Source organism: Rhizobium johnstonii 3841, from assembly GCF_000009265.1.
In the GTDB taxonomy this organism is placed as follows: Bacteria; Pseudomonadota; Alphaproteobacteria; order Rhizobiales; family Rhizobiaceae; genus Rhizobium; species Rhizobium acaciae.
This window is the reverse complement of sequence record NC_008381.1, coordinates 344,040-457,567: the sequence shown is the minus strand read 5'-3', so window position 1 is coordinate 457,567 and position 113,528 is coordinate 344,040. Positions and strand designations below refer to the sequence as shown.

At 61.8% G+C, this 113,528-nt stretch carries 109 protein-coding genes and 1 riboswitch (2 of these 110 cut by a window edge); of the genes, 37 read left to right on the top strand and 72 right to left on the bottom strand.

The window, feature by feature from the left end; genetic code table 11:
- From RL_RS29610 to RL_RS29600, 3 genes are all read right to left on the bottom strand, one after another.
- A protein-coding gene (locus tag RL_RS29610; protein ID WP_041936854.1) for a carbohydrate ABC transporter permease crosses the window boundary here: on the bottom strand, positions 1–215 show its beginning. It extends 673 nt beyond the left edge of the window; only the first 215 of its 888 coding nucleotides appear in the window; the start codon lies at positions 213–215; its stop codon lies beyond the left edge, outside the window.
- Positions 216–317: 102 nt separating this feature from the next.
- On the bottom strand, positions 318–1,550 hold the full coding sequence (locus RL_RS29605; protein ID WP_011654463.1) for an ABC transporter substrate-binding protein: 1,233 nt from the start codon (positions 1,548–1,550) through the stop codon (positions 318–320).
- 60 nt (positions 1,551–1,610) lie between these two features.
- A complete protein-coding gene (locus RL_RS29600) occupies positions 1,611–2,564 on the bottom strand; it encodes a sugar phosphate isomerase/epimerase family protein (RefSeq protein WP_011654462.1) in 954 nt (317 codons plus the stop codon).
- A gap of 222 nt (positions 2,565–2,786) precedes the next feature.
- Here RL_RS29600 and RL_RS29595 point away from each other — a divergent pair, with 222 nt between their 5' ends.
- From RL_RS29595 to RL_RS29560, 8 genes are all read left to right on the top strand, one after another.
- Positions 2,787–3,857, top strand: a complete 1,071-nt coding sequence (locus RL_RS29595) for a LacI family DNA-binding transcriptional regulator (RefSeq protein WP_041936839.1) — start codon at positions 2,787–2,789, stop codon at positions 3,855–3,857.
- Between the two features lie 188 nt (positions 3,858–4,045).
- Positions 4,046–4,489, top strand: coding sequence for an acetyl-CoA carboxylase biotin carboxyl carrier protein (locus tag RL_RS29590; protein ID WP_011654460.1), 444 nt, complete (start codon positions 4,046–4,048; stop codon positions 4,487–4,489).
- Positions 4,489–5,874, top strand: coding sequence for an acetyl-CoA carboxylase biotin carboxylase subunit (locus RL_RS29585; RefSeq protein ID WP_011654459.1), 1,386 nt, complete (start codon positions 4,489–4,491; stop codon positions 5,872–5,874). Before RL_RS29590 ends, RL_RS29585 begins: the two co-directional genes overlap by 1 nt.
- Positions 5,871–6,308, top strand: coding sequence for an acetyl-CoA carboxylase biotin carboxyl carrier protein (locus RL_RS29580; protein WP_011654458.1), 438 nt, complete (start codon positions 5,871–5,873; stop codon positions 6,306–6,308). The genes RL_RS29585 and RL_RS29580 overlap by 4 nt, the downstream gene beginning before the upstream one ends.
- The gene (gene pxpB, locus RL_RS29575; RefSeq protein WP_011654457.1) at positions 6,305–7,012 is read left to right on the top strand and encodes a 5-oxoprolinase subunit PxpB; all 708 of its coding nucleotides are present in this window, start codon (positions 6,305–6,307) and stop codon (positions 7,010–7,012) included. Before RL_RS29580 ends, pxpB begins: the two co-directional genes overlap by 4 nt.
- Positions 7,009–8,004, top strand: coding sequence for a biotin-dependent carboxyltransferase family protein (locus RL_RS29570; protein WP_011654456.1), 996 nt, complete (start codon positions 7,009–7,011; stop codon positions 8,002–8,004). Before pxpB ends, RL_RS29570 begins: the two co-directional genes overlap by 4 nt.
- Positions 8,005–8,041: 37 nt before the next feature.
- A complete protein-coding gene (locus RL_RS29565) occupies positions 8,042–8,809 on the top strand; it encodes a 5-oxoprolinase subunit PxpA (RefSeq protein ID WP_011654455.1) in 768 nt (255 codons plus the stop codon).
- A gap of 59 nt (positions 8,810–8,868) precedes the next feature.
- Positions 8,869–10,071 (top strand): pyridoxal phosphate-dependent aminotransferase, encoded by a 1,203-nt coding sequence (locus RL_RS29560; RefSeq protein WP_011654454.1) that lies wholly within the window; start codon positions 8,869–8,871, stop codon positions 10,069–10,071.
- Positions 10,072–10,135: 64 nt separating this feature from the next.
- Here RL_RS29560 and nac read toward each other — a convergent pair whose 3' ends face one another.
- Positions 10,136–11,041 carry a nitrogen assimilation transcriptional regulator NAC gene (gene nac, locus RL_RS29555; protein WP_011654453.1) on the bottom strand — a complete coding sequence of 302 codons (906 nt, stop codon included), beginning with the start codon at positions 11,039–11,041 and terminating at the stop codon, positions 10,136–10,138.
- Positions 11,042–11,287: 246 nt separating this feature from the next.
- On the opposite strand from nac, the gene RL_RS29550 reads away from it, so the two are divergent.
- The 7 genes from RL_RS29550 to RL_RS29520 all read left to right on the top strand — a co-directional run bounded on the left by RL_RS29550 (position 11,288) and on the right by RL_RS29520 (position 17,269).
- On the top strand, positions 11,288–12,067 hold the full coding sequence (locus RL_RS29550; RefSeq protein ID WP_011654452.1) for an SDR family oxidoreductase: 780 nt from the start codon (positions 11,288–11,290) through the stop codon (positions 12,065–12,067).
- Positions 12,064–12,771: an amino acid ABC transporter permease gene (locus tag RL_RS29545; protein ID WP_011654451.1), complete on the top strand. Its 708-nt coding sequence runs from the start codon at positions 12,064–12,066 to the stop codon at positions 12,769–12,771. Before RL_RS29550 ends, RL_RS29545 begins: the two co-directional genes overlap by 4 nt.
- Positions 12,768–13,526, top strand: coding sequence for an amino acid ABC transporter permease (locus RL_RS29540; protein ID WP_011654450.1), 759 nt, complete (start codon positions 12,768–12,770; stop codon positions 13,524–13,526). Before RL_RS29545 ends, RL_RS29540 begins: the two co-directional genes overlap by 4 nt.
- Entirely contained in the window at positions 13,523–14,287 is a 765-nt protein-coding gene (locus RL_RS29535; RefSeq protein WP_003538413.1) for an amino acid ABC transporter ATP-binding protein, read from the top strand. Before RL_RS29540 ends, RL_RS29535 begins: the two co-directional genes overlap by 4 nt.
- A gap of 31 nt (positions 14,288–14,318) precedes the next feature.
- Complete coding sequence (locus RL_RS29530; protein WP_011654449.1) at positions 14,319–15,155, top strand: ABC transporter substrate-binding protein; 837 nt, start codon at positions 14,319–14,321, stop codon at positions 15,153–15,155.
- A gap of 84 nt (positions 15,156–15,239) precedes the next feature.
- The gene (locus RL_RS29525; RefSeq protein WP_011654448.1) at positions 15,240–15,914 is read left to right on the top strand and encodes a 4-carboxy-4-hydroxy-2-oxoadipate aldolase/oxaloacetate decarboxylase; all 675 of its coding nucleotides are present in this window, start codon (positions 15,240–15,242) and stop codon (positions 15,912–15,914) included.
- A 170-nt stretch (positions 15,915–16,084) separates the two neighbouring features.
- Positions 16,085–17,269: a hypothetical protein gene (locus tag RL_RS29520; RefSeq protein ID WP_011654447.1), complete on the top strand. Its 1,185-nt coding sequence runs from the start codon at positions 16,085–16,087 to the stop codon at positions 17,267–17,269.
- Positions 17,270–17,283: 14 nt separating this feature from the next.
- Here the strand turns inward: RL_RS29520 and RL_RS29515 are convergent, their stop codons facing one another.
- From RL_RS29515 to RL_RS29480, 8 genes are read right to left on the bottom strand one after another with little or no spacing between them, the layout of a single operon-like run.
- Positions 17,284–18,297 carry a succinylglutamate desuccinylase/aspartoacylase family protein gene (locus RL_RS29515; protein WP_011654446.1) on the bottom strand — a complete coding sequence of 338 codons (1,014 nt, stop codon included), beginning with the start codon at positions 18,295–18,297 and terminating at the stop codon, positions 17,284–17,286.
- Positions 18,298–18,328: 31 nt separating this feature from the next.
- Positions 18,329–18,673 (bottom strand): RidA family protein, encoded by a 345-nt coding sequence (locus RL_RS29510; RefSeq protein ID WP_011654445.1) that lies wholly within the window; start codon positions 18,671–18,673, stop codon positions 18,329–18,331.
- Positions 18,674–18,707: 34 nt separating this feature from the next.
- Positions 18,708–20,018 (bottom strand): alanine racemase, encoded by a 1,311-nt coding sequence (locus tag RL_RS29505; protein ID WP_011654444.1) that lies wholly within the window; start codon positions 20,016–20,018, stop codon positions 18,708–18,710.
- On the bottom strand, positions 20,011–20,967 hold the full coding sequence (locus RL_RS29500; protein WP_011654443.1) for an amidohydrolase family protein: 957 nt from the start codon (positions 20,965–20,967) through the stop codon (positions 20,011–20,013). Before RL_RS29500 ends, RL_RS29505 begins: the two co-directional genes overlap by 8 nt.
- Positions 20,964–21,905 (bottom strand): ABC transporter permease, encoded by a 942-nt coding sequence (locus tag RL_RS29495; RefSeq protein ID WP_011654442.1) that lies wholly within the window; start codon positions 21,903–21,905, stop codon positions 20,964–20,966. The genes RL_RS29500 and RL_RS29495 overlap by 4 nt, the downstream gene beginning before the upstream one ends.
- On the bottom strand, positions 21,902–22,864 hold the full coding sequence (locus RL_RS29490) for an ABC transporter permease (protein WP_011654441.1): 963 nt from the start codon (positions 22,862–22,864) through the stop codon (positions 21,902–21,904). The genes RL_RS29495 and RL_RS29490 overlap by 4 nt, the downstream gene beginning before the upstream one ends.
- Complete coding sequence (locus RL_RS29485; RefSeq protein ID WP_011654440.1) at positions 22,861–24,375, bottom strand: sugar ABC transporter ATP-binding protein; 1,515 nt, start codon at positions 24,373–24,375, stop codon at positions 22,861–22,863. The genes RL_RS29490 and RL_RS29485 overlap by 4 nt, the downstream gene beginning before the upstream one ends.
- 34 nt (positions 24,376–24,409) lie before the next feature.
- Positions 24,410–25,483, bottom strand: a complete 1,074-nt coding sequence (locus RL_RS29480; protein ID WP_011654439.1) for an ABC transporter substrate-binding protein — start codon at positions 25,481–25,483, stop codon at positions 24,410–24,412.
- 218 nt (positions 25,484–25,701) lie between these two features.
- Between RL_RS29480 and RL_RS29475 the strand changes: the two genes are divergently transcribed.
- On the top strand, positions 25,702–26,487 hold the full coding sequence (locus RL_RS29475; protein WP_011654438.1) for an IclR family transcriptional regulator: 786 nt from the start codon (positions 25,702–25,704) through the stop codon (positions 26,485–26,487).
- A 132-nt stretch (positions 26,488–26,619) separates the two neighbouring features.
- Here the strand turns inward: RL_RS29475 and RL_RS29470 are convergent, their stop codons facing one another.
- From RL_RS29470 to RL_RS29450, 5 genes are all read right to left on the bottom strand, one after another.
- Complete coding sequence (locus RL_RS29470) at positions 26,620–27,528, bottom strand: homocysteine S-methyltransferase family protein (protein WP_011654437.1); 909 nt, start codon at positions 27,526–27,528, stop codon at positions 26,620–26,622.
- Between the two features lie 120 nt (positions 27,529–27,648).
- Positions 27,649–28,338, bottom strand: coding sequence for an ABC transporter permease (locus RL_RS29465; RefSeq protein WP_011654436.1), 690 nt, complete (start codon positions 28,336–28,338; stop codon positions 27,649–27,651).
- Positions 28,339–28,350: 12 nt separating this feature from the next.
- On the bottom strand, positions 28,351–29,076 hold the full coding sequence (locus RL_RS29460) for an ABC transporter permease (protein ID WP_011654435.1): 726 nt from the start codon (positions 29,074–29,076) through the stop codon (positions 28,351–28,353).
- 12 nt (positions 29,077–29,088) lie between these two features.
- Complete coding sequence (locus RL_RS29455) at positions 29,089–29,862, bottom strand: transporter substrate-binding domain-containing protein (protein WP_028743094.1); 774 nt, start codon at positions 29,860–29,862, stop codon at positions 29,089–29,091.
- A 47-nt stretch (positions 29,863–29,909) separates the two neighbouring features.
- Positions 29,910–30,689: an ABC transporter ATP-binding protein gene (locus RL_RS29450; protein WP_028743095.1), complete on the bottom strand. Its 780-nt coding sequence runs from the start codon at positions 30,687–30,689 to the stop codon at positions 29,910–29,912.
- 163 nt (positions 30,690–30,852) lie between these two features.
- On the opposite strand from RL_RS29450, the gene RL_RS29445 reads away from it, so the two are divergent.
- From RL_RS29445 to mctP, 5 genes are all read left to right on the top strand, one after another.
- Positions 30,853–31,317, top strand: coding sequence for an Lrp/AsnC family transcriptional regulator (locus RL_RS29445; protein WP_011654432.1), 465 nt, complete (start codon positions 30,853–30,855; stop codon positions 31,315–31,317).
- An 87-nt stretch (positions 31,318–31,404) separates the two neighbouring features.
- The gene (mctS, locus tag RL_RS29440; RefSeq protein ID WP_011654431.1) at positions 31,405–32,790 is read left to right on the top strand and encodes a sensor histidine kinase MctS; all 1,386 of its coding nucleotides are present in this window, start codon (positions 31,405–31,407) and stop codon (positions 32,788–32,790) included.
- Positions 32,787–33,431, top strand: a complete 645-nt coding sequence (gene mctR, locus RL_RS29435; protein ID WP_011654430.1) for a two-component system response regulator MctR — start codon at positions 32,787–32,789, stop codon at positions 33,429–33,431. The genes mctS and mctR overlap by 4 nt, the downstream gene beginning before the upstream one ends.
- A 330-nt stretch (positions 33,432–33,761) precedes the next feature.
- On the top strand, positions 33,762–33,959 hold the full coding sequence (locus tag RL_RS29430; RefSeq protein WP_003555492.1) for a DUF3311 domain-containing protein: 198 nt from the start codon (positions 33,762–33,764) through the stop codon (positions 33,957–33,959).
- The gene (mctP, locus tag RL_RS29425) at positions 33,949–35,424 is read left to right on the top strand and encodes a sodium:solute symporter family monocarboxylate transporter (protein WP_011654429.1); all 1,476 of its coding nucleotides are present in this window, start codon (positions 33,949–33,951) and stop codon (positions 35,422–35,424) included. Before RL_RS29430 ends, mctP begins: the two co-directional genes overlap by 11 nt.
- Positions 35,425–35,572: 148 nt before the next feature.
- On the opposite strand, the gene RL_RS29420 is transcribed toward mctP, so the two are convergent.
- The 13 genes from RL_RS29420 to RL_RS29360 form a co-directional block, all read right to left on the bottom strand.
- Complete coding sequence (locus RL_RS29420; protein WP_011654428.1) at positions 35,573–37,534, bottom strand: methyl-accepting chemotaxis protein; 1,962 nt, start codon at positions 37,532–37,534, stop codon at positions 35,573–35,575.
- Positions 37,535–38,034: 500 nt separating this feature from the next.
- A complete protein-coding gene (locus RL_RS29415) occupies positions 38,035–39,105 on the bottom strand; it encodes an LLM class flavin-dependent oxidoreductase (protein WP_011654427.1) in 1,071 nt (356 codons plus the stop codon).
- 62 nt (positions 39,106–39,167) lie between these two features.
- The gene (locus tag RL_RS29410; RefSeq protein WP_011654426.1) at positions 39,168–40,541 is read right to left on the bottom strand and encodes an LLM class flavin-dependent oxidoreductase; all 1,374 of its coding nucleotides are present in this window, start codon (positions 40,539–40,541) and stop codon (positions 39,168–39,170) included.
- 37 nt (positions 40,542–40,578) lie between these two features.
- Positions 40,579–41,328: an ABC transporter ATP-binding protein gene (locus RL_RS29405; RefSeq protein WP_011654425.1), complete on the bottom strand. Its 750-nt coding sequence runs from the start codon at positions 41,326–41,328 to the stop codon at positions 40,579–40,581.
- On the bottom strand, positions 41,304–42,194 hold the full coding sequence (locus tag RL_RS29400; protein WP_041936838.1) for an ABC transporter permease: 891 nt from the start codon (positions 42,192–42,194) through the stop codon (positions 41,304–41,306). Before RL_RS29400 ends, RL_RS29405 begins: the two co-directional genes overlap by 25 nt.
- A gap of 34 nt (positions 42,195–42,228) precedes the next feature.
- Positions 42,229–43,254: an ABC transporter substrate-binding protein gene (locus tag RL_RS29395; RefSeq protein WP_011654423.1), complete on the bottom strand. Its 1,026-nt coding sequence runs from the start codon at positions 43,252–43,254 to the stop codon at positions 42,229–42,231.
- A 314-nt stretch (positions 43,255–43,568) separates the two neighbouring features.
- A complete protein-coding gene (locus RL_RS29390) occupies positions 43,569–43,907 on the bottom strand; it encodes a hypothetical protein (RefSeq protein WP_011654422.1) in 339 nt (112 codons plus the stop codon).
- 92 nt (positions 43,908–43,999) lie between these two features.
- Complete coding sequence (locus tag RL_RS29385) at positions 44,000–45,097, bottom strand: ABC transporter substrate-binding protein (protein WP_011654421.1); 1,098 nt, start codon at positions 45,095–45,097, stop codon at positions 44,000–44,002.
- Between the two features lie 51 nt (positions 45,098–45,148).
- Positions 45,149–46,189, bottom strand: coding sequence for an ABC transporter permease (locus RL_RS29380; protein WP_011654420.1), 1,041 nt, complete (start codon positions 46,187–46,189; stop codon positions 45,149–45,151).
- Between the two features lie 18 nt (positions 46,190–46,207).
- On the bottom strand, positions 46,208–47,704 hold the full coding sequence (locus tag RL_RS29375; protein ID WP_011654419.1) for a sugar ABC transporter ATP-binding protein: 1,497 nt from the start codon (positions 47,702–47,704) through the stop codon (positions 46,208–46,210).
- 107 nt (positions 47,705–47,811) lie between these two features.
- A complete protein-coding gene (locus RL_RS29370; protein WP_011654418.1) occupies positions 47,812–48,705 on the bottom strand; it encodes an NAD(P)-dependent oxidoreductase in 894 nt (297 codons plus the stop codon).
- Positions 48,695–49,252, bottom strand: coding sequence for a gluconokinase (locus RL_RS29365; protein ID WP_011654417.1), 558 nt, complete (start codon positions 49,250–49,252; stop codon positions 48,695–48,697). Before RL_RS29365 ends, RL_RS29370 begins: the two co-directional genes overlap by 11 nt.
- A gap of 13 nt (positions 49,253–49,265) precedes the next feature.
- Positions 49,266–50,030, bottom strand: a complete 765-nt coding sequence (locus RL_RS29360; protein WP_011654416.1) for an SDR family oxidoreductase — start codon at positions 50,028–50,030, stop codon at positions 49,266–49,268.
- 134 nt (positions 50,031–50,164) lie between these two features.
- On the opposite strand from RL_RS29360, the gene RL_RS29355 reads away from it, so the two are divergent.
- Both RL_RS29355 and RL_RS29350 read left to right on the top strand, forming a co-directional pair.
- The gene (locus RL_RS29355) at positions 50,165–51,106 is read left to right on the top strand and encodes a 2-hydroxyacid dehydrogenase (RefSeq protein ID WP_041936837.1); all 942 of its coding nucleotides are present in this window, start codon (positions 50,165–50,167) and stop codon (positions 51,104–51,106) included.
- Positions 51,107–51,116: 10 nt separating this feature from the next.
- Positions 51,117–52,148 carry an L-idonate 5-dehydrogenase gene (locus RL_RS29350; protein ID WP_011654414.1) on the top strand — a complete coding sequence of 344 codons (1,032 nt, stop codon included), beginning with the start codon at positions 51,117–51,119 and terminating at the stop codon, positions 52,146–52,148.
- An 80-nt stretch (positions 52,149–52,228) separates the two neighbouring features.
- On the opposite strand, the gene RL_RS29345 is transcribed toward RL_RS29350, so the two are convergent.
- Entirely contained in the window at positions 52,229–53,305 is a 1,077-nt protein-coding gene (locus tag RL_RS29345; protein ID WP_041936836.1) for a LacI family DNA-binding transcriptional regulator, read from the bottom strand.
- A 226-nt stretch (positions 53,306–53,531) separates the two neighbouring features.
- Between RL_RS29345 and RL_RS29340 the strand changes: the two genes are divergently transcribed.
- Complete coding sequence (locus tag RL_RS29340; RefSeq protein WP_011654412.1) at positions 53,532–54,458, top strand: SMP-30/gluconolactonase/LRE family protein; 927 nt, start codon at positions 53,532–53,534, stop codon at positions 54,456–54,458.
- Positions 54,459–54,522: 64 nt separating this feature from the next.
- On the opposite strand, the gene RL_RS29335 is transcribed toward RL_RS29340, so the two are convergent.
- Entirely contained in the window at positions 54,523–56,649 is a 2,127-nt protein-coding gene (locus tag RL_RS29335; RefSeq protein ID WP_041936835.1) for a vWA domain-containing protein, read from the bottom strand.
- Positions 56,646–57,170, bottom strand: coding sequence for an RNA polymerase sigma factor (locus tag RL_RS29330; protein ID WP_011654410.1), 525 nt, complete (start codon positions 57,168–57,170; stop codon positions 56,646–56,648). Before RL_RS29330 ends, RL_RS29335 begins: the two co-directional genes overlap by 4 nt.
- A 224-nt stretch (positions 57,171–57,394) precedes the next feature.
- Between RL_RS29330 and RL_RS29325 the strand changes: the two genes are divergently transcribed.
- Positions 57,395–58,306, top strand: coding sequence for an alpha/beta hydrolase (locus tag RL_RS29325; RefSeq protein WP_011654409.1), 912 nt, complete (start codon positions 57,395–57,397; stop codon positions 58,304–58,306).
- 3 nt (positions 58,307–58,309) lie between these two features.
- Here the strand turns inward: RL_RS29325 and RL_RS29320 are convergent, their stop codons facing one another.
- The 10 genes from RL_RS29320 to RL_RS29275 form a co-directional block, all read right to left on the bottom strand.
- Positions 58,310–60,313, bottom strand: coding sequence for a CocE/NonD family hydrolase (locus RL_RS29320; RefSeq protein WP_011654408.1), 2,004 nt, complete (start codon positions 60,311–60,313; stop codon positions 58,310–58,312).
- Positions 60,314–60,364: 51 nt separating this feature from the next.
- On the bottom strand, positions 60,365–61,996 hold the full coding sequence (locus RL_RS29315) for an ABC transporter ATP-binding protein (RefSeq protein ID WP_011654407.1): 1,632 nt from the start codon (positions 61,994–61,996) through the stop codon (positions 60,365–60,367).
- Positions 61,989–62,816, bottom strand: a complete 828-nt coding sequence (locus tag RL_RS29310; protein ID WP_011654406.1) for an ABC transporter permease — start codon at positions 62,814–62,816, stop codon at positions 61,989–61,991. The genes RL_RS29315 and RL_RS29310 overlap by 8 nt, the downstream gene beginning before the upstream one ends.
- Complete coding sequence (locus tag RL_RS29305) at positions 62,813–63,817, bottom strand: ABC transporter permease (RefSeq protein WP_003538489.1); 1,005 nt, start codon at positions 63,815–63,817, stop codon at positions 62,813–62,815. Before RL_RS29305 ends, RL_RS29310 begins: the two co-directional genes overlap by 4 nt.
- 97 nt (positions 63,818–63,914) lie before the next feature.
- Entirely contained in the window at positions 63,915–65,504 is a 1,590-nt protein-coding gene (locus RL_RS29300) for an ABC transporter substrate-binding protein (protein ID WP_011654405.1), read from the bottom strand.
- A 119-nt stretch (positions 65,505–65,623) separates the two neighbouring features.
- Positions 65,624–66,406, bottom strand: coding sequence for a carnitinyl-CoA dehydratase (locus RL_RS29295; protein WP_011654404.1), 783 nt, complete (start codon positions 66,404–66,406; stop codon positions 65,624–65,626).
- Positions 66,407–66,412: 6 nt separating this feature from the next.
- On the bottom strand, positions 66,413–68,467 hold the full coding sequence (locus RL_RS29290) for an acetate--CoA ligase family protein (protein WP_011654403.1): 2,055 nt from the start codon (positions 68,465–68,467) through the stop codon (positions 66,413–66,415).
- 4 nt (positions 68,468–68,471) lie between these two features.
- Positions 68,472–69,632 carry an acyl-CoA dehydrogenase family protein gene (locus tag RL_RS29285; protein WP_011654402.1) on the bottom strand — a complete coding sequence of 387 codons (1,161 nt, stop codon included), beginning with the start codon at positions 69,630–69,632 and terminating at the stop codon, positions 68,472–68,474.
- A 10-nt stretch (positions 69,633–69,642) separates the two neighbouring features.
- Positions 69,643–71,133 carry a carnitine 3-dehydrogenase gene (locus RL_RS29280; RefSeq protein WP_011654401.1) on the bottom strand — a complete coding sequence of 497 codons (1,491 nt, stop codon included), beginning with the start codon at positions 71,131–71,133 and terminating at the stop codon, positions 69,643–69,645.
- Positions 71,134–71,140: 7 nt separating this feature from the next.
- Positions 71,141–72,043, bottom strand: a complete 903-nt coding sequence (locus tag RL_RS29275) for a 3-keto-5-aminohexanoate cleavage protein (RefSeq protein WP_011654400.1) — start codon at positions 72,041–72,043, stop codon at positions 71,141–71,143.
- Between RL_RS29275 and RL_RS29270 the strand changes: the two genes are divergently transcribed.
- A complete protein-coding gene (locus RL_RS29270) occupies positions 72,042–73,142 on the top strand; it encodes a GlxA family transcriptional regulator (RefSeq protein WP_011654399.1) in 1,101 nt (366 codons plus the stop codon). The genes RL_RS29275 and RL_RS29270 overlap by 2 nt on opposite strands.
- Here the strand turns inward: RL_RS29270 and RL_RS29265 are convergent.
- Positions 73,117–73,992, bottom strand: a complete 876-nt coding sequence (locus RL_RS29265) for a LysR substrate-binding domain-containing protein (RefSeq protein ID WP_041936853.1) — start codon at positions 73,990–73,992, stop codon at positions 73,117–73,119. The two genes, RL_RS29270 and RL_RS29265, sit on opposite strands and share 26 nt — an antisense overlap.
- Before the next feature lie 113 nt (positions 73,993–74,105).
- Here RL_RS29265 and RL_RS29260 point away from each other — a divergent pair, with 113 nt between their 5' ends.
- Positions 74,106–75,011, top strand: a complete 906-nt coding sequence (locus RL_RS29260; RefSeq protein ID WP_011654397.1) for a DMT family transporter — start codon at positions 74,106–74,108, stop codon at positions 75,009–75,011.
- 172 nt (positions 75,012–75,183) lie between these two features.
- Positions 75,184–75,384, top strand: a riboswitch (cobalamin riboswitch).
- Between the two features lie 222 nt (positions 75,385–75,606).
- Positions 75,607–76,797 carry a formaldehyde dehydrogenase, glutathione-independent gene (gene fdhA, locus RL_RS29255; protein ID WP_011654396.1) on the top strand — a complete coding sequence of 397 codons (1,191 nt, stop codon included), beginning with the start codon at positions 75,607–75,609 and terminating at the stop codon, positions 76,795–76,797.
- Positions 76,798–76,870: 73 nt separating this feature from the next.
- Here fdhA and RL_RS29250 read toward each other — a convergent pair whose 3' ends face one another.
- On the bottom strand, positions 76,871–77,674 hold the full coding sequence (locus RL_RS29250; protein ID WP_011654395.1) for a transporter substrate-binding domain-containing protein: 804 nt from the start codon (positions 77,672–77,674) through the stop codon (positions 76,871–76,873).
- A 105-nt stretch (positions 77,675–77,779) separates the two neighbouring features.
- On the opposite strand from RL_RS29250, the gene RL_RS29245 reads away from it, so the two are divergent.
- Both RL_RS29245 and RL_RS29240 read left to right on the top strand, forming a co-directional pair.
- A complete protein-coding gene (locus RL_RS29245; RefSeq protein ID WP_011654394.1) occupies positions 77,780–80,143 on the top strand; it encodes a putative bifunctional diguanylate cyclase/phosphodiesterase in 2,364 nt (787 codons plus the stop codon).
- Positions 80,144–80,217: 74 nt separating this feature from the next.
- Positions 80,218–80,802 carry a cysteine hydrolase family protein gene (locus RL_RS29240; protein ID WP_011654393.1) on the top strand — a complete coding sequence of 195 codons (585 nt, stop codon included), beginning with the start codon at positions 80,218–80,220 and terminating at the stop codon, positions 80,800–80,802.
- 79 nt (positions 80,803–80,881) lie between these two features.
- Here the strand turns inward: RL_RS29240 and speB are convergent, their stop codons facing one another.
- Positions 80,882–81,937, bottom strand: coding sequence for an agmatinase (gene speB / locus RL_RS29235; protein ID WP_011654392.1), 1,056 nt, complete (start codon positions 81,935–81,937; stop codon positions 80,882–80,884).
- A 96-nt stretch (positions 81,938–82,033) separates the two neighbouring features.
- Between speB and RL_RS29230 the strand changes: the two genes are divergently transcribed.
- Positions 82,034–83,197, top strand: coding sequence for an aminotransferase (locus tag RL_RS29230; protein ID WP_011654391.1), 1,164 nt, complete (start codon positions 82,034–82,036; stop codon positions 83,195–83,197).
- On the opposite strand, the gene RL_RS29225 is transcribed toward RL_RS29230, so the two are convergent.
- From RL_RS29225 to hutC, 4 genes are all read right to left on the bottom strand, one after another.
- Positions 83,174–83,713, bottom strand: a complete 540-nt coding sequence (locus RL_RS29225) for a flavin reductase family protein (RefSeq protein WP_011654390.1) — start codon at positions 83,711–83,713, stop codon at positions 83,174–83,176. The genes RL_RS29230 and RL_RS29225 overlap by 24 nt on opposite strands.
- Positions 83,710–85,065: an LLM class flavin-dependent oxidoreductase gene (locus RL_RS29220; RefSeq protein ID WP_011654389.1), complete on the bottom strand. Its 1,356-nt coding sequence runs from the start codon at positions 85,063–85,065 to the stop codon at positions 83,710–83,712. The genes RL_RS29225 and RL_RS29220 overlap by 4 nt, the downstream gene beginning before the upstream one ends.
- Before the next feature lie 113 nt (positions 85,066–85,178).
- Positions 85,179–86,117 carry a LysR family transcriptional regulator gene (locus tag RL_RS29215; RefSeq protein WP_011654388.1) on the bottom strand — a complete coding sequence of 313 codons (939 nt, stop codon included), beginning with the start codon at positions 86,115–86,117 and terminating at the stop codon, positions 85,179–85,181.
- 29 nt (positions 86,118–86,146) lie between these two features.
- Positions 86,147–86,854, bottom strand: a complete 708-nt coding sequence (gene hutC, locus RL_RS29210; RefSeq protein WP_011654387.1) for a histidine utilization repressor — start codon at positions 86,852–86,854, stop codon at positions 86,147–86,149.
- Positions 86,855–87,081: 227 nt separating this feature from the next.
- On the opposite strand from hutC, the gene RL_RS29205 reads away from it, so the two are divergent.
- The 4 genes from RL_RS29205 to RL_RS29190 all read left to right on the top strand — a co-directional run bounded on the left by RL_RS29205 (position 87,082) and on the right by RL_RS29190 (position 90,102).
- Entirely contained in the window at positions 87,082–87,909 is an 828-nt protein-coding gene (locus RL_RS29205) for a transporter substrate-binding domain-containing protein (RefSeq protein ID WP_011654386.1), read from the top strand.
- A gap of 98 nt (positions 87,910–88,007) precedes the next feature.
- Positions 88,008–88,649, top strand: a complete 642-nt coding sequence (locus RL_RS29200) for an amino acid ABC transporter permease (protein WP_028743130.1) — start codon at positions 88,008–88,010, stop codon at positions 88,647–88,649.
- Positions 88,646–89,314, top strand: coding sequence for an amino acid ABC transporter permease (locus tag RL_RS29195; protein ID WP_003538527.1), 669 nt, complete (start codon positions 88,646–88,648; stop codon positions 89,312–89,314). Before RL_RS29200 ends, RL_RS29195 begins: the two co-directional genes overlap by 4 nt.
- Positions 89,311–90,102, top strand: a complete 792-nt coding sequence (locus tag RL_RS29190) for an amino acid ABC transporter ATP-binding protein (protein WP_011654384.1) — start codon at positions 89,311–89,313, stop codon at positions 90,100–90,102. The genes RL_RS29195 and RL_RS29190 overlap by 4 nt, the downstream gene beginning before the upstream one ends.
- A gap of 51 nt (positions 90,103–90,153) precedes the next feature.
- On the opposite strand, the gene RL_RS29185 is transcribed toward RL_RS29190, so the two are convergent.
- The 9 genes from RL_RS29185 to RL_RS29145 are packed head-to-tail and all read right to left on the bottom strand — an operon-like array spanning position 90,154 to position 98,718.
- Positions 90,154–90,507, bottom strand: coding sequence for a cupin domain-containing protein (locus tag RL_RS29185; RefSeq protein WP_011654383.1), 354 nt, complete (start codon positions 90,505–90,507; stop codon positions 90,154–90,156).
- The gene (locus RL_RS29180) at positions 90,500–91,168 is read right to left on the bottom strand and encodes a cysteine hydrolase family protein (protein ID WP_011654382.1); all 669 of its coding nucleotides are present in this window, start codon (positions 91,166–91,168) and stop codon (positions 90,500–90,502) included. The genes RL_RS29185 and RL_RS29180 overlap by 8 nt, the downstream gene beginning before the upstream one ends.
- Positions 91,168–92,718 (bottom strand): ABC transporter ATP-binding protein, encoded by a 1,551-nt coding sequence (locus RL_RS29175; RefSeq protein ID WP_011654381.1) that lies wholly within the window; start codon positions 92,716–92,718, stop codon positions 91,168–91,170. Before RL_RS29175 ends, RL_RS29180 begins: the two co-directional genes overlap by 1 nt.
- A gap of 1 nt (position 92,719) precedes the next feature.
- Positions 92,720–93,775: a cyanuric acid amidohydrolase gene (gene atzD / locus RL_RS29170; protein WP_011654380.1), complete on the bottom strand. Its 1,056-nt coding sequence runs from the start codon at positions 93,773–93,775 to the stop codon at positions 92,720–92,722.
- Complete coding sequence (locus tag RL_RS29165) at positions 93,775–94,476, bottom strand: biuret amidohydrolase (protein WP_011654379.1); 702 nt, start codon at positions 94,474–94,476, stop codon at positions 93,775–93,777. Before RL_RS29165 ends, atzD begins: the two co-directional genes overlap by 1 nt.
- An 11-nt stretch (positions 94,477–94,487) precedes the next feature.
- Complete coding sequence (locus RL_RS29160; protein ID WP_011654378.1) at positions 94,488–95,504, bottom strand: formamidase; 1,017 nt, start codon at positions 95,502–95,504, stop codon at positions 94,488–94,490.
- A 12-nt stretch (positions 95,505–95,516) separates the two neighbouring features.
- Positions 95,517–96,443, bottom strand: coding sequence for an ABC transporter permease (locus RL_RS29155; RefSeq protein WP_011654377.1), 927 nt, complete (start codon positions 96,441–96,443; stop codon positions 95,517–95,519).
- Positions 96,443–97,570, bottom strand: coding sequence for an ABC transporter permease (locus tag RL_RS29150; RefSeq protein WP_011654376.1), 1,128 nt, complete (start codon positions 97,568–97,570; stop codon positions 96,443–96,445). Before RL_RS29150 ends, RL_RS29155 begins: the two co-directional genes overlap by 1 nt.
- 20 nt (positions 97,571–97,590) lie before the next feature.
- Complete coding sequence (locus tag RL_RS29145) at positions 97,591–98,718, bottom strand: BMP family ABC transporter substrate-binding protein (protein ID WP_011654375.1); 1,128 nt, start codon at positions 98,716–98,718, stop codon at positions 97,591–97,593.
- Between the two features lie 340 nt (positions 98,719–99,058).
- Between RL_RS29145 and RL_RS29140 the strand changes: the two genes are divergently transcribed.
- Entirely contained in the window at positions 99,059–99,733 is a 675-nt protein-coding gene (locus tag RL_RS29140) for a GntR family transcriptional regulator (RefSeq protein ID WP_011654374.1), read from the top strand.
- An 83-nt stretch (positions 99,734–99,816) separates the two neighbouring features.
- Here the strand turns inward: RL_RS29140 and RL_RS29135 are convergent, their stop codons facing one another.
- The 5 genes from RL_RS29135 to RL_RS29115 form a co-directional block, all read right to left on the bottom strand.
- On the bottom strand, positions 99,817–100,614 hold the full coding sequence (locus RL_RS29135) for an ABC transporter ATP-binding protein (protein ID WP_011654373.1): 798 nt from the start codon (positions 100,612–100,614) through the stop codon (positions 99,817–99,819).
- 11 nt (positions 100,615–100,625) lie between these two features.
- Positions 100,626–101,519, bottom strand: a complete 894-nt coding sequence (gene ntrB / locus RL_RS29130; protein WP_011654372.1) for a nitrate ABC transporter permease — start codon at positions 101,517–101,519, stop codon at positions 100,626–100,628.
- A 55-nt stretch (positions 101,520–101,574) separates the two neighbouring features.
- Entirely contained in the window at positions 101,575–102,888 is a 1,314-nt protein-coding gene (locus RL_RS29125) for a CmpA/NrtA family ABC transporter substrate-binding protein (RefSeq protein WP_028743134.1), read from the bottom strand.
- Positions 102,889–103,358: 470 nt separating this feature from the next.
- A complete protein-coding gene (locus RL_RS29120) occupies positions 103,359–104,363 on the bottom strand; it encodes an inorganic phosphate transporter (protein ID WP_011654370.1) in 1,005 nt (334 codons plus the stop codon).
- Positions 104,363–105,007: a DUF47 domain-containing protein gene (locus RL_RS29115; RefSeq protein ID WP_011654369.1), complete on the bottom strand. Its 645-nt coding sequence runs from the start codon at positions 105,005–105,007 to the stop codon at positions 104,363–104,365. The genes RL_RS29120 and RL_RS29115 overlap by 1 nt, the downstream gene beginning before the upstream one ends.
- Positions 105,008–105,103: 96 nt before the next feature.
- Here RL_RS29115 and RL_RS29110 point away from each other — a divergent pair, with 96 nt between their 5' ends.
- A complete protein-coding gene (locus RL_RS29110) occupies positions 105,104–105,637 on the top strand; it encodes an NUDIX hydrolase (RefSeq protein ID WP_011654368.1) in 534 nt (177 codons plus the stop codon).
- Positions 105,638–105,735: 98 nt separating this feature from the next.
- Here RL_RS29110 and RL_RS29105 read toward each other — a convergent pair whose 3' ends face one another.
- The 8 genes in view from RL_RS29105 to RL_RS29070 are tightly spaced (at most 26 nt apart) and all read right to left on the bottom strand, a layout consistent with a single transcriptional unit that may run on beyond the window.
- Complete coding sequence (locus RL_RS29105) at positions 105,736–106,647, bottom strand: ABC transporter permease (protein WP_011654367.1); 912 nt, start codon at positions 106,645–106,647, stop codon at positions 105,736–105,738.
- Complete coding sequence (locus RL_RS29100; RefSeq protein WP_011654366.1) at positions 106,644–107,744, bottom strand: ABC transporter permease; 1,101 nt, start codon at positions 107,742–107,744, stop codon at positions 106,644–106,646. Before RL_RS29100 ends, RL_RS29105 begins: the two co-directional genes overlap by 4 nt.
- Positions 107,741–109,264, bottom strand: a complete 1,524-nt coding sequence (locus RL_RS29095) for an ABC transporter ATP-binding protein (protein ID WP_011654365.1) — start codon at positions 109,262–109,264, stop codon at positions 107,741–107,743. Before RL_RS29095 ends, RL_RS29100 begins: the two co-directional genes overlap by 4 nt.
- Positions 109,265–109,267: 3 nt before the next feature.
- Positions 109,268–110,365 (bottom strand): BMP family ABC transporter substrate-binding protein, encoded by a 1,098-nt coding sequence (locus RL_RS29090; protein ID WP_011654364.1) that lies wholly within the window; start codon positions 110,363–110,365, stop codon positions 109,268–109,270.
- Positions 110,366–110,391: 26 nt separating this feature from the next.
- Complete coding sequence (locus tag RL_RS29085) at positions 110,392–111,771, bottom strand: amidohydrolase (RefSeq protein WP_011654363.1); 1,380 nt, start codon at positions 111,769–111,771, stop codon at positions 110,392–110,394.
- Position 111,772: 1 nt separating this feature from the next.
- Positions 111,773–112,432: a glutathione S-transferase family protein gene (locus RL_RS29080; protein WP_011654362.1), complete on the bottom strand. Its 660-nt coding sequence runs from the start codon at positions 112,430–112,432 to the stop codon at positions 111,773–111,775.
- Positions 112,429–113,274, bottom strand: a complete 846-nt coding sequence (locus RL_RS29075) for an aromatic ring-hydroxylating oxygenase subunit alpha (protein ID WP_011654361.1) — start codon at positions 113,272–113,274, stop codon at positions 112,429–112,431. Before RL_RS29075 ends, RL_RS29080 begins: the two co-directional genes overlap by 4 nt.
- Positions 113,271–113,528: the 3' portion of a Rieske 2Fe-2S domain-containing protein gene (locus RL_RS29070; RefSeq protein ID WP_041936834.1), read on the bottom strand. It continues 393 nt past the right edge of the window; only the last 258 of its 651 coding nucleotides appear in the window; the start codon falls outside the window, past its right edge; its stop codon occupies positions 113,271–113,273. The genes RL_RS29075 and RL_RS29070 overlap by 4 nt, the downstream gene beginning before the upstream one ends.

The following is a 113,528-nucleotide window of genomic DNA, read 5'->3' as shown; positions in this document are numbered from 1 at the left end:
AACACGTTTTGCAGCGATGCCAGCCATTTGGCGGAAGAGAAGAGCTTCGAATACTGCGCCAAGCCGACATAGGTCGAGGACGGAAAAAGCGTGGAATTGGTGAAGGACAGGCGGATCGACCAGGCCATGGTGCCGATGAAGACCACGAGGGCGACGAACCATGTCGGCAAAAGGGCGATGGTCGCGGAAAGATTGGGCTTGCGTTTGATGGACATCGGCCGGCTCGTTGACGGGTGGAAAGCAGGGCTCGCACCGCCGCGCGAGGCGGCGGCCGGCAGCTGTGGCGTCGACATCAGGCCGACGCCACAGGCGCTATCCTACTCGAAGATGGCGAAGAAATTCTCGGCCGCGGAGGCCGTATCGTCCGAGCCGCCGCTCCAGTATTCGTCGACGAAGTCGTCGAGCGCGCCAACCTGCTGCGGCGTCAGCACGATCGCCTGATCCGGTACGATCGCACCCGCGGCCATCAGCTCGACACCCTTCTGGGCGCAGACGTCCAGTTTCGACTTGTCAACGTCGGAGCGCATCGGAACCGAACCCTTCTTGAGGGCGAATTCGACCTGGACGGCCGGATCCATGACGACTTCGGCGAGAAGTTTCTGCGCCTTGTCGGTCTCGGCATTGCCGGTCTTGGGGAACCAGAGGGAGTCGGCGATGTAAACCATGCCCTTCGACTCCGGCACGATCATGCAGCCATAATCCTTGCCCGGCTCCTTGCCGGCAACGGTGAACTCACCCTTGGCCCAGTCGCCCATGAACTGCACGCCGGCTTTGGCGGTGATCAGCATGGCGGTCGCGTCGTTCCAGTTGCGCCCGGCAGCACCCGCATCGACATAACCGCGCAGCTTGCCGAGGATTTCAAGGGTCTTCTTCACACCCTCGACAGAGGCCTGGCTCTTGTCCTTGTCGACATAGATCTTCAGGAAGCCGTCGATCCCGACCTGCGAGAGCAGGATCATATTGAAGACCTTGGACTGCTGCCAGGGCTGGCCGCCCCAGGCGACCGGAACGATGCCGGCAGCCTTCATCTTGTCGAGATCGGCAAAGAGCTCGTCCCAGGTCTTGGGCTCTTGCGAAATGCCGGCCTTCTCGAAGGCTTCCTTCGAATAGAAGATCCAGCTTTCACCATGGGCCCCGGTCGGCGAGAGATAGACCTTGCCGTCATAGGTGATGAGATCATGGATCGATTTCGGCAGAGCATCGGCCCATTTGCCGGCAGCGGCCACGTCGTCGATCGGATTGAACAGGCCCTGGTTGATGAAATCTGCCGCAGCGAGACCGATGACGCCCTGCTTGGCGCCCGGCGCGTCACCGGCGACGACCCGGTTCTGGAAGGCGGCATCGGCCGCGCCGAAACCGGCGATCGAGGAATCCTTCCAGACGCCGCCACGCTTTTCGAACTCGGTCTTGATAACGTTGAGGGCTGCCGCTTCGCCGCCCGACGTCCAGGACGACATGATCTCGATCGTCGGCTTGTCCTCGGCATGCGCCGAGGCGAAGAGACCGGCGAATGCCACGCCGGCAAGAAAAAGTTTCATCATGTTCTTCATTGTTCCACCTCTTGAAAATGCCCTCTTTGCGGGGCGTTTTGTTGTCTCGGGAAATGACTGTCAGCGATAGATCGGCAGGAGCGCCTGCCGGACGAGCGTGAGCCCGTTGGCGATGTCGCGGACGGGATCGGGCGCGGCATCGAGTTCGAGGATCGCCCAGCCTTCATAGGCCCGGTCGCGCAGCAGCCGGATCCAGGCCGGCCAATCGACCCGTCCAAGGCCGAAGCTGCAGAAATAGGGCTGGTGGCGTTCATGGATGTGCTTGTCGATCGGGGTATCGGCGGGCATGGGGCCGATCGCATCCTTCCAATGAGCGATGATCATGCGCTCGTGATGGCGATCGACGAGCTGGATTGGATCGGAGCCGGCAACAATGATATGGGCCGTGTCCGGGCACATGTGCACATAGGCCGGATCGGTGAGCAGCATCATCAGATCGACATCGCGCGCGGCGGCAAAGATCGAATGCGCCTCGGTGTGCAGCGCAAGCCGCACGCCCCTGGCAAAGAGGGTCGCGCCGAGCCGGTTCAGGAAATCGGCGATCACCTTGGCGCGGTCGAAATCGTAGAACTGCACCGGCTGGGCGCCGAGCGTCTGGCGTAAGGGCGCGCCGATCACCATGATGTCGCTGCCGCAGGCTTTCAGGAAATCGGCATATCGTTCCGCCTTGTCGATCAGCGCGCGCTGGGCCTCGGGCTGGGCAAAGTCACCGGCCGCCTCCAGTTCCGCGAAGAAGCCGCTGCACAGCGTCAAGCCCCGTCTTGCCAGCTCGGCTGCGAAGGCGTCGACGGAACCGTAGGTCTTGATCGCGTCCTGCCAGTTGAAGGGAGAGAAGGTCAACTCGACGCCGGTGACGCCGGAGGCCTGGACGCTGTCGAGAATCTTGTCCCAGAAGGCACGGGCTTCGGCGCGGGCATAGTCGACGATCGCATCATGGCTGTCGACGCCCCAGAAGCCGGGATGAAAGAATGTCACGAGATCGACGCCGAAGCGCAGCCTGTCGCCAGTAGCCATAACCTGTCCATTTCTCGAGGCATGACCTACCCGCGTGCGGAACAGCCATTCCGCATCCAATAAGCCATGGATTTTCAACGCATTAAGAAATGGCAATCGTTTGCCATGGCTAGATAATAGCCAAGCCGGTTTTTTAAGCAAGCGATTTTTGGCAAACGTTTGCTATAAATCGCCGCCTGCCTTAGAGTTGCAAATCGAAGCATCCGGGAGACCGAAGTAAACATGAACAAAAACAAGGATGTGGTGGGAGAGGAGCCATCGGGTGCATTGATGGCCGATGTCGCGCGGCTCGCCGGCGTTGCGATCTCAACAGTCAGCCGGGCGCTCGCCAATCCCGGGCGGGTCAACGAGAAGACGCGCGCCAAGATCAATGCCGCGGCCCGGCAACTGGGCTATACGCCGAACGCCATGGCGCGCGGTCTCAGGGTCGGCAAATCCAACATCATCATGATCATTCTGCCGGGATCGCTCTACTACGGCGCCTCCCAGGTCATCCCGCAGGTGCTGCAGAGTATCAATAAATCGCTGATCCAGGGCGGCTACAACCTGATGATCGCCAACCTCGATCGCGACGAAGTTTCCGAACGGCATATTCTCGACCTCGCCTTTGGCGGCAGCGTGCGCGGGGCGATCATCCTGTCGTCGAAGCTGCCGGAGGTCGACGGGCGCTCGCTGGCCAATTCCGGCCTGCCGATCGTCTCGATGCTGCTCGACATGAGCGATGCCGGCCTGCAGAGCGTCGTGACCAACGACCGCGAGGCCGTGCGCGACGTCACGGCCGAACTGATCCGATTGGGTCATCGACGGTTCTTCTATCTGGCAGGGCCTGAAGGCAATTATCACGATGTCGAGCGTTACGGCGGCGTGCTCGAGGCGCTCGACGCGGCAGGATTGTCCGAGGACTTGGTGCATCGCTCGGGCGGCCATCTCGACTATCAGCACGGCTTCGACATTGGTGTCCAGGCGGCGGATGATTTCGCCGAGTTGACGGAAAAACCGACAGCCGTCATCGCGACCAGCGACGACATGGCCATTTCATTTGTCAGCCGTATCCAGCGGACGGGCCTAAGCATTCCCGGTGATCTGTCCGTCGTCTCCTTCGACGGCTCCCCGGTCTGCGAATTCTGCTCGCCGCCGCTCTCGACGATCAAACAGCCGGTGGAAGAGATGGGGCGCGCGGCGGTGGATCTCCTGCTCGACGCCATTGACCAGAGGCAGACTACGGCGACGGTTCGCACCGTCATCCGCAGCAGCCTGATCTTGCGGGAGAGCGTCGGCTCTCCGAAGAGCTGACGATGACGCCGGCTGCCGTCGAGGGAAATTCGCAAGCGCTCGGCGAGATGCCCCACTGGGTGCGAATTGCCCTCCATCAAAACTTCGTCTGACCCCATCAGTCGGCGCGTCGTGCTACGAAAATCACAACGCCGGGCGATCTGAAACTTCAGCTATGCGCGGTCGAATTTGAAATTCCGAGCACGCACATGGACCTCTCGAAGATCAAGACGCTGATCGACTTTGTCGGACGATCGAACATTACCGAGCTGAGCGTGACGGAAAAGGACGTGACGGTTCGGATTTTCCGCACGTCTCCGGATCAGGAGGCTGCTGCCGAGCCCGCGCAAAAGGCAGGATTGACGACGAGCTTTGCCGATGATGCCGGCTCCGACGCGTCGTCGAGGCTCGAGAAAACTTCCTATGCGGTGAAGGCGCCGGTCTTCGGCGTTCTGCACCGGACCCCGGCGCCAGGGGAACCGCCGTTCGTCGCGATCGGTGACGACGTGGAAGAGGGGCAGACCCTTTTCATCATCGAGGCGATGAAGGTCTTCAACACGATCGCCGCGCCGCGGTCAGGGCGCATTACGCGCCTCACCGAAATCGACGACGGCGAGGTCGAGACCGGCGATCTGCTGGCGGAGATTGCCTGATGCTGGAAACGCCTGAACAGTCTGCGACCGGCCGCTTCGACACCGTTCTGATCGCCAATCGCGGCGAGATCGCAGTCCGGATTCAGCGCGCCTGCCGCGAGCTCGGTTTGAAGACTGTCGCCATCTGCTCCGAGGCAGACAGGGAAGCGCCTTACGGCAGCGCCGCCGACAGCTTTCTCAGCATCGGTCCGTCGAGTGCTGCCAAGAGCTACCTCAATCAGGATGCCATCCTTCTGGCGGCGCGTCTCGCCGGTGCAGGCGCCATCCATCCGGGTTACGGTTTTCTGTCGGAAAACGCCGCCTTCGCCGACGCCGTCGAAAAGGCCGGTCTGATCTTCATCGGTCCGACCGCTTCATCGATTGCCATCATGGGCGACAAGATCTCGGCAAAGCGGGCGATGATGGCAGCCGGCGTACCCTGCGTTCCCGGTCCGGACACCGCGCTGCCCGATGACGCCGCCACGATCGAGCGCATAGCGCTGGAAATCGGATATCCCGTCATCGTCAAGGCGTCAGGCGGCGGTGGCGGACGCGGCATGCGCGTCGTGCCAAAGGCCGATTTGCTGCATGAAGCAATTGCGCTGACGCGGGAAGAGGCCCGCAAGGCCTTCGGCTCACCCTCGCTCTACATGGAGAAATTCTTAGAGCATCCGCGCCACATCGAGATCCAGGTTATTTGCGACGATCACGGCAATGCCGTGTGGCTGGGACACCGGGATTGCTCGATGCAGCGCCGCCATCAGAAAGTGGTGGAGGAGGCGCCGGCGGCGGGAATTGCGCCCGATATCATCCAGCCGGTGGGTATGGCCTGCGTGCAGGCCTGCCTTCAAATCGGCTACCGGGGGGTCGGAACCTTCGAATTCCTCTATGAGGACGGCGCCTTCTATTTCATCGAGATGAACACGCGACTCCAGGTCGAACATCCCGTCACCGAAATGACGAGCGGCGTCGATATCGTCCAGGCGCAGATAAGGGCGGCTCAGGGTCACGTTTTGGATCTCACCCAAGGCGATGTGACATGCGAAGGCCATTCCTTCGAATGCCGCATCAACGCCGAGGACCCGGAAACCTTCCTGCCGTCGGCGGGTGTCGTCACCCACCTGGCTTTGCCGGCGGGACCGGGCATGCGTGTCGATACGCATATTCATGCCGGCTACAAGGTCTCGCCCTATTACGATTCGCTGATCGCCAAACTGATCGTCCATGCGCCGACGCGAGCCGAAGCGATGACAAGAATGCGCGAAGCGCTTGCCGGCACTGAGGTCGAGGGAATTTCCACCAATATCTCCTTCCTGCGCGCCCTGTTCGAGGACGGCGCATTCGCGCGCGGCGAGACTGACATTCACTATCTCGAACAATGGCTGAAGCTGCGGAGGGCGGCATGAGCGCGATCGATCTCAGCGATCCGGCGACCATCGCATTCCTCACCGAGGCGTTGACGGCCGCGGGCGTGAACGGTCTCGAAATTTCCCAGCCGGACGGACAGCTTCGCATCGTCGTTGCCGGAAAAGGCGGCGCCCGGATCAGCTCGACCGAAGCGACGCCCCGTGCTCCCGGTTTGGCTCCCGGCTCCGCATCCGCCGTCGTAAAGGCGCCGATGGCCGGCCGCTTCTGCGTCGAGCACCCGGCCGCTTCCGCCGCGCCGCAAAAACTGCCGCGCTCCGTATCCGATGCGGATATCGTCGGCTTTGTCGGGGTAGGGCATATCCTGCTTCCTCTTCGCGCCGGCCGTTCCGGTATTTTGACCAGGCTGATCGCCGAGCCTGGTGCGCTGGTCGGCTTCGGTGATCCTCTGTTCGAAATCGAGCTCCAGTCATGATCGTCACGACGAACAGACATGCATCGCAACGCGAGATCGTTCCAGCCACCCAAAGCCGGGCGCAGGTTTCCTCGATCGGCGCCAGATCCTTCCTGCTCGAGGCGCCAGGCGACTTCGATCTCGTCGCGCAGCGGCGGATCTGGGCTCTGTCCCAGAGCGTGAAAGGCTGGCCGGAGCTTGCCGAAAACATTCCGGGCATGACCAACCTGCTGGTGATCTTCAAGGAGACGCCCGAAGATCCGGATGCGGTGGTCGCCCGGCTGCTGGAGGCATGGGAGAATGCGCGCAGCATCGACCTCAAGGGCAAGATCATCGAGATACCCGTCGATTATGGCGGCGAATATGCGACGGATCTGCCGGCCCTTTGCGATATGTCGGGCTTGAGCGATCGCGAAGTCGTCCGCATCCATCATGAAGCGACCTACCGTGTCTTCGCCTTGGGCAGCGCGCCCGGTTTCGGTTATCTGCACGGCCTCGATCCGCGCATCTACATGCCGCGAAAGACCGTGCCCTCGCTGAAGATGCCGAAGGGCTGCGTCACCATCGGCGGCATGCAGACCGGCGTCGCCATGCTCACAGGCCCGAACGGCTGGAATTCCATCGGCTATGCGACGCTTGAGATGTTCGACCCCGCCTCATCGAGCCCCGCCATGATGGCGCCGGGAGATACGGTGCGGTTCCTGCCGGCGAGGATCGAGCTATGATCGAGATCTTGGAAAGCGGTTCGTTCAACACGGTGCAGGATCTTGGCCGCCCGGGCTATCGCGATATCGGCGTATCGGCCAGCGGCGCGATGGATCCGCTTGCGGTGCGCATCGGCAACATTCTCGTCGGCAATGATGAAAATGCCGCCGCGATAGAGGTGCAGACCTTCCCGTTCAGCCTGCGTTTCGAGCGGCGGATCGTTTTTGCCGTAACCGGCGCCGACGGCAATCCTCATCTGGACGGAACGGAACTGCTTCCCTGGTGCGCCTACGTCGCGGAGCCCGGACAGGTTCTCGAACTGAAACAGCCTCCACGGCTGGCGCGCTCCTATATTTCGCTCGGAGGCGGGCTGGATATTCCCGTGGTCATGGGTTCGCGAAGCACGTCGCTGCGCGGCGGTTTCGGAGGCAATGCCGGCCGGCCTCTGGCGAAGGGCGATCGGATCGCGGTCGGTGAGGACGCAGAGATCGCCATGCTGCCAGCCTCGGGTCTTGCCGTCGTCGAACCGGCCGTGGCACTGCGCGATGTCTTCCCGGCTGCTGTCGACGGTACGCTGCCGATCCGCGCCTTGCCTGCCGGTGAGCATGATCTTTTCGCAGGCGATGGCGAAGCTTTCTGGAGCCAGACCTGGAGGATTTCCTCGCGAAGCGACCGGACGGGCTACCGATTGTCAGGCGAGCCGATCAAGCCGACGGCATCCATCGAGATGCGCTCCCACGGCGTCGTGCCCGGCGTGATCCAGGTCCCGCCGGGCGGCGAGCCGATCGTGCAGATGAGCGATGCCAACACCGCCGGCGGCTATCCGAAGATCGCCGGCGTGATCGAGTGCGACCTGTGGCGGCTCGGGCAAGCCCGCATCGGCGCTCGCCTGAACTTCGTTCGCTCGACGCATGCGGAGGCGCGTGCGGTAGAACAGGCTGTCGCCCGCTATGTCGAAGACGTCAGGCAGACATCCCGAATGGTCAAGCGCGCCTTGAAAACGATGGCCTAATGCATGTCGCCCAAAAGGCCGTCAAAAGGAGGAACCGATGAAGATCGATCTGAATTCCGACATGGGCGAAGGTTTTGGCCCCTACCGGCTGTGCGACGACGAAGCGATGATGAAACTCGTCTCGTCGGCCAACATCGCCTGCGGTTTCCATGGCGGCGACCCCGATACGATGGGGCGTATGGTCCGGCTTGCGAAACTGAACGGCGTCGGCATCGGCGCGCATCCGGGCTTGCCCGATCGACTGGGGTTCGGCCGGCGCGAAATAGCGTTTTCGGCAGACGAGCTTCGCCAGCAGATGCTCTATCAGCTCGGCGCCCTGATGGCGATCGCCAAAGCCGAGGGTGTCACGGTGTCCCATATCAGCTTCCATGCAGCCATGGGCAATATGGTCAACCGCGATCCTGTGCTGGCCGACCTAATGATGGATGCGATCGCCACCGTGGATGCCGGCCTCCTCGTCTTCGTCACTTCAGGCAGCGAGATTCAACAGGCGGCCAGACGCGCGCGCTTGAAGACGCTGGCGCTTTTCCTTGCGGACCGGGCTTATGATGCCGAGGGCAGACTTGTCGCGCGCGGGCTCGCTGGCGCCGTCATCAAGGACGAGGCATCGGTGCGAGCGCGTGTCCGACAATTCCTCCTCGAAGGAACCGTCGAGACAATCGACGGAGCGGTGATCGCAATGCCGGCCCGCTCTATCCTCGTCCATAGCGACACACCCGGCGCCTTGGAGCTTGCCGGCATCGTGCGCGGCGAGATCGAAGGTACGGGCGCGACGCTCGCGCCTGCCGCCGAACTCGCCGACTGACGCAATCCTGATCGCCTGCGGGCGGTTTCCCATTTCAACCTCATCGAAGGACCATGTCGATGTCCGTCATCGCTGACCGCCTGAAAAACGTCTCCATATCCGCATCCGCCGCCATGACCCAGCGCGCCAGGGAACTGGCCGCCAAAGGCATCAAGGTGGTCAGCCTCTCGTCTGGCGAGCCGGATTTCCCCACCCCGGCGCATGCGATCGAGGCGGCCCATGCGGCAGCTCTTGCCGGCGATACGAAATATCCTCCGATGGATGGTACGCCGGCGCTCAAATCCGCCATCATCAGGAAGTTCAAACGGGACAACAATCTCGACTATGATGCCAGTCAGATCGTCGTCTCGGGCGGCGGTAAGCAGGTGATCTTCAATGCCATGCTGGCGACCTGCAATCCGGGCGACGAGGTTGTCATTCCGACACCCTCCTGGGTCAGCTATGCGGATATCGTCAAATTCGCCGGCGGCGTCCCGGTCGCCGTCCCTTGCCACGAGCAGAACGGCTTCAAGCTGCGTCCCGAGGATCTGGAGGCGGCGATCACGCCGCGCACCAAGTGGCTCTTCCTGAATTTCCCGAACAATCCGACAGGAGCCGCCTGCTCCCGGGCGGAGATGGCTGCCATCGCCGAGGTCATGCTGCGTCATCCCGATGTCTGGATCATGACCGACGATATCTACGAACACCTGGTCTATGACGACTTCCAGTTCTGCACGATCGCCGAAGTCGAGCCCAGGCTCTATGAGCGCGTCCTGACGATGAACGGCGTCTCCAAGGCTTATGCAATGACAGGCTGGCGGCTCGGCTTTTGCGCCGGGCCGAAAGAGCTGATCTCTGCCGTCAGCAACGTCAACGGCCAGAATGGCGGCGGCATCGCGACGCTGACGCAGGCTGCGGCGACCGCGGCTCTGGACGGGCCTCAGGATCTGTTGAAGGAGCGTGCCGCGATCTACAAGGAAAGACGCGACTTCGTTCTCGACAGATTGTCTGAGGTGGAAGGGCTGCGCTGCCATAGGCCCGAAGGCGCCTTCTACATATACCCGAATATCTCGGGGCTGATCGGCAAGACCAGCAAGGGCGGACGAAGGATCGAGACCGACGTCGATTTCGTCATGGCGCTCGTGGAAGAGCATCATGTCGCGACCGTGCAAGGAGCGGCTTACGGAATGAGCCCCTTCTTTCGTATTTCCTACGCGACCAGCATGGAGAAACTCGGCGAAGGCTGCGCGCGTATAGCCCAGTTTTGTAAGGATATGCGCTGATCGGCAGCAAAGAAATGGAACATGATGTCGTCCGAAAACCGCTCACACTTTTCGGCATCATGCTCTAGTTTTTCAAGCGCGCCGTCAACTCGAGAAGGATGTCTCGGACGGCAAGGGCCGGTTCCGATAGGGGGTTCTGGTCAGACACACACAGCGACAAGGTTTCTTCGATCCGCGGCGAGACCAGTCGGCAGATCAGCGGCTCGCTCGATTCCGATACGATGCGATCGGCGATGGCTTTCGGCATGATCGTCGCGCCGAGACCGCTGCCCACCGCACGGGCGAGCGTGCGGACGATTTCGACTTCCGCCACGACCTTCAAATTGGTGCGGGTGCGCGTGAAGGCGGTATCGACCGCGCGGCGAACGAAATTATAGGCCGGCGGCAACAGCAGCGGTATTCCGTCGAGAGTATTGACCGGCACGGGTTTCGCATCCGCTTCGATCGCAAAGTCCCGATGCGCGACAAGGAAAAACTCTTCGCTCAGGATCGGCTCGAACCGGACACCCTTGATCGGTCCGGTTCCATGGAGAAGCGCCATCTCCAGCCGGCCGTTCATGATCATCTGGCTATAGGTCTGGCCGACGCTTTCGGTCAGGTGCAGCAGAATACCGGGATGTCGTTTGCGGGTCTCCGCCAGGAGGTCGACCGACAGTGTGGCGGCACTGCTGAAGGGCACGAGACCGACAGACACCCGCCCGGCAAGCGAGTTTCCGGCTGCCGATGCATCCGCTTGCGCCTGCTCCATCTGCCGAAGGATAATCTGCGCATGGCGGTACACCGCATGTCCCGCATCGGTCATGCTGACGCCCTGCTGGCTGCGGATCAGCAGCTTCTGGCCGAAATGCTCCTCCAGTGCCGCAAGTTGCTGGCTGAGCGCCGGCTGGGCGATGTGCAAAAGGTCCGCCGCTCGCGTGATGCTGCCGCTGTCGACGATCACGATGAAAGATTTGAGGCGTCTGATGTCCATGAGGATCGGGGTACCGTTCTGATCTGCGCGGCTTACATTTGCAGACACGCATTGCTTTTGCAACGCGACGCCGTCGCTGCTTTCCTCAGGCACCCACGCCGCAAGCTGATGCCCGGCATCAGCTCTTTGTCTTCTTCAGCAGGCTGCGCCGGCTCCATAACCGTTGCTTATTGCTCCAGAGATAATCGGTCTTAGGCAAGGGGTTTAAGCTTCGCTACTGTCTCGATCAACAACAAGGGAACGACAATGCCATTCTCCGACTACAAGACCGCACTGGTGACCGGCGCATCTTCCGGTATCGGCGCAGCCGTGGTGGAGCGGTTCCGCCGGGAGAACATCGAGGTCCATGCGGTTGCCCGCAGTGCCGAAGCGTTGCAGCAGCTGGCTGCGCAGACGGGCTGCATCGCCCACGTCATCGACGTAACCGACCGTCAGGCCATGGCCGAACTCACCCGTCGAGTGGAGTTCGATATTCTCGTCAACAATGCCGGCGTCGACCGGCCGAAGAAATTCCTGGAAGCCGACGGGGGCGATATCGATCTCATCGTCGACGTCAATCTCCGGGCGGTCCTGCATATCTGCCGCCTGGTCGTGCCCGGCATGGTGGCGCGCGACCGCGGGCACGTCATCAACATCTCGTCGATTGCCGGCGCCTACAATTTCGGCGGCAACTCATCCTATCACGCCACCAAGGCAGGGGTGAGCATGCTGTCCAATCAGCTGCGCATCGACGCTTTCGGCAAGCGGGTGCGGGTCACGGAAATCTGCCCCGGCCGGGTCGCCACTGACATTTTCAATCACGTCCACGGCGATGACCCCAGCATCCGCGAACGGTTCATCGACGGCTTCGAACTGCCGCAGGCGGCCGATATCGCCGACGCGATTGCCTTCGCCATAGCAGCCCCCGTCGCCGTCAACATCGGGCACATGGAGATCACACCGACGCTGCAGGTCATGGGCGGCCTGCAGACGGCAAAGCCCCAGCCTGCGGCGAAGACGGATCAATCCGGGGAGCCAAACCCGTGAGCGGTTTCGACCTTTCGGCAATTCTCGGAAATCCGGAATATACCGCCATGCTGCTGCATGGCATCGAGATGACCTTCATCATCTATGCCGGCTCTTGGTCTATGGCGATGGCGCTGGCACTTCTGCTGCTGGCTTTGCGTTTGTCGCCCTTTCGCTTCGGCGATCCGTTAGTCGCTGCTTACGTCTCCTACCACCGGAACGTCCCCACCCTGGTTCAGCTGATGCTGTGGTATTTCGGGATTTTCACCCTGATGCCGAGCGGAGTAGCCGAATGGCTGGCCGTCCATAATGCCGAGGCCATCTTCGCCGTGATCGGGCTCGGTCTCTGCCAGGCGGCCTATTTCAGCGAAGATCTTCGTTCGGGCGTGCGCTCGGTCAGTCCCGGCCAAATGCAGGCAGCCCGTGCGCTTGGCCACGGCTATGTCTCGGCGATGCGTTTCGTCATCATGCCGCAGGGCGTGCGCAACGCGCTGCCGCCGCTCATCAATCACAGCGTTTCCCTGTTCAAGAACAGCAGTCTCGCCGTCGTCATCGGAGCCTCGGAACTGACGCATGCCGTCAAGGAAATCGAGAACCTCAGCTTCCGGACCTTCGAGGTCTACCTGATCGGCACGGTTCTCTACCTTTTCTTCTCGCTCGTGATCATGAGCATCGGCGCCTATCTGTCGATGCGCACGGATCCTGCCAGGAGTGCGCGGGCATGATCCACGACATGATCGCCATCGTCCAAGACTACTGGCTGCTGCTGCTGATCGGCCAATATCCGAACGGGCCGCTGGGCGGGCTCGCCAACACGCTGATCCTTTCGGCGCTCAGCATCGCTCTCGCCTTTCCGGTCAGTATCCTCTTCGCACTGGCGCGGCTCTCAAGGTCGCCGCTGCTGCGCTGGCCGGTCACGGCACTCGTCTATTTCACCAGGGGCGTGCCGCTCTTGATGCTCATCCTGTGGAGCTATTTCCTCGTTCCGCTGCTGACCGGCGCCGATGTGCCGAGCTTCGTCACGATGCTGACGACACTCGTGGTCTATCAGAGCGCGTTCCTGAGCGAAGTCGTGCGTGCCGGCATCGTCGCGCTCGGACCGGGCCAGATGGACGCGGGGCGTGCGCTTGGCCACAGCTATATCGGTGCGATGCGCTTCATCATCCTGCCGCAGGCGCTCTACAACATGATCCCAAGCATCATCTCCACCTTCGTCTCGACGATCAAGGACACAACGCTCGGCTACGTGATCAACGTGCCGGACCTGACCTTTGCCGCAAGCCAGGTCAACAACCAGCTCCTGACCCAGCCTTTCCAGGTCTTCCTCATTCTGGCGATCGTCTACTTCGCCATCTGCTGGACGCTCACCTACTTCGCAAATCGCCTCGAGCGGAGCATCACGCGGCGGCGTGCGGGACTTTCCAATCTTCCTGCCGCCGCCTTGGTCACGCCATCGAAAATCATATCGGAGCAGCTATGACCATGTCAGTTTCAGCACAGGAATTGCAGACGATCCGGCTTTCGCAGGTCTGCAAGAGCTACGGCGACTATCCGGTCCTGAAGGACATCGATGCGCAGGTGACACGCGGCGAAGTCGTGGTCATCTGCGGGCCGTCCGGGTCGGGAAAATCGACGCTGATCCGCACGATCAATCGCCTCGAGGAGATCAACAGCGGGTCGATCACGCTCGACGGGCAAAACATCCACGCCGCGATGCGGGCGAAGGAACTCAATGCGCTACGCAGCCGGATCGGCTTCGTATTTCAGAACTTCAACCTGTTTCCGCATCTTTCGGTGGTCGAAAACGTCTCGATGTCGCCGATCCGGGTGAAAGGCGTGGCGCCGGATGTTGCAGAGGACAAGGCCCTCAAGCTTCTCGATCGGGTCGGCCTTGCCGACAAGGCGCGGGCCTATCCCGGTCAACTCTCGGGCGGCCAGCAGCAGCGGGTGGCAATCGCCCGCGCCCTTGCCATGGAACCGCCGGTGATGCTGTTCGACGAGCCGACCAGCGCGCTCGATCCTGAAATGGTCGGCGAAGTGCTGGCCGTCATGAAGAGCCTGGCGTCCGAAGGCATGACCATGCTCTGCGTCACCCATGAAATGGGTTTCGCGCGCGACGTCGCGGATCGGGTCTGGTTCATCGATGCCGGCCAGATCCTCGAAATGGCGACCCCCGAGGAATTCTTCAACAATCCACGCCATCCCCGGGCTCAGCGTTTCCTGGCTGATCTCAGGCATTGATACCAACCACCAAAAACAAAGGAGAACAGCAATGAACTGGAAATGCCTAACTCTCACCGCCGCATTTGCCGGCATGGCGGCCGCCTTGCCCGCACAAGCCGATCAGCTCGACAACATCATGTCGGCGAAAACCCTGCGCTGCGCGACTTTCGCCGACGTTCCTCCCTTCGCTTCACCCGATCTGAAGACCCGCGAAATGGCCGGTTTCGACGTCGATCTCTGCGGCGCCATCGCCAAGGAACTGGGCGTCAAGGCTGAGATCAAGCCGGTTTCGGTCGAGGCGCGCGTGCCCGAGGTCAAGCTCGGCCGCGTCGACATCACCGTTGCCAACCTCGCCTATACTCTGAGCCGCGCCGAGCAGATCCAGTTCAGCGATCCCTACTATCTCGCCAAGGAAATGCTGATCGTGCCGGCCGACGATGCCGGCAAGAAGAAGGCCGACTACGCGGGCCAGCGCATCGCTTCGACCAAGGGTTCGACCTCCGAGATGTCGATCAAGCTCAACAAGTCCGACCCGCTGACCTTCCAGGATACTGCCTCGGCCTATCTCGCCGTCCAGCAGGGCAAGGCGCGCGGCATGGTGGCCAACACCATGACGACGACCAAGTTCGTCAATGAATCGAAGAGCAAGGGCAAGGCAATGCGGATGATCGAGGAGCCGATGCTGTACCAGCCGATCGGCATCGGCATGGCCAAGGATCAGCCGGCGCTGACCGCCAAGATCAACGAGATCCTTCGCAAGCTCGACACATCGGGCGAGATCAACAAGATCTGGGACAAGTGGCTCGGCCCGGATACCGAATACAAGATGACGCGCACCGACAAGGTCGTATCGCTCTCGGAGCTGAAGTTCGACCCGATCCCTTAAGACCTCGGCGTCGTCCGATGACGATATCCAAACGAAATCAGACGGCGGGACATGCCCGCCGTCCGCCAAAAATGGGAGGCATCCATGATCCATATTAAAGATATTGCCGAACGGCCAAGCAAAGCCGATATCGACGCCGTTTCCAAATTTTCGCCCGCGACGATCCACGAGGCTCAAGGGCGCCGCGGAGCCCTTTCCTCCCGCCTCAAGCCCGTCGACTACCGCATGAAACTGTGCGGCCCGGCCTTTACGGTGAAGTGCGCGCCGCGTGACAACATCATGCTGCAGCTTGCCATCAACTACGCAAAGCCGGGCGATATCATCGTCGTATCGGCCGGCGAATACGAGGAGGCCGGATCCTTCGGCGACGTTCTCGCCAATGCCTGCCTGGCAAAGGGCATCGGCGGTCTCGTGACCGACACCGGCGTGCGCGACACGCTGCAACTGAGGGAGCTTGGCTTCCCCGTCTTCTCGCTCAGCGTCTGCATCAAGGGGACGGTGAAGGAAACCATTGCGGCGGTGAACGACACGATCATCGTCGGCGGCGAAATCATCCATCCCGGCGACATCATCGCCGGTGATGCCGACGGCCTGGTGGTCGTGCGTCGCCAGGAAGCGCAGGAAGTCGCCAGGCTGTCACAGACCCGCGAAGATGCCGAGGCCGGCTATATCGCGGCATATAAGCAGGGCAAATCGGTCATCGAGGTCAGCAATCTCGAACCGGTGCTGAAAGCCAAGGGCCTCGTCGTCGACATCTGACGCGACACTGCAATAGCTATCAGCCCTGCCACTTTATAGTGCGGCTGGCCTTTCCGGCCAGCCGCCTTATGCAAGAACGCTACCAGGCAGGCGCCACGCCTCCAAGATCACTCTGGACACTATTATGGACACGTGTTCTATAAAGTGGACAGATTTCGCGGGAGCACGCCATGCATCTTTCCATGTGGACCTACCCCTGGGATATTCAGGACCAGGGGCTTGCAGCACTCGCCGCCGACCTTCGCGGCCGCGCGGGCCTGAACACGGTCAGCCTGGCGACCTCCTATCATGCCGGCCGGTTCCTGCAGCCGCGGAGCCCGCAGCAGAAGGCCTATTTCCCCGAGGATGGGACGGTCTACTTCCGGGCGGATGAAAGCCTGTGGCAGGACAAGCTGATCCGGCCGCTGATGGCTGGGAATGTCACCGAGCGCGGCGACATGCTGGAAGCGCTCACCAAGGGGCGCGAGGCGACGGGTCTCAAGGTCTCCTGCTGGACGGTCTGCCTGCACAATAGCCGCCTCGGCATGCTGCATCCCGATCACGTGACGCGGAACGCCTTCGGCAATCCCAACTATTACAATCTTTGCCCCTCCAGCCCGGCGGCGCGGGACTATGCCGTTACCCTTGTCCGCGACATCACGACCAACTACCGGCCCGATATGGTGGAACTCGAGAGCCCGAACTTCATGGGATTCGCGCATGAATACCATCACGAGAAGGACGGCGTCGGCCTGAATGCCGAAGACGATTTTCTGCTGTCGCTCTGCTTCTGCGACCATTGCACGGCGCGTGCCGAAAAGGACGGCGTGCCGGTCGAAGGCGCACGCCGGTCGGTCGCGCGCTTCATCGCCGAACTCTGCGAACGAGCTGTCCCGGAACGGCAGTTCCCCGACTTCCCGGCAGCCGGAATCGATGCCTTTCGCGACCATCCCGATCTGCATGCCTATCTCACCTGGCGCAGCGAACCGGTGACCAGCCTGATCGGTGAGATCAAGGCAGCCGCCGATCCGGCGACACGCATCGTGCTCATCGACCTGAAGGACGGCTGGCTCGGTGGCGTCGATCTCGCCGCCGTCGGCAAGCTCTGCGACGGGGCGATCCTCTGCTGTTACGACATGGAGCCGGACGCCGTCGGCGATGTCATCCGGACCGGCCGGGCGGCAATCGGACCGGGCAAGTTTCTGGGCGTGGGCCTGCGCGTCTTCTATCCCGAGGTCAGCGGGCCGGCGGTGCTGGCCGCACGCGCCAAGGCCGCCGTCGATGCCGGCGCCGACGGCGTGAATTTCTACAATTACGGCCTCATACCGGCAAAGCGTCTCGATTGGGTCCAAGCAGCGGTCGGCGCAATCACTTAAGCAGATCAGCGCCCTCAGGATGCGATGGGTTCGGCGACCTGGATCAGGCAGTCGCCGGCCTGGCTGTCGCAATGCAGCCTGTGGGAAATGACAATGCCGCTCTCGGCAAAGCGCAGCTCTTCCTCCGGTTGCTCCAGGCGTTCGAGATCATGATACCATCCGGCAAGTTCGCCGGCGGCAACGGTGGCGCCGAGGGCGACGGCGGGCTCGAACCAGCCTCTGCGGTTCGCATAGATGCCCTGGCTATGCCTAGATAGTGAAAGCAGCTGCAACGGTCCCGGCTCGGCGAGCGGCACGCGCGACAGGACCGGATGCTTCACGATGCCGAGTGTGACGAGCAGCCGGTCGATCGCGGCCGCGGTGAAACCCATTGTCTCAGGCGTCACGGTACCGCCGCCGCCGAACTCACCGGAAAGACCGATGGTTCCGGCCCTTGCCGCAGCCCCCATCGATGTCGGCGCCGTCGGCCCGTTATCGGCGATGAAGGCATGCGCCGCCCCCATGGCGCGCATCAGTGAAGCCGACCGTTCGAAACGGCCGGCATCGGCCTGCCGCTCGATCAGCGTGCAGGGAAGATGCGCCATGGAGGTGCCGCCCGAATGCAGGTCGAGCACGACGTCGTGGCGCGGAAAGAGTTCGTGTTCGAGGAAATGCGCCATCCGCGCCGTCGGCGAGCCGCTGGGATCGCCGGGAAACGCCCGATTGAGGTTGCCGCCGTCGAAGGGCGAGCAGCGCTTGGCGGCCATCACCGCCGGCAGGTTCACCATCGGCAGGATGGTGACGGCACCGCGGATTTCTGCGACATCAAGCAGCCGCATCAGCCGGCCGAGCTGCAGTTCGCCCTCATACTCGTCGCCATGGTTGCCGGCCATCAGCAGCAAAGACGGCCCCTCGCCATTTCTGAGGCGAAGGATCGGAATACGGATCTGATAATAGGGAGACCGGTCGATCGAATAGGGAATGGCGAGATGGCCGGCCTGCCGGCCCTCGCGCAAAAAGTCGATCGGATTGACGAGACCGCTATGCATGATGCCTCCAGTGCGGACGGTTGCGATGTCGTCAAAGGGCGGCGATCGCGGTCATTTCGACGCGCAGATCGGGATCGGCCAGACGTGCTTCGGTGCAGGCGCGGGCCGGCGGGTTTTCGACGTCGATCCAGTCATCATAGACGCTGTTCATCGCATCGAAATCAATGATCGCCGGCAAGAAGACGTTGACGGCGATGAGGCGCGAGCGGTCGATACCGGCTTCTTTCAAAAGGGCGTCGATCTTGCCGAGCACGTCGCGGGTCTGATCCTTGATATCAGCCTTGCGATTTTCCGCGACCTGGCCGGCAATATAAACGAGACCGCCGTAGCTGACGGCTTGGCTCATACGCGAACCTTTCTGATAACGCTGGATCATTGCGGGTTTTCCTTTTCTTACTTTTGGAGAGAGTTCAGCCGAAGCTGGTCAGATAGGCTGTCGTCACCGAATGGTCCGGGTCGAGGCCGTAGAGGATGGCATGCCGGTCAAGGCAGGTGCAGGGATGCGAGATGCCGTACTCGATAACGTCGCCGACCGCGACGTCGCTGCCGTCGGCAAGGGCCACGAAGGCGTGCTGATCGTTGAGGCGAAACACGTCGGCGTTTCCGAGATCGGCGAGATACGCACCATTGCGATAGAGCGCCAGCGGCCGTGGCAGGCCCTGATCCATCGCCACGTCGCGCATGCCCATGCCGCAGATCGCCAGCCGCGGCTCCGGCCGCGACAGGACCTCGGCCCAGACCCGCAACGCCGGACGGAAAGTTGCAGCCGCCGAGATCGTCTCCCCGCCGATGCGGAAGCCGCCGCGTGCATCGAGGCCGGCAAGGCCGCGTTCGTAAATGCCGTGATCGTGGAAGAAGATCGCACCGCTGCGCAGCACCAGCCGGCAGGCGGGATCGGCCGCAACGGCGGCTGAAAGCCTGGCAATCACCACGTCGAAAAACACCGAACCGCCGGCTGTGACGAGGAGCGGCCGCTCCTTGCCTACGCGGGCGCGCAGCTTCGGCAGGAAATCGGATGTCATCGCCATCAGCGCGTCGATGCGAAGCATCGTCTCTTGCGCATCGGCGGTCGCCGCCGCACCCTCATAGGCGGCGATGCCGGTCAGCCGGAAGGCCGGTGTCTCCGCGGCAAGGATCGCCTCGAGAATTGCCTCGGCAGCGTCGACGCTGCGGGCACCGGCGCGGCCGGCGCCGAACTCCACCAGCAGGCCGAGGGGCGGCAGATCGGCGCGCTGCTGCCAGGCGGAACGGAGAGCATCGACGAGCGCGGTCGAATCCACGAAGATGTGGAGTTCCGCATCGGGATAGTGGCCAAGCAGGGCCGCGAGCCGGCGGGCGGCGGCGGCCCCGCCGATCTCGTTGGCGAGGATCAGCCGGCGTTGTCCCGCCTTGAGCAGGACAGCGGCCTGGCGGATATCGGCGACTGTCGTGCCCCAGGCGCCTGCCGCCAGAAGTGCCTCCGCCAGCGCCGCCGACATCGCTGTCTTGGCATGCGGCGCGATGTCGGCGCCGTGGCTCTTCACATAGGCCATCATCAGTTCGACATTGCCGGAGAAAGCCTGCCGGTCGAGCGAGATCAGCGGCATGGCCATCCTGCCGTCATATGGCTTCCATCCCTGCTTGCCGATTGCATCAAGCGCAAGTGGCGGATTACCCGGCGGAAAGCCGCGCACCCGCTCGTCGATCAGCACATTTTCCGTCGCGGTATGAAGGTCAGACATGGCAGCCACTCCTAATCTCGGCCGGATCGGCGATGCCGAGCCGATAGGTGTCATTGGCTGTGGCAAAGAACAGGGCGCGCTGCTCGTCGAGAGACAACTGCGAGGCGACCGTGCGGAAAACCTGGTAGACCTCGTCGAAAGAGGCGTGCAGGCCCGCAACCGGAAAGTCGCTCGCGAACATGGCGCGCGACGGACCGAAACAATCGAGGCAATGCTCGATCACCGGCCGCAGGCTTTCGAGCGTCCATTCGTTGTCGTAGGCGACGAGGTCGGAGATCTTCAGGCGCAGATTCGGCTCGCTGCCGATCGCCCGCAGACCACTGCGCCAGAGCGCCATGCCGTCCTCCGTCCGGTCGGCCGGGCTGCCGCCGTGGTTGAGCACGAAAAGCGTTTGCGGAAAAGCGCGCACCAGTTCGAGCGCCTCGCTCATCTGCCAGGGATAGAGCATCAGATCGAAGACCAGCCCGAGCTGCGTGGCATGGGCAAGCCCCGCCCGCCAGGCGGGATCGCCCATGCGGTTCGGGCGCAGAGCAAAACTCTTCGCCGCGTCCGGATGCCAGCTCAAAATATCACGGATGCCGACGACGTTGGGATTTTCCGCTTCCGCCTCGAGCAGGCGCATGGCGTCCGACCCGTCGAGGGGCACACGCGCGATATAACGGCGTGCCACGCCGGAGCTGCAGTCGAGGCCATCCAGCCAGCGGCTCTCTTCCAGCGGGTAGGCAACGGACCAGCCGGCCTCCACATGCACGGTTGCAACCACGTTCTGGCGGGCGGCATCGGCGCGATAATCGTCGATGCCGTAGTCGCGCAGGATCGGTGCGAGGCTTCCGAAAACCATCTCTTCGCCGGAAGCCTGCGCCTTCTGCAGCCAGGGATGGCGTTGCAGGCTGAGGTCCCAGAGGTGGTGATGCGGGTCGATCACCGGCCCGTCGTAGAGCTCGGTCATCGGCGCGCCTCGCGGCCGGAAACGAGCAGAAGGGCAAGGATCAAGGTGCCGAACATGATCGACCGCCAGCCGGGGGAGGCATTGACGACGGTGATCAGCGCCGTCGTCGTGACGAGCAGGATTGCCCCCGGAATGGTCCCGGCATAGGTGCCGCGGCCGCCGAGGATGGAGGTGCCGCCGAGCACGACGGCGGCGATCGAGGTCAGCAGATAGGGGTCGCCGATGCCGACATACCCTTGCCGGTTCATGCCGAGCACGAGAATGCCGGCAAGCCCTGCGAAAAAGCCCGACAGAGTGTGGACGATCAGGGTGTTGCGCGTGACGCTGACGCCGGAAAGCCGGGCCGTCAGCGGGTTCGCCCCAAGCGCCAGGAAACGGGCGCCGATCGGCATGCGGTGAACGAGCAGCAGGACGACGATCGAGACGACGAGCCACAGAATGATGCCCGAGGGAATGCCGAGCGGCCGCGCCTGCCCGAGCAGGATGACCGCGGGATTGCTGACGGTGACCGCGCTGCCGCCGGCGACGATGACGAGCAGACCCTGGAGGAAGGTCGCCATGGCCAGCGTCATGATGATCGGCGGCACGCGAAGATAGGCAGCACCGGCGCCGTTCATCAGGCCGATGCCGGTGGCGATGGCAAGGGCCGCCGCGATGCCGGCGAGGCCGGTCGGGTCCCAGGCGGGCGAAATCAGCGGCAGCAGGATCGCCGTGACTGTTATGACCGCGCCGACGGAAAGATCGATGCCGCCCATCAGGATGACGAGCGTCTGGCCGGCCGCGGCAATGCCGATCACCGCGGCGAGTTCGAGCAGGTAGCGCAGGTGGCCATAGGCGCCGAAACCACGCAGCGTGAAACTTGCGACGATCCAGACGAACGCGACCAGAAGGAAGGTCAGCAGCGGCGGATTGCGGAACGCGGACCTGATGACGTTCATCGCCTTGCCCTCCAAGCCCCAAGAAGTTCCGGAACGGCGACCGCGCCGACGATGATCAACCCTTGAGCGACATATTGCGCGACCGGCGGGAAGCCCAGGAAGAACATGACGTTGATCATGACCGAGAGCAGCAGGCTGCCGCAGATCGCGCCGCGCATCGTGCCCTTGCCGCCGAGGAAACCCACGCCGCCGAGCACGGCGGCGGCGATGGAGTTCAGCGTGAAGGGCGTGCCGATAACAGGATCACCCGAGCCGGTCTGGGCGGCGACGAAGAGACCGGTCAGGGCTGCGAGAAGGCCGGACAGGGCGAAGGCTGCAACCTTCACCCGTTCGACCGGGACGCCGGAGCGGAATGCACCGACCGGATTGTCGCCGGCCGCGTAGATGCCGAGGCCGAGCGGCGTTGCAAGAAAGGCCTTCCAGAGCACCAGGATCACGGTGAGCAGCAGGAAGGCTACGGGCGTGTGGCCGGCAAGCGTCGTCGACAGCCAATCGGGGATGAACCCGCCCGGTCGCGGCAGCAGGATGAGTGCGACCCCGCCGATGATGAAGGAGCCGGCAAGCGTGACGATGATCGCAGGCAACCTCAGATACGTCACGATGGCGCCGATGACGGCGCCGATCGAAAGACCGGCAAGCGAGACCGCAAGAATGCCGCCTGGTACGCCGAGGGCTCCTTCCATCGTCGTCGCGGCGATCACCGCTCCAAGACTGACGAGCGGGCCGATCGCCAGGGTGATGCCGCCGTTCAGCATGAGCAGCGCCTGCGCCATGGTGACGAGCGCGAGCGGGAACCAGTTCTGCGTGAACTTCGAAAAACCGCCGATCGAAAGGATGCCGGGAAAGAGCAGCGCATAGAGGACGAGAAAGGCGGCGACAACCAGATAAAGGCCGGCAAGGCCGCGGTTGCGGCGGAGCTGGATCGAGCCGTAGAGGCGGGATGACGAACTTGTGCTCATGCCGCTTCTCCCTGTGTCGTGGTGGTAATGCCCATGGCCGCACCGACGATCGCTCCTTCACTGATTTCATCTTGCGACAGCGACGCGGCGACGCGCCCCTCGCGCAGAACCACGACGCGGTCACAGAGATGCACGAGCTCCGGCGTATCGGAACTGGCCAGAATGACGAGCCGCCCCTCGGCGGCGAAAGCGCGGAGCATGAGGTAGATTTCCCGCTTGGTCTCGATGTCGACGCCGCGCGTCGGATCGTTGAGGAGCAGAACGGAGGGATCGAGCGGCAGCCACTTGGCGAGCGCCACCTTCTGCTGGTTGCCGCCGGAAAGCGCCTGCACCGGGCGGGCCGTATCGCCCTTGATCGTCAGCCGGCGCGCGAGATCGGCGACCAGGCCGTTTTCCGCCGGCCGGTCGCGTAAGCCCTTGCGGGCGAGCCGTCCGAGCGAGGGCAGGATGAGATTGGAGGCGATGGAGTGGGGCAGCACCAGCCCCTCATGCTTGCGGTCGGCCGGGACATAGACGATGCCGGCGGCATTCGCCTCGCCGACATCGGCGGGCAGGGCGGGCTTGCCGGATACCTCCGCCCGGGCAGCCGCGGCCGGAATCGCGCCGTAAAGGCCAAGCAGCAGGTCTTCCTGCCCTTGACCCACCAGCCCGCCGATACCGACAATCTCGCCGGCGCGGGCGGAGAAGCCAATGTCACGCACCATGCCGGCGGAAAAACCTTCGACGCTGATGCGCAGCGCGCCGGGTGCCGTGACGGAGCGCGGCGGGAACAGGTCGCCGGTCTCGCGGCCGACCATCAGGCGCACCAGGCCCTCGCCGTCGATGCCGGACAGCGACTGGTCGGCGGTGACCAAGCCGTCCTTCAGCACCGTGACATGCGAGCAGAGCGCCTGCACCTCGTTGAGGCGGTGGGAAATATAGAGAAGTGCGGTGCCGCGGTCCCTCAGCGTCTCGATCAGGCGGGCAAGGATGCCGGCTTCGTGTGCGGAAAGCGATGAGGTCGGTTCGTCCAGGATCAGCACGCGTGGCTTGCGGAACAGTGCCTTGGCGATCTCCACCATCTGGCGGCGGCCAAGCGCCAGGTCGGCGACCGGCATGTCGAGCGGCTCGGTGAGCCCCACCATATCGCAGACATCTGACACGCCGCGATGAAGCGCTTTGTAATCGATCAGACCGAACCGGCGCGGAAAGGCGCCGAGCCCGATGTTTTCGGCAATCGAGAGACTGGCCGTGAGGCTCAGCTCCTGCTGAACGACTGCAATACCGGCCGCGCGCGCAGCCGCCGGGCTGAAGCGTTCGACCGGCTTGCCGTCGACGAGGATGGAACCGCCGTCCGGCTGGAGAGCACCGGACAGGAGGTTGATCAGCGTGGACTTGCCGGCGCCGTTTTCGCCGAGCAGGGCGTGAACCCTGCCCGGCAGAAGGGCGATGTCGACGCCCTTCAAAACGGGATTGCCGAAAAATCCCCTGAACACCTGCCGGGCTTCCAGCAGGGGTCGTTCTTCCGTCATGACGGCTTTCCTCAACCCGAGTTACTTGGGCGGATTACTTGGTGGCAAGCAGCTTGTCGAAGAGCGCCTTGTCGTAGTCCGAGTAGATATAGCCGTCAGCCGGGAACTTGTCGGCCCGGGCGAGGTAGCTGCCGATCGTGCTGTCGTCGATGACAGGCAGCGGCACCTTGACGAAGGCCGGAACGTCCTTGCCTTCCAGCGCCTGCACGGCGGTGTAAACGGAAAGTGCACCGAGCCAGTTGGGCTGCATGGTCGCCCAGCCCTTCAGTCCCTTCTCCTTCCAGAGTTCCAGGAACTGCCTGGCGTTTTCACCTGTAGTCGGCACCTGATCGCGGCCCTGACGCTCGAAGGCGAGGACGGAGCCGGCCGATAGCGCGCCGCCGAGCGACAGCACGCCGTCGATTTCGGGATTGGCGAAGAGCAGGCTGGTCATCGCTTCCTGTGCCGGGGCGACGTTATATTCCGTGTTCGTTTCGGTGATCACCTGGAGACCGGGATTGGCGTCGAGGACCGGCTGGGCGCCCTTGCGGCGGTCGTCGCTCACCGAAATGCCGGCCGGGCCGTTCATGATGATGATCTTGCCCTTGCCGCCGAGCTGGCTGACCATCCACTTGGCAGCGGTCGCGCCCCATTCGTTGGAATCGGTGTTGATCTTCGCCGTCACCTTGTCGGTGTTAACAAGGCTGTCGAAATTCACGACGGCGATGCCCTTGTCGCAGGCATCTGATATGACGCGGTCGAGCGCGTTGGAGGAACCGGCGATCACGACGATGGCGTCGACATTGGCGTCGATCATCGACTGGATATGCTGGATCTGCGTCTGGGCATTGCCCTGCGCGTCCGTGATCATCAGATCTCTCACCAGGCCCGCCTTCTTCAGCTCCTCCACTTCAGCCGTGATGGTGCCTTCGGTCTGCTTCATCCAGGTCGGCACCGAGTAGATGTTTGCCCAGCCGATCGTATAGGGCGCCTTCCTGTCACCCTTGATGCAGTTGGCGGCGGCCGAGGCCGTGCCGGCCGAAAAGACGAGGAGTGCCGCAGCGGCGGCAGCGCCCGCGAGAAGGCGGCGGCGCAGCGAAGCGGAAATGCCGTTTTCAAGATTCTTCATGTCGATCCCCTTTTTGTGTGCGGCAGCGTTGACGGCTTGCCATTTGTGTCCAATATATCGTACATGTGATCTATATACCGGACGAAGCGATCTTATGCCGATTTTTTTACCTCGCAAGAGGGGTGCAGAAATTTCATTCGCTAGGAATGGCGGGATCGATTGACAGATGTGGCAGACGGCTTGAAAAGCTTGGCCGGACAAAAAGGGGATCGACAGCAATGGATGCAGTTCAGGACGAAGCAGCCGGCAAGCGCGCCCGAGGGCTCGACCGCGCCTTCGAGATCCTCGATTTCCTGCGCCAGAAACGCCAGGCCCTGAAGCCGAACGAAATCGCCGCGCAGATCGGCGCACCGCGCTCATCGGTTTATGAGCTCGTAAACCTGCTGCTGCAGAATGGCATTCTGGAATTCACGGGCGGCGAGGGGCGTGTCTATCTCGGCCGCAAACTGTATTTCCTCGGCGCAGCCTATGAGAACCATTTCGACTTCACCCGCGAATGCGAGGCGGCGCTGGAACAGCTTGCCGACGAGACGCGGGAAACGGCGCAGTTCTGCATGCTGGATGGAAACAGATACACCGTCGTCCGCATGCGCGAAGGCGCGCGCCCCTTCCGCATTTCGACGGATGTCGGGCAGTCGGTGCCGATCCCGTGGACGGCGTCGGGCCGTCTACTCGTCGCACACCTGTCGGATCAAGAAATCCTGAACTTCATTCCGCCGCAGGATTTTCGCCTGCCGAACGGCGAATGGCTCGAGCCGCAAACCTTCATCGCCGAGGTGCGCCAGGCCGAGCGTGAAGGTCTCTTCACCTTCAACAGCATCGTCGACAGCTTCACCCATTGTTTTGCCGTACCGGTGCGGGGCGAGGAAGGCCATGCAGCCGCAACGCTCTGCCTCGTCACGCCGCGCGACGATGGCATCGCCAACCGGGACCGCTACCTCGACTGCCTGAAGAAGGCCGCCGCCGGCCTCGACCATGCCCCGAGCCGGCCAAAACGAACCTGATGCCCTGCATCTCTCAGAAATCAAGGTGATGGCGCCGAAGGGCGGATGAAAGCGCTCGCGAGGTCACTTCACCAAGAGGATCAATAAAGTCCGAGAACTGCGATTGCCGGCAGCAGCCTCACTCTCGGCTATTCAACCCAAAAGCGTCTTCTTGAGTCGATGGATGTGGGCGGCGCCAATGCCGCAGCAGCCGCCGATGATCGTCGCGCCGGCCTCGGCCCAGGAGCAGGCATAGCGCGAATAGGCATCGTCATTCAGATCGGCGCGTGTCTCGTGCAGGCCTTCATTGGCGGCTGCCTCGCCTTGCTCCCCTTGGAAGGCATTGGCATAGACGCCGATTTCGATGTGAGCATCCATCTTCCGGAACACGCGCGCGGCCGTCTCCACCGCCGCCTGCATGACTTCGGGCTTGCTGCAATTGAACAGGAGGGCGTCAGCGCCCGATGAAACCGCCCAGGACGCCGCCTCCTCGACCCTTTCCTCGGAGCGAAGCTTGGGTTCGCCGCCCCTTATCGCTGCCTCGTCATCGGCCAATGTGAACGAAATCCAGAACGGTTTGCCTGACGTCGCCACCGCCTTGCGCACAGCCTCTGCCTCGGCGATCAGGCTCAACGTCTCGCCGAGCCATATATCGACGAAGGGAGAAAGGTTTTCGACAAGCACCTCGAGATAATCCTGCACCCGCGAAGGCTGAAAATTCTGCGGCTCGTATGAGCCGAAGATCGGCGGCAGCGAGCCGGCGACCAGCACCTTCCGATCCGTGACGGAATCAGCCGCCTCGCGCGCCAAGCGGCCGGCGAGACGGATCAGCGCCGCCCCTTCCTTCTGGAACCGGTCCTCGCCGATGTGAAAGGGCACCAGCGCGTAGCTGTTTGTCGTAATCACCTCAGAGCCGGCGGCGATGAATTCCTGGTGGACCCTACGGACGATATCCGGCGCGTTGATCAGCGCCAATGCCGACCATTCCGGTTGTTTCAGCTCGGCGCCCAGCCGCAACAGTTCGCGGCTCATGCCGCCATCGAGAATTCGCATCGTGCTCATGAAGAGGTCTCCATTCAGGCTGTCGCGCCGTCAGCGGCGCGGGGCTTTTCATCGTAAAGTGGGCGAGATGTACGTGGTTCGTGCGCCAGCGAGTTCATGACCAGTCTCTTTCCCGTCGGCCTAGCGGCGAACCGGCACCTGCGCTTCGAGACTTCGGAAGACGCGGGCGATGACGGCGGTCAGGGCGAGATAGAAGAGGGTGACGACCAGCAGCGGTTCATAGACGAGCAGAGTGTCCTGCCGAACCTTGTTTGCCACGGCATAAAGATCCATCACCGTCACAGTAAAGGCGAGCGGCGTCGCCTTGAGCTGCATGACGATCTCTCCCGCAATCGTCGGCAGGGCGATTCGAATGGCGCGCGGCAGCCAGATGCGGCGGATCAGCATCCAGGGCGACAGGCCGAAGGCCCGGCCCGCTTCGAGCTCGCCCTTGGGAACGGCAAGCAGCGCGCCGCGCAACACCTCTGCCTCATAGGCTGCATAGTTCAGGGTAAAACTGACGGCGGCGAAGAAGAAGCCCTCGCGCAGGATCGGCCAGAACAGGCTCTGGCGGATGCCGGGGACCATGGGCAGCAGCGAGCCCACCCCGTAGTAGAGAAGCCATAGCTGTATCAGCAGCGGCGTGCCGCGAAAGAAGGTGCAGTAACTCCGCGCCAGGAGCCGGGTCAGTCTGCCGCCGCTGACCTGCGCAAACGCGAGGCCTATGGCGATGGCGAAGCCGAACACCACGGAGATCACCAGCAGGCAAACAGTCTGCCAGGCGCCGGTCAGAAGCAGCGGCCAGTAGGAAGAGATCCAGGTGAAATTCATGGGGCGCTTTCTTCAGGCAAGACGCGGCTGCCCCCGCCGTACCCGTCCCTCGATCAGTTTGAAGACGACGTTGGAAACAAGCGTGATGGCGAGATAGAGAAGGGCCGAAGCAAGGAAAAAGACGAAGTAATGCTTGGTGCTTGCCCCGGCAAGACGGGTGGCGAGCGCCAGTTCCTGGTAGCCGACGACCGCCACCAGCGCGCTGTCCTTGGTGACCGACATCCATAGATTGGCAAGGCCCGGCAGCGCGTTCGGCAAAAGCGCCGGCAGCAGGACCCGACGGAACCTCAGCACCGGCCCCATGCCGAAGGCCTTGGCGGCCTCGATCTGGCCGACGGGAATGGCGAGAATCGCGCCGCGCAGCACCTCCGTCATGTAGGCGCCCTGCACGAAGCCCAGCACGGCGACGGCCGCGACGAAGCCGTTCACATTGACCGGCGGCAGCTCCAAAGCGGCGAGCAGCCGGTTGAGGCCATCGGTGCCGGCATAGTAGAGCCCGACGATCAGGATCAGCTCGGGAACGGCGCGGATCAGCGTGGTATAGAGATCGAGCAGCAGGCGCAGTATGCGATTGCCCGAAAGCTTTCCAAGCGCGCCGCCCGTGCCGAGCAGCAAGCCGATCGCGAAAGCGCAAGCCGAGATGGCGACCGTGGAGACCGCACCTGCCAAAAGAACGCCGCCCCATCCCGGAGGATAAGGAGACAGCAGGTCCAGAACACCTTGTTGCGCGGTCGCCATTATCAGGACTGCTTACTTTGCGCCGTAGATGTCGAAATCGAAGTATTTCTTGTTGATGGCGTCATACTGGCCACTGGCACGGACGGCAGCGATCGCCGTATTCAGCTTGGCCTTCAGTTCCGTGTCTTCCTTGCGCAGGCCGCCCGAAACGCCGGCGCCGAGAATCTCCTTGTCGTCGGCGACGTCGCCCATCTTGGCGCAGCAATCCTTGCCGCCATCGCTTTTCAGGAAAGCGTCAAGCGCCAGTGAATCGCCGAAGACATAGTCGATACGGCCGGAAGCGAGATCCTGGAAAGCCTCATCGAGCGTCTGATAGGTCTTTTCCTCGGCAGCGGCGGCGAAATACTTCTTGTAATATTCCGACTGGATCGTCGACACCTGGATGCCGATGGTCTTGCCCTTCACGTCCTCGGCGGTGGCGCCCGGCTTCTGGTCCTTGGGACCGATCAAGGTGCTCGGCGTGTTGTAATATTTGTCGGTGAAGTCGATCACCTTCGAGCGTTCCGCGGTGTTCGACATCGACGACCAGATCACGTCGAACTTCTTGCTCTGGAGAGCCGGAATGAGACCATCCCAGGAAATCTCGACGATCGAGCATTTCTCCTTCATCTCCTCGCATACGGCATTCATCAGGTCGATTTCCCATCCCTGCCATTGGCCCGACGCATCCTTGGCGAAGAAGGGCGGATAGGATTCGTTCATGACGCCGAAGCGGACTTCGGCCTGTGCGGTGACGGCGGAAAGCACGAGTGCCGCGCCGGCGAGAAGCGTGGGGAGCAGTTTCATTCGCAGGATTCTCCTGGTTTGTGTTGTCGATGAGAGCTCGGAGTGCATCAGTGGGCGCTGAGGCCGGTGAATTCCCGGCAGCGGGCGCTGACCGGCGCGCCGAATATCTGCTCCGGCGGGCCTTCTTCCTCGATCCGTCCCTGATGGAGGAAGAGAACACGGCTCGAGACATCGCGCGCGAAGCGCATTTCATGCGTGACGATCAGCATGGTCCGGCCTTCTTCGGCGAGATCGCGGATGACTTTCAGGACCTCGCCGACCAGCTCCGGATCGAGCGCCGATGTCGGCTCGTCGAACAGCATGACATCAGGGTCGACGCAGAGGGCTCTCGCAATCGCCGCGCGCTGTTGTTGACCGCCGGAGAGGAAAGCCGGATAGGCATGGCGCTTGTCGAAGAGCCCAACCTTGTGGAGCAGGGCCTCGGCCTTTTCGATCGCCTCGCGCCGCGAAATGCCCATGACATGCACCGGCGCCTCGATGACATTTTCCAGCACCGTCCGATGGGCCCAGAGATTGAAACTCTGGAAGACCATCCCCAGTCCGGTCCGCAGCCGTTCGATCTGCCGCCAGCTGCGCGGCTGCAGCCGGCCGTCCCGCCCCATCTTCAGCGCGATTTCCTCGCCGTTCACGGCGATGCGGCCACGATCCGGCGTTTCCAGGAAATTGATGCATCTGAGAAAGGTGCTCTTGCCGGAGCCCGACGAGCCGATGATCGAAATTACATCGGACTTCTCGGCCTGCGCCGAAATACCCTTGAGAACCTCTTGCGAGCCGAAGCTTTTATGGAGATCTTCGACGCGAAGAGCAGGAAAGGGTTGATCTGGCATGCATGGTTCCGGGTGAATTAAGCTTGCGAAGGATAATGATAAAATAACGCGGTTTTTTCGCGCAGTTTTCATCTATTATGCATATTTTATGCAAAATAATCTTCCTCGTGCGGCAAGTACGGCAGAATGTGCGAATTGCTGCGGCGAGAACTAGGATTGGACAATGGAACAGCTGGATCGTTTTGACCGTGACATTCTCGATATCGTTCAGCGCGACTGCCAGCTGAAAGCCGAAACCATTGCCGAACGGATCGGACTGTCGGTCTCGGCCGTGCAGAGGCGGTTGAAGCGACTGCGCGAGGAAGGGATCATCAGAGCGGAGGTGGCCGTCGTCGACCGCAAGGCGACAGGCACAGCGATGGTGTTCATCGTCGGGATGGAGATCGAGCGGGATAATTACGACGCGCTGGCGAAGTTCCGCCTCTGGGCGGAGAAGCAGGATCACATCCAGCAGGTCTATTATGTCACCGGTGCGGTCGATCTGATCGCGATCGTTACCGCCCGCGACGTCGAGCATTATGACGACATCGCCGCACTGATCATGGCTGACAATCCCCAGATCCGCCGCATGCACACGAATGTGGTGCTGCGGGACGTCAAGCTCGGCCTGTTCGTGCCCCTGGACTAGCGCTGGCGCGACCGCACGGATAAGCCGCTGGACTCGCATTTGACAAAGGGCATAATTCCCGGCGCAAATTCTCGGGAGGAATGATCGTTGACGTTACGACACCAGATCATCGCATTGGCGATCGTTCCGCTCGTCATTTCGATCCTTGCGATTACCACCTTCATCACCTGGCAATCGGCAAACCTCGCCAAGAACAGCATCGACACGTTCGAGCAGAACATGCTGAAGACCAAGGAAGCCGAAATCCTCAATCTGACCAACCTTGCTCTGTCCGCCATCCAGACGATCTATGACAAAGCCGGTTCCGACGATGAAGCCGCCAAGCAGCAGGTGGCGGCGATCCTGACCTCGCTCGACTACGGCAAGGACGGATATTTCTTTGTCTACGACTATGACGGCAACAATATCGTCCATCCGCGCCAGAGTTTCCGGCATGGGCACAATTGGCTCGACCTTACCGACCCGGATGGCGACAAGGTCATTGCCGAACTGATCGCCACGGCAAAAGCGGGCGGGGGCCTGCATCAGTACAAGTGGCAGAAACCATCGACCGGACAAATCGCCGACAAGCTCTCCTTCGTCGTCAGCCTCGACAAATGGCACTGGGTCGTCGGCACCGGCGTTTATCTGGATGACGTCTTTGCCCAAAGTGCCGCCGCCAACGCCGGGATGCGCGCCAACATAAAACGGACCTTCGTCATCGTCGCGCTGATCGACGTGCCTTCGGTGCTCGTCGTTTTCACCACCTGCATGCTGCTGACGTTCCACGAGCGCCGCATGGCCGACAGCCGGCTCAAGGCGTTGACGCAGCGGGTCATCGATACCCAGGAAGAAGAGCGCGCGCGGCTTGCTCGCGAGTTGCACGACGGCATTTCCCAAAATCTCGTCGGTGTGCGCTATGCGATGGATCTTGCCGGCCGCAAGGTCAGGACCAATGTCGACGATGCAGCGCTGACGATCGATCGCGGTGTCGAGGCGCTGAACGGCGCCATCAAGGAAATCAGACGGCTGTCGCACGATCTGCGCCCGCGCGTGCTCGATGACCTCGGCCTGACGGCCGCGCTGGAGGCACTCTGCTATCATTTTGCCGAGCGGACGGGGATCGAGACGAAGATCGACGCCTCAGGCTTCACCGACACGCTGAAGGCCGAAGCGAACACCGCCCTTTATCGCGTCGCCCAGGAAGCGTTCAACAATGTCGAGCGCCACGCGGGCGCCTCCAAGCTTGCGGTCAAGCTCTGGAGCGATAACGGCCGCGCCCGCATGACCGTGTCCGACAACGGCGCCGGCTTCGACGGCATCAAAGACGGTATGTCCGGCAGATCGGGTCTCGGCCTGCGCAACATGCAGGAGCGGATGGCCCACTTCCGCGGCCTGCTGCTGATCAACAGCAGCGAGGCAGGCACGACGCTGACGGCGATGATGCCGAAATCGGCCAATCGCCCCGTCAATCGGCAGGCAGAAGCTGCATGACGGAACGCCCGAAAATCAGGGTGCTCTTGATCGACAACCACCCGCTGGTGCTGGACGGGTTGAAGGCGGTGCTCGAAACATTCGACCATATCGAAGTTGCCGGCACGGCCGGGCTTGCCCAAACGGGACTGGAGATCGGCCGGCAGATCCTGCCGCAGGTCGTGCTGATGGACATTAACATGCCGAAGCTGAGCGGCATCGATGCGATCGAACTGTTCCGGAACGAACTCCCCCAGGCGCGGGTCGTGATGCTCTCCATGCATGACAGCCGCGAGTATATTTCCTCCTCGGTCATGCACGGCGCTGCCGGTTACATCCTGAAAGACGTTTCGACCGACGAGATCGTCTCGGCCATCGAGACCGTGGCAGGTGGGGGGACATATTTCTCGTCCGGCGTGTTCGACGCGCTGATGGGCGAACGCGTGGAGGAGGGGAGCGATCCCCTGACGCCGCGCGAACGCGACATTCTCGGGCTGATCGTTGCCGGCAGGAGCAACAAGGAGATCGCCGAGACGCTCGGGATCACCTCCGCCACGGCGGAAACGCATCGCAAGAATCTCAAAAAGAAGCTCGGCATTACGACCACGGCTGGGCTCATCCGCTATGCCCTCGATCACGGCATCGTCTCGAAAGTCGGGTGAATCTACTGCACAATTCAAAGCTCTACAGCGTGCTTCGCGCGTCTGAAAAGACGCGACACTGTCGTCTACCCACTTCTGGGTAGACCCCGGCATTTCAGCGCCGCGCCCATCTTGTGAGGACAAAACCAACGCCATAGGACTCCATCCACGGCTGGCCAAGTGCGAGCCGTTGGGAGGAATTCACATGCGTTACATCAGCTTCCGATCGGCCGGAAAACCTCGAGCGACCCGAGCCGGGCCTGCCGCGGCCGCCGGCTGACAGACCTGCCTTCCACGCCGACAACTGGAACATGGCGACCGCCGCCCGCGGCGCCTGAAAGGTATTCCGACATGGAAAAACCACGTAGCAAGGCAGCGCTCTGGCTGCTTGTCATTCCCTATCTAGGTCTGCTCTGGCCACCATTTTACAATGTCCGCGAGCCGTCTCTTTTCGGCTTTCCCTTCTTCTATTGGTATCAGCTTCTCTGGGTGCCGATCACCGCAGCGCTGACCTGGATCGCCTATCGGAGCACTCGCCATGACGACTGATATCAACGGCACAGCGCTTGCCGTCTTCATCTTCTTTTTCGTTTTGGTCACGGTCATGGGCTTCGTCGCCAGCCGCTGGCGCAAGCCCGAGACACTGGCCCATATCGATGAATGGGGTCTGGGCGGACGCAACTTCGGCACCTGGATCACCTGGTTCCTCGTCGGCGGCGATTTCTATACCGCCTACACCGTGATCGCCGTCCCGGCGCTGGTCTATACAGTGGGAGCCTACGGCTTCTTCGCACTGCCCTACACCATCGTCGTCTATCCCTTCGTCTTCATGGTCATGCCTGTGCTGTGGAAACGCGCCAAGGATTTCGGCTATGTGACAGCTGGCGACGTCGTCCACGGTCAATACGGATCGCGCGGTCTCGAACTCGCCGTGGCGGCAACCGGCGTCATCGCCACCATGCCCTATATTGCCCTCCAACTCGTCGGCATGACGGCGGTGTTGAAGGCGCTCGGGCTGCATGGCGAACTGCCGCTGGCGATCGCCTTCATCGTGCTGGCGCTCTACACCTACTCCGCGGGCCTGCGCGCCCCGGCTCTGATCGCCTTCGTCAAGGACATCATGATCTATATCGTCGTGATCGCGGCCGTCGCGCTGATCCCTTCGAAACTCGGAGGCTACGCCAATGTCTTCGCCTCGGCCGATGCGGCCTTCCAGGCCAAGGGTTCCGGCAACCTGCTGCTTGGTGGCAACCAGTATGTCGCCTATGCCACGCTCGCTTTGGGTTCGGCGCTCGCAGCCTTCATGTATCCGCATACGCTGACCGGCATCTTTGCCTCCAACAGCGGCAAAACGATCCGCAAGAATGCGATCATGTTGCCCGCCTATACGCTGCTGCTCGGCCTTCTGGCGCTGCTCGGCTATATGGGGCATGCCGCCAACCTGAAGCTCGACAGCGCCAATGACGTCGTTCCGACGCTGTTCAAGACGCTGTTTTCGGGCTGGTTCTCCGGCTTCGCCTTTGCGGCGATCGCCATCGGTGCGCTGGTGCCGGCAGCGGTGATGAGCATCGGCGCAGCCAACCTCTTCACCCGCAATTTCTGGAAAGCCTATGTCGATCCAGACGTCAGCGACGCGGGCGAGGCGAAGGTCGCAAAGATCACCTCGCTCGTCGTGAAGGTCGGCGCGCTGCTCGTCATCATCTTCCTGCCGACGCAATTCGCACTCGACCTGCAGCTGCTCGGCGGCATCTGGATCCTGCAGACGCTTCCGGCCCTGGTCTTCGGCCTCTATACCAACTGGTTCCGTGCACCCGGCCTGCTTGCCGGCTGGTTCGTCGGCTTCGGCGGCGGCACTTTCCTCGTCTGGGATGCCGGTTGGAAGCCTCTGCATCTGATCAGCCTCGGCGGCGAACCCTTCACCGTCTATACCGGACTGCTGGCGCTTGCGGCCAACATCGCCGTTGCGGTCGTGGTCAACGCCCTGCTTCCGGCCAAGGCTCCGGTCCGGGCCTAGAGCATGATGCCGAAAAGTGTGAGCGGTTTTCAGACAACATCATGCTCACCTCCTTTGATCCGAAAGTGCGAAGGGCAGCAAACGCTGCCCTTCGCAAAATTATGCCGCTTTGGCGTTCCAGCATAAGCTGGAGAGAGATCAGGGCGACTTAAAACTCTTCCCAATCGCCGGCCAATGCCGCATTCCCATTCGTCTGGAACGACTTACCCACTTTGGCAATCATCTGGCGCGCAGGCGAGGGCGCCGGTTGAGCATGCGACGCTGCGGCTGCGGGCTGCGATGCGCGCTTCGGTGCCACCGCTCCGCCAATGTTGAACTGGCCCAGAAGCTGGAACAGCGCGTCGGCTTCCTTGGCGAGGTTATGAGAGGCCGCTGTGGCTTCTTCCACCATGGCGGCGTTCTGCTGCGTGCCCTGATCCATCCTGTTGACGGCGGTATTGATTTCTTTCAGTCCCGTCGCCTGCTCTTGCGAAGCGCCGACGATGGCCCCCACATTGCCGTCGACCTGCTGCACCTGCTCCGCAATCTCTTTCAGCGCCTTTCCGGTCTCGCCAACCAGGGCCACACCGCTTTTGACGTGGCCGTTCGAAGCGTTGATGAGTTCCTTGATTTCTTTTGCCGCCTTGGCGGAACGTTGCGCCAACTCGCGTACTTCCTGAGCGACGACGGCAAAGCCCTTGCCTGCCTCACCGGCGCGGGCGGCTTCGACACCGGCATTGAGCGCCAGCAGGTTGGTCTGGAAGGCGATTTCATCGATGACACCGATGATGCTGCCGATTTCGGTGGCGGAGGATTCGATCTTGCCCATGGCATCGACCGCATCCCGAACGACGCTGCCAGAGCGCTCCGCGCTATCCTTCGTCTTGCGAACGAGTTGGCCGGCTTCCTGAGCCTTGTTGCTTGAGTCGGCAACGGTGGTCGTAATCTCTTCCAGGGCCGCGGCGGTTTCCTCGACCGAGGCTGCCTGCTGTTCTGTCCGCTTGGCGAGATCGTCCGAGGCGGAGCGGATCTCCTGCGCACCGGCCGCTATGGCGCTGGCGTTCTGCGCAACCTTCTGCATGGCGGCACGGAGCTTTTCGACCGCAGAATTGAAGTCGGCGCGGAGCTTTTCCAAGGACGGAATGAACGGAGTGCCGATCTGCTGTGTAAGGTCGCCGTCAGCCAGCGCCTGCAGCGCATCGCCAAGCTGGCCGACAGCCTTGTCCGTCTGCTCCGCAAGCGTGCGGCGTTCATCTGCGTCCTGCTCGAGGCGATGCCGCTCCGACACGGCTCGCTTCGCCTCGGCGTCGGCTTCCCGTTCCGCCTTTGCCGAAATTGCGTCGCGCAGCCCGGCCACCGCCCGTGCGAGCTTGCCGATCTCATCGCCGCGCGCTTCGAGGCGGCGATCGCCATCAAGATTGCCATCGGCCATGGCTTTCAGCGAAAGCTGAAGTTTTGCCAGCGGGCCGACGATCGTGCGTGCGGTCACGGCCGCGGCAACCAGCGAAAGAACGGCCGCAATGCCAAGCGCGGTCAGTGCGAATGGCTTGAAGCCGCTTGCCGAGCTGCGAACCTCGCCGCCGATCGATTTGTTCAGCGCTTCCTGATAGTCGATGAATTTGTTGATGGCGCCGAGCCAGGCAACGAAGGCCGGTCGAGCCTGTTCGAGCAGAATCTTGCGGGCGGCCTCGCCGTCGCCCTTCTCCTGCAGCGCAATGATCTGGGCGACCAATGGATTGGCCTTCGCCTGAATGTCTGCAATCTCGCTGAGGATGGTCTTTTCCTGTTCCGTCGCACCGGCCGGAGATGCAACCATATCCGCCATGCGCTTTTCATTCTCGGCGTAAGAGGCTGCCAGCTTCCCGATCAATGCCTCGGCCGTCTTCCGCTCATCGTCAGATGTCACCAGAGTGACGTCGCGGATGGCGATCGCCCGATCATGCACGCTGCCGCGATAGTTGATGGCAAACCGTTGCTTCACGCTGTTGACGTCGTTCATCGCTCCAAGTTTATCGTTGATCAGCGCAACTTCTTCCGTCGAATAGATGGTCAAGCCGACCATCAGCAAGAGGAGAACGCCGAAGCCAAGCGCCAAGCGCGCCACAACTCCGAAACTCATGATATTCTTCATATGCACTCTCCCCCGCGGTGAGCTTTGTTGGAAGGATGTCTCGGCAGCCAGGATTGCTTGTCATATCTCAATCGAAGGCAGAGCATCGTTGTCTCCGAGTGCATCCGACGGGCACCCTGTGCCCGGAATCGCGCTTGAGAAACGGGACATCCGTCAAAGCAATAAAAGCCGATTTCATGCGAAATTCGGGTGCCTGACCCGCCCTCATGGCGGAGGTGACGGTCCTAAAGAACGTCGCCCCGATATCCAAAAAAATTAGAGTAATATATTTTAGAGAGTGTAAACGGAGCCGACGGAGCAAGCTATTGCGCTCTATCTGGATAGCATTTGCGCTTTTCGGATGGGCAATTCGACCGGCGCTCTTCCGATGGTTGCGAAATCTCTTACCTCGCCGAAACAACAAGGTTCTGCGGCTTGCCCGCGAATTGCGGGACGCCCAGAACGGTCTCGGCAATCGGCATGAATTGCAGCTGCTGCGCCGAAGAGCCGCTGCTCCGGTCTCAGACGCGCAGCAGCGGAAGAAGCTGATCGCCCTGTCGCTTGATTTCGGAGAGATACGGCGTGTCGGACAGCACGAAGTGGGTGATGCCGAGATCCTGATATTTGCGTAGCGAGCGGGCGACGTCTTCCGCCGACCCTACCAGCCAGGTGGTGCCGGCGCCGCCGCCGCCGACTTTGCCCGGAGCGGTATAGAGGTTGTCGTCGAGGACGTCGCCACGCTCATGCAGCTCGAGCAGCCGCTGCTGGCCGACGGCGAGTGCGCGCTGGTGATCGTGCCAGCCGGTACCTTTGCTTCTGGCCATCTCGGCGACCTTTGCCTCGGCGTCGGTCCAGGCCTGTTCCGTGGTGTCCCGGACCAGCGTCGTTATCCGCAGGCCGAATTCCAGCGGCGGGAGGTCGCGGTCAAGCTCCCTGCTCAACGCCTTCAGTCGCGCGATCCGTTCGCCGACACCGTCGAGCGGCTCGCCCCAGAAGAGCTGGATATCAGCCTCGGTGGCGGCCACCCGCTCGGCCGCCTCCGAGGCGCCGCCAAAATAGAATTTGGGGTGCCGACGGTCGCCGCGGACCGGGATGCGCGGCACCACGGTGGATTCAGCAACGCGGAAGTTCTCGCCCGCGGATGTGACGTTTTCTTCGGTCCACAATCTGCGGACCAGCCGCATGAACTCCTTCGTCCTGGCATAGCGGTGTGCCTGGTCCCCCTCGCTATCGCCGTAGGCAGAGAGGTTGTCCTTGCCCGACACGATGTTGATCCGCACGCGGCCGCCGGTCAGATGGTCGAGCGTCGCCGCCGCGGAAGCGAAGTTCGCCGGTCGCCAATAGCCGGGACGGATCGCAATGAGCGGCTCGAAAGTGGTGGTCCGCGCGGCGAGCGAGGCCGCGACGGTAAACGTGTCGGGGCGACCCCAACCGGTGCCGATGAGCGCGCCCTTCCAGCCATGCTCCTCCAGCGCCCTTGCGTGGCTGGTCAGCGTGTCCAGGCTGTTGTGGTTCTCGACGGCGGAATCGCCGCGATGGCCGGCTTTGACGTCGTTCGGAATATACCAGAGAAATTCGGAATTATTGCTCATGCGATGCTGCGGCTCTGTGTGTAATTGGAACAAAACGAAGGGAGGGAAGCCCCCTCAAGAGATCATACGGCCGCCTGCACCTGCTGCTGTCCCGCCTGAACCACAAAGCCATTCGGCGGGCGTTGGAGGCCAAGGTTCTCCCGCAGTGTCGTGCCTTCATATTCGTGCCGGAACAGGCCGCGCTTGCGCAGGATCGGGACGACCTGATCGACGAAATCGGTCAAGGCGGTGGGCAGGATCGGCGGCATGATGTTGAAGGCGTCGGCAGCACCGTTCTCGAACCAGGTCTGCATCGCATCGGCAATCTGCTCGGGTGTTCCGACGACCGTCCGGTGGCCACGAGCCGTGGCGACCGCCAGATAGAACTGGCGCAGCGTCAGATTGTTGCGCGATACCAGGTCGGAAACCAGCTTGAGGCGGCTTTTGTTGAGTTCGGTATTATCAGGCAGGGGAGGGGCGGGATCATCCAGCGAATATCCGGAAAGGTCGATGCCCTTGTAGTGGCGAGCAAGGATATTCCAGGCGATGGAGGGATGAACCAGCGATTGGATATGGTCATAATTCGCCTGGGCTTCCGCTTCCGTCCCACCGAGAACCGGGAATATGCCGGGACTGATCAGCAGTTCATCTGACCGGCGTCCGTAGCGGGCGAGCCGCCCTTTGACGTCGGAATAGAATTCCTGCGCATCCTCGAAGGTCTGGTTGGCGGTAAAGATCATCTCGGCCGTGCGGGCGGCAAGTTCGCGCCCCGGTTCCGATGCGCCGGCCTGCACGACCACAGGATAGCCCTGAACCGGACGACCGACATTGAGCGGGCCGGCCACCGAGAAGAATTTGCCCTTGTGATCGACGAGATGCACCTTGTCGGGATCGAGATAGACCCCGCTTTCCTTGTCGCGAATGAAGGCATCGTCCTCGTAGGAGTCCCATAGGCCCTTCACCAGGTCGACGAATTCCTCGGCCCGCTCATAACGATCGGCATGGGCGGGATGGCCTGATATCGAAAAGTTTTTCGAAACGTCCGCGCCCGTCGTGACGACGTTCCATGCGGCGCGACCCTTGGAGATATAGTCCAGCGACGCGAACCTGCGGGCCAGCAGGTAGGGGTCCTCGTAGGTCGTCGATGCCGTGGCGACGAAGCCGATATGTTTGGTCACCTGGGAAAGGGCAGCCCAGAGGGTCAGAGGCTCGAAATGCGCGCCCTGGGCGGTGCGGCGAAGCGCTTCCGGGTCCTTGGCGCGGTCCCATCCAGCCGGACTGTCGGCGACGAAGACGAGATCGAATTTGCCGCGTTCGGCGGTCTGCGCGAGCTCGCGGTAGTGATCGATATTGAGGCCGGCATCGGCCTGCGCCTCCGGATGGCGCCAGGCGGCGACATGATGGCCGGTCGCCATGATGAATGCGCCAAGCCGCATTTGCCGTTTCGATGTGCTCATTGGCTTATCTCCAGATCAAACTGAACTGTTGCTGATGTCAGGCGGCCTTGCGGCCCGGAAGCTCGACCCCGAGCCGGCTGAGAAGTTGGATCCGGAATTGCGCAAAGCGCGGATCGCCATGGTCGCGCGGTGTCGGCAGATCGATCTTGAGATCCTCGATGAGACGCCCTTCGTCGAGAACCAGGATGCGGTCGGCCAGCGAAATCGCCTCATCGACGTCGTGGGTGACGAGCAGCACGGCAGGACGGTGTCTTGCACACAACTCCCGCAGCAGATCGTGCATTTTCAGCCGGGTCAGCGCATCGAGCGCGCCGAACGGCTCATCGGCGAGAAGCAGGGCCGGTTCGCGCACCAGCGAACGGGCAAGCGCGACCCTCTGCTGCTCGCCACCCGAAAGCTGGTTCGGCCACGCCGTTTCCCGGCCTGCAAGTCCTACCTCCGCCAAAGCCTTCCGTCCGGCTTCCTGGCCGGAAGCGCCGGTCAAGCCGAGCGTGACGTTCTGGATGACGGTGCGCCAGGGCAGCAGGCGGGCGTCCTGGAAAACCACCGAAAGGCTCTCCGGCGTCTCGAGGGTGCCGGTTCCCTCGACACCGTGATCGAGACCGGCAAGAGCCCTGAGGAACGTGCTTTTGCCGGAGCCGCTGCGGCCAAGCAGGGCAACGAACTCGCCTTCCTCGATATCGAGGTCGACGCCGTCGAGGATCGTCTTCGTCGCAAACCGGCGTGCGAGGTCTCGCACGTGGACGGCTTTGGTTGCGGGCTTCAGTTTGCCAGGGTGCGGCGCCATGAGAGGGTCCTCCGTTCAAGCAGGCGGACGAGACCGTCCGAAACGAGACCGAGCAGCACATAGACCACCAGGCCGACGAGAATGACGTCGGTCTGCCCGTAATTGCGGGCAAGATCGATCATGTAACCGAGCCCGCTGGTGGCGTTGATCTGCTCGACCACGACGAGAGAAACCCAGCAGAGGGTGACGGCAAACCGCAGACCCAGAAGAAAGCCCGGCAAAGCACCAGGCAGCACCACCTGAAGGATGAAGTCCTTCTGGCTCATCCGCAGGGTTTCGGCCAGTTCGACATAACGGCTGTCGATGCTGCGGAGCGCATTGTGGGTGTGGATATAAATCGGCACGATGACGGCAAGCGCGATGGTCGTAACCTTCATGCTCTCGCCGATGCCGAACCACAGGATCAGCAAGGGGATCAGGGCCAGCGTCGGTATCGCGCGCTTGATCTGGACCGGCCCGTCGATCAGGGCTTCGCCGATCCGGGAAAGGCCGGCGATCACCGCCAGGATCGTGCCGATCAGCAATCCGATGCTAAGGCCGAGCAGGGCGCGTGTCGCCGACGTCACGAAATTGTCCTGCAGGCGACCCTGCTCTATCAGCCTTACGAAGGCCTCGACCACCGTCCACGGCGCCGACAGGATCCGCGGGTCGATCCATCCGAGCGCCGAGCCGACGACCCAGGTCAAGACGAGCAAGACCGGCCCGATCTGCAACCCGAAAGGGATCGCGGGTCCGGGACCCAGCCTGCGCCGGGCGCGGGGGCCAGTGGAGCCAGCCGGTTTTACGAGGCGAGAACCTGCCCGCACAATTCTACCGCCGGACGACCGCGACAGTTTCGCCTCATCTGCATCCCAAGTGGTTGCCATGCTTCAAATCTCCTCTCCGAAGGGGTGTCGAGCGTTACTGGCTCTTGGCCAAAGCCGCGGCGCCGAGCTTCTCGAAGCGATTGTCGAAAATCTGCTCCACATTGAGCGGCTTGTAGCCGAGCTCGTCTGCCAGCAGGTCGATGGTTTCCTGGTGGCGCTTCTTCACTTCGCTCCAATCGCTGGGAACGACCTGTTCGCCGGTCAACTTGACGAGATATTCCCCGTCCTCCTGGCTCAACCCCTGCTGACCGACGTAATATTCCTTGATCCAGAGGTCCGGGTTCCGGTTCACCCATTCAGTGGCGCGTGCCCACAGGCCGACATATTCGGCGAGAGCTGCCGCCTTGGCGGGATCGTCCAGAACCCATTGCGGCGCGTAAAGATGGCTCGGATCGTCGCGCAGGCCATGTTCCACGAGGGTCGCCCCATCAGGCCCGTATTGGGTGATATAGCGCCTGATGTAGACGCCGCCGAGCGGCGCGATGTCGACCTGCTTGCTCGCCAATGCCTTCGGGTAGACGTCACTGGTGCTAGGCAGCTCCACCAGAGTGACGTCGCCGCTCTTCAACCCTGCGGCATGGAGGGCACGCAGAACGAGCGTGCCCTGTGCCTGACCCGGGCTGAAGGCGATGCGCTTGCCGCGGAAGTCCGCGAGCGTCTTGACGGCCGCGCCTGGCGCGATCCCGAAGCGGTAGATCGGATTGGCGATCGGGTCACGGCGTTCGCGATAGGCGATGTTGCGGACGGGCAGATTGTTCCAGTTGGCGAAGATGGAGGGTATCTCGGCCACCGATCCGACATCGAGTGCATGGGCGCGGAAAGCTTCCGACGTCTGCGGCCCGCCGCTGATATTGGCCCATTTGACCTCGAAACTGAGCTCCTTGCCGAGGCCGGACACTTCGAGCGCTTTCTGAGTGACCGGATCGCCGATTGTCAGCACCGTGCCTGCCGGCACCTTGGGAAGCAGCGGAGCCTCTGCCTGGGCTGCCGCCGGACCGTGAATGGCACTGAGACCAAGCAGACTGAACAACGCAATTTTGAATGTCTTTGCCAATGTCATCGTCGATCTTCCCGTTTCGGATTGTTGTTTGCAGGAGCGATGCACGGTAAGATGGAACACAATCTACTAAATCGATAGACTATTCAGTTTAATGAAAGTGGCGCTGAGGGAAAATTGTCCTCAAAAGTTGGGCAACAGAAACGATCGCATCCGTCGCGTCCGAGGATGCTCGGCGCACAAAACGTGAAAAATCGCCCGGGAGGCTCGTCCGCGGGCGCTTTCCGGGTCTTTGTTCAAACCCTTACTTTTGTTTAAGCCGGGCAGCGGACCGGAGCAGTCGCCCAAGCCGTCACGGACGTCGGGATCACCTGATCTCAAGCAATATGCGGTGCATATTCGTTGGCCGCGAATACGTGATGGTGCACCTTGCCGGTAAAGAGCTGCAGGAGTTCGCCGGTGACCTCGCGGCTCTCTGACCGCACATCGGAGAGAAGTGCCGCGTTCACCGCATCCATATCGGGATAACGAATGGCCAAGGCCATGGCATAGATCGGGGCGCCTTCGTCGCGCTCCATCCCGTGCAGCACCCGGATTTCCTCGGCGCCCGGAAATTTCGTCCAGAGAGGGACGAGCCGCTGCCGCACGAATTCGCGGAATTCCCCTTCTTTACCGGGATGGATTTCGCCTTCAAACAAAGCATAACGAATGATCATAGGTTCTCTTTTCCAAAACTCGCCGGAGCTGGATCGATGGCGCGCTGTCGTAGGATCAGGGCGTATCGGTCGATACGCCCTGGGAGGGAGGACTATTTGCCCCAGATTTTCTTGTATTGATCGCGATAGCCGTTGTCGGGATCGAAGCTATTCTTCGGTCCACCGTCAAACTCGACGTTCTCGCTGGTCACCACATGGAGCGGCGACACGTAGCCGGACCATGGAGCTTTCGCAAAGGCGCGGTTCAATTCGTCGACGAGCTGCCAGCCCTGGAGGTTGAGCGGCTCGGCGACCGTGACGGCCTGGAACTGCTTGGCGCGGATACGCTGATAGGCGCTCTCCGAACCGTCGCCGGCTGCGACGTTCACCGGTTTTCCATCACCGGCAATACCGGCCGAAGCGAGCGAAGGTCCCATGAAATCGTAATAGAGGTCGTTGATCGCCAGCGAATGCGTCCACTTCGCGCCATACTTCTGCAGAAGCGATGTGGTCAGCTGCGGCATGCGTTGAGAGGTTTCGGCGATCGGCGTGTCGACATATTCGAGCACGGTGCCGCCGAGATCCTCGATCTCCTTCTTCATGCGATCGGCCTTGGCAATCGCGATCGCATAGGTGGAGTCGGTGAAGATGATGACGCCCGGCTTGCCGGCGGCATCGGCGAAGGCCCAATCCGCTGCAGACTTCGACACTTCCATCGCGTCAGTGGTGACGTTTGCGAAGACACCGACTTCGGGAACCGGACCGACGGCCGAGGCGGCGTGCCAGGAAACCATCGGAATGCCGGCAGCCTTGGCCGCTTCCATCGCCGGCTTCTGCTCGACCGCGTCAAAGCCGTTGATGATGATGCCATCCGGCTTCAGCGCCATGGCCTGGCCGAACGCCGCGGTCCGTCCGCCGATCGAACCGGCGCCGTCAAGAGCCTTCACCGTCCAGCCGAGCGCGCCTGCCGCTTCCTGAACGCCATTGACCACGCCGAGGATGCCGCCGTTTTTCATATCACCGGCAAGAATGACGATGTTCTTTCCGGCAGCGCCCTTGGGGCCGCTCGTCGGGCCATCCCAGGCGCTCACCTTGGAAGCATACTTTTCGACCACGGCTTTGGCGTCGGCCATCGAATCGGCCCATGCCGGCATGCTGAGCATAACGGCGACGGTTGCGACCGTTGCCTGCAATAATGTTCTGCGCTTCATGTTCACTCCTCCATTTTGTTTGTTGTGAAATGCCGGGATGAGCCGGCATCCTCATTTGGATGCGGGTGTGATCCTCCTCACAGCTCCGCGCTTGCGCTGGGCGTAACCTGCTATGCCGATGGCAATCAGCAGGGTCACACCGTTGAACAGCGGTTCGACGAAGAACGACCCGCCGAATTGCTGAATTCCTGATATTCCGACCGCCAGGATGATGACGCCGATCAAGGTACCCCAGACGTTCACCCGGCCGGGCTTGATCGTCGTCGATCCGAGGAATGCGCCGACAAGCGCCGGCAGGAGATATTCGAGGCCGACGCTTGCCTGGCCGATGCGCAGCTTCGAGGCGAGAAGGACCCCGGTCAGAGCCGCGAGCAGCCCCGAGGTGACGAATGCGCCGATCACGAATTTGCGGACGGGAATGCCATTGAGGGCCGCCGCCTTCGGATTGGCGCCGATGGCGTAGAGGTAACGGCCGATCGGCAGGTATTCGAGCACGATCCACATGCAGATGGCGATCAGGAGCACGTAGAAGCCGGTGATGGGCAGGCCGAACAGCATGGTGCCGTTCAGCGCATAGAATCCCTCCGGCAGGACGCCGACCACCTGTCGCCCGCCGGTGTGCCAGAGCGCAAGCGCATAGAGGACCGTTCCGGTGCCGAGCGTCGCAATGAAACTGTCGATTTTCGCGACCTCGACCAGCAGGCCGTTGATGAAGCCGGTGAGGATGCCGAGCGCGAGCACTATGACGACCGCGACCGGCCAGGGCAGGCCGTAGGCAGTTTGCAGGCTGATGGCGAGAATGTGCCAGAGCACGATGCCATAGCCGACGGTCAGATCGATGCGACCCGATGCCATCGGGATCATCGCAGCCAGCGACAGAAGCGCAATGATGGCCTTGTCGGACACGATCGAGCGGACGTTCAACAGGGTCGGGAACGTATCGGGCAGAAGGATCGAGAAGATCACGATCAGGCCGACGGTCAGGATAACCAGCCCGTAGACCGGGATCAGGCGCCCGATCTTCTGTCCGGTGGACAGACCGGCCATTTCGCTCTTGGTCGGCTCCAGCGCCGTGGATTCAATGGATTGCATAGCTGTTCTCCCGATGGCTCAAGCGGCTTCCGACGCGGATGCGGCCGTGATGACCGCCTCCGTCGTCAGAGCGCTTCCAGTCAGTTCGCTGACGATTTTCCCGCGCGAGAAAACCAGCGCGCGGTGGCAGATATGGGCGATTTCCTCGAAATCCGTCGACACCACGACAACCGCGAGACCGGCCTCGAGCGCCTGGGTGATCAGACGGTAGATCTCCGCACGCGCGCCGATGTCGACGCCGGCGGTCGGATCTTCCGCGACCAGCAACTTGCGGCCGGTCGCCAGCCAGCGGCCGACGACCACTTTCTGCTGATTGCCGCCCGACAGGGCCTCCACCGGCAGATCCGGGTCGTTCGGCCGCAGGCCGACGGAATGGCCGATCTTATGGGCAAGGTCGGCTTCGCCGCGCGGCGACAGGAAGGACAAAAGTCCACGTCCGACGGCTCCCGGATTGAGGTAGGTATTTTCCCGAATGGAAAGCGAGAGCGCCACGGATTCTTCCGTCCGGTCACGGGCGATCAAGCCGATGCCCGAGGCCATGGCCCGTCTCGGGCTGGAAAGGTCCGGGGCCTCGTCATGCAGCAGAACCGAGCCGTTGAAGGGCTCGCAGCCGAACAGGGCGCGGCCGATCCGTTCCTGACCGGCGCCACGCAATCCAGCCAGTCCCAGAAGCTCGCCCTCGCGGATATCGAAGGATATCGGGCCTGTGCCGGCGCAAACGAGATCGCGGACCTCAACGATCGCCTTGCCGGGCGTGATCGCGGTCTTGGAAAAGAGGCTGTCGCCGCTGCGGCCGATGATCATCATCACCAACTCCTCGGGGGTCGTCTCGCTGACGGGCTTCTGTCCCACCATGCAGCCGTCGCGCAGAACGGCGACCCGATCGGCAATCCGGAAAATCTCGTCGAGCCTGTGGGAAACGTAGATCATGCCGACGCCGCGATCCTTTAAGGGGCGGATCGCATTGAAAAGCCGATCGACTTCATCGGCGGGAAGGCTCGCCGTCGGCTCGTCTAGCACCAGAACGTCGGCTTCGACGGCAAGCGCACGGGCAATGGCGACAAGCGATTTCTCGGTACGCGACAGCGCCGAGACCCGCGTCGTGGGATCAAAGTCGCAACCGACCAATTTCAAGGCTTCCTTGGCACGCGCCTGCGTCCTGTTCCAATCGATCAGGCCGCGACGCATCGAGAAGCCCTGCGATAGGCCCATGTTCTCGCCGACCGTCATCCACTCGATCAAACCGAGATCCTGGTGGATGAAGGCAACCGGCTGCCGCTCGTTCGGCTTGGGAGGACGATGATGGTAGCTCTGACCGCGAAAAAGGATGTCGCCGGTATCGGGCTTGTAGATGCCGGCAAGCGTCTTGATGAGCGTCGATTTGCCGGCGCCGTTTTCCCCCAGCAGCGCGAGGATTTCCCCCTCGCGAAGGTCGATCGAGACGTCGCGCAGCGCTTGCGTCCCGCCGAAGCTCTTGGTGATCGACTGGAACTCCAGCAGTCTCTTGGCTTCCACTGTGGCTCCTCCCAAAGCTGCGGTTGTCATTGGCTGTATGTTATCGATAACATTTATGGATGGTCAAGCGGAAAGATGAGGATCCCAAATTTCCCGGGAAATTGACGTCAGCCGGGCTGAAATCCGTCGAGAAGACGCATCATCTCAGCCGAGTCTCTTGCTCCAAGCCCGGCAGCGCAGAGCAGGCGGTGAATCTCGACCACCGAGCCGGTCATCGGCAATGGCGTCTTGGTCTTCAGCGCAAAGGCCTGAAGCGAATCCAGGTCCTTCAACATGTTGTCGATTCTGCCTGTCGGCGAGAAATCCCGGGCAGCGAATTTTGCCATGAATTCCTGCATTATCCGGTTGTCTGCCCTGCCGCCGGCAAGGGCTGTTGGAATGGCGGCCGGATCGACGCCGCCGGCTTCAGCGAGCTTGACCGCCTCGGCGACGGCCTGAAACAGCACGGCGCAAAACAATTGATTGATCAGCTTCGTCGTCTGCCCGGCGCCCGATGCACCCATCAGCGTGTAATTGGCGGCAAGATGCCGCATCACCACGCGCGCCCGTTCGAAATCCTCAGCGCTGCCGCCCGCCATGATCGTCAGGCGCCCGCTCAGCGCACCCGGCACGCCGCCGGAAAGCGGGCAATCCACCCATGCCATGCCCGTTTCCCGACGCAACCGCGCCGCCATGTCGGCCGTGTCGGCCGGGTCGATCGAGGACATGTCGATCAACACCTTGTCGGCATTTGCCGCCGCCGCAACACCCTTTTCGCCGAAGACGACGGCGCGGACGATATTTGCGTGATTGAGGCTGAGCACACAAAACGCCGACCGTGAGACCGCTTCCTCCACGGAGCCGGCCGGGCGCGCACCCTTGGCCTCCAAAGCCGCGACTTTTTCGGTATCCAGATCGAAGACGAAAACCTTATGCCCGGTTTCGATCAATCGTGTGACGATTGCCGTTCCCATGATGCCGGCACCGATGACGGCGACATCTGCTCTGTAGTCATCCTGCATGATAATCTCCTCCCTTGACGGCCATGCCGCTCAGTCCCTTGCAAGCCAGTGCCACGATATCATCCAACGCATTATCGATCGCCACCGTCACAACACCAGCTTCACCGGTCGGCGGCTCCAGCGTCTGCAACTGGCTGTCGAGCAAAGTCGCGGGCATGAAATGGCCCTGACGGGCCTGCATCCGAGACAGCAGCAGATCGCGGGACCCTTCGAGGAAAACAAAGGCGAGGTGCCCGTCCGCCGCCTGTCTCAACCTGTCGCGATAGCTTCTCTTCAGCGCCGAACAGGAAATCACCAGCCCTTGCGATGCTTCTTGCGCGGTCCTTATTTCCTCGCCGATCCGATCGAGCCAGGGCAGGCGGTCGTCGTCAGCAAGCGGTATGCCCTTCGCCATCTTCTCGACATTTCCGGCAGGATGGAGTTGGTCACCTTCCAGAAACGGCAGGCCGTTTCGAGCGGCGAGATGCTCTCCGACCGAGGATTTGCCGCAGCCGCTGACGCCCATGACGACGACGGCCAGGGGTGGCGCCTTTTTCTCGAAATCCATGGTCTCGTCTCTATCAAAGGGAGGTCGTGATGCCGCCGTCGACATAAAGCGTGTGCCCGTTGATAAACGACGAGCCGCGGCCTGACAGGAAAACGGCGGCACCCACCAATTCCTCGACATTGCCCCAGCGTCCGGCTGGTGTCCGCTTCTCGAGCCAGGACGAGAACTCGGGATTGTCGACGAGCGCCTGATTGAGCGGCGTCTTGAAATAGCCCGGCGCAATCGCGTTGATCTGCAGGCCGTACTTGGCCCAATCGGCGCACATGCCGCGGGTCAGATTGCGCACCGCACCCTTGGTCGCCGTATAGGGAGCAATGCCGGGGCGCGCCAGTTCGCTTTGAACGGAAGCGATGTTGATGATCTTGCCCTGGCCGCGGGCGATCATGGGTTTGGCTGCCGCTTGGCCGACGTAGAACACGCTCGAAATATTGGTGGTCAGCAGCAGTTCCCATTTGTCCGCAGGAAAATCTTCCAGCGGCGTGCGAAACTGCATGCCGGCATTGTTGATCAGGATGTCGAGCGGCCCGATATCGGTTTCGATCGCGTCTATGCCTTCTTTGGCAGCGTCCTTGCTGGTCACGTCGAAGATCGCCGCATGGGCAGACAGGCCTTGATCCTTGAGGCTCTCGACCGCACGTTTGACGCTTTCGGGCGTGCGGCCATTGATGATCACCTCGGCGCCATGCTGCGCCAGGCCTTCGGCCAGGGCATAGCCGATCCCCTGGCTCGAGCCGGTGATCAGGGCGCGCCGTCCGGTAAGATCAAACAAGTTCTTCATACAAATCACTCCTCCGGTCTCCCGCGGGCAACGGCTTACGCTGCCGCTGACGGTGAAACTCACTTGACATCCCTTTTCCGAATTATATGTTATCGATAACATAATCAACTGTCAAAATGCGGGATGGAAACGGAATGCCTGAGGTAGAAATCTTGATGGCCGGAGCTTATCCGGAATGGGACATGGTGGATCTGGAGGCGAACTACCGCATCCATCGCCTCTGGGAAGCGACAGACCGGCAGGAGCTGATCTCCAGGGTCGGCAAGGATATCCGCGCCATAGCGACCCGCGGCGAACTCGGAGCGTCCGCAGAGCTGATGGCGCAATTGCCGAAACTGGAAATCGTCTCCTGTTACGGCGTCGGCACCGACGCAATCGACTTGTCCTATGCCCGCGCCAACGGCATTCGCGTCACGAACACCCCCGATGTGCTGACCGAAGATGTCGCCGATATCGCCCTCGGACTGCTGCTTGCCACGGCACGGCAGATCCCGCAGGCCGATGTTTTGGTCCGCTCCGGCCAATGGGGCAGTGTCGCCATGCCGCTGGTGACGCGCGTCTCGGGCAAGAAGGTGGGGATCGCCGGCATGGGCCGGATCGGCAAGGCAATCGCCAGAAGGGCTGCCGCGTTCGGCTGCGACATCTCCTATTTCGCCCGCCACAATCACAAGGATGTGGCTTACGCCTATGAACCCGACCTGATCGCGCTTGCGGATTGGGCCGACTTTCTGATCGTCATCGTCCCCGGCGGGGAGGCGACCATGAAGATCATCAATGCTGAGGTGCTTAAAGCGCTCGGCCCTAACGGCATCTTGATCAATGTCTCGCGCGGGACGACCGTCGACGAAGAGGCGCTGATCGCAGCCCTTCAAGACCGCACCATCCAGGCGGCTGGCCTTGATGTCTTCCTGAACGAACCCAAGATCGATGCCCGTTTCCTGACGCTTGGGAACGTCGTGTTGCAGCCCCATCACGGCTCTGGCACTGTCGAGACCCGCAAGGCCATGGGCCAACTGGTCAGAGACAATCTCGCTGCGCATTTTGCCGGTAGCCCGCTTCCAACTCCTGTCGTGTGAGGGTCCCGATATGAAAGCCATCGTCATTCATGCTGCCAAGGATCTGAGGATCGAAGAGCGCGAGCCGGAGGTTGCGGGCGCCGGGCAGGTGGAGATTGCCATCGAAGCCGGCGGCATCTGCGGTTCCGACCTGCATTATTACAATCACGGCGGTTTCGGCACCGTTCGCCTGCGCGAACCGATGATCCTCGGCCATGAGATCGCCGGCACGGTCAAGGCGCTGGGCTCCGGCGTCGCCGATCTTGCCGTCGGAGACCGTGTCGCGGTTTCCCCGAGCCGGCCGTGCAACCATTGCCAATATTGCCTGAAGGGGCAGCAAAACCACTGCCTCAACATGCGGTTTTACGGCAGCGCCATGCCGATGCCGCATATTCAGGGCGGTTTTCGCCAGCGGCTGGTGGCAGAGCGTTGGCAGTGCCACAAGGTCACTGACGGCATTTCCATTCACGAGGCCGCCTTTGCCGAACCCTTTGCCGTGACGCTGCATGCGGCAAACCGCGCCGGCTCGCTGCTGGGCAAACGCGTGCTGGTCACCGGTTGCGGCCCCATTGGGATGTTGGCGATCGTCGCGGCGCGCGTTCTCGGCGCCCGCGAAATCGTCGCGACCGACGTGACGGACAGCGTTCTGGCAATCGCCCGCACCAGCGGCGCCGATCGAACGATCAATGTTGCCACCCATGCTGCCGACCTTGCGGCTTACAGCGCTGACAAGGGATATTTCGATGTCATGTTCGAAGCGTCGGGCAATGAGAGGGCCGTGCGCGCCGGCCTGGAGACGCTTAAGCCCCGCGCCATTCTCGTGCAGCTCGGCCTTGGCGGCGATGTCTCGATCCCGCAGAACATGATCGTGGCGAAGGAAATCGAGATGCGCGGCACATTCCGTTTTCACGAGGAATTTGCGCTCGCCGTCGAACTGATCAACGCGCGTCGCGTCGATCTGAAGCCGCTGCTGACCGGTGTCTTTGGGATCGAAGAGGCCGTCGCGGCCTTCGAATTGGCGGGCGACCGCAGCAAGTCCATGAAAGTGCAGATTGCTTTCTGACCGACTGCATGATCCCTGCAGCCATTCAAAGTGTTACAGCGCCGCGCATCTGAAAAGACGCGCGGCGCTTTAGTCTAGTCTCAAGCGGTCGGTGCGCCGTTCCGGTCCGTGCTTTCGCGCAAGACAACCTTGTAGCCTGTCAATGTGATCTCATCGCCAGTCGCCTCGCCGGTATGGAGGGCATCCATCAGGCGGGCGGCCGCCTGGCGGCCGATGCCATAACAGTCCACATTGATGGTCGTGATGCGTGGATGACAGATAGACGAGATCTCGTAATCGCCGAAACCGGCAATGGCGATGTCCCTTGGAACCTTCATTCCCCTGCGCGTGCATTCCATGATGGCGCCGAAGGCGGAAAGGTCGGAGACGCAGAGAACCACTTCCGTGTCCGGCCAGCGCTCCAGCAGGCTGACGATCGCCTGGCCGCCCTGTTCCATGGTGATGGGCGGCACACCGAAGGAAATCATCCGTCCCGGTCCGAGGCCCAGTTCTTCGACAGTCTTCTGGAAACCGCTGCGCCGCTGGCTGCCGCGCGTATCGCGCGCCGTCGTTCCTCCGATATAGCCGAACTTCCGATATCCCTGGCTGGCAAGCGTCCGCACCAGCAAGGCCATCGCCTCGCTGTTGGAAAAGCCGACGACCTGATTGATCGGATCTTCCGGAAGTTCCCAGGTCTCGACAACAGGAATGCCGGCTTTTACGAGCATGCGCCGCGCGCGCGCCGTGTGCGAACCACCGGTCAGGATGATGCCTTCCGGGCGGCGGCGCAGCATCGCCTCGATCAGCTCTTCTTCCTTCTCCGTCGAATAGTCGGTATAGCCGAGAAGGAGCTGAAGGCCGGTATTCTGCAGCGCATCGGTCATGCCCCGCGCCGTGTCGGAAAAATTCGAATTGTTGATCGAGGGCACCAGCGCGGCGATGAAGCCGCTCCGCCGCGACGAAAGACTGCCGGCCGACAGATCGAGCACATAACCGAGTGCATCGACGGCTTCCATGATGCGCTTTCGGGTCTCCTCGGAAACACTTGCATCCTGGCGAAACGCACGCGAAACGGTCATGGCAGATACGCCGACATATTTGGCGACCTCCGCCATCGTCAGCTTTTGAGCGTCTCCTGGCTTGAGACGCTTGTCTTTCGGCTCATCCTCGTTTTTCACTGGTCTCCGCTTTCAAACAAGCTTCCGAGTTGGGTAGTCTAAGACACGATAAAGTTATCGCTATCATCGTACAATCGATATTATTGCAGGAATGCACCATTCCAAAGCCCAAAAACCAAGATTCCTGGGGCGTTTTCGCAAAGGTCGGCAGATCGGTATCTGTACGAAGCCATCAGAACACGGCAAGATGATATCGATAACAATTTTAGGGAAATGGAGGAGCACCATGTTCGGGCAAATTGACGGTACGAGGTTTGAGGTTCTCGACCCGCGTTTTGAAAGCTGCTTCGTCGGTCATGCCCGCGTCGAGCGGCTTTGGACGGGCGGCCGCTGGCTGGAGGGACCGGCCTGGTTTGCCGCCGGGCGGTATCTGGTTTTCTCGGATATCCCCAACAACCGGATGATGCGCTACGACGATACCAGCGGGCAGACATCGGTATTCCGTTCGCCCAGCAACAATTCGAATGGCAACACGGTCGACGATCAGGGCCGGCTGATCACATGCGAGCATCTGACGCGCCGTGTCACGCGGACGGATTTCGACGGCAGGATCACCGTTCTGGCCGATCGAATTGCAGGCAAACGGCTCAATTCTCCAAACGACGTCACCGTCAAGTCCGATGGGACCATCTGGTTCACCGACCCGAGCTACGGCATCCTCCACGACTACGAGGGCGACTATGGCGATGCGGAAATCGGCGGATGCCACGTCTACCGGCATGATCCGGCAACAGGCACGACCGATCAGGTGACCTCCGATTTCGTCAAGCCGAACGGACTGGCCTTTTCCCCGGATGAGACGCTGCTCTATGTTGCCGACACCGGGGCAACGCACCTGTCCGGCGGTCCGCGTCATATCAGAAAGCTCGCGGTCTCGAATGAGGGAAGGTTGAGCGATCTCGGCGTTTTCGCAGAATGTACCTCAGGCCTGTTCGATGGCTTTCGCGTCGACCGGAAAGGCCGGATATGGACGAGCGCCGGCGACGGTGTGCACGCTTACGATCCGGATGGTACTTTGATCGGCAAGATCCATATTCCCGAGGGCGTCTCCAACGTTGCTTTCGGCGGAGAGAAATTGAATCGCCTCTTCATCACCGCGAGCACGTCTCTCTACGCTGTCTATCTCACCGCCAACGGGTCGAGACTGGGATAATCACTCAGCAGAGGCCGCCCTTTTGGGACGGCTTCTTGTTTGGTGCGGTTTTGTGCCTCTTGCCTCATCGTTGACTGAGGCCGTCCGCCAGCCGGACGAGACCGAGGAAATCCGACCTGTAACCGAAGGCGTCCGTGCCTCGCGATGCCGCGGCGAGATCGGCGATCGCCTGATAGGAATAGGTGTCGACGGCGGCGACATGGCTCAGTTTCTGGCCGAAGGCTGCGACGGCCACCGAGAAGCGGACATCCTGCGGCGCTGCATCGACGGTGGCGACCGCGTTGTTGTCGTCGACAGGCGTGGTGATGAGGGCGCTCTTGTCCTCACCCGGCCGCTTGTAGCGCATCTTGACGAAGGCAAGCTCGCCTTGATGGGCGCTGTCGGCGGCCTCGGCCGGCACCTTGTCGGCTGCGCCGTACCGCAGATCGTCATTCATCACCGCGGGGCTTCCCTTGGGCGTAATCTCGTAAATTGCCGTGACGCTATGGCCGGAGCCGATATCGCCGGCGTCGACACGGTCATTGTTGAAATCCTCACGGTTCAACGCCCGTGTCTCGTAACCGATCAGCCGGTATTCGGCGATCCGTTCCGGGTTGAACTCGACCTGAAACTTGACGTCGCTGGCAATCGGAAACAGCGTCGATCCGGCCTCTTCGACCAGCGTCTTCTGTGCCTCTGCCAAGGTGTCGATATAGGCAGCACTGCCATTGCCGTTCTGGGCCAACGTCTGCATCAGGGAATCGTTGAGATTGCCCCGCCCGAAGCCGAGCACTGTGAGGAAGATGCCGTCCTTGCGTCTCTCCTCGATGATGCGCTTCAAATCCTCGTCGCTCGACGGGCCGACATTGAAGTCGCCATCCGTCGCCAGCATCACCCGGTTGACGCCGTCCTTGACGAAGCCCTGCTTAGCAAGATCGTAGGCCGCCTCGATGCCTTCGGCGCCGCCGGTCGAGCCTCCAGCCTCCAGCCTGTCGATTGCCGACAGGATCTTCGATTTCTCCGCCACCCGCGTCGGCGTCAGCACCGTGCCGGCATTGCCGGCATAGGTGACGATCGAGACGGTATCGTCGGGTTTCAGCCTGTTGACCAGAAGCCGGAAGGCGCTCTTCAGCAGCGGCAGTTTGTCCGGCTCGTCCATCGAGCCCGACACGTCGATCAGGAAGACCAGATTGGCATGCGGCGTGGTCGCCGGCGCGATGTCATAGCCCTTGATTGCCACATGCATCAATTCCGTGTCGTGGTTCCACGGGGTCGGCATGACAGTCACCGTCGCCTTGAAAGGCTGTTCGGCATTATCAGGGCCCGGCCAGTCATAGGGGAAATAATTGATCATCTCCTCGACGCGGACCGATAGTGGATCGGGCATCGCCCCGCCTGTCAACGACCGGCGGACGAAGGCATAGGACGCGCTGTCGACATCGGCCGAGAAGGTGGAAACCGGATCCGTCGCGACGCTCTTGATCGGATTTGCCGCAGCATTGGCAAACCGCTCGCGATCGGGGTCGAGCTGAATCTGCACACGCCCCTCCGCCGGCGGCGCAGGCGAGGGGGCAATGGCGGCCATCGGTTCGGCCAACTGCCGCTGGGGGGCGATGCCGGGAGCGGCCGGCGCCGAGCGTTTGGCGGCCCCGAGTGCCGCGGCAGCCCCCTCCGGCTTGTTCGTGAGGGCGGCGATGTCGTTGGCATCGAATTCGGATGTCTGCGACGAATCGGGTTTCGCGACTGCGGGCGCCTCCTTGTCCTGCGGGGCTTGCGCGACAGCGACAGATTGCTCAGCCAGGCTGTTGTTCCCGGCCGGTGCTTGCGGCGCGATCGTAACCGGCTGACCGACGGTTGCGGCCGGTTGTTTCGACGCCTCACTTTTCGAAAGATCGCCGGCGATCTCGGTCTGATCGACGATCGGCGATCCGTTGCGGGTCAGCTCGATCGTAAGGTAACCGGCGGCCGGAATGACCAGCAGCGTCGCAAGGGCTGAACCGGCGAGGAATTTCTTGTTCATGATAGGGCTCCATATCCAGTTGATGATGGAGCTTTGACGCCAGCCTTTCGCATTTCCTTGGGCGGCCGGCGCATTATTTTCTGCGGTGTCGAAGGCCTGCATCGCGGCAGCAAGCGCACGCGCACGCGCCTCCGGCGTCGCTGCCGGCGGTGTCAGGCGGGAGAGCTTTTCGAGTTCCTTGTCCACGGTCATACCTCTTCCTTGCCGAGCACGGTCTTCAGCCTCTTGCGCGCCTCATGAACCTGCCAGGACACGGTCGCCTCCGAGCAACCCATGACATCGGCGGCAGCCGAATGGCTGAGACCTTCGCCGTAAACGAGCAGCACCGCGTCGCATTGCCTTTCCGGCAAGGCGCGCACGGCTGCCCATAATTCGCTCGATAGCTCGTCGTCATTTCCGGCCGGCGCATCCTGCTGCGGTTCGGCGGCGTAAGCACGGAATGTCTGCTCCTCTCGTGCAAGCTTGCGTCTATGGTCACGGGCGGCGTTGAGCGTCAGAGTATAGAGCCATGTCCTGAAGCGGCTGGCGCCGCGAAAGCTCCGGATTACCGCGCCGAGCTTGACGCAGACCTCCTGGGCGATGTCGTCGGCGTCGGTGGAACTGCCCGACCAGCGCCACGCCGTCGCATGGACGAAATCATAATGGCGCGAGACCAGTTGCCCAAAGGCCTCCCGGTCGCCGCCTTGCGCTCGTTCTATGAGCTCTGCGTCCAATTCCGCACCTACCCCAAACCAACCAGCAAGATGCTATTTCGAGATTGAGACGTTTCTCGGATGACTTTCCTTGGGTCGATGGCGAAAAAATTATCGAGAATTTTGAGTGGCGCGACATTCATGGGTCGCGGCCAGACAGATCGTCCCCGTCACAAAGGCGCATGATGAGGACAGAGTCGGCCGAGGACGTGATCTACATCGTCCCAAATCGCGAAAGGACCTCCATGTCCGCTCAACCGCCTGTCCCCACCGAAAAGGGCATTCTGCAGTTTCTGGCGATTTGCGATGCCTTCTATCCGCCAGACGCCGTTCAAGCATCGATCGAGCAGCAGCGAGATTGGTACGACGCTCTTTGCGCGCGCTTCGACCGCCCGCTGCCCCCAGAGATGATCTTTGCGGACGGCATGCTCCAGCGCATGCCGATCCGGCGCTATCGTCCGCGCAAAATCAGCACGCGGACCATTCTGCTCTATCTTCACGGCGGCGGCTTCGTCGTCGGTTCGCTCGAAAGCCATCATGCCATCTGCGCCGAGATTGCCGATTTTGCCGGTGCGGAACTCGTTTCCGTCGATTATCGGCTGGCCCCTGAATATCGCTGGCCGGCGCAGACGGATGACGGCTTTACTGTGTTGAAGCATCTGCTTTCCGCCAACAGCAAGGTCGTGCTGATCGGCGACAGCGCCGGCGGCAATCTGGCGGCGGGCCTTGCATTGCGCGCGCGCGACGAGGGCCTGTCCGGCGTCGTCGGCCAAGTCCTGATCTACCCGACGCTCAGCGGGAACCTCGATGCGGGCTCCTATGCCGAAATGGCCGCAGCGCCGGGACTGACGACGGCGGATGTCGCCTATTATCGCGAGATGCTGCAGGCACCGGCAGGCAATGAGATCGCCGAGCCGCTGCAGGCATCCTCGCTTGCCGGACTGCCGCCGGCCTTCATCACGGTCGCGCATTTCGATCCCCTCCGAGACGACGGCCGGCACTATGCCGCCCGGCTAGCCGCGGAGGGCGTCGAAGTCTGGTTCCGGGAGGAGCCGCAGATGGTGCATGCCTGGCTGCGCGCCCGCAACATGAGCGAAGGCGCCCGCGACGGCTTCCGCGCCGTCTGCGAGGCCATAAGGCGTTTTGCTGCGTCCTGACGATTACATCAGGTCGCGCGCGATCCGCTTTTCCGCAAAGACCTTTTCGAAGATCTGCACGTCGTCCTCGAAAGCGGTGACGACAGCGCTGATGACCCAATCGGTCCGGGTGCAGGCAATCCGTGCGGTCGCCACCGTGCGGGCGAACCAGCCGGGGCGACGCATGTCGCAGGTCCAGGTCGAGGTCCCGGTCATCGACAGCGGATTGTCGGATGAAATCGACCAGACTTCCTCGCGCAATTGCCGGGTCGAGAGACCTGTCTCAGGGTGTTCGGTGAGCCCGGTATCCTCGTGGATGTGATAGTCTGTCCGGTTGGCCGAGAGGTCGCGGACGACCTGCCGCTTCGTTACGGCGGCCGCGTGCTCGATGTATTTCGGCAGAGGGTCGGGATTGGCCGGTTCCTTGATGTCGATCCGCTGGTGCTCGCCGAGCATCGGCAGCCCCAGGCCGAGTGCCGCGATATCGATGTCGATGCCTTCGTCATCAGGCGGCGGCAGGATCATCGGCCAATAGGCGGTGGAGAGCGAAAGGCGGATGCGATGCCCCTTGCGGAAGCGATAACCGCAGGCATCAAGCACGAGCCGGATCGACACCTTCTCGCCTGGCATCAGCGGCTTGGGATCTGCATTGCCGTCCCGGTGGGTCAGATTGACGACGCCGAAGGCGACACGCGTTGCCGTGCCATCCGGATGGACATCGACGAGTCGGGCGCAGAGATTTCCGCCCGCCGCCCGCGACCGCAGCGCAAGCGTGACCACCGGCCGGCCGAGATAGTCGTGATCCGTCGCAAGCGGCATCGTATCGAAGACCAGCGAGCCGGCATCGTCCGAGCGCTGATCGATCGCCATTTCCGCGTCGGGTTTCAGCGTGAAATATTCACCCGATGCCGTCCCGGTGTCGAGCGGAGAGCGGAGATAGACGGCATGTTCGGGCGCATGCGGAGTCGGCATGCCTTCCGTCAGCTTGCCGAACTGCTCCACGTAGAAGCACTGCATCTGCGGCGGCGACCATACGTCCTTGGCGATCCAGAAACCCGGATCGCTGTCGCGTCGCGGGGCAGGGCGGATGGCGTCGAGAATATAGGCGCGGGCCTGCGGCAGCCTGACGATCCCATTGTCCTCGCCCCGCAGCCATCTGTTCCACCAGGCGATCGCTTCGCCATGAAAATCGGTGCGCGGCTTCGGCCAGGCGAAATGCGGATATTTGTGGACCCAGGGGCCGATCAGCGCCTTCGCTTTTTTGCCCAGGCCCTCGACCGCCATCAGCGGGGTATTACGGTAGCCGTCAGCCCAGCCGGCGATCACCAGCGTCGGGATTTCCACGCTCGAAAAATCCTCTGAGATCGAGCCATGACGCCAGAAATCGTCACGCCGCTGGTGGGCCAGCCACTCTTCCATGAAGAAGGGTTCGCCTGCCAGGCGTTCCAGCCACATTTCCTTCCAGCGCTCGCCGACGAGTGCCGGATCGGGCGGGCGCGACTGGTAACCGAGCATCGTCGCCGCCCATGAGAGCTGGGCGGAGAGATGGCAGCCGTTCTTATAGTGGATGTCGTCATTATAGCGGTCGACGGTCGAGGCGATCGATATGACGGCCTTCAGCGCCGGCGGGCGCAATGCTGCGACCTGCAGGCTGTTGAAGCCGCCCCAGGAGATGCCCATCATGCCGACCGAGCCGTTCGACCATGGCTGCGCGGCAATCCAGGCGATCAGCTCGCAGGCATTGGCAAGCTCGCATTCGGTATATTCGCCGTCGATGACGCCGTCGGATTCTCCCGATCCGCGGATATCGACACGCACGCCGGCAATGCCTGATGCCGCGAATACCGGATAGGTCGACTCATCCCTGAGGCAGGTTCCGTCCCGCTTGCGATAGGGCAGGAATTCGAAGACGGCGGGAACCGGATCTTCGCTAGCGCCATCCGGCATCCAGATGCGCGCGGCCAGCCGCGTCCCATCCTTCAGTACGATCCATTCATTCTCGATGGTGGTGAAGCCGCGCGAGGTCATGCTCATTCCTTGGTGCATATTCCATGAGAAGAGGGTTGGGCCCTCGTCAAGTCAGTTACCGGCGCTCTCCATGCGACGTGTGGTAAGCACGCGTTCCAGCCAGCCGATTTCCATTTCCGGCACGGATTTCAACAGCAGATCGGTGTAGTCGTCAAAGGGCGGCGATAGCGCCTTCGATTTCGGTCCGAACCGCACCAGCTTGCCACGATGCATCACCGCCACGCTGTCGGCAATCGCCCGGACGATGGCGATGTCGTGGGTGATGAAGACATAGGACAGCTGTTCTTCTTCCTGCAGGCGCAGAAGCAGCTTGAGGATGCCCTCCGCCACCAGCGGATCAAGCGCCGAGGTCGGCTCGTCGCAGAGGATGAGTTCAGGCTTGGCGGCAAGCGCTCTTGCTATCGCCACGCGCTGCTTCTGGCCGCCCGATAGTTCGGCCGGGTAGCGGTCGACGAAGCCCTTGCCCATCTCGATCTGATCGAGCAGTTCCTTCACCCGCGCAGTTTTCTCGGCACCTCTCAGACCATAATAGAAGGTCAGCGGGCGGCCGATGATGTCGCGGACCGTCTGGCGCGGGTTCATCGCCGTATCGGCCATCTGGTAGATCAGCTGGATTCGCCTCAGATCTTCGTTCGGCCGGCTCTTCAGACCCGGCATCAGCGGCTTGCCGTCAAAGACGATGCGCCCGCTGCTCGGCGGCAACAGGCCGGTAATGACGCGCGCCAGTGTCGATTTGCCGGACCCGGATTCGCCGACGACCGCGAGCGTCTGCCCCTTCGGCACGTGCAGCGTGACATCGTGCAGCACTTTGAAGCCGTTGGAATATTCGGCACTGACATTTTCGACCTTGAGAAGTGCCGTGGACTGGTCGGCGGCTTCCTCGCGGTAGGCCTGCCTGACATTGACGAGAGCGCGGGTATAGTCCTCCCGCGGCGCCTCGATGATCTGCTGGACGCTGCCATATTCCACTTGGCTGCCATAACGCAGGACCATGATGTCGTCCGAGATCTGGGCGACGACGGCAAGGTCATGGGTGATGTAGAGGGCGGCCGTGTGCGTTTCCTCGATGGCATGCTTGATCGCCGCCAGCACGTCGATCTGCGTGGTGACGTCGAGTGCTGTGGTCGGCTCGTCGAAGACGATCAGCTCGGGATTGGAGCAGAGCGCCATCGCCGTCATCGCCCGCTGCAGCTGGCCGCCGGAGACCTGATGGGGAAAGCGCTCGCCGAAGGTTTCGGGATTGGGCAGGCCGAGAACCCCGAACAGATAAAGCGCCCGTTTTCGCGCCTCGTCCTTGCTCATCAAACCATGTTTGACCGAAGCTTCGATCACCTGGTCGCCGAGCCTGTGGGCTGGATTGAAGGCGGCGGCGGCCGACTGCGCGACATAGCAGACCCGCGCGCCGCGGATTTTCCGGATGCCGTTCTTGCCGAGCGCCAGGATATCGGCGCCGTCGAGCCGCACCTCGCCACCGGTGATTTCGGCGCCGCCCCGGCCATAGGCGAGTGCGGAAAGGCCGATCGTCGACTTGCCGGCGCCCGATTCCCCGATCAGGCCGAGAACCTTGCCCTTCTGCAGATCGAAGGAAACGCCGTCGACGATCGTCACTCGCTTCGGCGGTTCACCCGGCGGATAGCTGGTTGCTTCGATCTTCAGATTGCGAACGGAAAGAAGCTCAGGCATCGCCACGCCCTCCCTTGAGGCTGGATGTGCGTTTCAGGAGCCAGTCGACCACGAGGTTGACGCAGACGGCAAGTGTCGCGATCGCCGTGCCCGGCACCAGCGCTGCCGAGATACCGAAGATGATGCCGTCCTTATTGTCCTTGACCATGCCGCCCCAATCGGCCGCAGGCGGCTGAATGCCGAGGCCGAGGAAGGAAAGCGTCGAGAGGAACAGGATCGAGAAGGCGAAGCGCAGCCCGAACTCTGCAAGCAGCGGCGACAGAGTGTTCGGCAGGATTTCGCGGAAGATGATCCAGAGCTTGCCTTCGCCGCGCAACGTCGCCGCCTCGACGAATTCCATCACCGCGACATCAAGCGCCACCGCACGGCCGAGACGATAGACGCGAGTGGAATCGAGGATTGCCATGACAAGGATCAGTACGACGATGTTCTGCGGTAGCACCGCAAGAACGACGAGCGCGAAAATCAGCGTCGGGATCGACATCATCAGATCGTTGAAACGCGAGAGGACCGTGTCGATAACGCCGCGTGAGACAGCGGCGGTGAAGCTGAGGATGATGCCGAGCGAGAAGGAGATGACGGTGGCGGCGGATGCGACCGTCAGCGTCGTGCGCGCGCCGTAGATCAGCCGCGAGAAGATGTCGCGGCCGAGATTGTCGAGACCGAAGATATATTGATTATCCGGCAACTGCCAGACGTCGCCGACGACCTGCGTCTCGCCATAGGGGGCGAGCCAGGGTGCGAAGATTGCGAAGATGAAGGCGATGGCGATACCGGCCATGCCGATCCAGGCGGTGATGGGGATGTCTCTCAATCTCATCGCGGATGCCTCAGCCGGGGATTGGCGATAATCGCGAGGATATCGGCCGTCATGTTGAGGAAGATATAGACGGCCGCGAAGATCAGGCCGCATGCCTGGACGACAGGCATGTCACGCACGGTGACCGCATCGACCATATACTGCCCCATGCCGGGATAGACGAAGACCACTTCGACAACGACGACGCCGACTACGAGATAGGCAAGCGTCAATGCGATGACGTTGATGATCGGCGCCAGCGCATTGGGGGCGGCATGCTTGACGATCGAGCGGAAGGCACTGAGTCCCTTCAGCTCTGCAGTCTCCATATAGGCCGACGACATGACGGAGAGGATTGCCGCCCGCGTCATGCGCATCATATGCGCGAGGACGACGAGCACGAGGGTCGCCGTCGGCAGCGCGATCGCCTTCAACCGCTCGACGAAACCCATGCTGTCATAGACCGTCGCCGGAAAGGTCGCCACGCCGAATTTCACCGCGAAGAACAGGATCAGCAGGTAGCCGACGAAGAATTCCGGCAGCGAGATCGCCGCAAGCGAGATGACGTTGATGATCTTATCCGGCAGGCGATTGCGGAAATGCACCGACAGCATGCCGAGCCCAACGGCGAGCGGCACCGATATCACCGCTGCGAAACCCGCCAGGAAGAGCGAATTGCCAAGGCGCTTGCCGATCTGTTCGCTCACCGAATTCTTGCTGGCCCAGGAGGTCCCGAAGTCCCCCTGGACGGCGTTGCCGAGCCATTCGACGTAACGCGTGGTGATTGGGCGGTTCAGCCCGAGATCCTGGCGAATATTGGCAACGGCCTGCGGTGTCGCCGACTGGCCGAGATAGGTGGTGGCAAAATCGCCGGGAAGGGCTTCCAGACCGCCGAAGATCACGATGGAAACGGCAAAGAGCAGGATGAGGCTGAGCACGAAGCGCTCGAGGATAAGGGCAAGCAGCGGAAAACGCTGCCGGAACCCGAGGCCGGGCAAGATGCTTGGGGCAGGATTGGTCATGGCGAGGACCTCGCGCTAAAACGTCGGGAGGACCGCGGGGTTTCAACCCACGGTCCCGGCTTCGTTGGAGATCGGAGGGGCAAACGCCCCCTTGCCATCAGGCCTCCAGCCAGACGCGGGTCGCGACGTAGCCGTTCGACATGTCGTTGCCGATGTCGTGGACATAACCCTTCACCTGCTTGGTGGAGGCGTTCACGAAGTCGTTGAACATCGGCAGGATCACCCCGCCCTCGTCGCGCACCGTCATCGCCATGGTGCGGTACATGTCCTTGCGCTTGGCTTCATCCAGTTCGGAGCGGGCCTGCAGCAGCAGCTTGTCGAAGTCAGGACGCTTGAACTTGGTGTCGTTCCAGTCCGCCGTCGAGAGATAGGCGGTGGAATACATCTGGTCCTGCGTCGGACGGCCACCCCAGTAGGAGGTCGAGAAGGGCTGGACATTCCAGACGTTGGTCCAGTAGCCGTCGCCCGGCTCGCGCTTGACCTCGATCTCGATGCCGGCCTTCTTGCAGCTTTCCTGATAAAGGACAGCCGCATCGACACCGCCGGGGAAGGCAACTTCGGAGGTGCGCAGGAGGACCGAGCCGCTATGGCCTGACTTCTTGTAGTGGAAGGCGGCCTTGTCAGGATCGTAAACGCGCTGCTCGATGCCCTCGGGAAACAGCGCATAGGTGCTGTTGATCGGGAAATCGTTGCCGACCTTGCCATAGCCGCCGAGGATCTTCTGCACCATGGTCTCGCGGTCCATGGCGTATTTGAGCGCGAGGCGCAGGTCGTTGTTGTCGAACGGCGCCGTGTCGCAGTGCATGATGAAGACGTAGTGGCCGCGGCCGGCAGTCGAGAGGATCTCGACGTTGGGGGCGCGCTTCAGCAGATTGACGGTCTTCGGGTCGACGCGGTTGATGTAGTGCACCTGGCCGGACGACAGGGCCGCGATGCGGGCGGTCGCATCGTTCATGCCGATGATTTCGATCGAATCGACATAACCCCGGTCGGTGCGCCAGTCGTCCTTGTTTCTTTCGAAGGTGGCGCGGACACCGGGCTCGAAGCTCGTCATCTTGTAGGGGCCGGTGCCTATCGAGGCCAGCGGATCATCGACGCCGCCATTCGGCTGGATGACCAGGTGGTAATCGGACAGAAGCAGCGGCATGTCGGCATTGCCTTCGCTGAGCGTCAGCACGAGATTGCCGCCGTCGGCCTTGATCTCCTTGATCGAGCCGAGAACGCCGAGCGCGCCGGATTCCGACTTCGCATCGGTATGACGCTTCAGCGTCGCAACGACGTCGTCGATCGTCAGTTCCTTGCCATTGTGGAACTTTACGCCCTTGCGGATCTTGAAGGTCCAGGTCGCCGCGTCCTTTGACGGCTCCCAGGATTCGGCGAGCGCCGGCACGGCAGCACCCGTCAGCGGATCGGATTCGACCAGCATGTCGCCCCAGCAGCGGCCGATGCAGAACATGACCTGCGACAGGAATTTTGCCGGATCGTTGGAATCGGTGGCCGCACCACCTTCGAGGCCGAGCTTCAGGTGGCCGCCGCGCTTCGGTTCGGCGGCTTCTGCACTTTCGGTGAAGAGCTTGTCGGCGACGGCAAGTGTGATGCCTGCCGCCATGGCGCGTCCCATGAATTCGCGGCGGCTGAGCCCGCCGGCGGTGACGCGGCTTGTGAGATATTTCGTGTAGTCGGTCATTCCCCTGTTCCTTCTTTGTGGTGCGTTGACAGAACTTCCGGGCATGGTCCGCAGGCGGTTTCCTCTCCTCCTCCGGTGCCCGCATCATGCGGGAAGATATTGCGGTTGCTGCCGCTTCTCTACTTTCCTTTCCAGATGGGGCTTCGCTTCTCGGCGAAGGCCCGCGCGCCTTCCAGTTGGTCCTCGCTCGAATAGAGCGTGTCGACCGTCGCAAACTGCCGCTTGGTGATCTTGTTCATGGCAGTCTGGAACGTCGAACCCTCCGCTTCGCGCACGATTTCCTTGATGGCCGCATAGACGAGCGGCGGCCCGCTCTCAAGCAGCCGGGCAAGCTCCCGGGCTCTGTCCATCAACCGGTCGGCCGGCAGGACCTCGTTGACGAAACCCCAGCGATGCGCCTCGTGAACGTCGAGCCAGCGCCCGGTCAAAAGCATGTCCATGGCGATGTGGTAAGGGATGCGCTTCGGCAGCTTGATGGAAGCCGCATCGGCAACCGTGCCCGAGCGGATTTCCGGCAGGGCGAAGGTCGCATGATCGGCGGCGAGGATCAGGTCGGCCGAGAGCGCGATCTCCAGTCCGCCGCCGCAACAGATGCCGTTGACCGCACAAATGACGGGCTTGTTGAGGTCGCGCAGTTCCTGCAGCCCGCCGAAGCCGCCCACACCGTAATCTCCATCGACCGCATCGCCTGATGCCGCCGCCTTGAGATCCCAGCCGGCACAGAAAAACTTCTCGCCGGCACCCGAGACGATGGCGACGCGCAACGTCGGATCGTCGCGGAAATCTTGGAAGATCAACCCCAGGGCACGGCTGGTCGCGAGGTCGATGGCATTCGCCTTCGGCCGGTCGATGACGACCTCGAGCACTCCGTCGTCCTGTCGTGTGCGAATGTGGTCGCTCAACCTATACTACCTCCTTCGCCGTATCAGGGCATCGACTACGGCAACGCCACGCCCTTCGGGAAGAACCATCAATGGATTAATGTCGAGTTCCTCCAAGCATGCCGCGTTCTTTACGACATAATCTGCCGTTGCTGAGACAACGCCGACAGCGGCTTCGAGATCGCCTTTTGGCCGCCCGCGATAGCCACCGATCAATTTTGCAAGTTTGAGGCGCGAAATCGCCGCGCGAATGTCGGTTTTCGTCGCCGGAAGTGGCAGGATGATGGAATCTTCAAGCAATTCAACGAAGATTCCGCCTGCTCCAAGCGTGAGCGACAATCCGAAGACAGGGTCGCGGATGGCGCCGACAATGAGCTCGGCGACCGGCGGATCAATCATTTTCTCGACGAGATAACCGGCATTCGGCGGCATTGCCGCTGCCGCATTCGACACGGCCTTAATATCCTCCAGGTTGAGCGCGACGGCCCCGGCCTCGGTCTTGTGCGCAATGCCGAGCGCTTTCAGCACGACGGGGAAACCGAGCCGCTCGGCCTGCTCGGCCGCTTGACCGGGAGAAGAGGCCAACAGGCCTCGCGGAATCGGAAGGCCGAAAGCGGCCAGCTCCGCCTTCGCATCGGCCTCCGTCAACGTCTCGATTTCGCCGTCCATAGGGGACACGTCGAGCAGCGGCAGGGGAGCCGGGCGATCCCACGCCCGGCCGATGCCGGCGGCGACTTCCGCCGCGACGATGGTTTCGTCGATGCCGCAGAAGGCAACGATGCCGTTTGCCATCAGCCGATCGGCGATGGGCTCCGGCATGTTTTCCGGAAGGGTCGCCAGAAGGCCGGCCAGCGCACCGGTTGCGGCGGCAGCCGTCATGACCGCGTCTGCCGTCATCGCCCATTCGGACGCATCGCAGCGGTCACCGCGCGGAAAATCGAGGACGACGAGATTGAGGGCATAGCCGCCCTCGAACATGGCGCTGAAGGCTTCGATCTGGCGTGCGAGATCCCCCCAGACGAAGGTGTGGTAATCGAGCGGATTGGACAGCGTCACCATCTCGCCGAGGACCCGCCGCAGCCGGGGCAATTGTTGCGGCTGCAGGGCTGCGAATTCCACGTTGCGACCGACGGCGGCATCCGCCATCAGCGACGCCTCGCCTCCGGAACAGCTCATCGACGAGATCGAATGGCTTGCGAGCGGCCCGGCGACATGCAGCAGCTTCAGGGTTTCCAAGAGCGCCGGCAGAGTCTGGACGCGGCCGAGGCCGAGGCGGGCGAGCACGGCATCCGCGACGGCATCGCTGCCGGCAAGCGAGGCGGTATGCGACACCGCCGCGCGTTTTGCCTGCTCGGACCTGCCGACCTTCAGCACGACGACCGGCTTCCTCGACCGTCGGGCCATGGTGGCCAGGCGTTCGAGTGCAGAGAGATCGCCGAAACCTTCGACATGAAGGCCGACCGCCGTGACACGCGGGTCGTCGATCAGTGCGCAGGCGACATCGGCGAGCGATGTCTGCGCCTGATTGCCGGCGGTGACGACATAGGCGATCGGCACGCCGCGGGTCTGCATGGTCAGGTTGATGGCGATATTGGAGGATTGTGTGAGGATCGCGACGCCACGTTCGATACGCTGCATGCCATGCTGATCGGGCCACAGCAGCGCACCGTCGAGACCGTTGATCAGTCCGTAGCAATTCGGCCCGAGGATCGGCATGTCGCCGGCCGCCTGCAAAAGGGCCTGCTGCAGTTCGGCACCGTCGCCGAGTTCACCCGTCGCCTCGCTGAAACCCGATGCATAACAAACTGCACCGCCGGCACCGGCCTCAGAAAGGCTACGGACGATCTCGACGGTCAGCATCCTATTGACGCCGACGAAGGCGGCGTCCGGAGCCGAAGGCAGGTCGGATACGGAGCGATAACAGGGCCGCCCCAGCACCTCGTCGAGCTTCGGATGAACAGGCCAGATCTCACCGGCAAAACCCATGCGGTCGCATTGCTCGATCACCCTGCGCGCCTCACGGCCGCCGAAGACGGCGATCGTTTGCGGTCTGAGCAGGCGGTCGAGCGGGCGAGGCGTCATCGGCTCACGCTCCCAAGGGTCTAAGCAGGTCGCGGCTGATGATATGCCGCTGGATTTCGGAGGTGCCGTCCCAGATGCGCTCGACACGCGCATCGCGCCAGAAGCGGGCAAGCGGCAGGTCGTCCATCAGGCCCATGCCGCCAAAGATCTGGATCGCTTCATCGGTGACCCGGGCCAGCATTTCGGAAGAGTAAAGCTTGGCCGAGGCGATCTGCCGGTCCGCGGAGAGGCCGGCATCGAGCCGCCAGGCGGCGGCGAGCGTCAGCCAGTCGGCCGCGTCGATCTCGGTAATCATATCGGCGAGTTTGAACGACACGCCCTGATTGGCCCCGATCGGCTTACCGAACTGCTTGCGCTCGGCGGCATAAGGCAGCGTCATGTCGAAGACGCGCCGTGCCCGGCCGACGCAGGTGGCGGCCACCGTCAACCGCGTGCCATAGAGCCATTGATTGGCGATTTCGAAGCCACGATGCACCTCGCCAAGTACCTGGCTTCCCGGAATCCGGCAATCGGTGAAGCTGAGCGTTGAGTTATGGTAGCCGCGATGCGAAACGGAATCGTAGCCCTTGAGTATCTCGAAGCCCGGCGTGCCGCGATCCACCAGGAAGGCGGTGATCTTCTTCTTGATGCCTTTCGGCGTTTCCTCCTCGCCCGTCGCGGCAAAGACGATAACGAAATCGGCGACATCGGCATGCGAAATGAAGTGTTTCGTGCCGTTGAGAACGAAGTCGCTGCCGTCGCGGCGGGCGGCGCATTTCATGCCGCGCATGTCCGACCCGGCGTCCGGCTCGGTGATGGCGAGCGCATCGATCTTCTCGCCGCGCACCGCGGGTAGGAGGTAGCGCTCACGCTGCTCGCCCTCGCAGGCCATCAGGATGCCTGAAGGCCGGCCGAAGAAAACCGTCAGCCCGAGGGAACCGCGCCCGAGCTCCCGCTCGACCAGCGTGAAGGTGACATGGTCGAGGCCGGCGCCGCCGACTTCTTCCGGGAAATTACAGGCATAGAAGCCAAGATCGATGCATTTGCGCCGGATCTCGTCTCCGAGCTCCGGCGGGACGATGCCGCTGCGCTCGACCTCGTTTTCATGCGGATAGATTTCGGTCTCGACGAAGGCGCGGACCGTCTCGACGATCATTTCCTGTTCTTCGCTCAGTCCGAAATTCATGCCGATCCTCCTACCGCCTCTGGCCGACGTGACGGCCGGCGCCTTCGGGCGCTGCCAACTCCGCATGGGCTCTGCCGATCGCCTTGACCTTGTCGAGAATAACGGCCGGCGCCGGTGTGGCCTTGCCGGCCTTGCTGTCGACATGCAGCAACATGTGCTCGGCGGTTGCGAGAGCCTCGCCCGTCGCCGTATCGTGAAGCGTGTGGAAGACGTGCAGCCGCTTGTCGTCGACATCAAGGATCCGGCAGGTCGAATGAATCGCCTGGCCGAGCTTCGCTTCGCCGAGATGGCGGATGTGGGTTTCCACCGTGTAGTAGCTGTGTCCCGCCTCGACATAGGCGACGTCGACGCCGACGAGGCGCAGCAGCGCATCTGAGGTATCGCCGAAAACCTGCAGGTAGCGGTGTTCGGTCATATGGCCGTTATAGTCGACCCAGGCAGGGCTGACTTTCGTCTCGACGAGCCTCAGCGGCTTCGACGGGTCGAAAGACGTCGTTGTCCCGCCGCCTTGTGCCCAGAGCGATTGCTCGAAGTCCTTCAGCAGCTTGCCGGCGCCCCAGCCCTTGCCGCCATCGCCGCCCTTGAGGGCCTGCAGGATGCCGACGAGGTTTTCATCGCGGATGCGTTCGAGTTCACGGATCGAGAGGCCGGCCGCCTGTTCGTCGGATTGCTGGCCGATCTTTTCGATCAGCGCATCGTCGAGATCGACGACATCGGTGAGCTTGGTCCAGGGCCAGGCAAGGCAGGGGCCGAACTGGGCGAGGAAGTGGCGCATGCCGGCCTCGCCGCCGGCAATGCGGTAGGTCTGGAACAGGCCCATCTGCGCCCAGCGCAGGCCGAAGGAATAGCGGATGACGTCATCGAGCGTCTCGACGGTGCAGATATCGTCGTGGATCAGCCACAAGGCCTCGCGCCAGAGCGCTTCGAGCAGCCGGTCGCCGACAAAGGCCTCGATCTCCTTGGCGATGTGAACGCCCTTCATGCCGATCGGCTGCAATCTTTCCATCGCCGCCTTGATGGTCGCCGCCGAGGTCTTCTCGCCGCCGACGATTTCGACGAGCGGCAGCAGATAGACGGGATTATAGGGGTGGGCGACGAAGAGGCGTTCGGGATGCTTCATGTCGCGCTGCAGATCGGTCGGCAGCAGGCCTGAGGTGGACGAGCCGATCAGGGCGTCTGGGCGCGCCACAGCATCGATCGCAGTCAGGACGCCGCGCTTGAGGTCGAGCCTTTCCGGCACGCTTTCCTGAATCCAGTCGGCGCCGGCAACGGCTTCCTCGAGCGTCGCGCAGAAGGTCAGCCTGCCGTGCGGCGGCAGGGGTGCTCCGGTCAGCATGGCATAGGCTTTTTCGGCATTGGCGATGACTTCGCCGACGATGCGGCTCGCCTCCGGATGCGGGTCGAACACATCAACGTCGATACCGGCCAGCAGGAAACGCGCGATCCATCCGCCGCCGATGACGCCGCCGCCGATACAAGCCGCCTTGTTGATCCCAGTCATGCCGTCCTCAGCGCTTCGTCAGTTTGAGTTTCTTGCGAACGTCTTCCGGACCGATAATCCGGGCACCCATGCCTTCGACCACCTGCACGGCCTTTTCGACCAACTGCGCATTGGTGGCGAGTTGGCCCTTGCCGACAAAGAGGTTGTCTTCCAGGCCGACGCGGACATTGCCGCCGGCGAGCACCGCCGCCGCCGGATAGGCCATGGCGTTGCGGCCGATCGAAAAGGCTGAGAAGGTCCAGCTCTCAGGCACGTTGTTGACCATCGCCATGAAGGTGTTGAGATCGTCGGGCGCCCCCCACGGAATGCCCATGCAGAGCTGGATCAGCACCGGGTCTTCGATCAGACCTTCCTCGGCAAGCTGCTTGGCAAACCAGAGATGGCCGGTGTCGAAGGCCTCGATCTCGGGGCGGACGCCGAGATCGGTCATCTTCTTCGCCATCGCCCGCAGCATGGCCGGCGTGTTGGTCATGACATAGTCGCCGAGGTTGAAGTTCATCGTGCCGCAGTCGAGCGTGCAGATCTCTGGCAGGCATTCGGCGACATGGCTGACGCGCTCGGTGGCGCCGGCCATATCCGTGCCCTTGGGGTTAAGGGGAAGGGGGCTCTCGACATCCCCGAAGATCAGATCCCCGCCCATGCCGGCGGTGAGATTGAGGACGACGTCGACATCCGCCGAGCGGATGCGGTCGGTGACTTCCCTGTAGAGATCGTTACGGCGGCTGGCGGCGCCCGTTTCCGGATCGCGGACATGGCAGTGAACGACCGCAGCACCGGCCTTTGCCGCGTCGATGGCGGAATCGGCGATCTGCTTGGGAGTGATCGGCACGTGGGTGGATCTGGAAACCGTGTCGCCGGCGCCGGTGACGGCGCAGGTGATGAAGACATCGCGGTTCATCGCAAGAGGCATGTTTTTGTTCTCCCTCGTCTTATCCGCATTACGCGACAGGATGGATGGCGATGCGTTGCAATTTCGGAAGCAATCGATACATTATCGGAACTCACAGGAGGGGATCTTGCTGCAGCGATCGACGGAACGGCTCGATATCGACCTTCTCGTCCTGCCGGACGCGAACCTGATCCTGATCGCCTCGGTCATCGAGCCGCTGCGTGGCGCCAACCGCATTTCCGGCAGCGAACTCTATCGCTGGCGGCTGCTGACGCCGGACGGAGCGCCGGTCCTGACCACCAGCGATATCGCCGTGCCCGCGCAAGGCGCTTTCAAGGCGACGACCGAGGATACGCCGCTGTTCGTGCTGGCCAGTTACAATTGGCGCCGAAGTGCTACGCCGGCGCTGAAGATGCAGCTCTCCCAGGCCGCCCGCTATCGCACGGTGATTGCCGGCATCGAATCCGGCACATGGCTGCTGGCCGAAGCCAGCCTGCTCGACGGACTGCCGGCGACTGTCCACTGGGAGGACTACGAGGATTTTGCGCTGGCTTATCCTGAGGTGCGGGCCGTCAAGGATCGGTTCGTCATCGACGGCAAGCGGCTGACGACCTCGGGTTCGCTTCCGACCGTCGACCTGATGCTGGAAGTGATCCGGCAACGGCAGGGGTATTCGCTGGCGCTCGAGGTCAGCCGGCTGTTCCGTTACGAGCAGCCTTCCTTCCATGCCGATGAGCCGCTTTCCGCAGCCTCAGCCGGCTTGCGCATGCACGATCCCCGCGTGACGCAGGCAGTACGGCTGATGGAGGAGCATATCGAGCAGCCTCTGGTCCTGGCACGGCTGGCCCGCCGGGTGGGGATCAGCGCCCGGCATCTGCAGGATCTCTTCCAGCAGAGCATCGGCGCGCCGCCGCATGTGCATTATCTGGCGCTGCGCCTGAATGCGGCGCGCCGCAAGGTGATCGAGACGACAGCCTCGTTTGCCGACATCGCGGCGGCGACCGGCTTCAATTCGGCCTCTGCTTTTGCGAGAAGCTACCGGGCGAGTTTTTCCGAGAGCCCGTCGGAGACCCGGCGCCGCTTGCGCCGCCGCATCACGTCATCGGAGATGCTGGGATAGGCTGGAACGCGTCCCGTATCATTTCAGCAAGTTCCCGGACGGCTTCGCTGGAACGGTAGGTGCTTCGGCGGAGCACGACCTTGGAGGAATCGACCGGCGGGAAACCGTCTTCGGCGGTCAGCTCCCGGCAGCCGGGCGGTATGTTGCTGCGGGAAAGCGTGGTGACGGCAAGGCCGGCGATCACGGCATTCTTCAGCCCCGAGCCGGTATCGGCGATGAAGGCGATCCGGTAATTGCGGCCGATCTGCTCCAGCGACCGGAGCGCAAAATCGCGCGACCAGGTGGAGTTGCGATAGGTCGCAATGGGCAGGGGATTGATGTCGTGCAGCCGGTGGACCATCGACGTCACCCAGACTGTGGGATCGATGCAGATGACCTCGCCTTTGGTCTCATCGCTCCAGTCGAAAACGACGGCCAGATCGAGCTCGTCCCGCTCGAGGGCGGCCAGGTTGCGGACCGTATAGTCGCAGGACACGGTGACCTCGACGGCCGGGTGGCGGACAGCGAAAGCCGCAAGGGCCGCCGGCAGTACCGTCTGGCTGTATTCCTCGGGAATTCCGATGCGCACCGGTCCATCCAGCGGTTTGCTGCGGATCGTCGCGGCCGCCTCGTTCAAAAGATCGATGATCCTGCGGGCGTAGGGCACCAGCTGTATGCCCGGGCGCGTGAGCAGCACGCCGCGGGCACCGCGATCGAACAGCGTTTCGCCGATCGTCTGCTCGAGCCGCTTGATCTGGGTGCTGACGGCCGATTGTGTTCGCCCGATGCGTTGGGCGGCGGCGGAGAAGTTCGACGTCTCGGCGACGACCAGGAAGGTTCTCAGCAGGTCGCTCTCAATCGGCTCGTGCATCGGAATAGCCATAGAAAAAATCGATGGTAGTCATCTCTACTATTCGTTTGTCTGATGTCAATTCTGGGCGCACAAAAGAGCCGCGTTCGACTTCCTTCTTTGAGAATATCTGCGTGACCATTGAAAATCCGGCCAGACGCCTCGCAGGCAGCGAGCACGAGAAGGGTGTGCTTCTCATCATTGCCGCGACGCTTGCCTGGAGCGCGAGCGGTGTTTATTCGCGGCTGCTCACCACCGACGTATGGACGGCGATCGCCTGGCGGTCGTTGTTCGGCGGCCTGTTCCTGCTGATCCCCTGCCTTTTCCTCGAAGGGGGCATCTCGCGGCAGCAATGGCGTTCCGTCTTCCATCCGTCCGGACTTGCAATGATCGCATGCCAGACCTTCAGTCAGGTATGCTTCATCGGGGCGCTCTACATGACCACCGTCGCCAATGTGACGATGATCTATGCGACCGCGCCTTTCATCGCAGCGTTGCTCGGCTGGGTCATCCTCAGGGAGAGGGTCTCCAGGCGGACGCTGATTGCCGGCGGCATCTCGCTCCTCGGCGTTGCGGTCATCGTCGCCTCGTCGATCGGCGGCGGGACCGGTTGGGGTGACCTTTTGGCGCTCGGCATGACGGCGTCCTTTGCGCTCGTCATCATCATTCCGCGCATCAATCCCGGCGTGCCGAGCCTGCCTCCGACCGTCGTCAGCGCCTTCCTGACGCTTGCCATCTTTGCTCCGTTCGGTTCGGTCGGCTCGCTCGACCTGCACAACTGGATCGTCCTTGCTGCTTTCGGCGCGACCAATTTCTCTCTCGCACTGGTGCTCTTCCTTGCCGGGGCGAAACGAATGCCACCGGCGGAGGCGGCGCTGATCGGCACGATGGAAATCGTGCTCACGCCCTTCTGGGTCTGGCTGCTGTTTTCCGAGCAGCCGCCCGTTGCCACCTTTTTCGGCGGTGCGATCATCCTTGGCGCCGTGCTCTGGCACACGGCCATCGACGTCAACCGCAGCCGCCGGCAGCATCGCGCCTAGGCTTGCCATCTCGAGGCAGCGGCAATCAAATCTTCCCCCGACGAACCGGAAAACCGCCGCATTCGCGGGTTCATTACTTATCCCACGTGGCGAGCCATTGCGACTTTGCCGACTGTCGTCTTTGAGTTGCGCCCATGTCGTTTTCTTGATCGCTGTTTTCGGTCAGGCGTGGTTTGTTTGTGGTGTCCAAAGCGCTATCTCGCAAACTGGCGAAATGGACCATTGGCAAGCCGGCCTGACGTCGGCGCTGCCCCGCAGCGGTAGAAGAACTGAAATCCTCAAGGAAATCGCCGGATAGACATCCGGAAAGATATCGAGATGGATCGAAAGGAGATTCTGGAGCTGGAAACCAGCTCTTGGCACAGCAAATCGACGGATTGCGGCAGACGGTCACGAGCGGAACGACAGGCGAAAGCCGTGCCGTTTGCTCCTCTTCTCCATCCAATCTGTCCCTTTTGCAAAATCCGAATATCGCCCGGTGCGGCGGTATCCTCGTGTTGTGGACACCGGGCTGCAGAGGAGGCAGGCCGGAGGGAAGGTTGCCATCGGCTGCATCGGTTGCAGATCGAGGCATTCAAACAAGTGGGAGGAATCCATGAGCAAAAATAGAGGCGTCGTCTATCTCCGGCCGGGCAAGGTCGAAGTCCGCGACATCGACGATCCGAAGCTGGAAGCGCCCGACGGCCGCCGCATCGAACACGGCGTCATCCTGAAGGTGATATCGACCAATATCTGCGGCTCCGATCAGCATATGGTCCGCGGCCGCACGACGGCGATGCCGGGCCTGGTCCTCGGTCATGAAATCACCGGCGAGATCATCGAGAAAGGCATCGATGTCGAGATGCTCGACATCGGCGATATCGTCTCGGTGCCTTTCAATGTCGCCTGCGGCCGTTGCCGCTGCTGCAAGTCTCAGGATACCGGTGTCTGCCTGACGGTAAACCCGGCCCGCGCCGGCGGTGCCTACGGTTATGTCGACATGGGCGGCTGGATCGGCGGACAGGCGCGCTACGTCACCATTCCCTATGCAGATTTCAACCTGCTGAAAATCCCCGATCGGGACAAGGCAATGGCGAAGATCCGGGATCTCACCATGCTCTCCGACATTCTGCCCACCGGCTTCCATGGCGCGGTGCGTGCAGGCGTTGGGGTCGGCTCGACCGTCTATGTCGCCGGCGCCGGCCCGGTCGGCCTTGCGGCTGCGGCTTCGGCTCGCATTCTCGGTGCTGCAGTCGTGATGATCGGTGATTTCAACAAGGACCGCCTGGCGCATGCGGCGAAGGTCGGTTTCGAACCGATCGACCTGTCGAAGAGCGACCGTCTTGGCGACATGATTGCGCAGGTCGTCGGCACCAATGAGGTGGACAGCGCCATCGATGCGGTCGGCTTCGAGGCACGCGGCCACTCGGGCGGCGAACAGCCGGCGATCGTCCTCAATCAGATGATGGAGATTACCCGTGCCGCAGGTTCGATCGGCATTCCCGGCCTCTACGTTACCGAGGATCCGGGCGCCGTCGACAACGCCGCCAAACACGGCAATCTGTCGCTTCGTTTCGGCCTCGGATGGGCCAAGGCGCAGTCCTTCCACACCGGCCAGACTCCGGTGATCAAATATAATCGTCAGCTCATGCAGGCGATCCTCCACGACCGACTGCCGATTGCCGATATCGTCAACGCCAAGGTCATCCCGCTCGACGATGCCGCTGCTGGATATGAGAGCTTCGACCATGGGGCGGCGACAAAATATGTCCTCGATCCGCACGGAGAGGTCGCGAAAGCCGCATAGTGCTAACGACCGAAGACAGGGATGGTCGGGCAAAAACCCGACCATCCCGCATTCTCGAATATCGGCCGGCGAACTACTGGATGCTGAACGGGAAATATTTGGCGTTGATCATATCGTAGGTTCCGTCCGCCTTGATGCTCTTCAGCGCTTCGTTCAGGCGCGTCAGACGCTCCTTGTCATCCAGGCGCAGCGCGATACCAGCACCCTCACCGAAGTATGTGACGTCGACCAGATCCGGCCCTTTGAACTCGCAGCAGCTTCCTGCCTTGGTGTTGGCAATCCAGTCATAGATGGCGAGTTTATCCTCGAGGATAATGTCGACACTCCCATCCGCCAGACCCTTGTACAATTCGGGCGAAGACCGAAAAATCGTCTTTTCCATCTCCGGATAGAGATGGTTGGCAAAGGACTCCTGCGCTGTCGACGATGTCACCCCAAGTTTTTTGTCGCTGAGGGCGACGGGGCTGATGTCGTTGATCGACGAATCCTTGCGAACGATGAACACCGACGGGCTGTTGTAGTATTTTTCAGTGAAGGCAACCTTTTGACGCCGCTCGAGGCTCATCGACATGGATGAGATGATCGCGTCATATTTGTCGGCAACGAGATTGGGAATGATGTCGTCCCACTTCTCGATGATGAATTGGCATTCGAACTTGCCGACCTCGCACAGCGCATTGGCAATATCGATATCGAAGCCCTGAAGCTTGTTATTTGCATCGAGATAGTTGAAGGGCGGAAACGCACCTTCGACGGCAATTCTCATCGGCGTGCGATCTTGCGCAGCCACCTCGAGCGGCGAGGCAGCCAAAAAGATACCGATCCCGCCCGCCATCAGCGCTCCGCGCAATATAGTCTGAATGGATATGCGCAACATCGTCGGGAGCTCCTTGGGGCATAGTCGATCTCGCGCCATAGTGGGTCACAGCTTTTAATTCTACGTGAACGCTTCTTTGTTAGCGTCGACGAATGCGCCCGCGTCGTGGTGTTCAGGGGTCTACGCTTGCACATCGTTCTTCCTTCCAGCTCCAACACGTTTCAGCAATCCTGGATCGCTTCGGGAAGAATACTGTTTCTTATTGCCGTCAGCGGGCTTGGAGCGATCGGACTTGTCGTGCTTTCGGCGCTCTGGGCAGGAACCGAAAGCGATGCTGCCGCCCTTGATCGGCAGCGCCAGCTTGTGAATGCCCGCCTGCGCGAACAGGTCGATCAAGTCGCCCATGTTATCGGCCAGTTCGGCAACGGCTACCTTACACGCGTTTATCCGGCGGCCCGATCGACCGGAGGTTCGTCCAGCCTCGAGGCCGTTCTGACGGCGGCGGCCGGGAGTGCGATCAGCCAGACCGCAATGTCCGCCTTCGGCTACGATCAGGCCTTTGTCGTCGACGAGAAGGCGCAACTGCTCATGCTGGCGGACGCCCAAACGGAAAAGCGTTATCGATGGATGAAGCCTCTCTTCTTGCCTCTCCTTCAGGATGCCCAGCTTGGAGTGAGGCGCGGCACGGTTTCCAACGAACGAACGCCGTCCTCAATGGAAAGCCGTCTTGCGAATGCCGCCCGCTCCAACCGGGCGCTGGCCAATCTGATGCGGCTGGAAGGTCGGCCGACCATCGTCGGCGTCGTCGCCATCAACGAGGCCACGGAGAGGCAGCGGCAGCCGATACGGCAATTCCTGATCGTCGTGCGGTTTATCGATGGTGCGGCGCTGGACGAATTGAGCCGGGAACAGGGCCTCAACGGCGCACGCTTCGCGCGCACGGCCGATGCAGACGAAAACGAGGTTGCCTTCCAGATCGACGCCACGGCAAACGGCGAACCGATCGGCTTCATCGTATGGAGGCCCGATCTTCCAGGTTCGAGGGTGATCGGCCGATTGATGCCGGCGCTTTCGATTGCCGCCTTGGTGATCGCGATCCTGTTCTCGGTCCTGCTGGTGCGTCTGCGAAGCAGTCTCGGCGAGTTGAAGAGAAGCGAGCTGCATGCAAGGCAGCTTGCCTTGCATGATGTGCTGACCGATCTTCCCAACCGCGCCTTGTTTGCGATGAGGTTCGACGAGTGCCTGGCCGAGACGCAGAATTCGACCGAGCGTTCGGCAGTCGCGCTTCTCGACCTCGACCGCTTCAAAGCGGTGAACGACACGTTCGGCCATGCGGCCGGCGATGAGCTCATCAGGATGGCTGCGGAGCGGATCCGCTCCCTGCTTCGTCCGGGCGACACCCTTGCCCGGCTCGGAGGGGACGAATTCGCCCTGCTTCTCCGCGACATCAAAGATCATGACCATGTTTTGCCGGCAATATGCGAAGCGATCGTTGCCGAACTCGGCAAACCCTTCCCTCTTTTGAGAGGCGAGGCGGTCGCGCGCGTCGGCGGCTCGATCGGCGTGACCGTCGTGCCGGACGCCGGACGGAATGCCGATGACATCATGCGCTACGCCGACGTCGCACTGTACGAGGCAAAGATGGGAGGCAGAGGCCAGTGGCGTCTCTATTCACCGTCCATGGACGGCGGCCGGAATGCGCGCGACATTCTCAAGAATGAATTGCGGGAAGTTCTGGCCAAAGACACGGCCTCATTCGCCGACGGTTCGCAATCCGATCCGATTGTAAACAGGCCGGACTTCGGATCGCTCGAGGTCTATTACCAAACGGTACATCGCGCTGGGGCAGGATACGCAGCGTCGGGCGCGGAGGCTCTCGTGCGTTGGCGTCACAGCCAGCGCGGACTCTTGACGCCTGCCAGCTTCATCCCCGTCGCCGAGGAGGGCGGCCTCATCGACGCTCTCGGTTTCTGGGTCTTGCGCGAAGCCTGCAGAGCCGCCTGCAAATGGCCGGAAGACACATTCGTTGCGGTCAATGCGTCTCCCGCCCAGTTGAGAAGACCAAATTTCGCCGAGGAAGTCTTCGCCGTGCTTGAGGAGAGTGGCCTGCAGCCGTCCCGGCTCGAACTCGAGCTCACCGAGTCCTCGCTCATCGAGGATAACTCGGACGTCCATACGGTGCTGAAGTCGCTGCGCAGCCGGGGTGTTCAGATTTCGCTCGACGATTTCGGAACCGGCTTTTCATGTCTCAGCCATCTGCTGCGCTTCGATATCGACCGCATCAAGATCGATCGATCGTTCGTCTCACAGCTCGGCACAAAAGCCAACGGGGCAGCAATCATCGGCGCCATCGTCGCGCTCAGCCGCAACCTCGGTATCTCGACGACGGCCGAAGGGGTCGAAACGGAATACCAACGCGACTTTCTGGCCGCCCTCGGCTGCACCGACCTCCAAGGTTACTTCTTCTCCAAACCCGTTCCTCTTGGCGACCTTGACAGTTTCCGGAAAGCCGAGAGCGCCGTCGCCTAAGAGGCTTCTGATCTTCCGCCAGGAACTTTCGCCCCCGGCAAAAGTTGACGCCCGAAGACCGGATGGAGGATGTGATGGGCGAGCTCGGGGAGTGGCGGCACCTTTGCGTCGACATGCAGCGGATGTTTGCCGAAGACACGCCGTGGCACGTTCCCTGGATGGCACGGATCTCTCCCCAGATCGAAGAGCTGGCCGGACGGCACCCGGCGCAAACGATCTTTACCCGCTTCCTGCCGCCCGAGCATGCCGACGATATGCCGGGGAAATGGCGGGACTATTACCAGAAATGGTGGATGATGACGGGCGAACATCTTCCGCGCGGCCTCATCGATCTCGCTTCATCACTGGCATCGCTGGTTCCGCCGGCAAGGCACTTCGACAAGCGCACCTATTCCCCCTGGATCGACGGCCGCCTTCATCCGATCCTTCAGTCGGAGCGGGTCGATACGCTTGTGATAACGGGCGGTGAAACGGATGTCTGCGTGCTTGCCACGACACTCGGCGCGATTGATCTCGGCTATCGTGTCATCGTCCTAAGAGACGCCGTGTGCAGCGGCGCCGACGATACGCATGACGCGTCACTGGAACTTCTGCACGATCGGTTTTCCGTGCAGCTCGAACTCATGGAGACCGAAGAATTTTTGAGCGAGGTTGGCTAGAGCCTCGTGTGGCGATACAGCCTTCGCAGCAATACTGCTCATCGCCACGAATGACATGGAGATGACCGAGAGGTTGGCCTTAGCGTTTGCCGATCGAGGGACTAAACACCATGAGGCTCAGAATCTCAAAGAGCACTTGTGCCGCGGCGTGCGCTGTGTTGGTCGTTGCGTCATATTGCGGGGCAACTTCGACGACATCGCCGCCCACTAGGTTTATCCCTTTCAGCCCGCGTATCAGTTCAAGGACTTCACGCGTGGTCAATCCACCGACCTCGGGCGTGCCCGTGCCAGGCGCAAAGCTCGGATCGAGGCTGTCGACGTCGAAGGAAAGATAGGTGGGGCCGTCGCCGACGATGGATTTTGCCTTGGCAATGACGGCAGGAATCCCCATCCCGCTGATGTCCTCTGCGTGGATCACGGTCATTCCCGACGCATAGGAGAATTCCCACAAATATTCCGCCGAACCACGGATGCCAATCTGGATCGTCCTTGTCGGATCGAGCACGCCGTCCAGCACCGCATTGCGGAACGGCCCGCCGTGATGAAATTTCGTCTGATCGAAGGCGCCGCTTGTATCGCAATGAGCATCAATATGAATGAGGCCGACTGGCTGCTGCCGACCGATGGCCTTCAAAATCGGGTGGCTGATGGAATGATCGCCTCCGACGGAAAGCGGGGCAACGCCGGCATCGACGATCTGGCCGATGCGCTTTTCGATGTCGTCATGGCTGAGTTCCAGCCGGTAGCGGCTTTGGAACGGTACGTCGCCGATGTCAGCGACCCGAAGATCGAAGACTGGCGCCGTGGCAAGAACGTGGTTGTAGGGGCCGATCCTTTCAATGGCGCGAAGTGCCCTCGGTCCGAAACGCGAGCCTGGGCGATTGGTGACGCCTAGATCCATGGGAATCCCGGTGATTGCAACCTGGAGATTGCCGAAGTCCGGATCCTCGGCAGCGACCTGCATGTAAGGCGCGCTGAGGAAGGTCGGCACTCCGGCATATGGCGCCAGTCTCGTGCCGCTCTTGGAGATGATCTTCTCCGCCACTTTGCGAAACTTCTCATCGAATATCTCGCCGCCATTGGCGTCTGCAAATTCTGCGCGCAGCTGCTCCAGCCGCGTTTTGTCCCACACCATGCGCATGTGTCTCCGCTTCAGGTCCGTCTCGTTAGACAAAGAGGTTGAGAAAGCAATTGGTATCGTTGTAGCAATCGGTATCAAAGAGAAATCGATATGATCGCTGCAAAACCCAATTCCCTCGTTGCCCGCCTCTCTGCCCCGCCCATTCCTTCCGTCGTCGCCTGGAGCCGCGAATATAAAGGAGAAAAAGGACCGCTCATCGACCTCTCGCAAGCTGTTCCCGGCTATCCCGCGCATCCGGAGATGCTGCGGCTTCTGGGCGAAGCGGCTGGGCAACAGGCCATGACGGGTTACGGGCCGATCGAAGGTGAACCTTTATTGCGCAAGGCCTACGCGGCTCATCTTGCCGCGCTTTACGGCGCCGACCTTTCCGCCGGTAATATCCACATTACCGCCGGCTGCAATCAGGCGTTCATGTGTACGGCGATCGCGCTTGCGGGCGCGGGCGATACGGTGGCGCTGACCAATCCCTTCTATTTCAACTACGACACGACGCTATCCATGCTTGGGATCGAGCGCCGGTTGGTCGATTGTGACCCCGCCAGCGGGTTTCTTCCCGATCCGGGTTCGGCTGAAGCGGCGCTTGCGGCCGGCGCGAAGATGCTTGCCGTCGTGACACCCAACAATCCCACCGGCGCCGTCTATCCGCCGAGCCTGCTTCATGAGCTTTTCGTTCTCTGCCGAAAATATGGCGCCTGGCTGATCCTCGACGAAACCTATCGCGATTTCCTCGGCGAGGGTTACGGCCGGCCGCACTCTCTTCTCTCCGAGCCGGATTGGGAGGAGACGCTCGTTCTTCTCTACAGCTTTTCGAAGTCCTTCTGCATCCCCGGTCATCGGCTGGGTGCAATTACGGCAGGGCCCAAACTGATCGCCGAAATCGCCAAGGTAATGGACAATATGCAGATCTGCGCGCCGCGGTCGGCTCAGATCGCCGTTGCATCGGCGATCCCCGCGCTCGCCGATTGGCGGGCCGGCAACCGGCTGGAGATTGCTCGCCGGGCGGACGCTTTGAGGCAGGTCTTCTCCGGGCTGGCGGATTGGGAGATTGGAGCGATCGGCGCCTATTTTGCCTTTGTCCTTCATCCCTACGCCGATCGATCGTCTTCCGAGGTTGCCGAAAAGCTCGCCAAGGAATCCGGCATCGTTTGTTTGCCCGGCGCCTATTTCGGCGAGGGCCAGGAACGATACCTCAGACTTGCCTTTGCCAATGCGGATGTCGCCTCGATTGGGCTATTGTCCGAGCGCCTTCGCTAGGTTGCGGCGATCGACGTCTGCCGGAAGTTCATGGTAGCCACCGCGCCAGTAAAGCAGCGGCCCTATGCCCTGCCGGATTTCGATCGCGCAGATATGCCCGACCAGAATGGCATGGGAATGATAGTGGAATGCGGTTTCGAGCTTGCAGTCCAGCACCGTAAGGGCATTTTCAAGGGCGGCCGCGCCGGTCTTGAGGCGATACCATCCCGCATCGCCGTAGCGTTCGGCGCCCTTTCGCCCGTCAAGACCGGCAAAGGATTGCGCCACCTGCTGCTGGTCGGCGGCGAGCACGTTGACGCAGAAGCAGCCATAGTGCTGCAGCGCCGGCCATGAGGAAGAGGCGCGGTTGACGCTGACGATGACGGACGGCCGCTCCGCCGAAAGCGAGGAGACCGACGTTGCCGTGAAGCCGGTGCGGTGTTGCCCGTCGCCGACCGTGATCACGCTGACCGCACCCGCCAGATGACGCATCGAAAGCTTGAAATCCGCTTCGCTGATCAGAGCTTCGGCAGTCATCGGGCCGGCTCTTTCGTTTTGGCAAAGCGGTTGACAGGCATGGAAAGACCGAGGTTTTCGCGCAAGGTCTTGCCCTCGTATTCCTCACGGAACAGGCCGCGGCGGCGAAGCTCGGGCAGGACCAACCGCACGAAGTCGTCGAGACTGGACGGCAGGGTCGGAAACATCAGGATGAAGCCGTCGGCGGCGCGCGTGTCGAACCATTCCTCCATGAAGTCGGCAATCTGGGCCGGCGTGCCTGTCATGCCATTTCCGGTATGCTTCTCGGCATAGTGCCGGATAAGTTCGCCGACGGTGCGGCCGCTTCTGACGAAGTCGACCAGCTCGTCGAACAAGGCGCGTGATCCCTTGGGTGCTGCCGGCAGCCGATCCATGGGGAAGGGCTTGTCGAGAGCGACATCGCGCAGGTCCGCCTCGAGGAATTCCGAGAGCATCAGCCGACCGACATCCGGATGCATCTTGTCGATCAGATAATCCACCTTTGCCTTTGCCTCGGCTTCGGTTTCACCGACGTTGATCACGATGCCCGGCATGATTTTCAGGTCGTCGGGATCGCGACCATGGGCCGGCATCCGGCGCTTGACGTTTTCATAAAAGGCCCGGTTGCGGTCGATATTCGATGCGAGGCTGAAGACGATCTCGGCCGTGCGTGCCGCCATGTCCATTCCAGGTTCCGAACCGCCCGCCTGGGCGATGACCGGGCGGCCCTGGGGCGTTCGCGCGATGTTGAGGGGGCCGCGAACCTGGAAGTGCTTGCCTTTGTGATTGAGCGTGTGGTGTTTGTCTTTGTCATAGTAGACACCGTTTTCACGGTCGAGAAGCAGCGCGCCTTCTTCGAAGCTGTCCCAGAGGCCGAACACGACATCGACAAACTCGTTGCCGCGCTCGTAACGCAGCGCATGCGGGTCAAGCCCCTCGCGATTGAAGTTGTAGCCGGTTTCGTCGTGATCTGACGTGACGACGTTCCAGCAGACGCGGCCCTTGCTCAAATGGTCGATCGAGGCGAACAGGCGCGCGACATTGTATGGTTCGTAATAACTCGTCGAGACCGTCGCCACGAGGCCGAGATCGTTGGTAGTGACTGCCAGAGCCGAAAGCAGCGAGAGCGGTTCGAAGCGGTTCATCTTGGTCGGAATGCGGGCAAGCGCCTTCGGATCGCCGACGGCGGCGGCGGGAGAATCCGCCATGAACATGAAATCGAACTTGGCCGCCTCGGATCGTTTGGCGACATCGAGCAGATGAGCGAAGTCGTTGGCGCCGTTGACGTCGCTTGCCGGATGCAGCCAGGAGGCAGGATGAAAGCCGAACGTATAGACGAAAGTCCCGAGTTTCATCTTGTCAGTTCGCGCCATCGAGCTCTCCTGCTATGTCGGCCACGCCGCCAACGGTGGAGGGCGACTGCGCAAATTATCGCCAGGCGCAAATTTTCATCAATATCGCGTAGCTGAGTTCCGTTTTAGTTTTTCTAAAGTGTTGACTTGGGCGCCGATGCCAGAGCCTGCTGACGGGAAATAGCGACGAGCCAATCGCGGAATTCGCGCCCATGGGGCTTCTGCAAGGCGGCCCGATCCCAGGCGAGGAAATAGCTTTCACGCAGCGCAATGCGCAGGTCGACGGGAATGACGAGGGTTTGCGCCTCGAGCTCATCTGATATCATCGACATCTGCGCGAGAACGACGCCGCGCTTGTTGACGGCCGCGTCAATCGCACTGCTCGACAGGGTGAAGGAAAGGCCTGGCGTTGACGCGTCGAAGGAGACACCGGCCTTGGCGGCGAACTCCGCCCAGCTCGGGTAGGGGGTGAAGTGCCGTTCCCACTCGACATGGAGGAGGGGCAGTTCGAAGAGATCGCGAGCCGCATGCGCGCGATCCTGCATCAGCGCCGGCGAACAGGCAGGCACCACCCAATCGCGAAACAGTTCGGTATAATGTTCGTGCTGCAGCACGTCCGACCCGTAGCTCACGCGGAAATCGATATCGTCGAAGCCGATGCGGGGCTCTCTGTCGCGTCCGATGATCCTCACCTGCACGTCGGGATGAAGCGCCTGCCAGTCGAAGATGCGCCTGCCGATCCATTTGTTGACGACGGAGGAAAGCGCACTGAGAACCAATGCTGTCTCATTGCGCGCCTTTTCCAGCAGTTGCCCGGCGAGCGCGAATTGCTCAAATCCCTTCGATATCTCCTGGTGGTAGAGCCTGCCCCAGGCAGTCAGCTCGACGGTTCGTCCGCTACGCTCGAGAAGCGAAACGCCAAGGAAGCTTTCGATTTTGTGAACCTGCTGGCTGATTGCTCCCGGCGAGACGTTGAGCTCCAGTGCCGCGGCCGTCACGCCGCCGCAGCGCCCCACCGCCTCGAAGGCCTGCAAGCCCTTCAGCGGGATCGTCTTGAAGCGCTCATCGATCACTTACGGAGCCTCTCGTGATTTTCGCCAACTCAAATTGCCGTCGGGTGAAACGTCCCAGCAAACTGGAACCGGTCGCCTGGATGGGTAATCTCGACATATGTCACCGTGCGCCCGTTCTGCCAGGTCTGGCGGATCAGGCTAAGGCAGGCCTCGCCCCTCTCCGTCTGCAGGATTCGGGCCGTCACGGTATCGGCCGAGACGGCACGAATGACATGTTTGGCCTTGGACCAGGGCACCTCGTCAAGCAGCCATTTGCCGGGCGGAATTGAAGCAAAGCTCTCTTCTCTCGCCCGTGGCACGGCGTCGAGCATGATGACCCGCCGCTCGATGGCATTCGGTCTGCCATCGACGATATGCAGGCATTGAAGCCTGAGGACTTCCGCATCGGCCGGTTCCGACAGCAGCTGCGCCTCCGCCTCTCCAAGGCGCTCGACCGTGCGGGCGAGGATTTCGAAGCGGTGTTCGTGCCCGGCCAGTTCCGCTTCGGTGCTGATATCCTGAATATCCATCACCGTGCGGTCGATCTGGGGCGATGCGACAAACGAACCGGTCTTGCGACGCCTGACGATCATACCGCGCTCGGCCAGCGCCGACAGCGCCTTGCTGACCGTCATGCGCGAACACCGATATTCGGCCACCAGCTCGTGCTCGATGGGAATGCGGTCGCCGGGCCGCCAATCACCGCTGACGATCTTCGTCTCGATATCCGTGAAAATGCGCTGATAAATCGACACCAAGCCCGTACCTCATCCGGCGTCAGCGACCGTGAATCCGCAACGGTCATGCCAGCGAGACCGACGCCATCCGGCACAAATTTTGCGTTCCTCGTCTTTTACATTGACACTCTAGGCCAGCCTATATCTATTTGTATAGTCAAAAGCGGAGCACAGAAGTCCGCGCAGAGGAAATCGAAGTCGGGAACCAAAACTCCTCCGCCGGGGGAATAAAAACTGGAGAGATGATCATGAAGGCACATTCACTGCTGAAGGGTCTGGTCGGCGCTGCGTTCCTCATCGGAGCAGCCGTTTCCGCCCATGCAGCCGACACGCTGGCAGCCGTCAAGGCAGCCGGCACCCTCAAGGTTGGCACCGAAACGGCTTTCGCACCGTTCGACTATATCGATGCCGGTGAACACACCGGTTTGAACGTCGACCTCTTTGCCGAGATCGGCAAGGAACTCGGCGTCAAGATCGAGTGGGTAGCCCTTCCCTGGGATGGCGTCTTCCCGGCGCTCGAGGCCGGCAAATTCGATGTCGTCGCAGGCCCTGCAACGATCACCAAGAAGCGCTTGGAGCGCTATCGCTTCACGCCGCCGATCGCCGAAGCGACGATTGCGATCCTGAAGAAGGCCGGTGATACGACGATCAGCAAGCCGGAAGATATTGCCGGCAAGAAGATCGGCGTCGGCAAGGCAACTGCTCAGCTCGACCAGCTGAAGGAATTCTCCGAGACGCTGCCAACCAAGGTCGATGTGCGCGAATATCCGGCCTTTACCGAATCCTACGCCGATCTCGCAGCCGGGCGCATTGCCGGCGTTGCCAATTCGCTGCCCAATATCGCCTTCGTCGCCAGCCAGCGAAAAGGCACGTTCGAAGTCGTCCTGCCGCCATTCGGCAAGAAGTCCTATTTCGGCTTCATCGGTCTCAAGGATGCCGATCACGCGCCGCTGATGGATGCGATCGATGCCGCGATGCTCAAGATCAAGGCAGACGGGCGCATGGCTGAGCTACAGAAGAAGTGGTTCGGTGCATCTTTCGATACGCCTGATGCCGTCAAGGACCCGGCATTCTGATTGGCTGCCGGTGAAACGAACGCGCCCCGCCATCGGTCGGGGCGCAATCTGCCGTGGCATCAGAGTTCACGGCCGCAGCGCCCAGGCAAACACCGCCCATGTCCATCAAGCTTTTCGAACTGCTCCTGCAAGCCGCGATCTACACGGTGACGATCAGCGTGGTTTCTATCCTGATCGGCTTTGCGATCGCCATCGTCGTTTCCGCCATGCTGCTGTCGCGGCAACGGCTCTTGGCGCTGCAGGCGCGGATTTTTATCAGTTTCTTTCGTGGCGTGCCGCTGCTGGTGCAACTGCTGCTGATCTATAACCTGCTGCCAGCGATCGGCATCAACGTGCCGAGCATCGTTGCGGCTATCATTGGTCTTTCGCTGTGTACTGCAGCCTATCAGGCTGAAAATCTGCGCGGCGGTTTTTCCAGCGTTCCCGCGGGCCTGGTCGAGTCTGCCGAAATGGTCGGCATGACACCCGTTCAGATCTTCCGCCGCATCAAGGCGCCGATCGCCCTGCGCCTGACCTTTCCGGCGCTCGTCAACGAAGCGATCCTTATCCTGAAGGCGTCTTCGCTGGTCTCGGTCGTCGGGGTCATCGAGTTGACGCGCATGGCCCAGGACCTTGCCGGCAGCACCTTCCTGCCGCTCGAGATTTTCGCTTCCGCCGGGCTGATCTATCTCGTCATCAATTGGATCGTTGCTCTTGCGGGCGGCCTCGTCGAACGCTCCCTGCCAGGAGTGCCGCGATGACCTTCGACATCAATGTGATCTTCAGCAACTTGCCGGAAATCCTCAGCGGTGCTTGGGTCACCATCGTCATCTGGATCATCACCACCCCGGCCGCTGCCGTGCTCGGCTTCCTTGTCGCCGTCGCCAGACGTTTTGGCGGCGTCATGCTGGACAAGGCGTTCGGCATCGTCATCGCGGTGCTCCGCGGCACGCCGTTCCTGATTCAGATATTCCTCGTCTACTACGGCGGCCCCTTCGTCGGATTGTCACTTGATCCGATCCCGGCAGGCGTCATCGGCCTTTCCATCTACGGCGCGGCTTATTTCAGTGAGATATTCCGCTCGGGCTTTGCCGCCGTCCCGAAGGGACATATCGAGGCCGGGATATGCGTTGGCCTGACACAAGGACAGATCATCCGACGCATATTGCTGCCGGAAATGACCATGCTCGTGCTGCCGCCTTCGGTCAACATGACGGTCATCCTGATGAAGGAGACGGCCGTGCTGTCCATCATTACCGTGCCGGAGTTGACGGCGACGCTGAGCGCCATCGGCTCGCAGCAATATGCTTTCGTCGAAGCGCTCTTCGTGCTCGCCCTGTTCTACTGGGCCTTGGTCGAAATCACCGGTTGGCTCGGTCATCTCGCCGAAACGAAACTCACCAGATTCAGGTTTTTCAACATATGAGCGTTCCTGCGATCACAGTCAAAAATCTCGTCAAGACCTTCGGCGGCTCCACCGTGCTGCACGGCATCGACCTCGATATCGTTCAGGGGCAGGTTTCCTGCGTCATCGGCCCGTCGGGTTCCGGCAAGAGTACGCTGCTGCGCTGCATGGCCTTTCTCGAGGAATCGACCAAGGGGACGATTACCGTCAACGGCGAGGTGCTTGGCTTTGCGGAAAACGCCAAGGGCGTCCGGGAGCGGGTGCCCGCCGCAGTGAACCGGCAAATTCGATCGCAGATCGGCATGGTTTTTCAGCAGTTCAATCTCTGGCCGCATATGACGGCGCTCGGCAATGTCAGCGAAGCGCTGAAGACCGTTCACAGGATGAGCCGCAGGGATGCTGAGGAGCGGGCAATGGCCCAGCTCGTCAAGGTCGGCCTAGAGGGCAAGGCAGGGCATTACCCGTCGCAGCTCTCGGGAGGGCAGCAGCAGCGCGTCGCTATTGCCCGGGCGCTTGCCCTCAACCCGAAGATCATGCTGTTTGACGAGCCGACCTCGTCACTCGATCCCGAGCTGACCGGCGAAGTGCTGAACGTCATGCGAGATCTCGCTGCCGAGGGTATGACGATGGTCGTCGTCTCCCACGAGATCGGATTTGCCGCAACGGTCGGCCAGCAGATCGTCTTTCTCGATCACGGCAAGGTGCTGTTCACCGGACCGCCGCAGGACGTCTTCAAGCGGCCGAGAAACCCCCGGCTCGAGCAATTCCTGGATACCTATATCGATCGCGGAGCTTCGATGCTGCTGTGACGTTCATGTCCTTCCCGATCGTCGGACAGACCTCCACAGCCGGTGTCGGCTTCACGCAATTTCCTCTTCGAGTATTTTCACGGGCCGGTCCCACTGGATGAGCACGACACAGCCGGTATCGCTCCAGACCGAGTGTTCGCTGCCCGGCGCATTGACGATATAACTGCCGCGGATGTAATCGCCCGTCTCGTCGGATTGAACGCCATCGAGCACCAGGATGGTCTCGAGCCCCTCGTGGCGATGGCGGGGAACGGAGGCGCCGGGCTCATATTTCAACAGCGCCACGCCCGGCTGGTCGCCCTCGAAGGGGCGGATCCAGTGGATGGTGACAGCATCGCGGAAAGGGCCGAACTCCAGCTCCTTCCAGCCGCCTGACGTCAGGCGTTCGCGGGTCGTTTCAGGCATGGGCGATACTTTCCAGAATGTCGTCGACATGCGCGGTCCAGCCGACGATCGCGCCCTGGGCGCGGATCATGGCGATGGCGGCGGCTTTGAATTCGGGGAAATAGCTTTCCGTCGCCTCCTCGGCGAGAAGGCATTCATAACCGCGGTCGTTTGCTTCGCGCATCGTCGTCTGCACGCAGACTTCGGTGGTGACGCCGGCAAAGACGAGCTGCTTGATGCCCTTCTGCTGCAGCACGGTGCCGAGGTCGGTCGCGTAGAAGGCGCCCTTGCCGGGCTTTTCGATGACGACTTCGCCCTTCACAGGAGCGAGTTCCGGAAGAATTGCCGTGCCGGGTTCCCCCGAAATCAGGATGCGGCCCATCGGGCCTTCGTCGCCGATCCGGAGCGCAGGATTGCCGCGGTCGCGTTTGGCCGGCGGCAGGTCGGAGAGATCAGGCCGGTGGCACTCCATCGTATGGATCACAGGCAGGCCTGCATTGCGGAAGCCCTGGATCAGGCGTTTGACATCGGGCACGATCCTGGTGATGCGGCTGACATCATTGCCGAGGCTTGCACCGAAGCCGCCCGGCTCGGCGAAATCGCGCTGCATGTCGATGACGATGAGCGCGAGCTCATCGTGCTTCACCGGAAAGGCGAAGGGTTCTGCCTTGATCTTCGCCATCAGTGATGTCCCGCCATGTGGGCGCCGATCACGCCGATATCGGCCGAACGCGCCGGTGTCTCGTAAACGAGCTTGCCTTCCGAAATGACCATGATGCGGTCGGACATCTCGAGCAGTTCGTCGAGGTCTTCGGAAAGCACCAGCACGGCGGCACCCATATTGCGGGCTTTCATGATGCGGGCGCGGATTTCTGCAACGGCCGAGAAATCGAGGCCGAAACAGGGGTTCGAGACGATCAGCAGATCGACATCGCCGGTCAGTTCACGGGCCAGTACGGCACGCTGTACGTTGCCGCCCGAGAGCGCTGCGATCGGCGAGGAGGAAGAGGCCGTCTTGACCTTGAAGTCGGAGATCAGCGCCGAGGCACGCTTCTTCATGCTGCCCTTGTTCAGCCAGATCGCGTCCGTGCCGTCCAGCTTCAAGTCGAAGGTGCGGAACGCAAGGTTCTCACTCACCGTCATCCTGGGTGCACAGGCATTCTGCAACGGCTCTTCGGGGATGAAACGCACCCTGTTCCTGCGGGTCTCGTCACGGGTAGCGCCGTAAGTCTCGCCATTGACCATGACCTCGCCGCTATCGGTCGGGCGCTGGCCGGCCAGGATTTCCGTCAGCTCCTTCTGGCCGTTGCCGGATATGCCGGCGATGCCGACGATCTCGCCGGAGCGGACCGTCAGCGCGTCGATCTCGATCGTCTTCAGGCCGGAGCGATCCGGAGCTTTCACCTGGGTTACAGTGAGCACGGATTTGGCCGCTTCCGCCACCGGCAGACGGCTGTCGAGCTCGGCGAGCTTGACGTCGCCGATCATCATCCCCGCCATCTCGGCGGTGGAGAGCTCGCCGACCTTACCGGTGCCCACCAGCTTGCCGCGCCGCAGGATCGAGACGGCATCAGCGAACTTCGTCACCTCGTGGAACTTGTGGGAGATCATCAGCACGGTGAGTTCGCCGCGCTCGGTCATCCCGCGGACGATGCCGAGCATCTCATCGGCTTCGGCCGGCGTCAGCACCGAGGTCGGCTCGTCGAGCACGAGGAAGGAGCGGCCGAGATAGAGCTGCTTGACAATTTCGAGCTTCTGTTTTTCGCCGGCCGCAAGCTCGCTCACCGGCCTGTCGAGCGGGATCTTGAACGGCATGCGCTCCATGAAACCCGCCAGATCCTTGCGTTCCCTGGCCCAGTTGATCACCGCGGGTACTTCGGTGCGGCTGATGACCAGATTTTCCGCACCGGTCAGAGAGGGAACCAGTGTGAAATGCTGGTAGACCATGCCGAGCCCATAGGCCGCAGCATCCTTGGGTGAGGCAACCGCCACCTCGCGGCCATCGACCGACAGCGAGCCTGACGTGGCGTGATAGAAGCCCATGATGCATTTGACGAGCGTCGACTTGCCGGCGCCGTTTTCGCCGAGAAGCGCGTGAAAAGAGCCGGCCGGAACGGCGATCGAGACGTCGTCGAGCGCGGTGAACGAGCCGAAGCGCATGGTCATGCCGAGCGTCTCGATGCCGACGGCCTTGCCGGCTTGCGGAAGGGGCGTGTCGCGGACTGTGCTCACTTCATTGCTCCTTTTCGACGATGATGGCGACGGGACCGCCGCCGGGCGGACCCTGGTGTTCGGCGCCGCCGGACACATAGAGATCGGTAATGCCGAAGATGCCGGCGAGAACGCCGCCGACGAAGGCACGGGCATGGCGGGTGCCTGCAATATCCGAGTCATCGAGCATCGTGTGGCGCCTGCCGTCGATCTCGCCGGACGGGTCCGGCTCGGCCTTAGCGAGAACCGCCGCCAGCCGGCTGTTTTCCGGCAGGCGTTCGCGGGCTTTCCTGACGGAATGCGCGTCGATCGCATCCCGCATGACCGCGTGGTCGATCGACAGCGGACCGGACCATTTTGCGCTCATGCCGAGGACGATGATTTCGTGATCGGTGAGTTCGACCCCGGACGAGGTTGAGGCGCAGCGGGAAAAGAGATCGAAACGTGTGCAGATGTCGGCATCGTTGATCGATGTCGCATCTATCTCGCCGAGTGCCACGGCGACGCCGAGAGCCGAAGCGCCGCGCGAGAGGCCCATGGATTTCAGCGTGTCGTGGGTTGCGACCGTCCTGCCTGCTGCCTCGGCCTCGGCAATCCGGCGCGAGGTGAGCAGCGGACACTTGATCTGCACGAAATGGGCATCGGCGGGATCATCGATGCCGGCATCCCTCATCGCGGACTTCACGCCTTCGGCAACGAGCAGGATCTGTTCCCGGCGCCCGAGATGTTCGGGGGACAGCGCGGGGGTACGCGACACACCAATGGCCAGCGCCCGTTCGCCCGGGGTTTCTACGGTTTCACGCGCAAAAACCGTCCAATGCGGCGAGAGCGCACCCTCGGTGCCGCCGGACATGATGATCGAGACGCCGTCGACGCCATATCTACTGAACAATGTCTCGAAGCTGCGGGTGGCATAACCGCGGGTAAAATCATTGACGCAGCCGTTGCCTTCCGTCTTGCCGAGAACGGCGACGATGTTGTTCGCCTGAAGGCCGCTGGCAAAGAGCGCCTCGACGCCGGCAACGTCATCGGGGCCGTCGGCTGGCACGCGAAAGACATGGGCACGCAATGACGGCATCAGGGCAGCGCCTCGACTAGAGCCGCGGAATTGGAGACCGAGCCGAAGACGCCGCCCTGCATCTTCACCATCTTGATGGCGGCGAGGTGGTTTCCGTAGTCGGTCGCACCACAGCAGTCCTCCAGCAGCAGGCATTCGTAGCCGCGGTCGTTCGCCTCGCGCATCGTCGTCGAGACGCAGACATCGGTGGTGATCCCGGTGAGGATAATGTTCTCGATGCGTTTCTGGTTGAGGACGAGTTCGAGGTCGGTGGCGCAGAACGAACCCTTGCCGGGCTTGTCGATGATCGTCTCGCCTTCGATCGGGTAGAGTTCGGGGATGATGTCCCAGCCGGGTTCGCCACGCGTCAGGATTCGGCCGCAGGGGCCGGGATCACCGATGCCGGCCCCGATCCGTTGCGAGCGCCAGCGTTTGTTTGCTGGCAGATCGGCGAGGTCGGGGCGGTGGCCCTCGCGGGTGTGGATGATGTGATAACCCTTGGCCCGCATGGCGGCAAGCACGCGTTTGATGGGTTCGATCGGCGCCTGCACCAGCGACAGGTCGTAGCCCATGTGGTCGACATAACCGCCCTTGCCGCAGAAATCCGTCTGCATGTCGATGATGATGAGGGCGGTATTGTCAGGCCTCAGAGCTCCGTTATAGGGCCACGGATACGGATCGGCGTCGATAAAATGCCGGTTGGTTTCGACCATCGCGTCCATCATTCTCTCTCCTATTCCGCGGCAGGTTTGAGGGGTTCGCCGTAACGGCGCATCGGCTTGTCAAATCCGCAGGACGTGCCATCCTTGACCTTTATCTCGTCTTCCCATGGCAGGCGGTATTTGCCGGCGATAAGGTCGTGCATGTAGGTGTAGGGCGCATCCTGGGCGCCGCCGGCGACGGCGACATAGCCGCGATGGCCGAACTGGTAGATGTTGTTCTCCACGCCCCAGCCGAGCCGGGCCTCCCGCACCAGATCGGGGCGCACCTCTGCGGTGATGATCTCGTTGACGCGGCCGGAGGTGCCGTGGGCGATGATCGCGCCGTCGAAATTGCAGATCATGCCTTCACCCATGGAATCGAACGTGCCGTCCGAGCCGCACATGCAGACATTGGCGGTGATCATCAGGTTGCAGAAGGCGTTGGCCTGGTTGGTGAAGCGCCAGGCATCGCGGATCGGCGCCGTGTAGCCGGCGGTGCGGATCATGATTTCGGCGCCCTTATAGGCACATTCGCGCGCCATCTCCGGGAACATGCCGTCATGGCAGATGATCAGCGCGAGCTTGGCGCCTCGGGGGCCTTCGATAACGGGGATGCCAAGATCGCCGGGCTCCCACGGCTCGACGGGGATCCAGGGATGCATCTTGCGGTAATAGAGCTTCAGCTCGCCCTGGTCGTCGATGACGATGCCGGAATTGTAGGGCATGCCACCGGGATTGAGCTCCATGATCGAGAAGCAGCCCCAGATCCGGTTGTCGCTGCAAGCTTGCCTGAAGGCCGCGACCTCCGGCCCGTCGAGCGTGCACATGATCTCCGGATTGATGTCCATGGAAAGGCCGTGCAGCGCGTATTCGGGAAAGACGACGAGGTCCATGCCCGGCTGGTTGCGCCGCGCTTTGGCCACCAGATCGACGATCACCTGCGTCTGTTTTGCCAGATCCGCTTTGGTGACGGTCACCGGCAGCTGGAGCTGAACGAGGCCGATGCCGACGCCGTGTTCGGATTTGTTGAGACCGCCAAGTCCGTTCATCGGAAAGCTCCGTTATTTCGTGAGCGACAGCGCGCCCGGCGCACCGGCTAGCGAGCGGGTGGGCGAGGAGGTGGCGATCAGGATGACGAGGGTGAGCACGTAAGGCGCGGCGTAAAAAAGGTAGTAGCCTTGTGTGACGCCGACCGATTGCAGCGCCGGGCCGAGCGCGCCGGCGCCGCCGAAAAGCAGGGCAGCGAGGAAGCAGCCGATCGGGTTCCAGCGGGCGAAGATGACGAGGGCCACGGCCATCAGGCCCTGGCCCGACGAGATGCCTTCGTTCCATGAGCCCGGATAGTAGAGCGAGAGATAGGCGCCGCCGATTGCCGCCAGCGAACCGCCCACTGCCGTCGCCAGCAAGCGAACCCGGTCCGGGTTGATGCCCATGGCCCGGGCCGCGTCGGTGCTGTCGCCGACGACGCGCAGGATCAGGCCGATGCGGGTGTTCTTGAAGGCCCAGAACAGGAAGAGGGCAAGTGCCGCGCCGATGAAGAACAGCACGTTGATATTGAGTGCTGCCTGGATCTGCGGAGTGCTCGACCAGCCGCCGAGTGCGATCGAGGGCAGTTTCGGCGCCACCGGCTGGATGAAGGATTTGCCGAGGAAGAACGCCATGCCGAGACCGAACTGCATCATGGCGATGCCGATGGCGATGTCGTTGACCTTCGGGAACTTGCAGATCCAGCCGTGGATGAGGCCGAAGATCGCGCCCGCCACCATTGCGGCCAGCACGCCGAGGGTCGGCGAGCCGGTCATGACAGCCACCGCATAGGCCGTCATGGCGCCGAAGACGAGCGTGCCTTCCAGGCCGAGATTGATGCGGCCGGAGCGTTCGGTGATCGTCTCGCCGAGGCTGACGAAGATGAACGGTGTGGAAACGCGGATGGCGCCTGCGAATATCGCCAGCGGCACGCCCCAGATGCCGATGCCTGTCTCTTCCATCAGAAGCTCCTTTTCCAGAGGTCGGGATTGAAGATCTTGAAGCGGCCGTAGAAGGTCTCGCAGAACAGAATGACGATGAAGAGCGTGCCCTGCAGCACCAGAACCGTCGCATCCGGCAGGCCCATACGCCGCTGGATGAGGCCGCCCGAGGCGTCGATGCCGCCGAGCAGGATCGCCACCGGAATGATCGCCAGCGGATTGTGCCTGGCGAGGAAGGCGACGAGGATGCCGGTATAACCGTAGCCGGCGGCAAGCGAGGCGTTGGCACTTCCCTGCACCGCCGCCACTTCGATCATGCCCGCCAGGCCGGCAAAACTACCGGCAAGCGCGGTAAATCCGGCGATCAGCTTGCCGACCGGCAGTCCCTGGATCTGCGCGGCGCGCACGTTGCCGCCGGCGATGCGGGCGGCAAAACCGTAGCTCGTGGCCTCGATCACGATCCAGGAGACCACACAGGCGAGGATGCCGATGACCAGGCCCCAATGCACGTCCATGCCGGGAATATTGCCGAGCATATATTCCGCCGGCAGTGGCCTGGTCGACGGCTTGTTGAGGCTTGCCGGATCGCGCAGCAGCCCTTCGACGAACTGGTTCATCAGGGCAATGGCGATATAGGAGAGCAGCAGCGACGAGATGGTTTCGTTGACGCCGCGATAGTGGCGCAGGAAACCGGCAAGGCCGATCCAGATGCCGCCGACCGCCATGGCGGCGATCGCCATCAGAATGAGGGTGAGGAAGACAGGCGCGGTGCCGGCCAGCGGCAGAGCCATGGCCGCGGCGGCAACGCCGCCCAGCACGACCGCTCCTTCCCCGCCGATGATGACGAGGCCGAGACGGGCGGGCAGGGCGACGCAGAGTGCCGTCAGGAGAAGGGGTGCCGCACGACTTAAGCTGTTCTGCACCGAAAACCAGCTGCCGAAGCCGCCGGTGTACATCAGTTGGAAGAGAGTGACCGGCGACTTGCCGACCGCCAGGATGAAGAGGGAGAAGAGCGCAAGACCGATCAGGATGGCCGCGAGGCCGATGACAACGGGCTCGGCCCGCCGCGCGATCCATTCGAGGACGGGGCGCAGGGAAGCCGGTTTTTCCGCGATGGCTATTGCGGGATCATTGGCCTCGATGGTCATGGCGCTTCTCCCTTCGCGGTTTACGCCGTGGACCCGACGACGCCCTCGACCAGATAATTCATGCTTTCGAGCTCGATCGCGTCTTCGGCGTAGCTCTTGTCGGCAGCCACGACAGTGTCGCCCTTATTGTCCTTCAACGGTCCCTTGAAGACCGAGAAGCCGCCCTTCATCATGTCGGCCTGCGTGGCTTCGAAGGCCTTGCGGCCCTCCGCGGGCACACCGGGGCCGAGCGCGCTCATCTTCACGAAGCCGTCCTTCAGGCCGCCACGCACGAAGTTGCCGAGCTTTTCCCCGGCCTGCGCCTTCTTGACGAAGTCGCTGTAGACGTTGCCCCAGGCCCATTCGGCACCGGTGAGGTATTTTTCGGGAGCAAGCGGGCTCTGGTTGGCGTGATAGCCGCAGACGAAGGCGCCGCGGCCGGCAGCCGTTTCGACGACCACTTTTGGGCTGTCGACGTGGCAGGTGATGACGTCGGCGCCCTGGTCGACCAGCGCATTGGTGGCTTCGGCCTCCTTGACGGCGAGCGACCATTCGCCGGTGAAGATCACCTGGCAGGTGATACCAGGATCGACTGTGCGCGCGCCAAGCAGGAAGGCGTTGATATTCTGCAGAACCTGCGGGATCGGCTTGGCGGCGACGAAGCCGATCTTCTTGCTCTTCGTCGCATGGCCGGCGGCAATGCCGTTCAGATACTGGCCCTGGAAGATATAGCCGAAATAGGAGCCCGTGTTGGCCGGGTTCTTGCCTTCCTGCCAGAGGCCGCCGCAGTGGCGGAACTGGATGTCGGGATGTTTGGCGGCCACGGCCAGCATGTGTGGGTCGAAGTAGCCGAAGGAGGTCGGAAAGAGCAGGGTCGCGCCATCCAGGTTGATCATGGATTCCATCGTCTTCTGGACGTCGACGGTCTCCGGCACGTTCTCTTCTTCGACCAGCGTCACACCAGGCATCGCCTTGATGACGGCCGCACCTTCGGCATGCGCCTGGTTGTAGCCGTAGTCGTCCTTGGGGCCGACATAGATGAAGCCGACGGTCAGCGCGGTTTGGGCTGCGGCGGAGGAGGCGATCAGGCCCGGCATGGCGCCGGCAAGCGCACCGGCAGCGGAAGCCTGGAGGAAATTGCGGCGGTTCATGGAAAGGAGTTTGGTCATCGGAAATGCTCCTTGTGGCGCTGGGCCGGTTGTGAACGGGTACAGAAAAGTGCATGCAATGCATGTGCCAGAAATTAATCTGTTGTTTTTTATAGTTTATCCATTCCAGAAAGACTTTCGCATTGCAAAGTGCATACAGATTGATCGAATTCTTGCGTAAAAAGTAATCAATAGATATTTCTTGTTCATCGTGACTGCGTAGTTGGCACGAAGTCGAGTTATCCGAGGTATCTCCTGCATCAGAAAGCGAAAATTTAACAATATCTTCGCCGTCCGATTTGACTTATCGAGTCTCGAACGTCATCTGTATGCAGAGTGTTGAGGTGAGCAGATTCGTATCGTGAAACAGACTAGGCGCAGAGAAGTGATCCGCACCGGAACCACCGTCGAACAGATGGTGCGGGCGATTGCCGACATGATCGTTACAGGTGAAATGCTGCCGGGCGCGAAGTTGGACGAGGTATCGCTCGCGGTTCGTTTCGACGTTTCGCGCACGCCGGTGCGCGAGGCTCTGCGTGAGCTGGGCGCCATGGGATTGATCGCGCGCGAGCCAAACCGCAGTGCGGTCGTTACCAATGTCACCGAAGCCTATCTGCATTCGATGTTCGAAGCGATGGCGGAACTCGAAGCGATCTGCGCCAGGCTCTCGGCCGAGCGTATGACGGTCGACGAGCGGCGCGCGCTGGAGTTGGAGCATCGGGGATCGATGAGGCTCGTGCATGCCGGCGCGGAAGAAGAATATTCGGCTCACAACACCGAATTCCACACCCGGCTTTATCGTGGCGCGCATAATGATCATGTCTTCGAGATGGTGACGCAGACACGGGCGCGGCTCGCACCCTTTCGGAGGGCGCAGTTCCGCCTGCCCGGGCGTCTGGCAAAATCCTATGAGGAGCACGGCCGGATCGTCACCGCGATCATGCGTGCGGACGCCGCAGCCGCAGGGCAGGCGGCATATTCCCATGTGGAAATTGTCAGCGATGCCAGCGCGGTCTTTGCAACGCCCGGGGAGTAAAGAGGGCGCGACGTCTGAAATCAGGCGCCGCTACGAAGGCGAGAAAACCACGACCGGCAAACGCTGCGGTTATTTCCCGGTCTCTACTCGGCCGCTTCGATGAAGCGGTGGCGTTCGTAGAGGAACTTCAGCACGGCTTCACGGCATTTGAGATATGTCCGGTCGGAGGCGAGTTCGATGCGATGGCGGGGACGGGGCATGGTCACATCGAGCACTTCGCCGATGCGGGCCGCCGGGCCGTTGGTCATCATCACGATGCGATCGGACAACAGCACCGCCTCATCGACATCATGGGTGATCATCACCATTGTGTTGCCAAGCCGGGCGTGGATTTCCATCACCGCGTCCTGAAGATGAGCGCGGGTCAGCGCATCGAGCGCGCCGAAGGGTTCGTCGAGCAGCAGGATCTTCGGTTCCATTGCAAGCGCGCGGGCAATGCCGACGCGCTGTTTCATGCCGCCTGAAATTTCCGAAGGCCGCTTATCCCTCGCATGCGCCATCTGCACGAGGTCGAGGTTGGCCATCACCCACTCATGCCGCTCGGCCTTGGTCTTCGTTCGGCTGAAGAGTTTGGAGACGGCGAGATTGACGTTCTCGTAGACCGTCAGCCAGGGCAGCAGCGAGTGGTTCTGGAAGACGACGGCGCGCTCCGGACCGGGTCCGTTGACCTCACGGTTTTCAAGCAGCACGGCGCCTGCCGAAACCGGCGTCAGGCCGGCGATGAGGTTGAGCAGGGTGGACTTGCCGCAGCCCGAATGGCCGATGATCGAGACGAATTCGCCTGCGGAAATCGTCAGGTTGATGTCCTTCAGGACCTCGGCGCGCACGCCACCCCGATCGAAATGTTTGTCGATATGATCAAGCTTCAGATAGGCGTTCATAGGTGCGTTCCTCAGTTGGCCATGGCGCCGCGGGTGATGAGTTTGCCGAGTGCTGCCACCAGCTTGTCGAGGGCGAAGCCGACGATGCCGATATAGGCGAGCGCGACGATGATGTCCGGAAGGCGCGACGAGTTCCATGCGTCCCAGATGAAGAAGCCGATGCCGACGCCGCCCGTCAGCATTTCGGCCGCAACGATGGCGAGCCAGGAGAGGCCGACGCCGATCCTGAGGCCGGTGAAGATGTAAGGCGCTGCCGAAGGCAGCATGATCTTCCAGAAAAACTCGAACTGGTTGAGGCGCAGCACCTCGGCGACATTGCGGTAATCCTGCGGAATATTGCGGACGCCGACGGCGGTGTTGATGATCACCGGCCAGATCGACGTGATGAAGATCACGAAGATCGCCGAGGGGTTGGAATCCTGGAAGGCTGCGAGCGACAGCGGCAGCCAGGCGAGCGGCGGAACCGTGCGCAGCACCTGGAAGATCGGATCGAGGCCACGCATCGCCCAGACCGACTGGCCGATGATCGCCCCGACGATGACTCCGGTGACCGCGGCAAGGCCAAAGCCATAGAGAACGCGCTGCAGCGAAATGAGTACGCGCCAGCCGAGCCCGATATCCTGGGAGCCGTAGTTGAAAAACGGATAGGCGATCAGGTCGTAGCTATCCTGCCAGACCCGATGCGGCGAGGGCAAAGACGCATCCGCCGATGAACAGAGCACCTGCCAGACGAGCAGGATGAGTGCCAGCACGACGAGTGGCGGAACGACGTTGCGAAGTGCGGTCAGTGCCGCTCGACGAAAATCGATCCGCGATCCATGCTTGCCGGAAAATGGCAGAACCTTTGCCGCCAGCTTGGCAGAGGCGGCCGTGGAAGGATTTTCTTTATTTGCCAGGGCGGACATCGACGTGCTCCTCACGTGAATGAAAGGCCGGCGCGCCATCGCGCGCCGGAGCGGGTCAGGAGACAGCCTTGATCGAAAGGCTGTCGAGATAGGCGGAGGGATTTTCAGGGTCGAAGACCTTGCCGTCGAAGAAGGTTTCCTTGCCGCGAGACGACGATGCCGGAATATCGGCCGCCGCGACGCCGAGATCCTTGGCGGCCTCGCGCCAGATGTCTTCGCGGTTTACCTGGTTGACCAGCGCCTTGATATCGGTGCTCGCCGGCAGATTTCCCCAACGGATGTTTTCCGTCATGAACCAGCTATCGTGGCTCTTGAACGGATAGGAGGCGCCGTCTTTCCAGAACTTCATATAGAGGTCGGTGGCTTTGACATCGCGGCCGTTGCCATAATTGATGTCGCCCTTGAGGCGGCCGAGCACGTCCTTCGTCGGAACGTTGAACCATTGGCGCTTGCCGAGAATGTCAGCCATCTCCGCCTTGTTGTCCATGCTTTCGCACCATTGCTGAGCCTCCATGACGGCCATCAGCAGGGCCTTGGCAGCATTGGGATTCTTTTCGATCCACTCGGCGCGCAGTCCGAGCGCCTTTTCAGGATGACCCTTCCAGAGCTCGCCAGTGGTGGCTGCGGTAAAGCCGATACCCTGGTTGACGAGCTGCTCATTCCACGGTTCGCCCACACAGAAGACGTCCATGTTGCCGACCTTCATGTTGGCAACCATCTGCGGCGGCGGCACGACGATGGTCGAAACGTCTTTGTTCGGATCAATACCGCCGGCGGCGAGCCAGTAACGGATCCAGAGGTCATGGGTGCCGCCCGGGAAGGTCATGGCGGCCTTGATCTCCTTGCCCTCCGCCTTCTTTTTCTCGAATGCGGCCTTCAGCTTGGAGGAATCGAGCTGCACGCCGGTTTCGGCATATTCCTTGGCAACGGAAATACCCTGGCTGTCGAGGTTGAGCCGGGCGAGGATCGCCATCGGCACCGGTTTATTGTTCTGCGTCACCTTGCCGGTATGCATGAGATAGGGGAGCGGCGACAGGATATGCGCACCGTCGATGCCGTTTGCCGCGCCGCCCAGCACGAGATTGTCGCGGGTCGCACCCCAGGAGGCCTGTTTGGCCACATCCGTTTCCGGAAGGCCATGCTTGTCGAAAAAGCCCTTTTCCTTGGCGATGATCAGCGGCGCCGAATCCGTGAGCGCGATAAAGCCGAGCTTGACACCTGTCACTTCAGGGCCTGCTCCGGCTGCAAAGGCGCCGGACGGAAAGGCCGTCTTGACAGCGCTGATGAGGGCAGCCGCTGCGGTCGTCTTGAGCATGCTGCGGCGGGTAATGCCGGTTGTAAAAATCCCAGTCTGCAAATTCTTTGTCATGCGCAGGTTCCCTCTGCTGGCTGAATTTGGACACAAAAAAACGCCGCCGGAAATTGCGTCCAGGGGATGGGAGAATCCCGGAGCAAAAACCTTGCGACGTCGGTGTCTATTGTAGGCGCTTATGCCGCGCCTATCCGCGCCGGTCGCCATTGACCGATGCGTCTCAGAACCTGCAAGCAGCGTGCCAATTTCGAGAGGAGATGGTAACGGCATGAAGCAAAAGGAGAAATGCGAAGAATTGACGGATGCCTATTTCTTAGGCTTATTATTTTCTGCTTGCGTTTTGTGCGATTGCTAACGTAATCGCAGCCATGGAAGCGCTCTATTTGTGCAGTGCACGCAATATGGAAGTCGCGATCACGCAGACCGCAGGGCGGATTCTGCCCGTCTTATTCGTCGGTATTGCCACCGGGAAAGCTCAGGAGGAGGGGAAGGTCAATGCGTGGCGATTGCCTCGCCATCCCCTCATTTCATTGCAGCAAAGATACGAGGCCGTAGAACGCCGCGGATATTGCTGCAGCCGCCGGCATCGTGACGATCCAGGCTATCACGATGTTGCCCGCCAATCCCCAGCGCACGGCTGAGACACGACGAGCCGCACCCACTCCAACGATTGCTCCGGTGATGGTATGCGTCGTCGAAACGGGAATACCGAGCCACGTCGCTCCGAAGAGTGTCAACGCTCCGCCGGTCTCTGCGCAGAAACCTTGCATGGGGTTGAGCCGGGTGATCTTCGACCCCATGGTATGAACGATCCGCCATCCGCCAAAGAGCGTACCGAGAGCCATTGCCGACTGGCAGGAAATGACCACCCAGAAAGGCACGTAGAATGTCGGGCCGAGATATCCCTGGCTGAACAAGAGCACCGCGATGATGCCCATCGTCTTCTGCGCATCGTTCCCGCCATGGCCAAGCGAATAGAGCGAAGCGGACACGAACTGCATGACGCGAAATGTGCGATCCACCGCAAATGGTGTTTGCCGGACGAATAGCCAGGAGACGGCCAGCACGAGCACCAGGGCAAGTAGAAAGCCGATGGCTGGCGATACGAAAATAGCACCGACGGTTTTTAGAAGGCCGTTCCAGACGATCGAGCTGAAGCCCACCTTTGCGAGACCCGCCCCCACCAGCCCACCGACAAGCGCATGCGACGAGCTCGACGGAATCCCGAAAATCCAGGTGATGATATTCCAGATGATCGCGCCCATGAGTGCTGCGAAGATCACTTGTGGCGAAACGATCGCAGGATCGATGATGCCGGTCCCCAGTGTTTCGGCGACATGCAGGCCGAAGAACAGGAATGCGATGAAATTGAAGAACGCCGCCCAGGCGACCGCATATTGTGGCCGCAGGACGCGGGTCGAGACGATCGTGGCGATCGAATTGGCCGCGTCATGCAGACCATTGAGAAAGTCGAAGAACAGGGCGATAACGACCAGGCCGACCAGCAGCGGCAGAGCGAGGGAGGCATCCATCAGACGTTCTCGATGAGAATGCCGCTGATTTCATTGGCGACATCCTCGAAGCGGTCGACGACTTTCTCCAGTTCTCCGTAGATTTCGCTTCCAATCATATATGCCATCGCATCGCCGCCGACGCCATAACGCAGAAACAGATCCTTCAGACCCTGGTCGTGGAGCTCATCGGAACGGCCCTCCACCCGGGTGACTTCCTCCGCGATGGCCGCGAGACGCTGTGCATTGGCTCCCAGTCTGTCGAGGAGGGGTATCGCTTCCGCTACAAGATTTGCCGCCTTGACGATTTCACTGCCCATCTCCTGCATGAGCGGGTCGAAGCTCGATTGTTCGAACAAGCGGATCGTCTTGACTGTCTTGTGCATCATGTCGATCGCATCATCCATCGACTGAATGAGGTCCTTGATGTCACCCCGGTCGAAGGGCGTGATGAAGCTTCGTCGAACGGCAAGAAGAACCTCACGCGTGACGTCGTCCGCCTCGTTTTCCAATGCGACGATACGTTCGCAGTTTTTCTCAACGTCATTGCCCTTCAGGAGTTGATCGAGGGCATGCGCGGCAGCAACGACGGTCTTCGAGTGCTTGGAAAACATCTCAAAGAATCTGTCTTCCCGTGGCATCAGCTTGCGAAAAATGCTCATCATGCCTGCGAACCTTCCTCGTGCGGCCGATTGTCATAAAAGTGTCATAAACACGCTCAGGCAGTTGAAGCAACAAGCAAATTCGGTAACTCAATCGATATGACGCCTAGCAAAAAAGGCAGGAAGCCTCGACCGGACAAGTCCCAGCCACTGCTGCGGCAGCTCGCTGCTGTTCCTGAAATGCTGTTCGCCGGTGCATTCCGTCAACAATACGGCGCACTTTGCTTCCGTCACGGCAATGGCGGATCCGAGGTCGAAATCCTGGTGATCACATCGCGCGAGAGCGCACGCTGGGTCATCCCGAAAGGATGGCCGATGAAAGGGAAAAAGCCTTTCGAAGCAGCAGCAATCGAGGCCTGGGAGGAGGCAGGCGTGCGCGGGGTGGTGAAGAAGAAGCCGGTTGGCCGCTATACCTATCTGAAAGAACTCGACAATGGCGATGTGGCGCCCTGTATCGTCGACATGTTTCAGCTTGAAGTCACGGAAATCAGCAGCGATTTCAAGGAACGGGGTCTACGTATTCTCGAATGGGTCAGCCCGGATGAAGCGGCAAGACGCGTTCGCGAGATCGAACTCAAGTCGCTGCTCGTCCAATTTGAGGCGCACGGCCGCAAGAAACGCGATCGCGGCTGACCACAGGCTTTATCGCCGACGCGTTGCAGCGCCGCGCGTCCTTTTACGGAATTATGCAGTAGGCGTTTGATCCCGAAAAACGCTTTCCGCACTATGTCCTATCGCTCGAATGGTTCGCCTAGCGAAGCCACGCCGTTCAGTTTCAGCAGACGACGGTCAGCGGAGATGATGCCGAGCACGATGATCGTGACGAGATATGGCAGGCTCGAGAGCAACTGCGAGGGAACGTCCAGGCCGGTTGCCTGGGCTGCAAGGCCCATCAGCGAGACCGCGCCGAAGAGGCAGGCGCCGAGGAAGATACGACCGGTGAGCCAAGTCCCGAAGACGACGAGGGCGATGGCGATCCAGCCGCGCCCGGCGATCATTCCGTCGGCCCAAAGTGGTGTATAGACTACCGACGCATAGGCGCCGGCGAAGCCGGCCATCGCACCGCCGAAGGTAATGGCGAGGACGCGGACTGAGATTACCGAATAGCCGATGGCGTGAGCGGCCTTCGGGTTCTCGCCGACGGCGCGGACGATGAGGCCAAGCTTGGTGTAGGCAAATATCGCCCACAAGGCGAGGGTCGCGGCGAGTGAAATCCACACGACGATGTCCTGGGCGAAAAGGCCACCGACGACCGGCAATTCCGAAAGCCCGGGAAGGGCGAGCTTCGGAAGTCCCCTGATCGTGAGGCTTTCATAGGTCTTGCCGAAAAGCGCGGAAAGGCCCTGGCCGAGGATGCCGATGGCAAGGCCCGCCGCCACCTGGTTTGCCCGGAATCCCAGCGTGACGAAGGCAAAGAGCAGTGAAAGGACAGCGCTGCCGAGCCCGGCTGCGACGAAACCCAGGAGATGTCCGCCGCCCTGGTAGACGACGATGAAGCCGAGCACGGCACCGAAGGCCATCAATCCCTCGACCCCGAGGTTGAGGACGCCGGCGCGCTCGGCCACCAGTTCGCCGAGGGCTGCCAGAAGAAACGGGGTCGCAGCCGCAAGCATGCCGGCAAGAATGAACTCGATGGCGTTCATGATGGGCTCCGGTGGGCGGCGCGGCGCCATTCAAGGCGATAGCGCACGAAGGCGACGGCGATCAGGTAAGCGAGCAGCAGACTGCCCTGGAAGACACGGACGGCGGCGATCGGCAGGTTGGCCGAGACCATGGCATTGTCGCCGCCGATATAGATGACCGCCATGACCAGCGCCGAGATCACGATCCCGATCGGATGCAGGCCGCCGAGATAGGCGACGATGATGGCCGCATAGCCATAACCGCTCGCGACCGAACGCTGCAGTTGGCCGAGCGGACCGGCGACTTCGGCGGCACCGGCAAGACCGGCGGCAAAACCGCCGATCAGCAGCGAAAGCCAGATCGCCCAACCTTCCCTGAAGCCGGCATAGCCGGCAGCCCGCGGCGCCAGACCGCCGACCTGCAGCTTGTAGCCGATGAAGCTCCTCTGCATGAAGACCCAGGCCGCAACCGACAAAGCGAGCGTGATGAGGAACGAGACATTGACGCGGGTACCGGCGATCAGGGTCGGCACCATCGCATCATACTGAAACATCACCGACTGGGGGAAGTTGAAGCCATTCGGATCTTTCCAGGGGCCGAGCAGCAGATAGTTCAGCAGCTGCGCCGCAACGAGGCTCAGCATCAAAGAAACGAGAATCTCGTTGGCGTTGAGGCGCACGCGCCAGAAGGCGGTGAGAGAAGCCCAGAGAGCGCCGCCGATGGCGCCGAGCAACAGCATCGCCGGCCAGATCCATTGGCCTGTTGCCTGGGGAAACCAGACCGGAATGGCAGAGGCGAAGATCGCGCCAAGAATGAACTGGCCTTCGGCGCCGATGTTGAAGACCTTGGCGCGAAAGCCGATCGCCAGCCCCTGTGCGATCAGAAGGAGCGGTCCTGCCTTGAGGAGTACTTCCGAAAATGACGCCCAGGAAAGGAAGGGCTCGAAAAGCATCGCATAGACAACAGCGACAGGGTCGCGGCCCATCAAAACGTAGAGGCCGAGATTAAGTGCGATCGCTCCCCCGAGCGCTATGACAGGTGCGCACAGGGCCGCGGCAACCGAGGCGCGCTCCCGGCGGACCAGGGTGGGAACGAAAGCAAGGGACCAAGCGCTCATATACGGACTTTCTCGGGCGAGGCTTGTGCCCCGATCATGTATCGGCCGATCTCCTCGGGCTTCGTGTCCCGCGTTGTGAGCGGCGGGCTGAGCTGGCCGTGATGCAGCACCTGGATGGAATCGCAGAGTTCGAACAGTTCTTCCAGTTCCTCGGAAATGACGAGGATCGCCATGCCCTGATTGCGCAATGCGACCAGACGGCTGCGGATGGCGGACGCGGCGCCGATATCGACGCCCCAGGTCGGCTGCGCCAGGAAGAGCAATTTGGGAGACAGCATGATTTCACGGCCAACGATGAACTTCTGCAGATTGCCGCCGGACAGGGTGCCGGCTTCCGCATCCGAGCCGGGAGTGCGCACATCATACTGACGGATGCAATCATCGGTAAACGCCCGCGCCCGCGCCCCGTCGACGAGACCGTGGCGCAAAAGCTTGAGCGGATGGGCCGTCAGCAGGCTGTTGAGGACGAGCGACATTTCGGGCACGGCGCCGCGTCCGAGCCGGTCTTCCGGAACGAAGGCAAATCCGAGCGTCCGCCGTGCGGCGGCATCGAGCCTGCCGACATCCATCCCCATCATGTAGATCCGGTCGCGCTGGTCGCGCCCCAGCACCGTCTCGCCTGAAATCAACGCGGCAAGCTCGCTTTGGCCGTTGCCCGAAATACCGGCGATCCCGAGGATTTCGCCGGCACGCACCGCAAGGCTGATGCCGGAGAGCGGCACCGCAAAGGGATCGTCGGGCTGATAATCCAAACCGATGATCTCCAGCCGCTTTTCGCCACCAGACAGTGGCAGCGCCGCCATCGGCGCCGGCATGTCATGGCCGATCATCATGCGGGCAAGGTCATGGGCATCATGTTCACGCGGGTCGACATCCCCGGTCACGCGTCCGCCGCGCAGGATCGTCGCCCGGTCGCAGATCGCCCGGATTTCTTCGAGCTTGTGGGAGATCAACAGGATGGAAACGCCGCCGTCGCGCAGCCGACGCAGCGTGTCGAAGAGCCTCTCCACCAGTTGCGGCGGCAGGACAGAGGTCGGCTCGTCGAGGATCAGCAGCTTCGGATTGGTCATCAGGCTTCGGATGATCTCCACCCGCTGCCGCTCGCCGACGGACAGCGCATGCACATGAGCAAGCGGGTCGACTTCGAGGCCGAATTCCCGTCCAAGCGTCCGAATGCGTTCCTTGAGCTCAGCCTTGCGGCCCGGCACGACCAGCCGAATATTCTCCAGGACGGTCAAGGTCTCGAACAGCGAGAAATGCTGGAACACCATGCCGATGCCGTGGCGCCTCGCCTCGGCGGGGGAGGCGAGGCGCAACGGGTTTCCTTCCCAGACGACCTCTCCGTCATCCGGTTGCTCGACGCCGTAGATCAGTTTCATCAGCGTCGATTTTCCCGCCCCGTTTTCCCCGAGGATCGCATGAATCGATTGCGGCGCCACGTCCAGATCGATGGCCTGATTGGCATGGATCTGACCGTAGCTCTTGGAAATGCCGCGCAGCGACAGGAGCGGGGCCATCATGACTTATTTCGGCAGCGGCGTGGACACGCCCTTGACGTGCCAGTTCATGGCGATGATCTCGGGGTCGGCCATGGTCGCACCCGATGCGACAGCTTCGCTGCCGTCGGCCTTGGCGATCGGCCCGGTGAAGGGCGAGAAGCTGCCGTCGGCGATCTTTACCTCGATCTCCTTGATCTTGGTCATCACGTCAGCCGGAATATCAGGATTCCAGTCGACCACTTCGACGACCTTGTCGGCAACGCCGAGGAACGCATTGGCGCCCTTGAACGTGCCGGCGAGATGGGCATCGACCGAAGCCTTGAAGAACGGCGACCAGTCCGTCGCGATGCAGCCGAGATAGGTTTTGGGCGCATATTTCTTCATCGAGGAATTGAGGTTGAAGGCGTAAACGCCGGCTTCCTCGCAAGCCGAGATGACGGACGGCGTGTCCTGGGCGTTGGAGAAGATCACGTCGCACTTCTGCGCGATCAGGGCCTTGGCGGCTTCCTGCTCCTTGGCCGGATCGAACCATGAGTTCACCCAGACCACCGAGACCTCGATATCGGGTTTGACGGCCTGGGCGCCGAGCGTAAAGGCGTTGATCGAGGTAATGAGCTCGGGGATGGCAAAGGCGGAGACAGAGCCGAGTTTGCCGGTCTTGGAAAGTGCTGCCGCAGCCATGCCGAGCAGGTAGGTGCCCTGGAAATATTTGGCAGCGAAAGGCGAAAAGTTCGGAGCGACCTGGAAGCCGGAGGCGTGCAGAACCGTGACGCTCGGATCGCGGCGGGCGATCTGCAAGGCGCCGTTCTGATAGCCGAAAGAGCCGGCGATCAGGAACTTGTTTCCGTCCGCGACCGTCTTGTTCATGATGCGGTCGGCATCCGGACCCTCCGCTATATTCTCGAGCACGGTAACCTTCACCTTGTCGCCGTAAGCGGCCTTGATCGGCTCGAGACCGGCGGCAAGCGCATGCCCCCAGCCAACGTCACCGACGGGCGAGGGGATTACCAGCGTGATGCCGAGCGGCTCGTCGGCGGCCAAAGCAAGGCGGCTGCCGAGCACGCCGGCAAGTCCGGTGGCGGCAGCCGCCGTCATCAGATTTCTGCGGGTCAGTTTGGTCATGTTCTCAGTTCCCTCTTTTGGTTTTTTTAGAATTCCACGGCAGATAGTGCGGCCTCGGCATCGGCAGCCAGCTTGGCTTCGTCGAGCCCGGGAAATTCGCCCTTCTGCCAGACAATGCGGCCATTGATCATGGTCATATCCGTCGCCATGCCGATGCCGACGCGGGCAATCAGGCTCAGCGGATCGTGGCGCGTGCCGACATAATCCATGCGCCGGGTGTCGATCGCAAACAGGTCGGCGGCCATGCCGGGCGCAAGCCGGCCGATATCGCGCCGGCCGAGCAGACTGGCACCGCCGGTCGTGCCGTAGCCGAGAAAATCGACCGGCGGCGGCACGGGATGGGCACGGCTGGAGGAGACGAGGCACTGCAGCATATAGGCGGAGTGCAGGCAGTGCATCAGGTTGGAATTGTCGTTGGAGGCAGCGCCGTCGCAGCCGAGGCCGACGCGCAGGCCGAAGGCGGCCATGGCGGGAATGTCGGTAACCTCAGCGCCGACCAGATAGACCGGTTCCGGGCAATGCGCGACGCCGGTGCCGCTGGCCGCCATCTTCCTGAGTTCGTCGTGGTTGAGCTCCCAGCAATGAGCATAGAAGGCGTCGGGTCCGGCAAAGCCAAGTTCTTCCAGATAGTCGACCGTGCGCATGCCGTGGCGCGCCTGAATGACCGGGCTTTCGCCTTCGCCGACATGGGTATGCATCATGACACCGCGATCGCGCGCCAGTGCCACCGATTCCAGGAAAGTCTCGCGGTAGCAATTAACCGGCTGACAGGGGGCGACCACGACCTGGCGCATACTGAAGGGGCTGGTATCGTGATAGGCGTCGATCAGCCGGGCGCAATCGGCGATGAATTCGTCCGTCGTTTCCAGCATCTCGTCAGGAATGGTCGAGCCTTCCGACTTCGGCAGGGTGTTGCCGCCGCGGCCGGCATGGAAGCGCATGCCGAGCAGTTCGGCGGCTTCGAACTGGCGGTCGATCAACCGCTTTCCGGCGTGCCGGGGGAAATTGTATTGGTGATCCAAGGCCGTGGTGCAGCCATGCTTGATCATCTCGGCCATCGCCGTGACGGAGGAGTGGTAAAAGCACTCCTCGTTGAGCTGCGAAAAGATCGGGTAGATGCGGTCCAGCCACTCGATCACCGAGAGCTTCGTCCAGTCGAGATCGGCACGGTTGCGCACGAAGCACTGGAAGAAGTGATGATGGGTGTTGACGAGGCCCGGATAGACGAACCAGCCGGCAGCATCCTGAACGGTCGTGCCGGCAGGCAGGGCGTCCGCCCCCAGATTTTCGCCGATCGCCACGATCGCCGGACCCTTGGTCAGGAGATCGACATTGCGATGGACGACCGGCCCTTTGCCCTCGTCGACGATCACGGCTGCACAGTTCTTCAGGAGATAACCAGCCATCTCACGCCTCGCCCGATTCGATCTGAGGTTCGGGCTTCAATTCGTGCAGCCGGTGAATGCCTGGCATCTCGATAAATTTGTCGAGGGCGCGCAGCGCGCGGGACCAGAGCCGGATCGCAGGATAAGCATCCAGCGTGACGCCCCCATCGGGCGCCAGCGCCACATAGGGAAAGCAGGCGATGTCGGCAATTGTCGGCCGGTCGGCGGCGAGGAAACGCATGCCGCGGAGACCCTGCTCGACAAGCCCGGCTTCAAGCTCGCGAAGGGCGGCGATGCCCTGGGCCTGCAGCGCGCCGATGTCGCCCGGCCGCAGCAGCATCTCATGGAGCCGCGCGCCGCCGAGGCTTGCTGTCAGCCGGCCGGAGAACGACAGCCATTGCTGCACCCGCGCCGCTTCCTCGGCCGTACCGTTGTCGAGCCATTCGGGTGCTGCCTTGGTGGCGAGATAAACGAGGATCGCCGACGATTCCGTCAGGATCAGGTCGCCATCCTCGAGGATCGGAATGGAGCCTGCCGGGTTGAGCGCAAGCAGCTCGGGGCCGCGATGCTCGGCGCCGGGATGGAAATCCACCGGGCGCAAGTCAAGCTTCACGCCGGTCAGCGCGGCCATCAGGCGCACCTTGTAGCAACTGGGCGAGAGAATATAGTCGTAGAGCTTCATTGCGCCACCAGCTGTGCGCCGTAGGTATAATTGTGGCGCTTCAGCCAGCGCCGGTAGGCGATCGATGTCAGATCGGCGCGCGTCGGGATTTCCATGCCGGGGTCGAGCGGCAACAGCCGCGGGATCTGGTTTTCGAGGATCGAACGGTCCTGCAGAAAGATCGTCTGCTGGAAGTGAATGAGGTCGGTCATCGCGGTCTCGTCATCGAAGAGCGCCATCCATGGCCAGACGTCGCAGAGGTCCTCGGCCAGCGGCTGCACGAAGAGCGTGATGACATCCCATTCGCTCGGGCGCGGCGGGCAGGTCTTGTAAAGCACGGAGCAGGTGGGCGCCGGCACGCGGTACATGTATTCCGTCGTGATCCCGCCGCTTGCCGACTTGGCGGCCTGCGGCTGGTAGAACTTCACCTGCGTTGCCCAGACCTCGTCTTCTTCCTCGCGGATCTCGACCTTGTAGTTCTGGACCTCGGTGTGCGGCTCCGCGCCGAGAATGTCGGTGTGGACGAAGGGGAAATGGGCGATGTCGAGGAAATTCTCGACGGCGCGGAGCGGCGAGCAGCGCACGCGCACCACGCCGACATCGACGAAGCGACGGCCGGGCTGGTCAGCCTCGGGAATGGGAAAAAGCTCCTTCTTCGGCTCGCCGAGGGAGGACCAGACATGACCGTAACGCATGCGCACCGGCAGAGCACGCCCATCCCCGCCCGTCACCTGCGCATTGCCATCGGCATCGCGCGCCACTTCGATCGGCTCGCCCATCAGCGCCGTCTTACGGCCGGTGCTGTCGAGCTGGCTAAAAAGCCCGACCGGATACCATTCGTCGATCATCGCCTGCATGGTCATTGCGCGATCTCCCTCTGAAGACCCTCAGCCCGGCGGCGCAGGCTTTCGGCCGCCCGTGAAGCGCCGATGCCAGCAGCAAGGCCGGCATCACTCTTCAGCAGCACATGGATCAGCGTCTGTCCGTCTTCTTGGGCGGATAATAGCAGACAGACGGCCCCGGTGGATGCGTCGATTTCGACAAGACCGCCAGGGCTCGCCTTCGCACCGGCCGCCGCCTCGATCGCCGCGATGCCGGCGAACGCCGTCAGGGAGCG

What these genes read in the sequence shown, in the direction of transcription:
- RL_RS29605 (WP_011654463.1), bottom strand. Translation starts at nt 1,550, where the DNA reads ATGAAGAACATGATGAAACTTTTTCTTGCCGGCGTGGCATTCGCCGGT.
- RL_RS29600 (WP_011654462.1), bottom strand. Translation starts at nt 2,564, where the DNA reads ATGGCTACTGGCGACAGGCTGCGCTTCGGCGTCGATCTCGTGACATTC.
- RL_RS29595 (WP_041936839.1), top strand. Translation starts at nt 2,787, where the DNA reads ATGAACAAAAACAAGGATGTGGTGGGAGAGGAGCCATCGGGTGCATTG.
- RL_RS29590 (WP_011654460.1), top strand. Translation starts at nt 4,046, where the DNA reads ATGGACCTCTCGAAGATCAAGACGCTGATCGACTTTGTCGGACGATCG.
- RL_RS29585 (WP_011654459.1), top strand. Translation starts at nt 4,489, where the DNA reads ATGCTGGAAACGCCTGAACAGTCTGCGACCGGCCGCTTCGACACCGTT.
- RL_RS29580 (WP_011654458.1), top strand. Translation starts at nt 5,871, where the DNA reads ATGAGCGCGATCGATCTCAGCGATCCGGCGACCATCGCATTCCTCACC.
- pxpB (WP_011654457.1), top strand. Translation starts at nt 6,305, where the DNA reads ATGATCGTCACGACGAACAGACATGCATCGCAACGCGAGATCGTTCCA.
- RL_RS29570 (WP_011654456.1), top strand. Translation starts at nt 7,009, where the DNA reads ATGATCGAGATCTTGGAAAGCGGTTCGTTCAACACGGTGCAGGATCTT.
- RL_RS29565 (WP_011654455.1), top strand. Translation starts at nt 8,042, where the DNA reads ATGAAGATCGATCTGAATTCCGACATGGGCGAAGGTTTTGGCCCCTAC.
- RL_RS29560 (WP_011654454.1), top strand. Translation starts at nt 8,869, where the DNA reads ATGTCCGTCATCGCTGACCGCCTGAAAAACGTCTCCATATCCGCATCC.
- nac (WP_011654453.1), bottom strand. Translation starts at nt 11,041, where the DNA reads ATGGACATCAGACGCCTCAAATCTTTCATCGTGATCGTCGACAGCGGC.
- RL_RS29550 (WP_011654452.1), top strand. Translation starts at nt 11,288, where the DNA reads ATGCCATTCTCCGACTACAAGACCGCACTGGTGACCGGCGCATCTTCC.
- RL_RS29540 (WP_011654450.1), top strand. Translation starts at nt 12,768, where the DNA reads ATGATCCACGACATGATCGCCATCGTCCAAGACTACTGGCTGCTGCTG.
- RL_RS29535 (WP_003538413.1), top strand. Translation starts at nt 13,523, where the DNA reads ATGACCATGTCAGTTTCAGCACAGGAATTGCAGACGATCCGGCTTTCG.
- RL_RS29530 (WP_011654449.1), top strand. Translation starts at nt 14,319, where the DNA reads ATGAACTGGAAATGCCTAACTCTCACCGCCGCATTTGCCGGCATGGCG.
- RL_RS29525 (WP_011654448.1), top strand. Translation starts at nt 15,240, where the DNA reads ATGATCCATATTAAAGATATTGCCGAACGGCCAAGCAAAGCCGATATC.
- RL_RS29520 (WP_011654447.1), top strand. Translation starts at nt 16,085, where the DNA reads ATGCATCTTTCCATGTGGACCTACCCCTGGGATATTCAGGACCAGGGG.
- RL_RS29515 (WP_011654446.1), bottom strand. Translation starts at nt 18,297, where the DNA reads ATGCATAGCGGTCTCGTCAATCCGATCGACTTTTTGCGCGAGGGCCGG.
- RL_RS29510 (WP_011654445.1), bottom strand. Translation starts at nt 18,673, where the DNA reads ATGATCCAGCGTTATCAGAAAGGTTCGCGTATGAGCCAAGCCGTCAGC.
- RL_RS29505 (WP_011654444.1), bottom strand. Translation starts at nt 20,018, where the DNA reads ATGTCTGACCTTCATACCGCGACGGAAAATGTGCTGATCGACGAGCGG.
- RL_RS29500 (WP_011654443.1), bottom strand. Translation starts at nt 20,967, where the DNA reads ATGACCGAGCTCTACGACGGGCCGGTGATCGACCCGCATCACCACCTC.
- RL_RS29495 (WP_011654442.1), bottom strand. Translation starts at nt 21,905, where the DNA reads ATGAACGTCATCAGGTCCGCGTTCCGCAATCCGCCGCTGCTGACCTTC.
- RL_RS29490 (WP_011654441.1), bottom strand. Translation starts at nt 22,864, where the DNA reads ATGAGCACAAGTTCGTCATCCCGCCTCTACGGCTCGATCCAGCTCCGC.
- RL_RS29485 (WP_011654440.1), bottom strand. Translation starts at nt 24,375, where the DNA reads ATGACGGAAGAACGACCCCTGCTGGAAGCCCGGCAGGTGTTCAGGGGA.
- RL_RS29480 (WP_011654439.1), bottom strand. Translation starts at nt 25,483, where the DNA reads ATGAAGAATCTTGAAAACGGCATTTCCGCTTCGCTGCGCCGCCGCCTT.
- RL_RS29475 (WP_011654438.1), top strand. Translation starts at nt 25,702, where the DNA reads ATGGATGCAGTTCAGGACGAAGCAGCCGGCAAGCGCGCCCGAGGGCTC.
- RL_RS29470 (WP_011654437.1), bottom strand. Translation starts at nt 27,528, where the DNA reads ATGAGCACGATGCGAATTCTCGATGGCGGCATGAGCCGCGAACTGTTG.
- RL_RS29465 (WP_011654436.1), bottom strand. Translation starts at nt 28,338, where the DNA reads ATGAATTTCACCTGGATCTCTTCCTACTGGCCGCTGCTTCTGACCGGC.
- RL_RS29460 (WP_011654435.1), bottom strand. Translation starts at nt 29,076, where the DNA reads ATGGCGACCGCGCAACAAGGTGTTCTGGACCTGCTGTCTCCTTATCCT.
- RL_RS29455 (WP_028743094.1), bottom strand. Translation starts at nt 29,862, where the DNA reads ATGAAACTGCTCCCCACGCTTCTCGCCGGCGCGGCACTCGTGCTTTCC.
- RL_RS29450 (WP_028743095.1), bottom strand. Translation starts at nt 30,689, where the DNA reads ATGCCAGATCAACCCTTTCCTGCTCTTCGCGTCGAAGATCTCCATAAA.
- RL_RS29445 (WP_011654432.1), top strand. Translation starts at nt 30,853, where the DNA reads ATGGAACAGCTGGATCGTTTTGACCGTGACATTCTCGATATCGTTCAG.
- mctR (WP_011654430.1), top strand. Translation starts at nt 32,787, where the DNA reads ATGACGGAACGCCCGAAAATCAGGGTGCTCTTGATCGACAACCACCCG.
- RL_RS29430 (WP_003555492.1), top strand. Translation starts at nt 33,762, where the DNA reads ATGGAAAAACCACGTAGCAAGGCAGCGCTCTGGCTGCTTGTCATTCCC.
- mctP (WP_011654429.1), top strand. Translation starts at nt 33,949, where the DNA reads ATGACGACTGATATCAACGGCACAGCGCTTGCCGTCTTCATCTTCTTT.
- RL_RS29420 (WP_011654428.1), bottom strand. Translation starts at nt 37,534, where the DNA reads ATGAAGAATATCATGAGTTTCGGAGTTGTGGCGCGCTTGGCGCTTGGC.
- RL_RS29415 (WP_011654427.1), bottom strand. Translation starts at nt 39,105, where the DNA reads ATGAGCAATAATTCCGAATTTCTCTGGTATATTCCGAACGACGTCAAA.
- RL_RS29410 (WP_011654426.1), bottom strand. Translation starts at nt 40,541, where the DNA reads ATGAGCACATCGAAACGGCAAATGCGGCTTGGCGCATTCATCATGGCG.
- RL_RS29405 (WP_011654425.1), bottom strand. Translation starts at nt 41,328, where the DNA reads ATGGCGCCGCACCCTGGCAAACTGAAGCCCGCAACCAAAGCCGTCCAC.
- RL_RS29400 (WP_041936838.1), bottom strand. Translation starts at nt 42,194, where the DNA reads ATGGCAACCACTTGGGATGCAGATGAGGCGAAACTGTCGCGGTCGTCC.
- RL_RS29395 (WP_011654423.1), bottom strand. Translation starts at nt 43,254, where the DNA reads ATGACATTGGCAAAGACATTCAAAATTGCGTTGTTCAGTCTGCTTGGT.
- RL_RS29390 (WP_011654422.1), bottom strand. Translation starts at nt 43,907, where the DNA reads ATGATCATTCGTTATGCTTTGTTTGAAGGCGAAATCCATCCCGGTAAA.
- RL_RS29385 (WP_011654421.1), bottom strand. Translation starts at nt 45,097, where the DNA reads ATGAAGCGCAGAACATTATTGCAGGCAACGGTCGCAACCGTCGCCGTT.
- RL_RS29380 (WP_011654420.1), bottom strand. Translation starts at nt 46,189, where the DNA reads ATGCAATCCATTGAATCCACGGCGCTGGAGCCGACCAAGAGCGAAATG.
- RL_RS29370 (WP_011654418.1), bottom strand. Translation starts at nt 48,705, where the DNA reads ATGCAGGATGACTACAGAGCAGATGTCGCCGTCATCGGTGCCGGCATC.
- RL_RS29365 (WP_011654417.1), bottom strand. Translation starts at nt 49,252, where the DNA reads ATGGATTTCGAGAAAAAGGCGCCACCCCTGGCCGTCGTCGTCATGGGC.
- RL_RS29360 (WP_011654416.1), bottom strand. Translation starts at nt 50,030, where the DNA reads ATGAAGAACTTGTTTGATCTTACCGGACGGCGCGCCCTGATCACCGGC.
- RL_RS29355 (WP_041936837.1), top strand. Translation starts at nt 50,165, where the DNA reads ATGCCTGAGGTAGAAATCTTGATGGCCGGAGCTTATCCGGAATGGGAC.
- RL_RS29350 (WP_011654414.1), top strand. Translation starts at nt 51,117, where the DNA reads ATGAAAGCCATCGTCATTCATGCTGCCAAGGATCTGAGGATCGAAGAG.
- RL_RS29340 (WP_011654412.1), top strand. Translation starts at nt 53,532, where the DNA reads ATGTTCGGGCAAATTGACGGTACGAGGTTTGAGGTTCTCGACCCGCGT.
- RL_RS29335 (WP_041936835.1), bottom strand. Translation starts at nt 56,649, where the DNA reads ATGACCGTGGACAAGGAACTCGAAAAGCTCTCCCGCCTGACACCGCCG.
- RL_RS29325 (WP_011654409.1), top strand. Translation starts at nt 57,395, where the DNA reads ATGTCCGCTCAACCGCCTGTCCCCACCGAAAAGGGCATTCTGCAGTTT.
- RL_RS29320 (WP_011654408.1), bottom strand. Translation starts at nt 60,313, where the DNA reads ATGACCTCGCGCGGCTTCACCACCATCGAGAATGAATGGATCGTACTG.
- RL_RS29315 (WP_011654407.1), bottom strand. Translation starts at nt 61,996, where the DNA reads ATGCCTGAGCTTCTTTCCGTTCGCAATCTGAAGATCGAAGCAACCAGC.
- RL_RS29310 (WP_011654406.1), bottom strand. Translation starts at nt 62,816, where the DNA reads ATGAGATTGAGAGACATCCCCATCACCGCCTGGATCGGCATGGCCGGT.
- RL_RS29305 (WP_003538489.1), bottom strand. Translation starts at nt 63,817, where the DNA reads ATGACCAATCCTGCCCCAAGCATCTTGCCCGGCCTCGGGTTCCGGCAG.
- RL_RS29300 (WP_011654405.1), bottom strand. Translation starts at nt 65,504, where the DNA reads ATGACCGACTACACGAAATATCTCACAAGCCGCGTCACCGCCGGCGGG.
- RL_RS29290 (WP_011654403.1), bottom strand. Translation starts at nt 68,467, where the DNA reads ATGACGCCTCGCCCGCTCGACCGCCTGCTCAGACCGCAAACGATCGCC.
- RL_RS29285 (WP_011654402.1), bottom strand. Translation starts at nt 69,632, where the DNA reads ATGAATTTCGGACTGAGCGAAGAACAGGAAATGATCGTCGAGACGGTC.
- RL_RS29280 (WP_011654401.1), bottom strand. Translation starts at nt 71,133, where the DNA reads ATGACTGGGATCAACAAGGCGGCTTGTATCGGCGGCGGCGTCATCGGC.
- RL_RS29270 (WP_011654399.1), top strand. Translation starts at nt 72,042, where the DNA reads ATGTTTTTGTTCTCCCTCGTCTTATCCGCATTACGCGACAGGATGGAT.
- RL_RS29275 (WP_011654400.1), bottom strand. Translation starts at nt 72,043, where the DNA reads ATGCCTCTTGCGATGAACCGCGATGTCTTCATCACCTGCGCCGTCACC.
- RL_RS29265 (WP_041936853.1), bottom strand. Translation starts at nt 73,992, where the DNA reads ATGCACGAGCCGATTGAGAGCGACCTGCTGAGAACCTTCCTGGTCGTC.
- fdhA (WP_011654396.1), top strand. Translation starts at nt 75,607, where the DNA reads ATGAGCAAAAATAGAGGCGTCGTCTATCTCCGGCCGGGCAAGGTCGAA.
- RL_RS29250 (WP_011654395.1), bottom strand. Translation starts at nt 77,674, where the DNA reads ATGTTGCGCATATCCATTCAGACTATATTGCGCGGAGCGCTGATGGCG.
- RL_RS29240 (WP_011654393.1), top strand. Translation starts at nt 80,218, where the DNA reads ATGGGCGAGCTCGGGGAGTGGCGGCACCTTTGCGTCGACATGCAGCGG.
- speB (WP_011654392.1), bottom strand. Translation starts at nt 81,937, where the DNA reads ATGGTGTGGGACAAAACGCGGCTGGAGCAGCTGCGCGCAGAATTTGCA.
- RL_RS29230 (WP_011654391.1), top strand. Translation starts at nt 82,034, where the DNA reads ATGATCGCTGCAAAACCCAATTCCCTCGTTGCCCGCCTCTCTGCCCCG.
- RL_RS29225 (WP_011654390.1), bottom strand. Translation starts at nt 83,713, where the DNA reads ATGACTGCCGAAGCTCTGATCAGCGAAGCGGATTTCAAGCTTTCGATG.
- RL_RS29220 (WP_011654389.1), bottom strand. Translation starts at nt 85,065, where the DNA reads ATGGCGCGAACTGACAAGATGAAACTCGGGACTTTCGTCTATACGTTC.
- RL_RS29205 (WP_011654386.1), top strand. Translation starts at nt 87,082, where the DNA reads ATGAAGGCACATTCACTGCTGAAGGGTCTGGTCGGCGCTGCGTTCCTC.
- RL_RS29200 (WP_028743130.1), top strand. Translation starts at nt 88,008, where the DNA reads ATGTCCATCAAGCTTTTCGAACTGCTCCTGCAAGCCGCGATCTACACG.
- RL_RS29195 (WP_003538527.1), top strand. Translation starts at nt 88,646, where the DNA reads ATGACCTTCGACATCAATGTGATCTTCAGCAACTTGCCGGAAATCCTC.
- RL_RS29190 (WP_011654384.1), top strand. Translation starts at nt 89,311, where the DNA reads ATGAGCGTTCCTGCGATCACAGTCAAAAATCTCGTCAAGACCTTCGGC.
- RL_RS29185 (WP_011654383.1), bottom strand. Translation starts at nt 90,507, where the DNA reads ATGCCTGAAACGACCCGCGAACGCCTGACGTCAGGCGGCTGGAAGGAG.
- RL_RS29180 (WP_011654382.1), bottom strand. Translation starts at nt 91,168, where the DNA reads ATGGCGAAGATCAAGGCAGAACCCTTCGCCTTTCCGGTGAAGCACGAT.
- atzD (WP_011654380.1), bottom strand. Translation starts at nt 93,775, where the DNA reads ATGCCGTCATTGCGTGCCCATGTCTTTCGCGTGCCAGCCGACGGCCCC.
- RL_RS29165 (WP_011654379.1), bottom strand. Translation starts at nt 94,476, where the DNA reads ATGGACGCGATGGTCGAAACCAACCGGCATTTTATCGACGCCGATCCG.
- RL_RS29160 (WP_011654378.1), bottom strand. Translation starts at nt 95,504, where the DNA reads ATGAACGGACTTGGCGGTCTCAACAAATCCGAACACGGCGTCGGCATC.
- RL_RS29155 (WP_011654377.1), bottom strand. Translation starts at nt 96,443, where the DNA reads ATGGAAGAGACAGGCATCGGCATCTGGGGCGTGCCGCTGGCGATATTC.
- RL_RS29150 (WP_011654376.1), bottom strand. Translation starts at nt 97,570, where the DNA reads ATGACCATCGAGGCCAATGATCCCGCAATAGCCATCGCGGAAAAACCG.
- RL_RS29145 (WP_011654375.1), bottom strand. Translation starts at nt 98,718, where the DNA reads ATGACCAAACTCCTTTCCATGAACCGCCGCAATTTCCTCCAGGCTTCC.
- RL_RS29135 (WP_011654373.1), bottom strand. Translation starts at nt 100,614, where the DNA reads ATGAACGCCTATCTGAAGCTTGATCATATCGACAAACATTTCGATCGG.
- ntrB (WP_011654372.1), bottom strand. Translation starts at nt 101,519, where the DNA reads ATGTCCGCCCTGGCAAATAAAGAAAATCCTTCCACGGCCGCCTCTGCC.
- RL_RS29125 (WP_028743134.1), bottom strand. Translation starts at nt 102,888, where the DNA reads ATGACAAAGAATTTGCAGACTGGGATTTTTACAACCGGCATTACCCGC.
- RL_RS29120 (WP_011654370.1), bottom strand. Translation starts at nt 104,363, where the DNA reads ATGGATGCCTCCCTCGCTCTGCCGCTGCTGGTCGGCCTGGTCGTTATC.
- RL_RS29115 (WP_011654369.1), bottom strand. Translation starts at nt 105,007, where the DNA reads ATGATGAGCATTTTTCGCAAGCTGATGCCACGGGAAGACAGATTCTTT.
- RL_RS29110 (WP_011654368.1), top strand. Translation starts at nt 105,104, where the DNA reads ATGACGCCTAGCAAAAAAGGCAGGAAGCCTCGACCGGACAAGTCCCAG.
- RL_RS29105 (WP_011654367.1), bottom strand. Translation starts at nt 106,647, where the DNA reads ATGAACGCCATCGAGTTCATTCTTGCCGGCATGCTTGCGGCTGCGACC.
- RL_RS29100 (WP_011654366.1), bottom strand. Translation starts at nt 107,744, where the DNA reads ATGAGCGCTTGGTCCCTTGCTTTCGTTCCCACCCTGGTCCGCCGGGAG.
- RL_RS29095 (WP_011654365.1), bottom strand. Translation starts at nt 109,264, where the DNA reads ATGATGGCCCCGCTCCTGTCGCTGCGCGGCATTTCCAAGAGCTACGGT.
- RL_RS29090 (WP_011654364.1), bottom strand. Translation starts at nt 110,365, where the DNA reads ATGACCAAACTGACCCGCAGAAATCTGATGACGGCGGCTGCCGCCACC.
- RL_RS29085 (WP_011654363.1), bottom strand. Translation starts at nt 111,771, where the DNA reads ATGGCTGGTTATCTCCTGAAGAACTGTGCAGCCGTGATCGTCGACGAG.
- RL_RS29080 (WP_011654362.1), bottom strand. Translation starts at nt 112,432, where the DNA reads ATGAAGCTCTACGACTATATTCTCTCGCCCAGTTGCTACAAGGTGCGC.
- RL_RS29075 (WP_011654361.1), bottom strand. Translation starts at nt 113,274, where the DNA reads ATGACCATGCAGGCGATGATCGACGAATGGTATCCGGTCGGGCTTTTT.